The sequence below is a fragment of the Neisseria sp. HMSC066H01 genome (assembly GCF_001837375.1).
Lineage (GTDB): Bacteria > Pseudomonadota > Gammaproteobacteria > Burkholderiales > Neisseriaceae > Neisseria.
This window is the reverse complement of record NZ_KV832195.1, coordinates 136,701-218,260: the sequence shown is the minus strand read 5'-3', so window position 1 is coordinate 218,260 and position 81,560 is coordinate 136,701. Positions and strand designations below refer to the sequence as shown.

The following is an 81,560-nucleotide window of genomic DNA, read 5'->3' as shown; positions in this document are numbered from 1 at the left end:
GCTCTACCAACTGAGCTATTCCCGCATATTGAAAAAGAACAATCAACAAGTCATCAGAATGGAGCGGGAAACGAGTCTCGAACTCGCGACCTCAACCTTGGCAAGGTTGCGCTCTACCAACTGAGCTATTCCCGCATTTGAGTGCATCTGAAATTAAACTGGAGCGGGAAACGAGTCTCGAACTCGCGACCTCAACCTTGGCAAGGTTGCGCTCTACCAACTGAGCTATTCCCGCTCTGATATTTGTTGCTTCGTATATCGAAGAAGACGCAATTATTATGGATTTAATCGCGTGCGTCAAGTGTTTTGTTTTTATTTTTTTAAAAAATTTATTTGAATTCTTTCCATGCCATTTTCAGGTAGTAGCACATTGACCAGATGGTCAATACAGATGCTATAAACATCAATATGTTACCAATTAGATAGAAAGGATCATTATATTTGTCTGTGCCGATAAGCAAAAGGAAGATGGCGATCATTTGGGCAGTGGTTTTGAATTTACCGATGGTTGCCACGGCAACGCTGCCGCGTTTGCCCATTTGCGCCATCCATTCACGCAAGGCAGAAATGGTAATTTCCCGGCCGATAATAATCATGGCGAAGATGGCGTATGTCCTGCCAAGGCTGACGAGCAGGAGCAGGGCAACTGCGACCATGAGTTTGTCGGCAACGGGGTCGAGGAATGCGCCAAAGTCGGAAGTTTGTTTCCAGCGGCGTGCCAAAAAGCCGTCGAACCAGTCTGTAATAGCGGCAAGTGCAAAGATAATAGCGGCTGTCCAGTTGACGGTTTGTGGTTGAATCCATGTGTTCGGTAAATAGAATAGGATGGTGAACACGGGGATTAATAGGACGCGCATCCAGGTAAGTAAAATAGGTATGTTCCAAGGCATGGTTTGGGATCTTTTGGATGATGTGTCGGGTTGTTCATTATAGCTTATTTGTTCACTCTGCTTTTTGAAGTGTTGTTTTTTTGCCGACAAGTATCTCGGGCATAGATTTTTGTCGTGTGGGTTGTGAAGAAAATCTGCTAAGGCCGTCTGAAAAATAGGCTGTTGCGGGGTGTAAATGTTTTTGGGTAGAAAAGTAGCTGCGAAATAGTGGGCAATAAGGTCTGCCTGCTGTTCGATATTTAATTGGTTAATGTGGGGTAAAGGGATGGGGTAGGCGTAAGCTTTGTGTTTTCTGTATCCGCCTTTGAGCATGATGAATAGGCCGGAAAGCCAAACTTTGTGACCGCGCTGATGTTGCCAGACATGTGTCAGCTCATGAATCAGCCAAATTTTGTAGGCTATGCTGGCTTGAGTGAAATCTTCGGGACAGTGTTTGCGCGGAAAGTATATGTTTCCATTGGGTGCAATGGCGGTATTGGCGTTGGGTATAAGTGGAATGCCGCGATATATTTTGATGCGGTGGAAGTCTATGCTGTCCGAAAAAACTTTTTTTGCCATACGGACTTCGTTTTCGGTAAGTCTACGCCAATCGGAAAAAATCATATTTGGAAGGGAATATAAGAGGGTATGAAGATTTCAGGCCGTCTGAAAGGTTTCAGACGGCCTGGGTCGGGATTTATTGTTCTGTTGAAGCGGCTTGTTTGCCGTTGTCGAACAATTTGTCCATGGGTGTCAGGTTGACTGCATTGCCTTGGCTGACTATCCATTTGTTTTCAACACGCCATACGCCTGAAGCATCTTCAACGCGCAAGTACCAATGATTGGTTGGGCGTAAAGGCTTAAAGACGGCTTCGTATTCCATGCGGCCGTTTTGCGGCTCGGCTGTTACGGCGCGCAGCTTGACGGTTTGGTCATCGGCTTTGCGTGTCGGGTGCATCAACAATAGGTTTAATGGCTGTTTGGTATCGAATTGTCCGCTGACGAATACTTTGGCGGCGTTCATATCCGGACTGATTAAAACCTGCACCTGAATTTGCCGTTTAACGGCTTCTTCATCGCGGTGAAGTTGGATTTCGATGTGTTTGCCGTCTTTGTAGTAATCGTCAGACACCAAGTCTGTCGTATGTTCTTTTGCGACGAAGAACATGGAAACGCTGGCGATAACGACGAAGATGGGGCCGGCCATCAGCACCCAGGGCCAAATATGTTTGTACCAAGGTTTGATTTGGGGTTGTGGGGACACCGTTTATTCTCCGATAAAGGTTGCTTTTTCTTCTAAAGTAGTCGGTTTGGAGTCGGCAGAGCCGGTCTCGCGATAGGTAAAGGTAAATTCGATCGGATGGCTGCCTTTGTCGGCGTATTCGGGAATGGTGGATACCTGTACCGGGATGGTAACGGTTTCCCGCGGCGCAATTTTAATACCGTTTTCAGGCAGGCCGGTCAGCGCGATTTCATCAAAGCCTTTGACGGTTGCGGTCATCAGTTGTTCGTTTTCACTATTGTTGATAATGCGCAGGTTATAGGCATTTTCCAACCAGCCTTGGCTGTTTTCGCGAACCATGACGCCACGGTCTTTCAGGATATCGACTTCGACCATTTTTCGGGTGGAAATGCCGACCAGGAAGGCGATGATGACCACCAGGAGTACTGCGCCATAACCGGCTACGCGCGGACGTTTCAAGCGTTTTTTGATGTCGCTTTCAGGGTATTCGTGTTCCAACGCGCCTTCGGTCGTATAACGGATCAAGCCGCGCTCATAGCCCATTTTGTCCATGATTTCGTCACAGGCATCGATACACGCCGCGCAACCGATACATTGGTATTGCAAACCGTCGCGGATGTCGATACCGACGGGACAGACTTGCACGCACATGGTGCAGTTGATGCAGTCGCCCAAGCCGCTGTCTTCTTTGTTGGCGGTTTTCTTGCGTGCGCCGCGCGGTTCGCCGCGTTCGGCATCGTAAGAAATAATCAGCGTGTCTTTATCAAACATTGCACTTTGGAAACGTGCATACGGACACATATGCAGACACACTTTTTCGCGCATGATGTGGGCGAAGAAGAAGGTCATGAATCCGTAAAACGCTGCGGCAAACATCGCGCCGCCGCCTGCTGCTCCGGCAAACAAATCAGGAACAAACTGGCGGATCGGGACAAACCAGCCTGCAAAAGTAATGCCTGTCCATGCGCAGACAAGGAAAATCAGCAGGTATTTAGTGGCTTTGATGCGAATTTTAGTAAAGTTCCAAGGCGATTTTTCCAGTTTCAAGCGTTTGTTTCTATCGCCTTCGACCAAGTTGTCAATCCACAGCATAATTTCGGTGTAAACCGTTTGCGGGCATGAATAGCCGCACCACAAACGACCGGCAATGGTTGTCCACCAAAACAATCCGAATGCGCAAATCATCAGCAGCAAGGCAAGGTAAATCAAATCGCCCATGCCCAGCGACAGTCCGAAAATGAAGAAATGACGGTCAGGGATATTGAATAAAACCGCCTGACGGCCGCTCCAGTTGAACCATGGAATAACGTAAAATACAAACTGGGTCGCCAATACGGCGGCGATACGCAGTTTGGCAAAGCGTCCTTCCGCCTTTTTAGGATGGATGCGTTCGCCTTCGGGATGGATTTGAATCACGCTGGATTTGGGTTTGGAAGGTTTGGGCGGAGTAGCTTTTGCTGTTTTTTCTGTTGAGGGTGTGGTGTTTTCAGCTTGGTTTTCTGGTGACATTTCAGTGTTCCTTGATGAAGTGCACACAAGCCTGTTGTCATGGTAGTAGTTTGATGTGAATATTTTCAGACGGCCTTTTCGCGTGCATACAAATCATAACATTTGACTCTATTCAAAGCAAAAGAAGGACTTTGTCTTAACAATGGATTCCCTGCGGCCGTTTGATGTAGGGCCGTCTGAAAAGGGCGGTATTCAAAGGTTTACGGTTCAGCCTGTGTACAAACTTATAGTGATTTGCTATTTACACGATAAAAATATATAAAGCACTGTTTCAAAACGAAATAACAGTTAATATCATCTGTCCCGTCCGTTTCGGGCAACCGAGTGGAAACAGGCCGTCTGACAAAGCGAATATCAAAAGCTATCCTTGAAAGCACGGCTGATTCAGGCGATAATCGGCACACCTTTTTTCATATTTCCAATCTTGTCCAAGGAAGGTCAAACCATGTCTCAACTGGCAAACGCAATCCGTTTCCTCTCAGTCGATGCCGTACAGAAAGCAAACTCCGGCCACCCCGGCGCACCTATGGGTATGGCGGAAATGGCGGAAGTATTGTGGACGAAGTTCCTCAACCATAACCCCGCCAACCCTAAATTCTACAACCGCGACCGCTTCATCCTTTCCAACGGTCATGCGTCCATGCTGCTGTACAGCCTGTTGCACCTGACCGGCTACAACGTATCCATTGAAGACTTGAAAAACTTCCGCCAATTGCATAGCAAAACCCCCGGCCACCCCGAATATGGTTACACCGACGGCGTGGAAACCACGACCGGCCCGTTGGGACAAGGTATTGCCAACGCAGTGGGCATGGCTTTGGCCGAAAAAATCTTGGCTGCCGAATTCAATAAAGACGGCTTGAACATCGTTGACCACCACACCTACGTCTTCATGGGCGACGGCTGCATGATGGAAGGCGTGTCGCACGAAGCCTGTTCGCTCGCCGGCACTTTGGGCTTGGGCAAGCTGATTGTTTTATATGATGACAACAATATTTCCATTGACGGTAAAGTGGACGGCTGGTTTACCGAAAACATCCCGCAACGTTTTGAAAGCTACGGCTGGCATGTGATTCCAAATGTAAACGGTCATGATACCGATGCCATTCAGACGGCCATTGAAGCGGCCAAAGCCGAAACCGGCAAACCGTCCCTCATCTGCTGCAAAACCTTAATCGGCAAAGGCAGCGCCAACAAAGAGGGCAGCCACAAAACCCACGGCGCACCTTTAGGCACGGACGAAATCGAAGCCACGCGCAAACATTTGGGTTGGGCATATCCTGCGTTTGAAATTCCGCAAGAAATCTATGCCGCATGGAATGCAAAAGAAAAAGGCGCAAAACTTGAGGCCAAATGGAACGAGCTCTTCGCTCAATATCAAGCCAAATACCCTGCCGAAGCCGCAGAATTTGTGCGCCGCATGGATAAAAAACTGCCGGATAACTTCGATGCATACGTTCAAGCCGCATTGAAAGAAGTGTGTGCCAAAGCCGAAACCATCGCCACCCGCAAAGCCAGCCAAAATAGCATCGAAATTCTGGCCAAAGAGCTGCCCGAATTGGTGGGCGGTTCTGCCGACTTGACCCCATCCAACCTGACTGACTGGTCAAACAGCGTGTCTGTTACCCGTGAACACGGCGGCAACTATATTCACTACGGCGTACGCGAGTTCGGCATGGGCGCCATCATGAACGGCCTTGCCTTGCACGGCGGTGTGAAACCCTTTGGCGCAACTTTCCTGATGTTCAGCGAATACGAACGCAACGCCCTGCGCATGGCGGCATTGATGAAAATCAACCCAGTATTTGTGTTTACCCACGACTCCATTGGTTTGGGTGAAGACGGTCCGACCCACCAACCTATCGAGCAAACCGCCACCCTACGCCTGATTCCAAATATGGACGTATGGCGTCCGTGCGATACCGTCGAATCCTTGGTGGCGTGGTCTGAAGCCGTTAAAGCGGCCGATCATCCGTCCAGCTTGATTTTCAGTCGTCAAAACCTGAAATTCCAAGCGCGTGATGAGCAACAACTGAACGACATCAAACGCGGCGGCTACGTCATCAGCGAAGCCCAAGGCAACGCCCAAGCCGTCATCATTGCCACTGGTTCTGAAGTTGAATTGGCTCTTGAAGCGCAAAAAGTATTGGCGGAACAAGGTATTGCCGTGCGCGTTGTTTCCATGCCGTCCACTAACGTATTCGACCGCCAAGACGCCGCCTATAAAGCCGCCGTTCTGCCCGAAGGCTTGCCGCGCGTAGCCGTAGAAGCCGGACACGCTGAAGGTTGGTATAAATACGTCGGTTTGAACGGCGCAGTAGTCGGTATCAACCGCTTCGGCGAGTCTGCACCTGCTGATTTGCTGTTTAAAGAATTCGGCTTTACCGTAGATAATGTGGTTGCTACTGTTAAATCCGTTTTGTAAATCAGATTTTTGATTGAGATAAAAAGGCCGTCTGAAATTTCAGACGGCCTTTTATTTTTCAGTCAGTTAAACAGCTTCTGCTTCAGGTTTGACCTTGTTTTTCTTAAACTTCAACACGGCTACTTCTTTTGCCGTATCCCAGTCTATACGCACGAAGCCGCCGTCGGCGAGTTTGCCGAACAGGAGTTCGTCGGCGAGCGGTTTGCGGATTTTTTCCTGAATCAGGCGGTGCATCGGGCGCGCGCCCATTTGTGGGTCGAAACCTTTTTCCGCCAGATATTTGCGCAATGCTGGTGTGAACTCGGCTTCGACTTTTTTGTCGAGGAGCTGGTGTTCGAGCTGGAGCAGGAATTTGTCCACGACTTTGGCAATGACGGGTTCGGACAGGGGTGCAAACGGGATAATCGCATCCAAACGGTTGCGGAACTCGGGCGTGAAGAGTTTGTTGATTGCCTGCATTTCGTCGCCGCGTTCGCGCTTGGCGGTAAAGCCGAGGCTGGGTCGGCTGAGGCTTTCTGCGCCTGCATTGGTGGTCATAATCAGGATGACGTTGCGGAAATCGGCACTCTTGCCGTTGTTGTCGGTCAGTTTGCCTGCGTCCATGACTTGCAGGAGGACGTTGAAAATGTCGGGGTGGGCTTTTTCGATTTCGTCCAAGAGCAACACGCAGTGCGGCTGTTTGTTGACGGCTTCGGTTAAAAGACCGCCTTGTTCAAAGCCGACGTAGCCCGGCGGCGCGCCGATGAGACGCGATACGGCGTGGCGTTCCATGTATTCGGACATATCGAAGCGTTGCAGCGGTACGCCCATTGAGTAGGCAAGCTGTTTGGCGACTTCGGTTTTGCCGACGCCGGTCGGGCCGGAGAAGAGGAAGCTGCCTATCGGTTTGTCGGGCAGGGCAAGGCCGGAGCGCGACATTTTGACGGCGGCAACCAGCGCGTCGATGGCGTTTTCCTGACCGTAAACCATGTTTTTCAAATCGCGGCCGAGGAATTGCAGCACTTGTTTGTCGTCGTGGGACACGGTTTTTTCGGGAATTCGTGCGACTTTGGCGATGACGGTTTCGATTTGCGCTTTGCCGATGACTTTTTTCTGTTTGGATTTGGGCAAAATCCGTTGCGCCGCGCCTGCTTCGTCCATCACGTCGATGGCTTTGTCGGGCAGGAAACGTTCGTTGATGTAACGCGCGGAAAGTTCGGCGGCGGCTTCGAGTGCGCCTTGTGTGTAGCGCACTTGGTGGAAATCTTCAAACATCGGTTTCAAGCCGCGCAGGATTTGCACGGTTTCGGCGACGGTGGGTTCGACCACGTCGATTTTTTGGAAGCGGCGGCTTAAGGCATGGTCTTTGTCGAAAATGGTGCGGTATTCGTCGTAAGTGGTTGCGCCGATACAGCGCAGCGAGCCTTTCGCCAGCGCGGGTTTGAGCAGGTTGGATGCGTCCATCGTGCCGCCGCTGGTACTGCCCGCGCCGATGATGGTGTGGATTTCGTCGATAAACAAAATGGCGTGCGGGATTTTTTCGAGCTGTTTCAAGACGGATTTGACCCGCGCTTCAAAGTCGCCGCGGTATTTCGTGCCCGCCAAAAGTGAACCCATATCCAGTGCGTACACTTCGGCTTCTTTCAGCGCGTCGGGAATGTCGCCGTTGACGATTTGATGTGCCAAACCTTCCGCCAGCGCAGTTTTGCCCACGCCTGCTTCGCCGACTAAAAGCGGATTGTTTTTGCGGCGGCGGCACAGGATTTGCACCAACCGTTCCATTTCGTGTTTGCGACCAATCAAAGGGTCGATACGGCCGGCTTTGACTTCGGCGTTGAGGTTGACGGTGTAGTCGGAAAGTGAGCCGGTTTTTTGTTCTGCTTCTTCGCCCTCACGTCCCAGGCCGTCTGAATCATTGCCGTCTTCGTCATCGGGTGAGCCATGGGCAATGCAACGCAAGACTTCAAAGCGCGTAATGGATTGCAATTTGAGGAAATAAACGGCATGGCTTTCGGATTCGCTCATCATGGCAACCAAAATATCCAAAGGCTCTACTGCGGCTTTACCAGCAGACTGGGTATGCACCATCGCCCGTTGGATGACGCGTTGGAAGCCCAATGTCGGTTGGGTTTCGACCGTATCCAGAAGATGATCGGGAATTTGCGGCGTATTTTCGGCAACACTGGCGGCCAGCTGCTCGGACAGGACTTTCAAATCCGCACCACACAGTTTCAAGACGTTCGGCACAGCTGCATCTTCTTCTATCAGCACCAAAAGCAGGTGTTCCAAGCTGATAAACTCATAACGCGCATTGCGTGCTTCACGGTAGAGCAGTTGCAGGATGTGTTCCAATTCGGGTGAAAGCATGGTTTAAACCTCTTCGACTATACATTTGAGCGGATGCCCTTCAGCTTTGGCGCGTTCCATGACCTGATGCTGCTTGGTTTGCGCAATATCGCGCGTGTAGGTGCCGCACAGGCCTTTGCCTTCGTGGTGCACCAGCAGCATGACGGCCACGGCCTGTTCCTGTGCAAGCATAAAGACTTCGGTCAGGATTTCGACGACAAATTCCATGGTGGTGTAATCGTCGTTCAATAAAAATACGCCGTAACGTTTCGGCGGCTGCGTGTTGATATCGCTGAGCAGGGTATCGGATTGGTGGTCGGTATTCGGATGGTTCATGATCTTAGATTTCAGTTTTCAGACGGCCTGTTTTAGAGTGCAAACCGTTTTCTGTTGTATTTCGGCCAATTTTTTCTATTTTCCCACTTTTTTGAAAACATAGCTTGACGTTTTGTCTTAACAAATGTAAAAAGACGGTTAAGCAGAAGTTGGCACTCGACCGCGTAATAAAAACGAGGGAGAAACGCTGAACGTTTTAGTTTGCTGTATGCCTTGTTTTGCTGATTTTGTTAATTTTTAAGTATAGGAAGTTTCTAATGGCAACCGGTATCGTAAAATGGTTTAACGACGCTAAAGGTTTTGGTTTCATCACTCCTGACGAAGGCGGCGAAGATTTGTTCGCTCATTTCTCAGCGATCAACATGGAAGGTTTCAAAACCCTGAAAGAAGGCCAACGCGTGTCTTTCGACGTAACCACCGGCCCTAAAGGCAAACAAGCTGCTAACATTCAAGCTGCTTAATCAAATGCGCGGCGTAAGCCGTAAAATCATGGCGGGGTTTCCCGCCATTTTTTATGGGCGTTCGGGTTAAAAATTATGAATCCAAATTCATCTTATCAAAATGCTTTAAACCAGTTGGACGAGCTTATCCGTCATTTTCGCAGCGAAGGCGAGGTCAGCTGTGCCGTTGCCGAGCGTGAAGACCAAATTTTGATCCGCCTTGCCGATTTGAAACTGGATTTACGCCCTGAAGATGAAAAAGCCATTGCCGATATAGACCGCTTTTACCGCCGCCATGTTTTAAGCGAATAAACGTTTCAAAACCGTTTGCCGTTTTATTTTTTAAGCATGCCTGATAAAATAGGCCGTCTGAAAAGTTTGTAAAGAATCAGCACAATGAGTATTGCCAATAATAAAAAAGCCTTTCACGATTTCTTTATCGAAGACCAAATCGAAGCCGGTATAGTATTGGAAGGATGGGAAGTCAAAGCCATCCGCGCTGCACGCGTGCAATTAAAAGAAAGCTATATCTACTGGAAAAAAGACGCATTTTATTTGGTGGGCTGCCACATTACCGCATTGCCCACTGCCTCGACACATGTCAAACCAGATCCTGTCCGTCCGCGTAAGTTATTGTTGAAACAATCGGAAATCAATAAGTTAATCGGCAAAACCGAACGCGCCGGTTATACGATTGTGCCCTTAAACCTGCATTACACCCGCGGTAGAATCAAAGTGGAAATCGGTTTGGCCAAGGGTAAGAAACAGCATGACAAACGCCAAAGCCTGAAAGAAGCGGATTGGAAGCGTGAGAAACAACGTTTGATGAAAAACGTACGTTGATTTTTTCAGACGGCCTTTTGATAAAGGCCGTCTGAATATTTATTGTTTGAAAATTTTAAAAAGGAAAACAGATGAAAACCATGATTTTAACGGCGGCTTCAGCCGTATTGTTGCTGGGCGCGTGTTCTACGACCGAACAAAGAGTATTGAAACCTGAAGAGCTGACCAGCATCAAACATGTCTGCATCATTCAAAACGCAAAAGTAAGACCGCATGATTTGGATCGTGCTTTGTCCAAAGCTTTGGCAAAACGCGGCATTGGCAGCACGATTGTAACCGCAGACAACCGCGGCAAACTGTATGATTCTTCTTGCCCGTATAACTTGCGTTACAAAACCAAAGGCAATAACGAAATCTTGCGTAAAGGCGTATTTGTGTTGCGAAGCACCAAGTATGCGGTTTCTACGGTCAGCTATTCTTTGAACGATGAAAACCACTTCCGAACCAATCCTGATTTGGTGAAACAGGCTGAAGGCGTTGTCGCCAAATTGTTGGAAAAAAACAGCAAATAAAAGCCAGGATAAAAAAACCGGCTTGCCGTGATATGGAGAATATCGGGCAAGCCGGTTTTATTTTCAGACGGCCTTAAATGGATTTGATTTTTTCCCAGAGGGTTTTGACCGTACCTTGATAGTAGGTTTCAGAAGTGCAATAGACTGTTTCTAAAGCACATTGTCCTTGTGAGCCGTATTTTTTGATACACTGGTTCAAGGCAATTTGATGCACGGTTTTGAAACGTGGGGAGGTAATGGCCACTACGTTTTGAGCGGTCAATTTGCCCATGGCTTTAGGGTAGGCAACCGCGATACAGGTATTATGTAGAGGGACAACTGTTTTGCAGCCTGTTGCTTGGCCTGCGCCGATACCGGCTAAGGCATCTTGGCCTTTGCAGAATGTTTCGAGTTCTGCCGTCGCATCCAGTTGGGTGGCATTTTCTTTGGTGGTTTTGATTTGCAGCGCTTCATTGCTGTCGGCTGGGTTTTGCCACATGGCCAGGTAGCCGTAAGTATCGGCAGCCAGGGCGGCAGGAGTCAGTGCGCAAAGGATAAGTGTCGTTAGTGTTTTTTTCATGTTTGCTCCCTGTTTGTTGGGTATTTGTTGTCATTATAAAGCAAAAGTACTTATTTGATATAAATTTGCCATTAAAATGAAATTCAGTGTGGCAAACAGATAATAGGCCGTCTGAAATTTCAGACGGCCTGTTGATGATGTTTCAAAGAATAGAATGTAGCTTAGAGGTTTATACGCTGTGGCGGTCGAGCCAACGTTCGGCATCAAGTGCGGCCTGACAGCCGGAAGCCGCACTGGTGATGGCTTGACGGTAGGTGTGGTCTTTGACGTCGCCTGCCGCCCATACGCCTTCGATATTGGTGGCGCCGACATTGTCACCGGTACCACCTTTGGTTTTCAGATAGCCGGTTTCATCCATATCGAGTTGGCCTTTGAAGATATCGGTGTTGGGTTTGTGGCCGATGGCGATAAAAACGCCTTTTACAGCGATTTCTTCAGTGCTGCCGTCATTGTGTTTCAGGCGTGCACCGGTAACGCCGCTTTCGTCGCCCAAGATTTCATCAACCGAGCTGTTGAGCTTGAGGATGATTTTACCTTCTTCAACGCGTTGCATCAGTTTGTCCACCATGATTTTTTCGGCGCGGAAGCTGTCGCGGCGGTGAATCAGGGTAACGGTGTTGGCGATATTGGCAAGGTAGAGGGCTTCTTCTACAGCGGTATTGCCACCGCCTACTACTGCAACATCTTGTTTTTTGTAGAAGAAACCATCGCAAGTTGCGCAGGCGGAAACGCCTTTGCCTGCAAAGGTTTCTTCGCTTGGCAAACCTAAATATTTGGCGGATGCACCGGTGGCAACGATGAGCGCATCGCAGGTGTATTCGCCCATATCGCCTTTGAGGGTAAACGGACGGTTTTGCAAATCAACGGTGTGGATTTGGTCAAAAATCATTTCAGTACCGAAGCGTTCGGCATGAGCTTGGAAACGGGCCATCAGTTCCGGACCTTGTACGCCTTCGGCATCGGCAGGCCAGTTATCCACTTCGGTGGTGGTCATCAATTGTCCGCCTTGTTCAACGCCGGTAATGATCACAGGATTGAGGTTGGCACGGGCGGCATAGACGGCGGCAGTATAGCCGGCAGGACCGGAGCCGAGGATGATGAGTTTGTGATGGTTGCTCATGATGGTTTCCTTGCTGATAAATGATTGAATTTTGTCGTATCTAAGCTTTCAGACGGCCTGAATTTTACTTGAATCTGCCGCCGTCTGAAAGATGTTTGTAGCTTGTGTTTAGTGGCTGTCTTTCCATTGATAGTATTTTGAGCCGAGGAAAGAGCCGAGTTTGCGCAGGAAAGGCTGGGTGATGATGTTGCTGTGGCGCAGTTGCTCGAAAGGTTTCAGACGGCCGTCATCGCCCATGATGGCTTCGGCAATCGCCAAACCGGCAATGCCGGTAATCGCCATGCCGTGTCCGGAGTAGCCTTGTGCAAAGAAAACGGTAGGGGCGAGGCGGCCGAAATGTGGGGCGAGGTTGCGCGTGATGTCGCATTCGCCGCCCCAGGAATGCTCGATTCTGACATCGGCAAGTTGCGGGAAAACTTTCAGCATGTCTTGGCGGACGAGTTCGGTCATGCGGTCTGGATCGTCGATAAATTCGTTGTCTTTGCCGCCGAAGAGTAGGCGGCCGTCAGCGCTGAGGCGGTAGTAGTCGAGGACGTGGCGGTTGTCGCAGATGGCCATATTATTGCGGATCAGGTCTTTGGCACGATCGCCCAGAGGCTCGGTGGCGATGATAAAGGTGCTAACCGCAATGGCTTTTTGTTCCAATACTTTGAATTTCGGGTGTAAACCGGCATAAGTATTGACGGCATAAACGAGGTTTTTGCACTCAACACTGCCATTAGGTGTATGAACCAGCCAGCCGTTATCGCATGGCTCGATACGCGTCATCGGGGATTGCTCAAAAAGTTGTGCGCCTGCATCGGCTGCCGCTTTGGCAATGCCTAGGGTGTAATTGAGCGGGTGCAAGTGGCCGGATAAAGGATCAAATTGCGCGCCTTGATACCTATCGCTGGCAAGTTGTTGCTTCAGCGTGGCTTTATCCCAAAGCTGGTAATGGCTTGCGCCATAATGTTTTTGGGCGTGTTCGTGCCATTGTTGCAATTCTTCCCAATGCTGAGGACGGACGGCGACGGTCGCATAGCCACGTTGCCAATTGCATTGGATATTGTGTTTTTGAATGCGCGAGTCAACCAGTTCAACGGCTTGCAGGGATTGCTGCCAGAACCATTGGGCCTGTTCTAAGCCGACTTGTTTCTCGATTTCTTCCATGCCGCAGGCAAAATCGCTGATGACTTGTCCGCCGCTGCGGCCTGATGCGCCGAAACCGATACGTGCGGCTTCGAGTACGATGACTTCATGGCCGTTTTCGGCAAGCGGTAGGGCGGTGCATAAGCCGGACAGGCCGCCGCCGATAACGCAGGTTTCAGTTTTCAGACGGCCTTCAAGTGTCGGATAAGTCGGATGGGGATTGGCCGTGCTGACATAGTAGGAAGGAAGGTATTCTTTGAAGCTGGGATTAATCATGATTTGAGCTTTAGGTTGGTTTTAACTTCATTGAAATTGGTTTTCAGACTGCCTTAAATATGGGTTTGGGTTTAGGCCGTCTGAAAGGATAAGATGCAGTTAATAAAACAGGCTGTTCCGACACTTTATCGGACAGCCTGTCTGCATATTAGGCGGCTTTCTCGGCTGCCAATTTTTCTTGGCGGTAGGCTTCGGCAGCCTCGCGTTCCCGTTTGGTTGCCTGACGCATCATCCAGTAGTTAACGACAATAACCAGCGTACCGATGATACCGATCAGGATGGTTGCCAAAACGTTCATCTGAGGGTCAAGGCCGAGTTTGATTTTGGAGAAAATTACTTGCGGCAATGTCGATGAACCCGGGCCTGACAGGAAGGAGGTAATCACCAAGTCGTCCAAAGATAGGGTAATGCCCAAGAGGAAGCCGGAAGCAATCGCAGGGGCAATCAGCGGCAGGGTAATCACGAAGAAAATCTTCAGCGGACGGGCGCCCAAGTCCATAGCGGCTTCTTCCAAGGATTGATCCAATTCCACCAGGCGCGAGCGGATAACGACGGTAATGTACGCCATGCAAAGCGTAGTGTGGCCGAGGAAGATGGTGAAGAAGCCGCGATCGAAGTAGAGCGATTGCAGCAATTCACTGCCTTGCAGGAACATTTGCACCTGAATAATCAACAGCAGCATGGACAAACCGGTAATCACGTCAGGCATCACCATAGGCGCGGAAATCATACCGGCAAACAGGGTGCTGCCGCGGAAGCGCTTAATGCGCGCCATGGCGTAACCAGCTAATGTGCCGAGTGCCACGGCGGCAAGTGAGGAAACGATGGCGATACGCAATGACAGCCAGGCCGCTTCCAAGATGGTGTCGTTTTCCATCAATGCGCCGTACCATTTAGTTGAGAAACCGCCCCAAACGGTAACCAGCTTGGATTCATTGAAAGAATAGATGACCAAAACCACCAGCGGAATATAGAGGAATGCCAGCGAGAGCAGGAGCATCAGTTTCAAGAACCAGGATAATTTGGTTTTCTGCATTATTTGCCTCCTTCTTCCAATTCGCGGTTTTCATAGTGTTGGAACAGGGCAATCGGTACAACCAACAGGGCAACCATGACGACGGCGACGGCAGAAGCCAGCGGCCAGTTGTTTTGGTCGAAGAATGCCTGCCACAATACTTTACCGATCATCAGGTTTTCAGAACCGCCCACCAATTCAGGAATCACAAATTCACCGACGGCCGGCACAAAGACCAGCATAGAGCCTGCGATGATGCCTGTTTTGGATAAAGGCAGGGTAATGGTAAAGAACGATTTGATCGGACCTGCACCCAAGTCGGAAGCGGCTTCGAGCAGACGGTTGTCCAGTTTTACCAATTGTGTGTACAGCGGCAAAATCATAAACGGCAAATAGGCGTAAACCATCACCAAATTCAGCGAAAACGCATTGTAGAACAAGTCTAAAGGCTCGCTGATGATTCCGTATTTAATTAAGAAATTGTTGATGATGCCGTTGTGTCCCAATAAGCCCATCCATGCGTAAACACGCAACAGGAAAGAGGTCCAGAAAGGCAGCATGATTGCCAACAGCAGGCCGTTGCGCGCAGCCGGATTGGCGCGTGAAATAGCATAAGCGGTCGGATAACCGATCAACAGGCAGATGATGGTCGTCGTCAGCGCAGTCTTAATCGAAGACCAGTAGGTCATCAAATAGATATTGCTGTTTTCACTGTCGCCAAACGGATTGAGCGTATTCCAAAAGTTTTGGAAAATGTCGGCGTAGTTCTGATAGCTGATGGCAATGTTCAGACGGCCTAAGTCTTCATCAATCGTTGTCAGCGGCGTAAATGGCGGAATGGCAATTTCTTGTTCGGCAAAGCTGATTTTCAATACGATGGCGAACGGAATCAGAAACAGAATCAAAAGCCAAATATACGGCACGGCAATCACTGCACGCTGGCCGGGGCGGCGGAACAGTTTGTTTTTCAGTTTTTTAAGGTTCATTGCATTTCCCTCAAATTAACTGAACAGAGGTGTCGGTTGGTTTTCAGGCCAGCTGATATAGACAGTCTCGTCCCAGGTCGGCGGCGTAATGTTACGCACATACCAATAAGGTGCGGGAACTTGGCTCTTGACGACACGGCCGTTGGCAAGTTTGATGTGGTAAATCGCGAAGCTGCCCAAGTAGGCAATTTCTTTGACTGTGCCTTGGGCCCAGTTGTGCGCGCCCAAGTGTTCTGGTTTTTCTTTATGCAAATCAATATCTTCAGGACGAATACTGATCCAAATTTCATGATCGTTCGGAACGCCCAGGCCGTGGTCGATGCGGACGTGGTTTTCCAAGCCGTCACATTTGACGATGGAGAAATCGGCGCGGTCGTCAATAACAACGCCGTCAAAAATATTGGTTTCGCCGATAAATTCGGCGGTAAAGCGGCTGTTAGGATAGTCGTACACGTCGCTAGGTGTGCCGACTTGACGCAATTGGCCGTCGGACATAATGGCAATGCGAGTCGCCATCGTCATTGCTTCTTCTTGGTCGTGGGTAACCATGATGCAGGTCACGCCGACTTGTTCCAGCGTGTTGACCAATTCCAGTTGGGTTTGTTGGCGCAGTTTTTTATCGAGTGCGCCCAAAGGTTCGTCAAGCAGCAGGATTTTCGGACGTTTTGCCAGGCTGCGCGCCAAAGCGATACGCTGTTGCTGGCCGCCGGAAAGTTGGTGCGGCTTGCGTTTGGCGTATTTGGTCATTTGCACCAGGCGCAACATTTCTTCGACGCGGGCGTCGATTTCGCCTTTAGGCATTTTGTCTTGTTTCAGGCCGAAAGCAATGTTTTGTTCAACGCTCATGTGCGGGAACAGGGCATAGCTTTGGAACATCATGTTGATTGGACGCTCATAAGGGGCAAGCTTGGTAATATCTTGACCGTCGAGAATGATTTTGCCCTGATTGGGGCTTTCCATGCCTGCCAACATACGCAGCAGTGTGGATTTGCCACTGCCTGAGCTGCCCAAAAGGGCAAAGATTTCGTGTTGATAGATGTCCAAGTCGATGTTATCGACAGCGTAATTGTCACCAAACTTTTTCACCAAGCCTTGGATTTGCAAATAAGGTTTGGCTGAAGACGCAGTGGTTGCGGTCATAATGGCAATACTCCAAAAAGAAAGACGAGTACCGGCAAAACGGATTTTCGAATGGGTGATAAAAAGCTGTTTGATTGCTGGCGGGAGTCGGACGGAGGCCGTCTGAAACTCTTGTAAAGCGCACGGGCAGCGTGGATAGAAAGCAGTTTAAGCCTCAGCTTTTGCTCTCGGCAAACTCAATATTATATTAGCCTAAGCCTCATAGGGGCAATATGAAAATGCTTGTAGCGGCTGATTTGAAGCAAATAGGAAAGGAAAGGCAGGCAGGGGAACAGGATAGCGAAAATGGGTAACGTTGTTTTTCTGCACAAAAGGGTTTAATTTATATTCAAATGTCTTAAAAAATAATTCAAGATAGAATAAAATACGCAAATTGCATTAATTTTAATAAAATCGTGCGGATTGCGTTTTATGCGGGCAAGATGGTTTTGTTCTGAATAAAAACCAAATCCGTTATATGAATAAAAAGGGAAAACATGAGCATTAAAGAATGGCCCGAGGGGGAGCGGCCGCGTGAGAAGCTGTTGGAGCGCGGCGCGGCGGCGTTGAGTGATGCGGAGTTGCTGGCGATTTTATTGCGTGTCGGAACGCGCGGCATGAGCGCGGTCGATTTGGCGCGTTATTTGTTGAGCGAGTTCGGCAGTTTGGGAAAGATGATGAGTGCGGATGCCAAAACACTTTCTGCTTGCAAGGGCATGGGTTTGGCGAGCTATACTCAGTTTGCCGTGGTCAAAGAAATCGGACGGCGGATTTTGGGTGAAGATTTGCAGGAGCAGATTGTTTTGTCAAGCCCAAAATCGGTTGCGGATTATCTACGCCTGCATCTTGGGCATGAAAAAATCGAGGTCAGCGTTGCTTTGCTGCTTAACCGCCAAAATCAATTGATTGCGGTACGGGAATTGTCGCGCGGTACGGTGGCGGAAAACACGGTTTATATTCGTGAAATCGTCAAATTGGCATTGGATGAATATGCCGACAGTTTGATTTTGGCACACAATCATCCGGGCGGTTCGGCAAGGCCGTCTGAATCTGATGTGCAGTTTACAGAGCGTTTGAAACAGGCTTTAAGTTTGGTGGATATTACGCTGTTGGACCATTTTATCGTGACGGCAAAAGAAACCTGCTCTTTGCGCGAACAGGGCTATATGTAAGGATGGATGTTCAGACGGTCTCAGTAAGATTGGTTACCTTACTGAGGCCGTCTGAAGGATTATTGCGTTACTTCATCGGAGGACTCTTCCTGATAGATGATTTCTTCCGATTTTGGCTTTTCTTTGCTCTTTTCTTTTTCTTTGTCCTTGTCTTTTTTGCCGTCAGGAATGGCGGCATCAATCACTGCCCCCGTTCCTTTGACAACCAATTTCCCGGCAGTCAGGACGGTCGTGGCAGCCAAATCGACAGCCGCGCCTACAACGCAGCCGTTAAGCGTCAGGCAAAGGGCAAGTGCCGGAAGTAGGCGTTTTGCACATCTCAATGGCTGCATCCGCAGTGCCCTTCGTGATGATGGCCGCATCCGAGTGCTTCTTGCCAAGCATCATCGTCGCCGTCAAATTCTTCAACTTCGTCAAATTCGCCGTTTTCTACCATGCTTACCAGCTCTTCCAGGCTTTCTGCGCCTTCTACCCAAAAGCAGGGAATATCGGGCGGTGTGTCGGGGGCAAGCAGGGCAGCTTGTTGGTCGTGCCAAGCAATCCAGTAGCCGTTTTGCGTTTGTACGAATACGGCATCGGGATGGATGGTTTCGTTTTCGGTATTGACCAGCATTCTGGCGGCGATATCGGTTTGAAAAGGTAAGGTTTGCATGATGGTTTGAGAATGTGGGAAAAGGAAGTATTGTAACATGGCAAAAACAAACGCACCGTCTGAGTCAGGCGGTGCGTTTGTATCTCGGCAACTTAGGTGCGGACGGTTTAAGGTGTCGGCCGCACTGGAAATATCATTCCGTTCAGATTATTTGTTATCGTTGTTTGCCAAAACAAAGCGGTAAATAGCCGCGCCCACTGCTGCGCCGGCAATAGGGGCCAACCAGAACAACCATAGTTGTTCAACAGCCCAGCCGCCTTGGAACAAGGCAACGCCGGTAGAGCGTGCAGGGTTGACGGAAGTATTGGTCACAGGAATGCTGATCAAGTGAATCAGGGTCAGACCCAGGCCGATGGCGATAGGGGCAAAGCCGGCCGGAGCCAGTTTGTCGGTAGAACCCATGATGATGATCAGGAAGAATGCGGTCAGGACAAATTCGATCAGCAACGCGGCCATCATGTCGTAACCGTTAGGAGAGTGTTCGCCGAAACCGTTGCTGGCAAAGCCGGAAGCAACAGCATCAAAACCGGTTTTACCGGAAGCAATCAGATACAGAACGCCTGCAGCGGCAATCGCACCGATGACTTGGGATACGATGTAAGGCAACAAGTCTTTACCGTTGAAACGGCCGCCGATGAAGAGGCCGACGGAAACGGCAGGGTTGAAGTGGCCGCCTGAAATATGGCCGACGGCGTAAGCCATGGTCAGTACGGTCAAGCCGAACGCCAAGGCGACACCGGCAAAGCCAATGCCGAGTTCAGGGTAGGCTGCTGCCAATACTGCGCTGCCGCAGCCGCCGAATACCAGCCAGAAAGTGCCGAAAAATTCTGCAAAATATTTTTTCATTTGTTTTTCCTCGTAAAGGTTGGGGTGTTGCCGAAGGCATGAATCATAATAATATTGTTTCTAATCGAAAAACGGATTTACCTGTTTTTTCCGGTCTTGACAAAAGGCCGTCTGAAAATGGTGACAAACGGGTAGAAATATGCATTTTGCAGGTCGAGTTTGGTTGATTGAACCTTGTTTTTTATGAAGCAAATGCCGTTAATGCAAAAGCATTTAGATTTGTAAGAAATGTTGTTTATAGATTACTTATTTGCTTGTTTATTTGATTGGAATCTCTGAACCATATCTGATTTAAAAAGGCCGTCTGAAAAGTTTTCAGACGGCCTTGATTTTATACAAGGATAAATTAATCCAGATGGTCGCTGCTTTGTGCCAAGATGGTGCGGTTGCCGTTGTTTTCCACCGGGGAAACAATACCGTCGGCTTCCATTTGGTCAATCAGGCGGGCGGCGCGGTTGTAGCCGATGCGCAGTTGGCGTTGGATATTGGAAATGCTGGCTTTACGCGATTTCAAGACAACGGAAACGGCTTCGTCATACATGGGGTCGAGGTCGCTGTCGTTGCTGCGGCTGGTACCGGTAAAGTCTTCGGTCGAACCGTTGCTCAAAATATCGTCGATATAGTCGGGTGCGCCAAATTGTTTCAGATATTCCACTACGCGGTGTACTTCGTTATCGGAGGCGAACGCGCCGTGTACACGTTGCGGATAGCCGGTGCCGGGTGGCAGGAACAGCATATCGCCTTGGCCGAGCAGGTTTTCCGCGCCCATTTGGTCAAGAATCGTGCGGCTGTCGATTTTGCTGGATACTTGGAAGGCAATGCGTGTCGGAATATTGGCTTTAATCAGGCCGGTGATGACATCCACGCTTGGGCGTTGGGTGGCAAGAATCAAATGGATGCCGGCTGCGCGGGCTTTTTGGGCGAGGCGGGCAATCAGTTCTTCAATTTTCTTACCGGCGGTCATCATCAGGTCGGCAAATTCATCTACGACGACCACGATAAACGGCAGTTTTTCCAATGGCTCAGGGTCTTCAGGCGTAAGGCTGAACGGGCTGCCGATTTTTTCGCCACGCGCGGAGGCTTCGGCAATTTTTTGGTTAAAACCGGCAAGGTTGCGCACGCCCATAAAGCTCATCAGGCGGTAGCGTTTTTCCATTTCGTTGACGCACCAGTTCAGCGCGTTTGCAGCCAGCTTCATATCGGTCACGACAGGGGCGAGCAGGTGCGGAATGCCTTCGTAAATGCTCAGTTCCAGCATTTTCGGGTCAATCATAATCATGCGCACGTCTTCCGGCGTTGCTTTGAAGAGCATGGACAGAATCATGGCATTCACACCCACGGATTTACCCGAACCGGTCGTACCGGCAACCAGCAGATGCGGCGCTTTGGCCAAGTCTGTGACAACAGGCTGGCCGGTGATGTCTTGGCCGAGCGCGAGGGTCAGTTTGGATTTGGATTCGGTAAACGCAGGCGAATTGAAGATTTCGCTCAGGCGGATCATTTGGCGTTTCGGATTGGGCAATTCCAAGCCCATGCAGGTTTTGCCTGGGATGGTTTCCACCACGCGGATGGAAGCCACGCCAAGCGAGCGCGCCAAGTCTTTTTCAAGGTTCAAAACGGCACTGCCGCGCACGCCGACATCAGGCTCAATCTCATAACGCGTAATGACCGGGCCGGAATAGGAGTCCATCACTTTGACTTTAACTTTGAACTCGGCCAGTTTTTCTTCGATAGTAATGCTGTTTTCCAGCAACTGTTCTTCAGTTTGCGAGGCGCTTGGGTCAAACTGCGGCGGCAGGAGCAGGGCAGTGGTCGGTAGAAGCGCATCAGTCAGTGTTGCCGAAGTTGGAATAGCTATGCTTGGTGTATCTTCTTGAACGCTTGGTTCTACGCTTCGAACAGGCGTTTCAACGACTGTCTGTGTATATTCAGACGGCCTTGCGATTGTTTCAACAGGTTCAACGGGTTCAATGGTTTCAACCGCTTGAATAGCTTCTGCTTCCGCTTGTACAGGCGCTTCCGGCTCTCCATCGAATCCTGTTTCTTCTTCCGCAGATTCGCTGATTAAATAATCGCGGATACTGCGTTCAGGCTGATTGCTGACATGCGCATTGACTTGTGCATCAAAAATCGGCACTTGGATTTTATGTTCAAAAGCAGGTGGCTCTGGGATATCGATCGGCGCAATCGAGGTTTGGAAAACGGGCGGCTCGGGAATATCGGTTTTCGCCATAGGGACGACCGGTACGGCAGGCGGCTCGACTACGGTTGCGTTTGGCGCGGCAGGTCGGGAGATATAAGGGGATTTTTTAACGGGCGAAGCCGGTTTCGGACGGGACGGCGTTGCCGGTACGGCAGGTTGTGGTGCAGCAGCTTCCGTGGCAGCTTGTTTACGCGCCCATCTTTCGGCGGCCGCTTCGGTATGGCGAACTTGACGGCGCAGGCTGGCAGGACGGCTGATTTGTCCCAAGTTGGCCAGAATTTCGTCATTTTCAATGGTGCGCGGAGAGTAGTCGCGCAAAGGGGCGACGGCCGCGGCCAGTTTGTGGCGTGCGGCGGTACGGCGGGCAAGGTTGTCGTGAATATCTTCCGCTTGGATTTCAGAAGGAAAAGCCTGCATGGAAGTATAGGGGAGGACGGCTTCTTTTTCGGCAGTTCTTAAGGCCGTCTGAACGGTTTCGATATGCGGCGCATTGGCTTCTGCCACGCGGACATTATTGGCGCGCGCCAAGGCACGTTCGCGTGTGCGGCGCAAAACAGGATCGTTGTAGTCGATGATTTCCATACCGGTCATCGGCAGGGATGAAGCGCGCAACAATGGAGTTTCGACTTCGTCTTTGTAAATCGGCGCATTTTTTTCGGCCAAATGCTCGTTCCATTCTTCAACCGCCGCTTCGTGCAGGGAACGGGTGGCTTCTTCTAATGTGATTTCTTCAAAATTGCTGTTTTGCACCAAAGACGGGCTGTATTCGGGCGTTTCCATTTGTGCAAACGGCGTGATTTTAGGAATACGTTCCGGCTTGGCAGATTTGCGGGTTTTAGGCGCAACTTTGATTTCTTCTTCGGTCGTTGCGATGTGTTCCGGCTCTTCGGCAACAGGCTCTGCTGCGTGCTCTTCGTTTGTTTCGGCGTGTTGCGTTTTATTGTGTTCGAGCGCGGAAAGCAGGCGGATGCGGGCGATTTTATGGTTGTCGGCGGTGCGCTTGTTCATGCTGAACAAACGTTTCAGGCTGTCCAGTTGGCTGGCAAAACCGACCGGGCTGTCTTCTTCGTTGATTTCTTCTTCATCGCCACTGAGTCGGGCCAATTCTTGGCGCCACTTTTGCTCTTGTTTCTGGCGCCACCAGAACAATCCGGCTATGGCGGCCAGCAGAATTAAAGCCAATATTGTCCAAAGCATGCGTCCATCCCCTTAATTAAACGGCAAAGTCCGTTATTCTAACGCTTTTTTCGGGTAAACAAAACCAGCCGAAACAAGCTTTAACGGCAAAGGCAGACAGGATTGTCAAAGCTGTGGCTTGAGGCGCGTATAATAGGCCGTCTGAACATTTTGCGGATGAGAAGATGATTTTTCAAAACGGATGGTTTCCCGTTGGTGTCGTGATGGCGGCATGGCCTGTGTTGCTGGTAATTTTTGCTTTGTGCGCAAAGCAGGCATGGGTGTCGGTATCGCAGCATCGTTCCGCATTTTTGTTGGCTGCCGTGATGTTGCCGCTGGCTTGGAGTTTGAATGCCTCTCCGGAAAGTGGACAACTGGCCGGCATGAGCTATCATTTGCTTGCTTTAAACCTGACGGCTTTAATGCTGGGCACTTCTGCTGCATTCTGCGTCGGCGTTTTGCTGTTTTTTCCATATTTGTGGCTTTGGGGCGATTGGCATATGTTCCCCATCAATGTCTTGTCCGTATTGCTTCCGCCTTTGTTGGTGAACTTGGGTTTCCGCCATTGGGTGTCGCGTTTGCCTGCCAATATCTTTATCTTTATTTTTCTGAATGGTTTTTGGGCCGCGGCGGTCGGTATGGTGTTTACCGGCGTGGTTTTGGTCGGTTTGTTGGATTGGGCGGATGTGTTTGATACGACAGTATTGTGGAAAACCGCTTTTCCTGTTTTCTTCTTAATCGCTTGGGCAGAGGCATTTTTGAGCGGTATTTCAACAGCCATTTTTATTGCGCTCAAGCCGCAATGGATTTGTACTTTCGATGACGGCAGATATTTGAAATCTGCGCCTAAGATTTGGCAATAAGATATAAAGGCATCCTTGCTTGGTTTTCAGACGGCCTCATGACCGGATGGCCTGTTTTTGAATTGAATTTTTAACGTGTTATGTTTGCTTATATTTTTCCCATTGTTTGCGGCGCAGCCGTCGGGGCTGTATTGCGTTGGCTGTTTAGCTTGGTGCTGGTGTCTTCGGCGCCTTTTTCTATCGGTACATTGGCGGCAAACTGGCTGGGCGCGCTGCTGATCGGCGTATTGGCAGAACTCTTAACCGATCCGCAATGGCGTTTGCTTTGGATTACCGGATTTCTCGGCAGCTTGACCACATTTTCAGGTTTTTCAGTGGAGATGGTGGGTTTGATGCAGGCGCAACGTTGGGGCATGGCTTTGATGGCAACCTGTCTGCATGTTTTCGGTTCGTTTGGTTTGACGGCGCTGGGGATCAAATTGGCGCAGATTTGGAAGTAAGCAAAAGTCACAGGGTGCAAAATTGCACCCTGTTATTTTTTATAGGTATTCAATCAATGCCAATAGGTAAACAGACGGTTTCTTGGCAATAGGTTTTGCCGGACTCGCTTAAATGCGCCGGTTTGTAGGCGGCAAAGGTGTAGGTCAGGTCTGCGCGGAATGTGTCGGGATCGGCTTCGGCGGTGTCGCAGTTGAGGCCGGTGGGAATATCGAGGGCGACTTTCAGGCCGTCTGAATGATTGAGTTGGCGGCAGAGGGCGGCGATTTCGGTTGGAAGCGCGCCGCTGAAGCCTGTGCCGAATATGCCTTCGATAATGATGTCGTAACCGTTTTTCAGACGGCCTTCCAGTTCTTGGACGGTTATCAATTCAATATGGGGCGAACCGTTGAGGCGTTCTCGATTGGTTTGAGCCAAGGGGGAGAGGTTTTCTCCGAGTGAAAACAGAATATCGATGTACCAACCTTGCGCCTGCATATATCTTGCCATGACTAGGCCGTCGCCGCCATTGTTGCCTTTGCCGCAAACAATCAGGGCGCGTCCGGCTTGGGGATGACGCTGCATGAGGTCTCGGGCGGCAGAGCTGCCGGCGTTTTCCATCAGTTGGTCGAAGCTCGTGCCTTTATCGACGGCTGCTTGTTCGCGTTCGCGCATTTGGGCGGCGGTATAGACTTTCATGATCGGCTCTCTTTGCAGGAAGTTATTGGTCGGCGGTATTCATCAGGCGCAAGGCTTTCAGACGGCCTATTTCTTTTTGATATTCCACCAGCCCGATAAATGTGCCGTCTCGGCTGTATACACGGATGGGCTGATCGGTGGAAATGTTTTCGGTGAACTGGGGACGTTGGCCGTGTTTGAGCATGGTAACGGCGTAGTCGTTTAGCTCAAGTTTGGGGAAATGTTGCACCAAGACATCGCAAGTCAGCAGCAGGGCATCGCGTTCGGCTTCGTCCAATTCTGCCAAGGCTTCGAGCGTGTGGCTTTGGGCAATGGTAAAGCCGGCGGTTTCGGTACGGCGCAGGGCGGTCAGGTGGGCGAATGTGCCGATGTGTTTGGCGATGTCTTCGCTGAGGGTACGGATGTAAGTACCCTTGCTGCAACGTACGTCTATCACGGCTTTGGGTGCATTAAACTCTGTGATATCAATGGAGTAAATGGTGATGTCGCGCGCTTTGCGTTCGATAACGATGCCTTTGCGTGCGTATTCGTACAGCGGTTTGCCTTCATGCTTGAGGGCGGAAAACATAGGCGGCACTTGGCGGATATCGCCCGTTAAGGCGTGGCAGGCCGTCTGAAATTCGGACAATGAAATATCGGCGCGAGCGGTGGCAATGATTTCGCCTTCTGCATCGCCTGTGCTGCTGGCTTCGCCCAGTTTCAGCGTGGCTGTATAGGCTTTATCGGCATCAATCAGATATTGGGCGAACTTGGTCGCTTCGCCGAAACAAACAGGCAAAAGTCCTGTGGCCAAAGGATCGAGTACGCCGGTATGTCCGGCTTTTTCGGCACGGAACAAACGCCGCGCTTTTTGCAGGGTGGTGTTGCTGGAAAGGCCTTCAGGTTTGTCGAGGAGAAGAACGCCGTTGACCGGGCGTTTGGTGGGTTTGGTTGTCATATTAAGTAGGGAATATTAATGTTCAGGCCGTCTGAAAGTATTCAGACGGCCTGCGTGTTTTAATCAATCAGTCTTCAACCGGTTTTTCCGCCGCCACTTGGTCGATCAGGCTGGAAATGCTCATGCCGCGTTCGAGTGATTCGTCGTATTTGAAGTGCAGCTCGGGCGTTTTGAAGAGTTTGATGCGTTTGGCCAATTCGCTGCGCAAATGGCCTTTGGCGTGTTCCAAAGCTTCTTCGGTGATGTCGCGTGTGCTGTCGTCGAGGACGGTGTAGAACACGGTTGCGTGGCTGTAATCGCGGGTAACTTCGACTTCGTTGATGGTGATGAAGCCTGCGCGCGGATCTTTCAGGCCGGTGCGGACGAGTTCGGCCAGTTCGCGCATGATTTGTTCTTTGACACGGTCTTGGCGGGCGTAGCCGCGTTGGGGTTTTCTCATGGTTTTCCTTGATGTATGGCAGGCTGTCGTTTCAGACGACCTGCGGTTTGGATTTTGAACAGCTGCCTATTATAACGGAGCGCGGTTTATTGTGCTTGAACCGAGAAAGGCATATCGATTTTTTGCCATTGCGCGCTTTCGTAGTCCAGCGCATCGGCGATAAGGGGGTGTTGCTCCAGCCATTGGGCGTTGATGCGCAAGATGAAGCTGTGGTTGATTTCATCGACGCGAAGCTGGGTTTGCGGCGGTAAATCGAGCGGCAGGCGCGAGCGGCAGAAGAGGGCGGCCAGGCGCAGGGACAATACGGCACACCACATGATTTCGTTGTCGCCGATAATATCCGCCATTTTCTTGAGGTCGCCGCGATGGCCGATAACCAGTTGCGCCAAAATGGTTTGCTCTTTGCGTGAGAAGCCCGGCATATCGGCGTTTTCGAGAATGTAGGCGGAGTGTTTATGATAACCGGTATGGGCGATATCCAAACCGATTTCATGCAGACGGCCTGCGCGGCTGAGGTATTGGTTCCACAGGGCAAGTTCTTGAACGGTTACGTTTTTGGCGTGGCACAGGCTGTTCATGAAGGCTTGCGCGGTATCGGCAACACGTTTGGCTTGGTTGAGGCTGACGTGGTAGCGTTTTTGGAACTCTGCCGTTGTCTGCTCGCGCATATCGACATTGAGGCTGCGGCCGATTAAGTCGTAGAACACGCCGTCGCGGAGGGCGGCTTCGGTAACGGTCATTTTGGTCAGTGAGAGTTCGTCGAAAGCGGCCATCATCACGGCCAGCCCGCCCGCAAAAACTTCGACGCGTTCGGGTTTGAGGTTTTCAAATTTGGCTTTTTTTACCGAACCGGCTTCGATAATCCTATCGGCAAGATAACGCATGCCTTGGGCGGTAATGTCGGCTTCCTGCGGCAATTCGGCCGCCAAAACGTCGCGTATGGATTTTGCCGAACCGGACGTGCCGATGGCGAAATCCCAACCGGTGCGCTTCATCAGTTTGCTGATGCGCTGGATTTCGATACGCGCGGCGGAAACGGCGGCTTGGAAATCTTTGGCGGTCACTTTGTTTTGGAAGAAGCGCATGCTGTACGTTACGCAGCCCAAAGGCAGGCTTTCTGTGGTCAGCGGTTGCAAATCCGAGCCGATGACAAATTCGGTCGAACCGCCGCCGATGTCGATAACCAGCATTTTGTCGCCTTTGGGCGGCAGGGTATGCACTACGCCGGTGTAAATCAGACGCGCCTCTTCGCGGCCGGCAATGACTTCGATGGGAAAACCCAGCGCCGCTTCGGCACGGGGCAGGAATTGGGCGATGTTTTTGGCGACGCGGAAAGTATTGGTGGCCACCACGCGCACGTTTTCAGGTTGGAATCCGCGCAGGCGTTCGCCGAATTTTGCCAAACATTCCAAGGCTTGTTCTTGAGAGGCTTCGCTTAGGTTTTTTTGTTCGTCCAAGCCGGCGGCAAAGCGAACCATTTGTTTGAACGAGTCGATGACTTTCAGCTGACCGTTGTTGTTTTCACAAATTTGCAGGCGGAAACTGTTGGAACCCAAATCGACGGAGGCTAAAACGTTGGCGGGAGTGGTGGTCATAAAAAATACCGCTTGATTAGAAAAACCTAAATGTTACTTGAGGCGGTATCACTTGACAATAAAAGGAATACAGCTCTTTGATTCTGCTCATAGATGTATTTTATAATGCTGATTTTAAGCAAATATATCAAAGGCCGTCTGAACTTTTCAGACGGCCTAAAAAGAGAAACACATGAAATCGGAAAACCAAGATTCCTTATTTTTATCGCGCCGCCGCCTATTGCAAGTCGGCGGAGCCATGCTTTTGACGCCTGCGGCCGCTTGGGCGGGGGCGCAACGTGAAGAAACGCTGGCCGATGATGTGGCGTCCGTGATGCGCAGTTCGATCAATAGCGCCAGTCCTGCGCGGCTGGTGTTTACCGATGCAAGGGAAGGGGAGCGTTGGTTGGCGGCGATGTCTTCCCGATTGGCACGCTTTATTCCCGATGAAGGCGAGCGCCGCCGCCTGCTGATCAATATCCAATACGAAAGCAGCCGGGCCGGACTCAACACTCAAGTGATTCTGGGCTTGATTGAAGTGGAAAGCGCGTTTCGCCAATATGCCATCAGCGGCGTGGGCGCGCGCGGCTTGATGCAGGTAATGCCGTTTTGGAAAAACTATATCGGCAATCCGTCGCACAACCTTTTCGATATCCGCACCAATCTGCGCTATGGCTGCACCATTCTGCGCCATTACAACAATATTGAAAAAGGCAATATTGTCCGCGCGTTGGCAAGGTTTAACGGCAGCTTGGGCAGTAACAAATATCCAAACGCCGTGTTAGGCGCGTGGCGAAATAGATGGCAGTGGGGTTGATTCGGGATAAATGGGATAGGGCAGATCTTGCGTGACTTTGGTTTCTGTTGAAACCTTTTTATACCGATGAAGCAGGTTTGCGATAAACGGCTTGCGATTTGACCCCATGCAATTCCTTTGAATCCTGTATAATCAGAAAATCTGTTAATTCACACTTTCAGACGGCCTTTCGCAAACTTAAGGCCGTCTGAAACATTATTTATGGCAAGAGATAACCGCATTCAAATGTTTCCGCACGAGTGGCGTGCCAGTACCACACTTTCCGGCGTTTACGCACTGCGTATGTTGGGGATGTTTTTGGTGTTGCCTGTTTTGGCGATGTATGCCGCTTCGTTGCCCGGCGCAGAAAACAATAAAGCGCTGGTCGGTATGGCGATGGGTATTTACGGGCTGACACAGGCTTTGCTGCAGTTGCCTTTGGGCATGGCTTCTGATAAGTTCGGCCGTAAAAAAGTGATTTATGCCGGCTTGATTGTATTTGCGGCAGGTAGTTTTTTGGCCGCAGTTGCCGACAGCCTGCAGATGTTGGTTGCCGCGCGTGCCATTCAAGGTGCGGGTGCCGTCAGCGCGGCGGTAACGGCTTTGCTGGCGGACTTGACCCGTAACGAAGTGCGGACGCGTGCGATGGCGATGATCGGCCTGAGTATCGGCTTGACCTTCTCCGTCAGCCTGGTGCTTGCGCCGATGATTGCCAGCTTTATCGGCGTATCCGGCCTGTTTGCGCTGACCGGTATTCTGACTGTAATCAGTATCGGCGTGGTTGCTTGGATGACGCCTGATCCGGAAGTGTCAAAAATGCACGAAGACACGCAGGCACAGCCTTCGCGTATGGGCGAGGTATTGAAAAACCACCAACTGCTCAATCTCGACTTCGGTATTTTTGCCTTGCATGCGGCGCAAATGGCTTTATTTACTGCATTGCCGTTTGCCATGACGCAGTTGGGTTTGGAAAAAATCCATCACTGGCAAGTCTATCTGCCGTCAACCATTACCGGCCTGATTATTATGGTGCCGCTGATTATCGTCGGCGAAACGCGCAACAAACTCAAACAAGTGTTTATTCTTGGTATCGTCTGCATTGCCGCGGCGCAAATCGGTTTGCTGTTTGGAATGCACTCGGTATGGTTGATTACCGCTTATCTGATTGTTTATTTTATTGGTTTCAATGTATTGGAAGCCAGCCTGCCGTCTATGGTGTCGAAAATCGCTCCGTCCGATTTGAAAGGTACGGCGATGGGCGTGTATAACACCATGCAGTCAGTCGGCTTGTTTGTCGGCGGTGCAACCGGTGGTTTATTGTTCCAAAAGTACGGTTTTGTAGGCGTATTTGCCTTTTGCAGCGTATTGATGTTGTTGTGGCTGGTATTGGCAGTCATTTCGCCGGCACCAAAACCCGTCAAAAACCTCAGCTATCCGCTTAACGCCGAATGGCAACAAAATCCGGATTTACTCTACCAAAAATTGACCGAAATTGAAGGCGTTGAAAGCATCAGCTTTAGCGCAGACAAACAAACCATTTATATCAAGGCCTTGCAAAAAGGATTCAACCAAGAGGCCGCCGAAAAAATTATCACAGGAGTGTAAAATGTCATTGAATAAAGTTATCCTCATCGGCCGCCTCGGCCGCGACCCGGAAGTCCGCTATATGCCCAACGGCGAGGCCGTCTGTAATTTCAGTGTTGCCACCAGTGAAACTTGGAACGACCGTAACGGCCAACGCGTAGAACGTACCGAATGGCACAACATCACCATGTACCGCAAACTCGCCGAGATCGCCGGTCAATACCTGCGTAAAGGCAGCCAAGTGTACCTGGAAGGCCGCATCCAAAGCCGCAAATACCAAGGCAAAGACGGCATCGAGCGCACCGCTTACGACATCATAGCCAACGAAATGAAAATGCTCGGCGGCCGCAACGACAACAGCGGCGGCGCACCATACGATAACGGCTACAACCAAGGCGGTCATTCAAGCCAAAGCAGTTACCAACAAGCGCCACAACAGCAATACCAATCTGCCCCAGCTCAAGAACCCCCAGCAGCCCCAGCCCGTCGTCCTGCCCCGGCACAACCGACTGCTCCGGTTGATGATATCGACGACGATATTCCGTTCTAATCATTGAACAATACAAAAGGCCGTCTGAAAAATATACTTTCAGACGGCCTGAGACCTTTGCAAAATCCCCCAAAATCCCCTAAATGTCTTGGGGAGATTTAGGGGATTTTTACAAAGGTTTTTCGCTAAGTTTTCATGCGTAATCAATAAATCAGGAGGCGTTTATTTTTCAGACTGTCATATGACTGCCTTTCAAATCTCAATCTTCCTATATCCATAAGGAATAAGGGGGTTATATATGTTTAGAAACTAAGCTAAACAGATTTTGTCTCAATATATTCTCAGCTTCTGAAATATTCATCCCCCAAATATCTGCCAAGATTGCAATGGCAATATTGGCATTCCAGGGTAGTAAAGCTTGTGTTTTAAAATTCCCAAAAGGTCCATCAGTTTCAACCAATATTTTTTCTATTGGCATGATTTGGACCAACTCATAACCCTTTTTACTGCTTAACATTGCAGGTCCTACAGAAAAATAGCAGCCTATTTCAATCGCTCGTTTTAGCTGTTGTTTTGTGCCTGAAAACCAATGAAGGATTGGTAAATTACCATTTACTTGAATTAATTCATCTAGTACAGCATTTGCACTCATTCTAGAATGTATGCTTAATATTTTTCCCCCAGATTTTGCTGAGCTTCTTAAAATATGGCGAAAAACCTTTAATTGGGTTTCCCAATGTGTTTTAAACTCTTTTCCGCCATCCAGCCCAATTTCACCTACATAGCGAGTTTGGTTTAATAATTCATCAAACAAATCCAACTCCTGCCAACGTTCGTGAGCCAGTTGCGGATGCAATCCCAAGGCGGTACGAATACGAGGACAATCTTTTGCTAATGAACTTGTTCCATACCACGCTTTGGGTGTGGTTGTAACAGATAAAACATAAATATTTTCATCTTTACATCGTTTTGCAACGTATTGTGGATTAGTATATAAATCCAAATGGCAATGCATATCCATCATAATATTTGGTTCACTATTAAAAGTTGCTCCACTTCATCCAGTCCGCTCCTAAAAACATTTGCAAACTGATTTAGTTGTTGAGTGGGTAGTGGACCACTTTGTAAAACCCATTGATTGATATTGCGATGATTTTTTTGACGAATAGCACTTATTAAAGCAAATAAATCATCTCTTCTGTCCTGATTTATTAAAATTTGCCGAATATCATTAAATTCATATTGGGCATCATTGGTAATACCAGCATAATGCAGTGACGCTCTACGAATTAAGCATGGAACACAAACCCCACATTGTTGATTTTTGCGCTTCCAATGACTACACGAAACCGTATTAGGGATAATTTGCTGTAATAATAGTAAATTTCTGCATTCTGCTATCATTTGCCCTTTGGTTTTAAATTGATAAGGATTTTTTAAAGTAAAAGGGATATTGACTGCAGTGAACAATTTTTGTAATTCTTGGACAAAATAAGGGTGCGTGGTACGGGTACTCAAAGTACCCACTCTGCGTGGTGTTAAAGGTGTATTGATGGAAATAACCCCATTTTCGGGCACGAAAATATCAATTTCTTCTTGCACAACTTCCTGTAAGGCATAAGCTGATACAACTGCAAAAGCCAAAAAATTTAAACTCCTGGTTCGCATTGTGATTTCAGTGCTTTTTCCATTATTTAAATGTGGTTGTGCAATCGCATTAAATTGGGAAAATTGATTAATATAACCATTTTGGTTAAGTTGCTGAATAATGGCTTGCTGACGTGATTTATCACCTTTATAAGAATGACTAACTAAAACCGGTGAATGTCCCTGCTCCAATAAATCAATTACCCCAATTGCTGAATCCAACCCACCTGAAAATAAACAAACGCAGTCTTTATTTCTTAAATCTACCAATTTGGTTCTGCCACTTAATTTATAGGGCTGTGGAGGTAATTGTCCGCCTGCCTGAAAATCAAATTGCCAAATATCACCACTTAAAAAGTGTAAAATCTGTTCTAAATGAACTTTGTTTGCTTGCCAAATATCTGGCTGGCACAATGGTAAAGTGATAGAAAAGGAACGACACCAGCCATTTGCAGTATCTTTTCGCAAAACAAAAGTATCTGCCGCCGTTACTGCCATGGCAATGGTTAGAAAATCCATTACTTGGTTATTGAGTTTAATACCTAATCTTTTCACACTATCTAAAACCATATTACCGATATGGGCAATTTGTAGTTTTTTATTGCCCATTCCATACAAATGAACAGGTATTGTTCCATTTGGTAAGTTATTTAATTGATTGATGTCGTGATGAAAAACCAATTGAGTCATCAATAATCCTCCCATTCTTCCCAAATTTCCAAAATAGCTTGGTTTTGAATTTCTTGCATTTGTTTGTTTGTTAACTGACAAACATTATCCGTAAATTTAGGGGCAAGAGTAATATCTACCACTTCACGAATGAGTTGCCGTAAATCATTTTCTGCTTTGGCAATTTGCACAGGATCATCGCCTTTCTTCCAAGCCTTACCGGCATCATGTGCAATTTGCAGAAAAATACTTTCGGTTAAATAACAAACCATCATTCTACCAATGACTTCAGTGGTAATGCTATTTTCATCAAAAGTTATCATTCCTTCTAATGCTTCTGATAAAGCAATATTCATTGCAGAACGAATTTTGTCTGAATCACCGTGATGACCAGCCAAAAGTTCGGTAATTTGGTTGATGGCTTCATCGCAAGGCTGCCCATTTAAACTATGTAAATTAACCGAATATTGTTGTTGCTGGCTGCCTGAAAAAATACCAAATAAATCCGAACCTGCTTGGGTAGTTTTCCCCAACTTTTGGACGGCTGTATGCTTACCACCACTGGCTTTTCGTGCATAATGACCAAGTGCTTTACGTACATCATCACGTCCACCGCCTCGTACAGCCCTACCGATTGCTTGACGCAATCCCCTTAATCTCTGTGGGTCTGGTGTTTGAGTCGTTGCTTGGTTGTCATCAACCCAAGCCGGTAACAAAGGTGAACGACCATTTGGCCCCACGCTAGATTGTGAAGTACCCATTGCTTACTCCTGATACCAAGTTTCTCTTTTTAATCTTGTATTAAACCACGGCTGATTAACACCTTTATTTCTCAATTCAGCAATAAAGCGAGTTAAAATTTTTGCACCGTCTTCTGAATTTGCCGCTAGCAAACAAGCCCCTATAAAACCATCTGGGCTTTCATCCCAATTATCCAGTTTTCTTAATTGTTCAATCAATGCTTCCATAACGGAGATTTGTTCATCAATTGTTAATCCCTGAATAGCGTTTTGAGTATTTTGTGAGCCTGTTTTTGATTTAGTTACAAGTAAAATACTTAAAACATCTTGGGCTTTTTGAGAAAGTTGAGCAGTGTAAGTATTTAGCAGAATGGTTTCTCTAGATAAATAAATCGCAGCCCGCAAATCTACATTGGATAATTTGGGCTCTAATTTTACCCATTCTGTGATAAATGTTTGAATGGATTTATTTTCAGAGAGCTTTGATAGATTCTGCTCATTGTTATTTTCCAGTTCTTTTAATAATTCAGGTTTACCTTCTCCTTCATTAACAAGCTGATAAAATTTTGTTACTACATCAGAATCCACGCATCGCTCAAAAATAACCAGCTTGGTAATAATTGCTTCATCTAACGGCATTTGACGCTTGTCTGCGATTTTGGTACGCATCTTAATGGTATTTAAAATGCGTTTTACAATTCTGGGATTACCGTAAACATTAGGTGAATTTGCTAATAAGGGAGCTATTCTGTTTGCTCGTTCAAAATCTGACAAGAGAGCTTGATTATGTTGCTCTTCAATAGTTTTGGCCACATCTTCTGGATTTAAAGATTGACTTTTCCAAGATTGTTGCAAATGAGTTTCTAAAAATTGGCGTAAGCTTGCTAATTTTGCGGTTGGTATTTTTTGATGAATGGCGTACAGCATATATAAATATGCACGAATTTCAAGCACACCTGCTTTGGGTACATGAATAGGAATCTGAATGAGCTTGTCCAAATAATCAATTTGATGACGATACGACAAATCTTTGTAATGTTCGGCAACTGAATGGCGGATCATTTCCTCGTCAGCTGCGATAATAAAAGCTGTACGATTTAAGAATAAGAATAAACGAATGGCTTCTAATGTTTGAATAGCATTAGCAGGCAGGCAACGGTCAAGGTTATCAATCACAATAACCAACTTTTTGCCTAACTTCTGTAAGATTTCGCCATATTCTTTTCTGAACTCATCAATTTGTTTTGGTGGGGTTTGTTGTTCTTTGGATTTGATAAGATTTTTTTCTGAATCAACAATTTCTTTTACTGTTTCTACAACTTGCTTACTTTCCGTTTCATCTTGAATACCATCCAAAGCATTTTGAGCTGTTCCAAATATTTTGGATACCAAACCAAAAGTAGGTAAGCCTGCAGCTAAAGCAGCCCCCTCTGCAACCAAACCAGCTAAACGCAAGCCATCAATTCTTGCAAATAAATTTTTAGATTTTTCCCAAATAGTTTTATCATTTTTGGCAGCCTGAATCAAATGGCTGGCAATTACTTCTAAAAGTGCTGCTCTGGCATCATCAAACCCTTGATAAAGCCAAGCATCGAATTTAATTACAATCCACTCATCAGGCTTGATTTGTTGCTCAATTAAATTTAATAGAGAGGACTTGCCTGCCCCCCAGTTGCCAAAAACACCTATCGAAACGGGAAGCATAGCTTCAGTTTCTAATATTTCAGTAACAATTTGCGACACTTCGCCAAAATTGAGATAGTCTTCTTTAGATTCAGTATCTGACCACATTTAATTACCCTCATTTATAAAATAAAATTTTTTACATTTTACATATTTTTAGCAAACATTTTAATGTTTTTATAATGATAAGTATATAGAAAGTAGCAAGATTGGTGGATGAGTTATCGAAATTAAAAGATATTTGGAAAAGGGATGGAAGTGGAATAAAACAGATTAAACTACTATAATCAATAAGTGTAAAAAAAACAGCATATTCAAATTTAGCAATGCCTCTTATAGAGTTAAACGTGATAATTTCTACTATAACCTACCAGCTTTTCCTTCTTTCAATGATTTTATGGATAAACATTGTCAACTTGGTATCTCATAGCAAGCATATTGTGTAAAAATAAAATCTGAAATCTAATCTTTTCATACTTTATTTTTACATGATCCAGATTAAAAAGTGAATAATAATCAATTAATTATCTGATTTTAAATTAACTTTATAGTTTACATTTTACTATAAAATAGAAATAACCGTTCTAATCATTGAGCAATACAAAAGGCCGTCTGAAAAATATACTTTCAGACGGCCTTTAAAATGATTTAAAAGAAAATCCTACATTTGCACCGAGCCGCTGACGGTCAGGCTGATTTCTTCCGAACCGGGAGAGGCTGGTACGCCATCTTCTATTCCTGCAGCCATCTCTGCGATGGGGGCTGCCCGCAGCATTTTGGCGCGTGCAAAATCGCCGCCGACTTGACGGTTGCCGATGTGACCCAGGTTGAGTTTAACGATTTTGTAGCTGGAGAAGCCGAGTGTTTGGGCGAGGTTTTGGGCGCGGTCTTTGAAGCGCAGGATGACGGCCTTGCTTAGTTGGTCGACGGTTTCTTCGCGTTTTTCTTTGGATACGGAAAATGAGGAGTTCTCTAAAACGGCGATATTGATGCTGTCGGCAATCAGGCGGTTGAGTGCTTCAAAGTCTTTGCTTTCTACTTTGAAGTAGGCGTGTTCTTCCCAGCCGGTTTGGGTGCGTTTGCCGTTGGTGTATTGATAGCGCGGGGATGCGTTGCGCTCCATCAGCTCGGCTTTAAATTTGCTGTTTTGGGAGATTTTGTTGAACTGGTTGAATTTCTTCATGAAGGCTTGGTTGACGGCTTGACGGTCTTTACCTTCTGCGTTGATGCTGAAATGCGCGGTCATGGTATCCCGTGGCACTTCCATGTTGGCAGATTCGGAAAATTCAACGATGTTGTAGTTGAGGCTTTCTGCTGTAACGGGCAGGGAGGTGGCTAGGAGTAGGGCGGTAAGGGCTGGGCGGAGCATTTTGGTTTTCCTTGTAATGCGGATTTTAAAAAAGTAATTTAGCATGAAAGATGGAAACGTTAGCTTTGGCAAGCGTAAGGATTTTTATGGGTTGAGGCCGTCTGAAAAGAAGTTACTTTGTATCCATCAAGCCGACTTCATGGGGATTGAGGCGGGCTTTTTCTTCTTGGCCTAAGCCGACCAATTTCCGCAAGCGGGTCATGTAGGCATTGACGTCAAGGCCTCGTCCGTAGCGTTGTGCTTCCCAGATGGTTTCTGCCAAGGCTTCCATCATATCGTGTTCGGCTTTGACCCAGTCGCCGTTGTAACGGGCGCAAAGTTGTTGGTGGATGGCACGGATGCCCGGGGGCTGGTCGATGGCACTTTGCTCTTGTAGGGAAAGGTGTAGCGACATGTGCAGGAATGGGTTGCTTTCGCCGTCTTCGGGCAACCATTCTTTATCTAAATATTGTTCGATGTCTTCGAGATAGTGTCCGTATTCGGGATGGGCTTCGATGATGCGCAAAGCTTTTTGTTGCAGGCCGTCCAATTGGAGCGGTGCGAGCCTGTGTTGCCAGACGTGGGCAAAGAATCGGCGGACATCGTGGGTGTTTACGTCATACATGATGGGTGTGATTTGATTTTGGGATATGTGATTATATAGCGATTGCGATAAAAAAGGCCGTCTGAAAAATATGTTTTCAGACGGCCTTTGTTTGCAGGGTTTAGCGGCGGTCGATGATTCGGTAATACACTTCGCCGTCTTGGACATAGCCCAATTCGACGCGGGCAATTTCGGCGATAGCCTCTTGTCCGTGTGCCAAGTCTTCAACTTCCGCATTGAGGAAATTGTTGCGTAAAGTGAGCGTTTGGTTTTTTTCCTCCTGACGGACGAGCTGCTCCTGCAATTCTTCCGTATGCCCAACGCTGCCTTTGCCAAACCAAAGGCTGTACTGACAGCACAAAAGTGCGAAGGTTAAAACAAAAGTCACCCACTTCATACAATCAATATCCTATATTTTGCTTATTTGCCCAGTTGGTAGAATGCGGCTTTGCCGGGGTAGTAAGCGGCTTCGGCCAATTCTTCTTCAATGCGCAGCAATTGGTTGTATTTCGCCATGCGGTCGGAGCGGGACAGTGAGCCGGTTTTGATTTGCATACAGTTGGTGGCAACTGCCAAGTCGGCAATGGTGCTGTCTTCGGTTTCGCCGGAACGGTGGCTCATTACGCTGGCGTAGCGGTTGCGTTTGGCCAAGTCGACGGCTTGCAGGGTTTCGCTCAATGTACCGATTTGGTTGACTTTGACCAGCAATGCGTTTGCCACGCCTTTTTCGATGCCTTCGGCCAAGATTTTTGGATTGGTTACGAACAAGTCGTCGCCGACCAATTGAACTTTTTTGCCCAATTTTTCAGTCAGCAGTTTCCAGCCTTCCCAGTCGTTTTCGTCCATGCCGTCTTCGATGGAAATGATTGGGAATTCGTTAACCAGACCTTCCAGGTATTCGGCAAATTCTGCGCTGGTGTAGGAGCGGCCTTCGGCTTCCAGGTGGTATTGGCCGTCTTTGTAGAATTCGCTGGATGCGCAGTCCAGGGCAAACAATACGTCTTCGCCTGCTTTGTAGCCGGCGGCTTCGGTGGCTTCCACCATCAATTGCAGGGCTTCTTTGTGGCTGTTCAGGTTGGGTGCGAAACCACCTTCGTCGCCAACGGTAGTTGGGAAGCCTTTGCTATCGCACAGTTTTTTCAGTGCATGGAAAATTTCGGCACCGCAACGCAGGGCTTCGCGGAAAGATTTTGCGCCGACAGGCATGATCATGAATTCTTGGATGTTCAGGCTGTTGTTGGCGTGTTCGCCGCCGTTGATTACGTTCATCATTGGAACCGGCAGAGCCATTGGGCCTGCGCCGCCCAAGTAACGGTACAGCGGCAGGCCTGCATCTTCAGCGGCCGCGCGTGCTACGGCCATAGAAACGGCCAAAGTGGCATTGGCACCCAAGTTGCCTTTGTTTTCAGTACCGTCCAATTCGATCATGATTTGGTCGATATAAGATTGCTCGCTGGCATCGATGCCGATGAGGGCTTGCGCGATTTGGTTGTTAACGTGGTCAACGGCTTTCAATACGCCTTTGCCCAAGTAACGGGATTTGTCGCCGTCACGCAATTCCAAAGCTTCTTTTTGACCGGTTGATGCGCCGCTTGGTACGGCTGCACGGCCCATGACGCCGGATTCCAACAATACGTCACACTCTACAGTAGGGTTGCCGCGAGAGTCTAAGATTTCGCGTGCAAAAATATCAACGATTGCGCTCATGAATATCTCCAAATAGGATGGTAAAAGAAAAGTAGCTTTGTTACGCTTCAGACGGCCTTGAGGATGATTTCCGAAGTCTGATGAATGCAGACATTATACCGTCTTTGCCGGGCATGGCATCGGCGTCGGTATGAAACCGACTGTAAGTTTGTTTCACGTCAATATCGTTCAAACAAACATAAGCCGTATAGTGTAACATTTTTTACCCTTTTTAGGGTGAAAAGCTGATTAAATCAGGCATAAGGCCGTCTGAAAACCAGATTAGCCTTCGCCCAAAATCATCGAGCCTACGCCGTCATCGGTCAGTACCTCCAAGAGCAGGGCGTTGGGAACGCGGCCGTCTATGATGTGCGTGGCTTTGACGCCGCTTTTGGCGGCTTCGACGGCAGAGGCGATTTTAGGCAGCATGCCGCCGTACAGCGTGCCGTCTTCAATTAATTCGTCAATGCGGCTTGGCGTCAGGGTGGTCAATAATTTGCCTTCTTTATCCAGTACGCCGGGGATGTTGGTCATCATCAGCAGTTTTTCGGCTTGAAGTTTTTCCGCCAGTTTGCCGGCAACCAAGTCGGCATTGATGTTGAACGCTTCGCCGTTTTGGCCTACGCCGATGGGTGCGATGACCGGAATGCAGCCGCGCTCGACCAAGCCTTCCACCAAACGGGTATCGATGTCGGCCACTGTGCCGACTTGGCCGATGTCCACGCCTTTTCGCTCGGGCGTGTCGATCAGGAGTTTTTCCGCTTTGATGAAGTGGTTGTCCCGGCCGGTAATGCCGACGGCGCGACCGCCGAAGGAGGTAATCATGGAAACGATTTCTTTATTGACGTGTCCGCCCAAAACCATTTCTACGATGTCCATGGTTTCGCTGTCGGTGACGCGCATGCCTTGAACAAATTCTCCTTTTTTGCCGACTTTTTCCAGCATTTCATTGATTTGCGGGCCGCCGCCGTGAACGATGACGGGATGCAGGCCGATCAGTTTGAGCAGGACGACATCGCGTGCGAAGCCCTCTTTTAAGGCCGACTCGGTCATGGCGTTGCCGCCGTATTTGATGACGATGATGGAGCCGGAAAAACGGCGGATATAAGGTAAAGATTCGGCAAGGACGCGCGCTTTGATCGCAGAGGAGACAGATTGTTGCTGAGTCATGGTTTCAACCTTGTTTCATGATTTCGGCCTTTATCTTAATCCCAAAGGCCGTCTGAAACAATATTTCCAAGCGCTTGAAATCCTGTTAAATCAGTTAAATGGTTGAAACCAGCCTCATGCAAACGGTAAAATGACGGTTTGCTTCGGCCTCTTTGCCGATTACTAAGGATACCCATGATGAAAATCAGCACCCAATTCGATGCCGGTTCGGTCGTTGTCAAAGATTTGAGCAACCCTGCCGATATCCGTCTCGCCCTGCGTCCCGACAATGCTTCGGAGTTTGCCCAATGGTTTTACTTCCGTTTGCAGGGTGCGGCCTATCAAAACTGCGTGATGCATTTTGAAAATGCGGCGGACGCTGCGTATCCTTTGGGCTGGGAGGACTATCAGGCTTGCGCTTCTTACGACCGCCAAAATTGGTTCCGCGTGCCGACCAGCTATGAAAACGGCGTGTTGACCATCAACCATACGCCTTTGTCCAACAGCGTTTACTACGCCTATTTCGAGCCTTATTCCAACGAGCAGCATTTGAACCTTTTGGGCGATGCGCAGGGTAGCGGTTTGTGCCGTATCGACGACTTGGGCAGTACCGTTCAAGGTCGCGATATTAATCTGTTGACCATCGGCAACCAAGTCGAAAGCGACATGAAAGTCTGGATTATCGCCCGTCAGCATCCGGGCGAAACCATGGCGGAATGGTTTGTCGAAGGTTTGCTGGGCCGCCTGCTTGATCCGCAAGATCCGACCGCGCGCATGTTGCTTGACCGTGCGACTTTCTACATTGTGCCGAATATGAATCCGGACGGTTCGGTATTGGGCAATTTGCGCACCAATGCCGCCGGCGCCAACCTCAACCGCGAATGGGAAAACCCGACTTTGGAGCGAAGCCCCGAAGTCTTTACCGTCCGCGAAAAAATGATGGAAACCGGCGTGGATTTGTTCTTGGATATTCACGGCGATGAAGGCCTGCCGTTTGTCTTTGTGGCCGGTACCGAAGGCGTGCCGAACTACAACGAGCGCATCGAAGCTTTGGAAAACCAGTTCAAACTTGCGCTGCTCAATGCCAGCCCCGATTTCCAAGACGATTACGGCTATGACAAAGATGCGCCGGGTCAGGCGAATATGACTTTGGCGACCAACTGGGTCGGCAATCATTTCAACTGCCTTGCCTATACTTTGGAAATGCCGTTTAAAGACAATGCCAACCTGCCGGACGATGATTTCGGCTGGAACGGCCAACGCTCGCTGCGCTTGGGCGAGGCCATGTTGTCTGCTATTTTGAATGTGGTTGGCGATTTGCGTTAAACCGTCCGACACTGCATACAGGCCGTCTGAAAGTTCAGGCTTTCAGACGGCCTTTGAGATAAGGAACACACATTATGATGATACATCCCCAGTTTGATCCGGTGCTGATCAGCATCGGCCCGCTTGCTATCCGCTGGTATGCCTTGAGCTATATTGTCGGCTTTATCCTGTTTACGATTTTGGGCCGCCGCCGTATTGCGCAGGGCAATTCTGTGTTTACCAAAGAAACACTCGACGATTTCCTGACTTGGGGTATCTTGGGCGTCATCTTGGGCGGCCGTATCGGCTACGTTTTGTTTTATAAATTTTCCGACTATTTGGCCAATCCGTTGGATATTTTCAAAGTATGGGAAGGCGGCATGTCGTTTCACGGCGGCTTCTTGGGCGTGGTCGTTGCCATGTGGCTGTTTGGCCGCAAGCACAACATCAGCATTTTAAAATTGATGGATACCGTTGCGCCACTCGTACCGCTTGGCTTGGCTTCCGGCCGTATCGGCAACTTTATCAACGGCGAACTTTGGGGACGCGTGACCGAACTCAATGCTTTCTGGGCGATGGGTTTTCCGCAAGCGCGTTACGAAGATGCGGAAGCCGCGGCGCACAATCCTTTGTGGGCAGAATGGCTGCAACAATACGGCATGCTGCCGCGCCATCCTTCTCAGCTTTACCAGTTTGCCCTTGAAGGCATTTGCCTGTTTGTCATTGTTTGGATTTTCTCGAAAAAACCACGTCCGGCCGGACAAACAGCAGCATTGTTCTTGGGCGGTTATGGATTGTTCCGCTTTATCGCCGAATTTGCCCGCCAGCCTGACGACTATCTCGGCCTGTTGACTTTGGGCTTATCCATGGGTCAATGGTTGAGCGTGCCGATGATTGTATTGGGCGTGATTGGTTTTGTTTGGTTTGGCCGTAAAAACAGTGTTGCCAAAGCGTAAATAAAATAAAATAAAGGCCGTCTGAAAAGGTTTTCAGACGGCCTTTTTATGGCTTCAAGAGGATGGATTTTAGGCTTAACCGAAAAAGCCCATTTTGACTTGAATGAGTTTTTCCAACTCCGGCAGGACGCGGCGGCGTGAGACGAAGAAGATAATGTGGTCGCCGTCTTGGAGGATGGTTTCGGTATGGTGTCCCATGATGACCTCGCCGGTTGCGCCGCGGACAATGGCGGCAATGTAGCAGTCGCTCGGCCATTTGATGCCGCTGATGCGGCGGCCGACGATGGCGGAAGTGTTTTTATCGCCGTGTACCACCACTTCGATGGCTTCGGCCGTGCCGCGGCGCAGGGGGTGGACGGCAACGATGTCGCCGCGGCGGATGTGGGCGAGGATGGAGCCGATGGTAATCAGGTGGGGGGAAACGACGATATCGATTTTGTTGCCTTCGAGCAAATCGACGTAACTTGAGCGGTTGACGATGGTGATCACGCGTTTGGCACCAAGGTTTTTTGCCAACAGGCTGGACATGATGTTGTTTTCGTCATCGTTGGTCAGCGCGCAGAAGACGTCGATTTCGTCGATGTATTCTTCGTCCAGCAGGGTTTCGTCGGTGGCGGAACCTTGCAGGACGAGGGTGTTGTCCAGATTTTCAGCCAGCCATTCGGCACGGTGGGGTTTGTATTCGATAATTTTGATGTCGTATTTGGATTCGAGCTGCTTGGCGAGGCGGTAGCCGATGTTGCCGCCGCCGGCGATCATGATGCGGCGGGTACGCGCTTCTTTCGGACGCAATTCGCGCATGATGGCTTCCACGCTGTTGATGTCGGCGGCAAACAGGACTTCATCGCCTTCGATGATGACGGTTTGCGGGGTGGGGACGATCAGGCGGTTGTTGCGGTAGATGGCGCAGATTTGGCAGTCCACGCCTTCGAGCAGGTGTTGGTTGATGTCGGCAATTTCACGGCCGATCAGCAAACCGCCTTTGCGGGCTTGAACAATCACCATGCGCACTTTATCGTTGGCGAAACTGAGTACCTGCAATGAGCTGGTGTAGTTGAGCAGGCCGACGAGTTGTTCGGTAACCAGTTGTTCGGGGCTGATGGTTTCGGTAATGCCGAAGATGTTGAGGCTGCCTTCTTCGGGGTTGTCGCTGCCGTCAACCGGATATTCAAGGTATTCGCTTGAGCGCACGCGTGCGATGCGGCTGGGGATGTTGAATAGGTCGGCAGCGATTTTGGAGGCGACAATGTTGGTTTCGTCGCTGCGGGTCAGGGCAAGCAGGAGGTCGGAATCTGCTGCGCCTGCCTGTTCGAGGGTAAAGGGCGATGCGCCGTTGCCGACGATGGTTTGGACATCGAGACGGCTGCTGATGCGGTTGAGCGCTTTTTCGTCGATGTCGATGATGGTAACGTCGTTGCTGGGAACGGAGGCGAGGTTTTGGGCGACGGTCGAGCCGACTTGGCCGCTGCCGAGAATGAGTATTTTCACGGTAATCGAGTGTGTTCGGTAAAAATGAAATTGTAACAAAAGGCCGTCTGAAATTGGAGTTTCAGACGGCCTGATTTTCAATCGGCTAAAGGATTACCAATAGCCCAAGGCTTTCCACCATAAGATGCCGACAGTGCTGAAAATCAGGATTTCGACCACGCTCATGATGAAGCCGGCTTTCCACCATTCGGTCATGTTGACGTAGTTTGAGCCGTAAATGACAGGTGCGGAACCGGTGGCGTAGTGGGTCAGTGACATCATGATGCCGGTAGCGGCTGCCATAATCAGGGCAAACAGCATCGGTGGTGCGCCCAAGGCCAAGCCTGCGCCATAGAATGCGCCGAACATGGCGGTAACGTGTGCCGTACCGCTGGCGAAAACGTAGTGGGCGTAGAGGTAGGCCAGCATCAACAGGGCACAACCGGCTTCCCAACCCAAGCCCATGTGGGCGATACCGCTTTGCATGGAGTCGGACAACCAGCTGATGAGGCCCAGTTTGTTGAGGAAGTTGGCCATCATCACCAAGGCCGCGAACCAGACGATGGTGTCCCACGCGCTTTTTTCTTTCAGCGCGTCGTCCCAAGTCAGTACGCCGGTCAACAGGCACAGGCTTAAGCCGAGGAAAGTAGTGGCGGTAGCGTCCACTTTCACGCCGAACAGCATTTCAGGAATACCCGCCCACAACAGCAGCAGAACTAAGAAAATACCCAGCATGATTTTTTCTTCACGCTTCATCGGTCCCATGGCAGCCAAATGCTCTTTTGCCAATGCAGTGGCGTTGGGGGTTTGTTTGATTTCAGGCGGATACAGGAAATACAGCACCAGCGGCATCAGCAGCATAGCAATCAGGCCGGGTACGACCATTGCCAAGAACCAAGTACCCCAAGAAAGTTGGATTTGCGCATTGGTGGCTTTGGCAACCAATTCGACCACCAGCGGATTAGGTGCGGTGGCGGTGATAAAAATCAGACAGGTAATTACATTGGAGTGGAAGTTGACCAGTGAAAGGTATTTACCGATTTTGCCTTCCGTCCCTTTTTCTGGGTCGGAGTCGAAGCTTAAGGCAATGGATTTCATAATCGGATGCACGATGGCACCGCCGCGTGCGGTATTACTCGGCGTTACCGGACCGATGACCAAGTCGGCCAGCGCCAAACTGTAACCTACGCCCAGCGTGCGTTTGCCGAAGAGGGAAATCAAGAGGTAGCCGATACGCATACCCAAGCCGGTTTTTAACAGGCCGCGCGAGATGATGATGGCGATACCGATCATCCAGATGAGCGAGTTGTTGAGGCTGCTCAGTGCGTCTTTAGTTGCGTCGGCGGCTTTTTCGTTGGTCACGCCGGTCAGTGCAACCAAGGTAATGCCCAAAATTGCCATGGCACCGATGGGCATGGCTTTGCCGATGATGCCGGCGATGATGCCGACGAATAATGCCAAAAGATGCCATGCGTCAGGCGATACGCCTTGGGGAACGGGGATAACGAACCAGATAAGCAGCGTCAGCACAAGTGCGACCGCAGCAGGAATTGGCTTGAAGCCCATGTTGAATCTCCTAATTTGAGGATTAAAGAATTGGGAAATCGGTTTTCAGACGGCCTGAGTGTTGCTTAAGGCCGTCTGAACGTATTTTGGTAGGTTCGGAAGGTATTTTTCTTAATGGGTTTCTTTTCTATCTTAGAAAGAAGAGAAAGGGGGGTATCGTTTTTCAGACGGCCTTTACAGCAACAGGCCGTCTGAAAACAATACCGATTTACTCCTGCTCCGCCGGCAGGCCGTACTCTTCGGGGAAGGTGCGCAGCGAGCTTTGCAGCACGGTTACCGCGCCGTCAATCAAACCGCAACGGCCGCTTCGGGGCAGCAGTTGGCACAGGCTTTGCAAGGCGCGCAGGTCGTCGGGAGTGCCGATGCCGGTGTCCACGCGGTTGAGCAGGCGGGAAAGTTGGAACGTGCCCCCCTTGCACGGTGGGCATTGTCCGCATGAGTTGGCAGCAAAAAACTCCACATATTCAGATACTTTACGCACCACACTCGTGCCTTCGGAAATCACAATCATCGCACCCGTACCGAGGCTGGATTTGCGTTCGCGCACGGAAACGAAGTCCAATGGCACATCCAAATCTTTGGCAGTCAGAAGCGTGTTTGACGGGCCGCCGGTAAAGACGGCTTTAAACGTACGGCCTTCAAGCATACCGCCGCCGTGATCGAAAATCAGTGATTTCAGCGTTGTACCCATCGGCAGCTCGTACAGGCCCGGGTTCAATACGTCGCCGGAGAGCGAGTAGAGTTTCGTACCTGCGGCATCGCCCAAACCCAGCGATTTGTACCATTCCGCGCCTTTGGCAAGGATTTGCGGGATATTGGCGAAGGTTTCGGTGTTGTTGATTAGGGTCGGTTCACCGTTGACACCGCTTTCGGCAGGGAAAGGCGGCTTGCGGCGAGGGAAGGGGAAACCGCCTTCCAACCATGAAATGACAGCGGTTTCTTCGCCGCCGATATAACGGCCCGAAGTTTCAACCAGCTGCAAATCCAAAGGTTTGCCCAAGTAGTTTTCAATGCGGATAAACAAATCGCTGTTTTTCCATTGCTCGATGGCCGGTGTGATGGAAGCGATGGATTCGGTTTGATGCGGATTGATGTACAAAATCGCTTTGTTGGCGCGGCAGGCAACGGCGGCAATCAGGACGCCTTCGATGACTTGGTGCGGCGTTTTTGCCAGCAAAACGCGGTCTTTAAATGTACCCGGTTCGTCTTCGTTGGCATTGCAGACGACGTATTTGTCGCCATTTTTGCTTTGGGCGGTAACGGCAGCCTCCCATTTGCGCCAGGTCGGGAAACCTGCGCCGCCCATACCGCAAAGATTGGCTTCTTGCAGTTTGGAAACAATGCTTTGAGGATCGGCAAGCGCCGCCAACAGACCTTCGCCGCCGCCAACTTTACGCCATGCGGCTAAATCCGCGCCGACTTGGCGGGAAGGGTGCAGTAAGTTTTGATTGGCTTGATTCATGATTGTTGCTCCTGCAAACCGGCGTGTTCGCGCAAATCGAATTTGCCGTAGTCGGGATATAAAACGGGGGCTTTGATGTCGCTGGTCAGACCGGCGCGGGTCATTTCGCGTTGCAGGTCGTGGACGTGGCCAACACCGCCGCGCACTTTTTTCAGCGGCAGGCCGCAATTTGCCGCGGCTTTACCGGCACGGCGGCCGAAGCTGATGATGTCCAGAAGTGCGTTGCCCATCAGACGGTTACGGCCGTGGATGCCGCCGGTTACTTCGCCGGCACAATAGAGGCCTTCCACGCAGGTTGCGCCGTCGCCGTTGATTTCGATGCCGCCGTTTTGATAGTGAAGGGTCGGATGAATCATCATCGGCTCAACAGCAGGGTCGATACCGCATTTGTGGGCGACGTGGCCGAGTGTTACTAGACGGTTCAATACGTCAGGGTCGTTAGCAATCAGGCGCGGGGTGTCGAGGAACACGCCGACTTGACCGTCACGTACCACGCCGCGGCCTTCGCGGCATTCGCGCAGAATCGCAGCGGCAACAACATCGCGCGGTTGCAATTCGTCAACGAAACGTTCGCCCAAACCGTTGACCAGTTTGGTGCCTGCAGAGCGCACTGCTTCGGAAATCAGCGCGCCTGCCAAGTGTGGAGGGTGGGCGACGCCGGTCGGGTGATATTGGAAAGAATCGACATCGCGCAGTTTGGCGCCGATACGATAAGCCATTACCAGGCCGTCTGCAGTCGCGCCATAGTGGTTGGAAGTGGCGAAACCTTGCAAATGCAGGCGTCCACTGCCGCCGGTTGCCAAGACCACGGCTTTGGCGTGAACCAATACCAAAGAGCGTTTTTCCAAATCGTACAAAATCGCGCCGACGCAGCGGCCGTGTTCGTCTGATAATAATTCGATGGCGGGGTGGCGGTTGAGCTGGGTGATGTTTTCGTCGAGTTCGACTGCTTCGCGCAGGACGCGCATCATTTCGAGGCCGGTAAAGTCGCGGTAGCTCAAAATACGCGGCACGGTTGTACCGCCTGCACGTTTGCGGCTCAACATGCCGTTACTGTCCGCGCCTTTGGCAAGGTCAAAAGTCATGCCCAAGCCAATCAGCCAGCGGATGGCTGACGGCGCGTCGGTAACCATTTGTGCCACCAATTCTTTTTTGCCTGCGTTGTGGCCGCCTTTGATGGTGTCGTCAAAGTGTTGCTGCAAGCTGTCTTCCGCGCCGACTGCTGCCTGAATGCCGCCTTCGGCCATCACGGTATTGCTGTCGCCGATACGCAGCTTGTTTGCCATGATGACGCGTGCACCGGCTTCAGTCGCAGACAATGCCGCCGCCGCACCTGCACCGCCGCCGCCGATCACCAAGACGTCAGTGTTCAAGTGTTCTGCACCCGACAAATCATAGTCGTCAATCAGAGGCTGACTGATTAAGAGTTTGGCCAAATCAGGATGGCAGTAATCGCCTTGGTTCGGGCCGATAGGCAGTTTCACACGCGCATCGGCCTGATAGTCAGGGTGAAATTGGCTCAGCAATTCGTTTTTTTCAGGTAAATCGCCACGCAGTTCCAATGAGGATGCACGCAGATTGGCAAGGGCGGTTTCGTAGTCTATGCCTTGGATTTTGTTAGCCATCACAGTGCCTCCTCTTCAAATTCGACTTTCATTTTGCCGCTGTCGATTTCGCGCAGGCGGCGCATCAAATCCACCGGACGCAACGTACGCGCCGCTTTCATACGGCGGGCGAACAGGCCTAAGTGGTTCGGACGGATGTGTTCTGGGCAGGAGAGGGTGCAGAGGTTGCACATCACGCATTGGTCGAAGGTCAGCGCAGCCGCGCCGAAATCGCCGGAAACTACCTGCGCTACGCCGTTTTCCACTTGCAAACCTTTAGGACAGGCGCGGTTGCAGCCGCCGCAATGACGACAGTTTTGCGCTTCAGGGAAGGCTTTGGCGGTATCGTCCAACCAGTTCCAGCCGTCGCCAATCTCGCTCACGTCGTAATATTGGATATGCTCCGGAATAAAGTAGTCCAAGAAGCTGACCTGCATGCCTTCCTCGACTTTAGTCTCGCACGCCAGTGCAGTGGTTACTTCGCGCTCGCCTTCTTTACGAATCATGCAGCGGCAGGAACCGCATACGCCTTGACCCATGCAGCCGACGTTGGCAGTAATCGCATTGCCCGAACGTGCATAGGCTTGGATGATTGACGAATCGGCGGAAGCTTTGACTTCGTGGCCGTCTATGGTCAGGGTTAACAAATTTTCACTCATGATTTGTTCCTGTGAAATTGGAAGTTGGAATAGTGGATAATTTGGTTAATTGTATTTTTATTACATTTATTGTGTATGAGGAAAATATCCAAGTGATTTACTTGGAAATTCTTTTAAAATCAATGTTTATCTATATAAGGCGAAGTGTATCAGAATTTGTTGGATTTGATGATAGGGAGGGATTAGCCTTGCTTAAGGAAGAGATTGTAAACAAAATATGCCTATTATTTAGACAAATTAATTATTTATATTTGATTTTAAAGGTAAAAGAAAATTACCTTTTCAGTATATTTACAAAAATAATCTAATATTTGCTAGTAGAAATCATTATTATATATTAGGGTTTTATATATAAATTATTGTATATATTGAATAATATCTAATTTTGTAAACAAACGAAAAGTCTGTTATAAAATTTCAGAAAATTAAATAAGTTTGACATCCGTCAAGAAGGTTGAGGGAGGGAATGACATAAATTTTACAATTGTGTATCGTATTAAAAAATAAAATGGTCGTCTGAAATGGAGATGGTTCTCTTTTAAATACAGGCTACTAAATTTTTTATTCAGATGTGTAGGGCAAATATTTCAGACGGCCTGGCAATAAGGTTATCGTTTAAAAATAATGTAGTTTTATTTCTATGTAAGCGAATAGCCAGTAGATATAGGTTATCAATAACCAAGTGATTTAATATGTTATTAAATTCTAATTAAATCAATGAAGTATGAAAATGATATTGTCTGGATTATTCATTTGAAAGCACTATTACACTATTGAAGGCCGTCTGAAAAATCGGTCTCTTAAAAAATAAACAAACCCTTCCTACCATGACTCCCGAAAAGGAACACAATCATGACCGTCATCAAGCAAGAAGACTTTATCCAAAGTATTTTCGACGCTTTCCAATTCATCAGCTACTACCATCCTAAAGACTACATTCAGGCTTTATACAAGGCTTACCAAAAAGAAGAGAACCCTGCCGCCAAAGATGCGATGGCTCAGATTTTGGTCAATAGCCGTATGTGTGCCGAAGGCCATCGTCCGATTTGTCAGGATACCGGTATTGCAACCGTATTTTTGAAAGTGGGCATGGATGTACAGTGGGATGCCGAGATGAGCGTACAGGAAATGGTTAACGAAGGCGTACGCCGCGCATATACCTATCCTGACAACAAACTGCGCGCCTCCGTATTGGCCGACCCGGCAGGCAAACGTCAAAATACCAAAGACAACACCCCTGCTGTTGTACACATGGAAATCGTGAAAGGCGACAAAGTTGAGGTTACTTGCGCAGCTAAAGGTGGCGGTTCTGAAAACAAAACCAAAGTGGCCATGCTCAACCCATCAGACAGTATTGTGGACTGGGTATTGAAAACTGTTCCTCAAATGGGTGCTGGCTGGTGTCCTCCGGGCATCTTGGGTATCGGCATCGGCGGTACGCCTGAAAAAGCAGTGTTGATGGCCAAAGAAAGCCTGATGAGCCATATCGATATTCAGGAACTCAAAGAAAAAGCCGATTCCGGTGCAGAATTGTCTACCACCGAAGCCCTGCGCTTGGAACTCTACAAAAAAGTAAATGCCTTGGGTATTGGCGCACAAGGCTTGGGCGGTTTGAGCACCGTGCTGGATGTCAAAATCCTTGACTACCCAACTCACGCGGCTTCCAAACCGATTGCCATGATTCCAAACTGCGCGGCTACCCGCCACATCGAATTTGAATTGGACGGCTCAGGCCCGGCCAAATTGGAAGCCCCGTCTTTGGAAGACTGGCCGGATCTGACTTACAGCCCTGACAACGGCAAACGTGTCGATGTCAACAATCTGACCAAAGAAGAAGTGGCTACATGGAAAACCGGCGATGTATTGTTGCTGAACGGTAAAATCCTGACCGGCCGCGATGCCGCGCACAAACGTTTGGTTGACATGCTCAATAAAGGCGAAGAGTTGCCGGTGGATTTCACCAACAAACTGATTTACTACGTCGGCCCGGTTGATCCAGTCCGCGACGAAGTTGTTGGCCCGGCAGGTCCGACTACTTCCACTCGTATGGATAAATTTACCCGCCAAATGCTGGAACAAACCGGCCTTTTGGGTATGATCGGCAAATCCGAACGCGGCGCAGCGACTTGCCAAGCCATTGCCGATAACAAAGCCGTTTACCTGATGGCTGTCGGCGGCGCGGCATATCTGGTGGCCAAAGCCATTAAAGCATCTAAAGTTTTGGCGTTCCCAGAATTGGGTATGGAAGCGATTTACGAATTTGAAGTCAAAGACATGCCGGTAACCGTTGCAGTGGACAGCAACGGTGAATCGGTTCACGCCATTGCACCAAAACAATGGCAGGCCAAAATCGGTATTATCCCGGTTGAAGCTTGATATTTGACTGAATAATCAAAGGCCGTCTGAACGATTTCAGACGGCCTTTTTTGCGTATAAATAATTCAAATATTTTCAAACGAGTAAATTTCCCTTCCTAAAAAACACTTGTCAAAATCAGTATTTGAAACTAAAATTCACAGCTTATCGAGTCGGAGTGTGGCGCAGTCTGGTAGCGCACTTGCATGGGGTGCAAGGGGTCGAAGGTTCGAATCCTTTCACTCCGACCAAAAGATTTTAGGGACTTAATCTGTTTTTCCGGTTAAGTCCTTTTTGTTTTTACTCTTTAAGTTTTAATATAGATTGTTCACTTCGGTATAAGCTATTAGGCTAAAAACAATCTTGCAATCTTGTGGAGCAGTATAATGATTTTGTGTAGCAAAGGCCGTCTGAAAAATAACGGTAAAACAAAACCTGCTTAAAAAAGCAGGTTTTGTTGTTTCTAAAGCAGGTCTATTCGGTACTATCTTTCAGCGTGTCTTTATAAGTATAAAGATACGATGCGCCGACAAAGGATGCGCCACCGACGACATTACCCAGGAATACGGGAATCATGTTGAAGAAAAATTGCCCCCAAGTAATGTTTGCGCCTGCCAAAATGCCGGCTGGGATAACGAACATATTGGCGACAAGGTGTTGGAAGCCATTTAATACGAAAATCATGACGGGGAACCAAATGGCCAGCATTCGCCCGGTTGTGTTTTTAGCGGCAAAGTGCAGCCACGCGCCCATGCAGACCATCCAGTTACATGCGACTGCCGATACGAAAGCACGGCCGAAATCCATATGGACTTTTGCTTCCGCCACAGCAATGGTTTTTTCTGCCACGCTGCCTTCGGTCATGCCGACATAGTGTCCGAGAAAAAATGCCATCGCCAGCGTGCCTACCAAATTGCCCATGCAGACGATAACCCAGTTTCGCAGCAGCATTTTAGAGGAAATCCGTCCGGCCAACCTGCCTAAAGACATAATCATCATGTTGCTGGTTACCAGCTCGCCGCCAAGCAGGATACAAATCAAGGCGATTGGGAATACGGCGGCACCGAGTAAAGTCGCAACACCACCCCATTCGTGCGGAATGCCGCTGACTACTTTTAAATAGGCAAGATAACCGAAGCCGATGTATCCGCCGGCTAAAACGCTCAAGATTGCCAGTGTGGGGATGCTGGATTGTGCTTTGGCGCAGCTTTTGTCGAGAACAACCTGTAAAATTTCCTGTGGGTATAAATCGCGCGAAGCCATGATGTTCCTTAAAGTTGGTTGAGGAGGAAACGTTGTTTTAAAGGTGGTACAAACTGTCGCGGTAGAGTGGTGTTATAGGGAGCCGGTGTACGGTCTTTATCTTATCAATCAGTCTGAATTAAACCTAAAAAACAGATACTTCGCCTTGTTTTAGCTCAAAAGAAATATTATTACATTTTGTCTCCATATTAAAAAAGGCCGTCTGAACATTGAAATTTCAGACGGCCTGGTTTTGATTTCTTAAACTAACAAATGAGCCAGCTTTGCATTGCCTTCGCGTGGAATAGGGCGCGGATTACCTTGTGCATCGATGGCGACGTAAGTGAACACAGCTTCGGTGACCAGTTGGCGGTCTTCCGTTACCATATCGTTCATCAAAGTTTTCACCCACACTTCAATTTTCAGTTGCAAAGAAGTATTGCCTACACGGACACAATGACCGTAGCAGCATACAACGTTGCCGACCTTTACCGGTCTGATGAAATTCATTTCTTGAACGGCCACGGTTACAATTCGTCCCTGTGCGATTTCTGCCGCCAAAATACCGCCGCCCAGATCCATTTGTGACATAATCCAGCCACCGAAGATATCCTGATTAGGATTGGTATCGCGCGGCATGGCTACCGTACGCAATAAAAGTTGTCCTTCGGGTGCAGCATGCGTTTGTTTGTTGTCAGCCATAAAAAATCCTGTCAAAAAAGTGCTATTTTACGCCATTTGTGGCGTTAAACCTATGTAGGCCGTCTGAAAAATCAGCAGGTAAAGTGTTACAATTAAATATATTCATCAGACAAAGGAGAAAGCTCATGCATCCGATTCAAGAACCACGAAATAGCGGCCTTTTACGCGTATCCGACATTCACGAAATCTACTGGGAGGAATCAGGCAATCCTGATGGCCACCCCGTGATTTTCCTGCATGGCGGCCCCGGAGCAGGCGCATCACCGGCTTGCCGAGGCTTTTTCAATCCAGAACATTTCCGCATCGTCATCATCGACCAACGCGGCTGCGGACGCTCCAAACCGTATGCCTGTATCGAAGACAACACCACATGGGATTTGGTTGCCGATATTGAAAAAGTACGCGAAATGCTCGGCATTCAAAAATGGTTGGTTTTCGGCGGCTCATGGGGCAGCACCTTGTCGCTGACTTATGCCGAAACTCATCCCGATCGCGTCAGCGGCTTAGTTTTGCGCGGTATTTTCCTGTGCAGGCCGTCTGAAATGGCATGGCTGAACGAAGCAGGCGGCGTCAGCCAAATTTATCCGGCTCAATGGCAAAAATTCATTGCTCCTGTAGCCGAAAACAAACGCCAAGCCCTAATCAAAGCCTACCATGAAATGCTGTTCAGCGAAGATGAAGCCACTCGCCTCAAAGCAGCTAAATCATGGGCAGACTGGGAAAGCTACCTTATTCAGTTTGAACCCAAAGACGTGGATGAAGACCCGCAAGCCTCCCTTGCCATCGCAAGAATGGAAAACCATTATTTCGTGAACGAAGGCTGGTTGCAGGGCGATAAAGCCATCTTGGCAAACATCGACAAAATCCGCCATATCCCAACCATCATCGTCCAAGGCCGCTACGACCTATGCACCCCGATGCAAAGCGCGTGGGAACTCTCGCAAGCCTTCCCTGAAGCAGAATTGAGAATCGTCCAAGCAGGCCACTCTTCTTTTGATCCCTCGCTTTCCGAAGCTTTGGTAAAAGCAGTAGAGGATATTAGAAGCAAGTTATAAAGGTTAATCAATAACAATGCCGTCTGAAAAAGTTTCAGACGGCATTTTTCTATTTACATATTAAATTTAATATCATATTATCATTGCATGATATCAGTTTGAATTTTTTAGAATTTCAATATGAAACCCTTAATTTACTACGCTCATTCCGCGCAAGATGAACTCGGTAATCTCTTACCTTACGAACATTGACAAACCTTGCAAAACCATTCGGTAAATGTTGGTGAAATGGCAGCGGAGTTTGCTCGGGTATTCGGTGCGCAGGAAATTGCCTGCCAGACGGGAAAGTTGCATGACTTAGGGAAATATTCGGAAGCTTTTGACCACCGATTGCATGGCGGTCCTTCAGTTGATCATACTACCGCCGGAGCGAAAATTGCAAAAATGCTTGCTTTATAGTGGAGGTCAGAGTATAAGCTGTTGTTATCTTACTTTGGCTAGATAACTTTTTTAATGAATTAAAAGGCAAAAATAATGGAAAATAAACAAACCAATTCAACCATCAAATCTCGTGCGGCGGTGGCATTCGCACCAAATCAACCCTTACAAATTGTGGAAATCGACGTAGAAATGCCACGCAAAGGCGAGGTGTTAATTCGTAACACGCACACGGGCGTGTGCCATACTGATGCATTTACGTTATCAGGAAGCGATCCTGAAGGCGTATTCCCAGTGGTGCTTGGACACGAAGGTGCGGGTGTGGTTGTTGCTGTGGGCGAAGGTGTGTCAAGCGTAAAACCGGGTGATCACGTTATTCCGCTTTACACTGCTGAATGTGGCGAATGTGAGTTTTGTCGTTCAGGTAAAACCAACTTATGCGTCTCAGTGCGTGATACGCAAGGTAAAGGTTTAATGCCGGACGGCACGACGCGTTTTTCTTATCAAGGCCAGCCGATCTATCACTATATGGGCTGTTCGACTTTCAGTGAATACTCTGTTGTTGCAGAAGTTTCACTGGCAAAAATTAATCCAGAAGCCAACCATGAACAAGTATGTTTACTCGGCTGCGGCGTTACCACAGGTATTGGTGCGGTACATAACACAGCAAAAGTGCAAGAGGGCGACTCTGTTGCTGTGTTTGGCTTGGGGGCGATTGGTTTGGCGGTGGTGCAAGGTGCGCGTCAAGCCAAAGCCGGCCGCATTATTGCTATTGATACCAATCCTGCAAAATTCGAGTTGGCAAAACAGTTTGGTGCAACTGATTGTTTGAACCCGAACGATTACGATAAACCGATTAAAGATGTGTTGTTAGACATCAATAAATGGGGCATTGACCATACCTTTGAATGTATCGGCAACGTAAACGTAATGCGTCAGGCCTTAGAAAGTGCACACCGTGGCTGGGGACAATCCATTATCATCGGCGTAGCGGGTGCAGGCCAAGAAATTTCAACTCGTCCGTTCCAGTTGGTAACAGGTCGTGTTTGGAAAGGCTCGGCGTTTGGTGGTGTGAAAGGTCGCTCTGAACTGCCGAAAATGGTGGAAGATTCAATGAAAGGCAACATCGAGTTAGAACCATTTGTGACCCACACAATGACACTTGATCAAATCAATGAAGCCTTTGATTTAATGCATGAAGGTAAATCGATCCGTGCTGTTATTCATTACTAAGGTACGCGATGAAACTGATTGAACAACATCAAATTTTTGGTGGTTCGCAACAAGTTTGGGCTCACCATGCCCAAACGCTGCAATGCGAAATGAAATTTGCCGTCTATTTGCCGGATAATCAGGAGAATCGACCGCTTGGTGTGATTTATTGGCTTTCCGGCTTAACGTGTACGGAACAAAATTTCATTACCAAATCAGGTTTTCAGCGTTATGCGGCAGAACATCAAGTGATTGTGGTTGCGCCTGATACCAGCCCTCGCGGAGAGCAAGTGCCGAACGATGCTGCTTACGATTTAGGGCAGGGTGCGGGCTTTTATCTGAATGCGACCGAGCAACCTTGGGCGACGAATTATCAAATGTATGATTATATTTTGAATGAATTGCCTGATCTGATTGAAGCAAATTTCCCTACCAACGGCAAACGTTCCATTATGGGACATTCAATGGGCGGACACGGCGCATTGGTATTGGCACTGCGAAACCGAGAACGTTATCAAAGTGTTTCTGCCTTTTCGCCCATTTTGTCGCCAAGCCTTGTGCCTTGGGGAGAAAAAGCCTTTTCTGCCTATTTAGGAAAAGATCGCGAAAAATGGCAGCAATATGATGCCAACTCGCTCATCCAACAAGGCTATAAAGTGCAAGGTATGCGCATTGATCAGGGCTTGGAAGATGAGTTTTTACCAACACAATTGCGTACCGAAGATTTTATTGAAACCTGTCGTGCGGCAAATCAACCGGCCGATGTGCGCTTCCACAAAGGCTATGATCATAGCTATTACTTCATCGCCAGTTTTATTGGTGAGCATATTACCTATCATGCGGCATTTTTGAAGTAAGCCAAAGAAGTGATTCGGGAATCGATCAAACGTTGGAATGAACGTTAATTTTTCATGTTAACGAAAATAAAAGGCATCAGATTGATGCCTTTTATTTTTATAAATGATGAAAATAATGCGATTAAAATGAGCTAGCTTGCCCACTCTATTTAAATATCTCCCCATTCTAATCCGAATCGCTGTAAATATTTTCTCAATCGATCGCTGTCATTGACTTTTGCCCTTTCTGTTCGGGAGATGTTGAACAATGCACGGCCGGCGGCGGCCATGTTGGGGTGTTTGCGGCATTCGTCTATAACGTGTTGCAATTGTAGCTTGTCGAACAAATCCAATGTGTCCCAATCGATTTTATCGGGGTAGTCTTGTGTTTTTTCAGACGGCCTGTTATGTAAGAGGCCGTCTGAAAAGGGTTCTTCCGACCATAACCATTTTAGGCGTTCGATTTCGGCTTGGACTTGTTCTACTTGTATCCTGCCTTGCGGCGCAAGCGTGGCCAGGCGCATGATGCTGGCGGCGAGGTCGCGGAAGTTGCCGCGCCATGGGGCTTGGTTGGAGTGGGCGAAGTCGAGGTAGGCGGCCAGGGCTTCTTTGTTGAAGCGGGTGGTTCGGCCGAGTTCTTGCGAAGCTAGGGCGAGCTGGTGTTCGACGTTGGGCTCGATGTCTTCGCGGCGGTTGGCGAGTGCGGGCAGCGGATAGTTCCAAATATTGATGCGGGCGAACAGGTCTTCGCGGAAGCGTCCGGCGCGGACTTCTTGGCGTAGGTCGCGGTTGGTGCCGGCGATGAGTTGGAAGTCGCTTTTGACTTCGCTGTCGCTGCCGACGGGATAAAAGTGTTTTTCCTCAATGGCTTTGAGCAACATGGCTTGCTCGTCCAAGCCCAACTCACCGATTTCGTCCAAAAACAGCACGCCGCCATCGGCTGTTTTCAGATAGCCTTCACGCTTTTCCGCCGCGCCGGTAAAGGCGCCTTTTTTGTGGCCGAACAAGGCAGATGCTGCGCCGTCGCCGCGAAGGGTGGCGCAGTTTACATCGACAAATGTGCCTTTAATCAGATGGCGCGCTTTTTTCAATTCAAAAATCCTGCGTGCCAGCATAGATTTGCCCGCGCCTGTCGGGCCGGAGAGCAGAATGGGGGAAGGAGAGTTGAGCGCGACTTGTTCGATTTCGGCAATCATGCGGTTGAAGGCGGCGTTTTGGGTGGAAATGCCGCTTTTCAGGTAGCGCACTGCGTCATCGCGTACGGCAGCAAGGCGTTCGGCCAGCACGTCGTAACGCGCCAAGTCCAAATCGATGATTTCATAACTACCGACATTGCCGTCCTCCATACTGCGTCTTTGATTTTTGGGTGGAGCGGTTTGCAACAGTACGCCGGGGATTTGACGTGATTCCACCAATAAAAACAGGCAGATTTGGGCAACGTGTGTACCTGTGGTGATGTGGGTGAGATAGGTTTCTTCTTCTGTATCAAATGGATAGCTCGCTGCCCAATCGTGTAGTTTGGTATAAACCTCGGAGAAATCCCACGGGTTTGCCAGCTCCATAGGTACAAGATTGACGACTGTGTGCGGCGACACCTGCTGAATATCGGCTTTTACATGATCCGCCAGCTCGCGGTATTTTTCCGCATAAAACAGTTCCATGCGGTCAAGATGAAAATCCTGACGCTGATTCATGGCGACATTCGGCCGCCATTTCTGCCAACGCCCTTGACCGAAACCACTGTCCAATACCGTACCGAGAAAGCTGACAGCGACTTGTTTTTTAGGATGGGTATTCATGTTTCAGACGGCCTTTAAATTATTTTTTCCAAGATAAATTTGCTGTTTACTTAACCGCAGGCGTTTGTCCAAATCATCGAATCGCATCATATATCCTTGTATATCTTATTTTCTATATAACTATCTATAAATATATTTTTTACTATTCTACGCTTCTTGCCGATAAAAGCTACTTTAAAATATATTTTCTTTATATTCAATCATTTAAAAATTATTTTTATAAAAATTCCATTCTTGGCACGCTGTTGGCTATGTTGTGAATGTAACGATACAGCAGATGCTTCGGGAAATACAGTTACCGGAGAAAAATTTTCCGTAAATTTAGTTGCTGTGTGGTTACAGGGCGAATGCCGACAAGACTACATTTGGATTAACAGGTTCGAGTCCTGTCTCGTCTAATAGACGTTGAACGTCTTGTTTATTTAGTCGCCCACCCTTTTTCAATATGGCAGGCAAATGCCTGGGGAAACTACAACATGGATACCCTTGTGTCGCAGGTTCGAGTCCTGCCTCTGTTATCCAAAATATCAGAGTAGCTCAGTTGGTAGAGTAAAGGCATGTTTCCCTGAAAAACTTGTTGCGTGCCATATTATTTTTACAGCAGCAGGCGGATGCCCAGAAGAGAGTACATTAGCTTTCAGTTAAAACCGTTTCTCTTCATCTTTAGCCGCTATGCTGCCACCCATTCAAGGCCGTCTGAAATATTCAGGCGGGCCGATATAAAAACCGTTTTCGGTGCAAACGGCAAATGCCGGAGGAATTACAGCCTGCTAAGCTCGAGGTCGCGGGTTCGAGTCCCGTCTCTGCCGCCAACAATGGCAGAGTAGCTCAGTGGATAGAGCGCGTAAAAATTTCTCCATTCTTTGTTGCCCAATGTACCACCCCTTATGGGTGAATGCCATTAGGATTACATTCCTTCCTTGCTACAAACCTGAATGATCCTAATTAAACTAGTCGCCCTACGGCAGTAGGCGGATGCCCGGAAGAGAATACATTAGCTTTCAGTTAAAAACGCTTCTCTTCATCTTTAGCCGCCACACTGCCACCCATTCAAGGCCGTCTGAAAAACAAAGCTAAAACAAGTTCAGACGGCCTCAAACCAACAATATGAAAGAAAATGAAAATGGCTAATACTACCTTGTTTCAATCTATTAAAAACCGTTTGATTAAAACCGATACCTATAATGAAGCCGGCGGCATCGCCTACACGCTGACACACAAACAACAGCTGGCCCAGCTTGCCGCTACCGGTTGTCTGAACAATACCTACTATGCGGATGCCCAAAGTCAGCTTGACCAAGTGTTGAAATTGGCAGAAAACCTGGATGCCGAGTTTATCGCCAAAACCGCCGTGTATGCCCGTCAAAAAGGTTTCATGAAAGACATGCCAGCGCTTTTGCTTGCCGTGTTGGCGCAAAAAGACGTGAACATGCTCGCCCGCGTATTCGACCAAGTAGTGGACAACGGTAAAATGTTGCGTAACTTTGCACAAATTATCCGCAGCGGCACAGTCGGCAGAAAATCTTTCGGCAACCGTCCGAAAAAACTGATGCAGACTTGGCTTTTGACCGCCACCGAAAAACAACTGTTGAACGCCGCCGTCGGCAATTCGCCGTCGCTGGCAGACGTGGTCAAAATGGTGCACCCCAAACCGCGTGAAGCATGGCGTGCCGCATGGTTTGCATGGCTGATTGGCAAACCTTACGACCGCGAAGCATTGCCACCCATTACCCGCGCTTTTGAAGACTACAAACAAAGCCGAGAAGGCGAATTGCCCAACGTTCCTTTCCAAATGCTTACAGCTTTAGACTTGAACAGCGGCGACTGGGCGCAAATTGCCTGTAACGGTTCATGGCAGCAGGTTCGTCAAAACCTGAACACTTTCCTGCGTCACGAGGTGTTTGCCAAAAGCAAAAACATCAAAATGGTGGCAGAAAAATTGCGTGACGAAACCGCCATTGCCCGCGCCCGCGTCCTGCCTTACCAATTGCTGACCGCGTATCAGGCAACATCTAATCAAATGCCGTCTGAAATCCGCGAAGCACTGCAAGATGCGATGGAAACCGCCGTACAAAACGTACCGGCCATCCAAGGCAAAGTCGTGGTTTGTCCGGACGTTTCCGGCTCTATGCACAGCTCGGTTACAGGCTATCGCGGCAGCGCGACCAGCAAAACCCGCTGCATCGACATTGCCGCGCTTGTATCCGCCGCCATGTTGCGTACCAACCCGCAAGCCCGCGTGATACCGTTTGAACAAATCACGGTAAACGTCAAGCTCAATCCGCGCGACAGCATCATGACCAACGCCGAAAAACTCGCCAATATCGGCGGCGGCGGAACGGCATGCAGCGCACCACTCGCCACGCTGAACCGCGAAAAAGCCGACGTGGATTTGGTCGTCATCGTGTCAGACAACGAAAGTTGGGCAGATGACAGCCAAGGATGGGGCGCAACAACCAGTCTGATGAAAGAGTGGGATATTCTGAAAAGACGTTGTCCGGAAGCCAAACTCGTTTGTCTGGATATCCAGCCCTACACTAAGGCTCAAGCACGAAACCGTCACGATATCTTGAACATCGGCGGCTTCTCCGACCAAGTGTTCACGCTCATCGGTTCCTTTGCCGAACGAGGTATGGGTACAGATTTCTGGGTAGAAGAGATTGAGAAAACGCCGTTGGCAGCTGTGAACTAAAGCTAAGGCCGTCTGAAAAAAAGGGTGGAAATATTTTTCAGACGGCCTTATTGATAAAACATTGAGTTGAAAACATGAATGTTGATTAACTAGCGTTGTGTGAAACTTTTCCCATAGGCTTGCGGCATGAAGCAGAAACGCTGTTTATGCGGCAACCCTACCACAACCGTTTGCCTGCCCAGCAAGGGGAAACTGTTGTTTTAGACGGACAGATAATCCGTCTTGTCAGCCGTCAATATGCAGTTTTCCATGCAAAAGGGGAAGAGGTTCGGCAAGTCATGGTGCACTGCCTCAATACCCGCCATCATGATGGTTATGTTCGCGAACGGCATTTCAAACAGCTGCTCTCTGCCGAACAGCCTGCATTCGTCTTGCCTTTTGCTGCCCAATTACTCGGCGAATATGTTTTGACGATACAATTTGACGTTGCCATATTTTTCCAAAACAACGCTGCGGCTTTGGCACGATTTTTCGCTGACAACCCGCTTTATTGGCAAAAGCAGAAAAACCGCATCCGCAGCTATTGGCATTGTTACCACAGCAACCGCTATCCCGATTGGAGAAATTATCCCGTCCGTTTGCTGGCGGAAGAAATCGATAAGGAAATCACTTATATTGTTTTCAGATGACCTCATAGACCAAATGCCGTCTGAAAATACAAAGAAGGAAACAAAATGCAAAAATTTATCCTAATCCGCGGTCATCAAGGTTCGGGAAAATCGACGTTTGCCGAACAAAAAGCCGCCGAATTTAAAGCGCAGTATCCGGATGCGGAAGTGGTCCGTATTGAAAACGATTTGTTTATTACCGATGAATATGGTGAATATCGTTGGTCGGGCGAAGCGGTGGATAAAGCGCAGAAACGCGGTAATGCTTTGATGACTGAAACCTTGAGACTTGGACGTCAAAATCCGAATCAAAATATTTTGATCATTAATTCCAATACCAACCAAAAAACTTCGCGTTGCCGTCATTTATTGGATCAGGCGGAGAAAAGCGGTTTTGAAACAGAAGTTTATCGACTGCACAATTTCTATCCCAACCTGCACGGCGTGAAAGAGCATGACGTGTTGGCGGCGTATATCAAGCTGAACCAAAACCGTGTGGCAAACGAAATCCACATCGAGGCCGTACAGCCGGCAAATGCGGAGCAGTTAGAAAAAATCGAGCAGATGCAGGCTATCGAGCATAAGCCGTTGGTGTTTGATGAGGTGCAGCAAACCTTTGTGACCGATCACTATCTGCAACACGGCAGCCGTAACTTTACTGCCAAAGCATCCAAGCGTTATCCTGAATTGCGCGTGTTGAAATACGCACGCAGCGTGTTCTATAACAACCGCTTTGATGATGCTTTGCTGGAAATGCGCGGTTTGATTATCGATGCGCACAACCGCATCATCGTGCGTCCGTTTAAAAAAGTGTTCAATTATTCGGAACGTATTGCCAAAGGCAGCCGCTATCCGATTCGAATCGGCGACGAGAGACTGGTGGACGCGGTAGTGAAAGTAAACGGCTTCCTCGGCTGCTGCACTTTCGTCTCGCTTTCAGACGACCATCCGTCTAAAGGCGCTTCGTTTGACGGCAAAGTGCTGTATTCGACCACCGGTTCGCTCGACAGCGCGTTTGCCGATATGACCGCCGCACATTGCGCACAATACGAAACCTTGTTCCGTGCATATCCGAACCATACTTTTTTGTTTGAAATCACAGACGCGAAAGACGTGCACATCATCCGCGAAGCATTGGGCGAAACCTTAATCGGCTGCATTGACGTGGCGACCGGCCGTCAGTTTACTGAAGCGGAATTGGACGAAATCGGCAAACAATACGGTGTTCGCCGTCCTGAAATGCTGAAAAACATCACGTTCGGCGAGCTGAAAGGTCGTCTGAAAAACGTGGAACACGAAGGCTTTATGGTATTTGATGCGCAAAACGGCGAAATGCTGTTCAAACTCAAATCGCCATATTACCTGATTTCCAAGTTTTTAGGACGAAGCAACGAGGGGAATATCGGCCGCAAACTCGACAAACGCCATGTTGATGAAGAATTTTATCCTTTAATCGACTACATCCACGAGCATCAGGAAGCATTCAATGCCATGTCGGAATTGGATAAAATCGCGTTTATTCAGGCGTTTTTGAAGCAGTTGTAAGGCCGTCTGAAAATATATGGGGCAATGCGTATTTATTTTCCGCGCTCATACGCTTCGATTTCGCCAACCTTAGGTGCATAGCCGCTGCTTGTGTCGTGGCGCAAATTCAACCAGATATCGACCAATGCCCAAGCGGCCGGAGCGGCAATGACGTTTTGCCCCATACACAAAACTTGCGCGTTATAGTTTTCCACTGAACCGCGGACGGTAAGCAAATCGTGCGCCGTAGCCGCCCGTATACCGCGCACCTTATTGGCGGCGATTGCCGTGCCCACGCCGGTGCCGCAAATCAACAGCGCACGGTCGGCGCGTCCTGCCGCGACTTCTTCGGCCGCGGCAAACGAGAGTTGCGGATAGGTCCCTTCGGGCGAGGATAAATCGACCAAGCTGCTGACGCGCGGGTCGTTTTGCAGATGCGCTTTGAGCGCGTCTTTCAATATTGCGCCGTTGGCCGGCGCGGCAATAACCAAACGCATAAAAACTCCTTGAAGCACACAATAAACATTACTCAGCATACGCCCGCGCGTGATACGATTCAAGCCTGCAACGCAGAAAGCACGGTATGAGCAAAACCTACTTCACATCAGACCTACATTTTTCGCATAAAAACATCGCCAAATTCTGTCCGCAATTTCGACCGTTCGATAACGTGGAGCAGATGGATGAATTTTTAATCCGGATATGGAATGAAACCGTTACGCCTGAAGATACGGTGTACAACTTGGGCGATTTTTCCTTTGCCCAAGACCATAAGCAGATAGAGCGCGTTTTGTCGCGGTTAAACGGGCAACATCACTTGATTTACGGCAATCATGATCATGTGATTCGGCAGTATGCCGATTTTTTCCGCAGCCAAACCAAGCATGACAACCATCCGCTGCTGTCGTCCATACGGCCGTATTTGAAACTCAAATTGCCGGAAATTAAGAATACACTGGTTCTCTTTCACTATCCGATTCAGGAATGGGACGGCTGCTATCAGGGTTGGTATCACTTGTACGGCCATTTGCATGACAGGGTAGCGGAAATCAAAGGGCGTGCTTTAAATGTCGGATTTGATTTGCACGGCCGCTTTTTGACGGCAGAAGACATTGATAAGTTTTTGTGTGATTTGCCTAAAATTTCGTATTTTGGCGAAGCAGGATTGAAGGCCAACTCGCCGGAAGAAGCGGCAGAGCTGGTGTCTTGGAAACTGGCGCAGTTAAATCAGGTATAATTTCAGACGGCCTTTGCGGATTTTCGGCAAAGGCCGTCTGAATATCAATTTCCCATTTTTGAGTGAGACATGGACAACCTTTCGGCTTACTTACTACAAAAAATCAGCTTCCCCAATCAATCCGGCAAGGACAAGTCATGAGCGGTAAGCCTTTGAAGTATCCCGTTTCCGCTTTGGTCGTTTTGCATGATAAAGACGGCAATATCCTGCTGATTGAACGCACGGCGCCGCAAGGTTTTTGGCAGTCGGTTACCGGCAGCTTGGAAGAGGGCGAGCGTATCGAAGAAACCGCATGGCGCGAAGTGTGGGAGGAAACCGGTATCCGCCTGGCAGACGGACAGCTGGAAAACTGGCACGACAGCACCGTTTATGAAATCTATCATCACTGGCGCCATCGCTATCCCAAAGGCGTTTTTGAAAACCGCGAACACATCTTCTCCGCCCAAATTCCACGCGATACGCCCATCGTCCTGCAACCGGACGAACACGTTGCCTATGGTTGGTTTGGTGCGGAAGAAGCGGCGGAAAAAGTGTTTTCCCCTTCCAATAAACGCGCAATTTTAGAATTGGTCAAAAGGCTGAATGCCAAAAAGGCCGTCTGAATACGACAGTTTCACATTTTCAGACGGCCGTGGGTTTGCTATACTTTCGCCGTTTGACTCTCTTTAAAATCAAAGGAAACCATCATGGCAGACTTCAACAAAATCCTGACCCCGGGCGACGTGGACGGCGGCATCATCAACGTTGTCAACGAAATCCCAGCAGGCAGCAACCACAAAATCGAATGGAACCGCAAACTGGCCGCCTTCCAACTCGACCGCGTTGAACCGGCAATTTTCGCCAAACCGACCAACTACGGCTTCATTCCGCAAACGTTGGACGAAGACGGTGACGAATTGGACGTATTGCTGGTGACCGAGCAGCCTTTGGCAACCGGTATTTTCCTGGAAGCACGCGTTATCGGCGTGATGAAATTCGTTGACGACGGCGAAGTGGACGACAAAATCGTCTGCGTTCCGGCCGACGACCGCAACAACGGCAACGCCTACAAAACTTTGGCCGACTTGCCGCAACAACTGATCAAACAAATCGAATTCCACTTCAACCACTACAAAGACCTGAAAAAAGCAGGTACCACTAAAGTTGAATCTTGGGGCGATGTGGAAGAAGCGAAACAAGTCATCAAAGAATCTATCGAACGTTGGAACAAACAAGCCTAATCAGTTTGTCCCGTCCAATATCAAGGCCGTCTGAAAGCAAAGTTCAGACGGCCTTTTTATGTTCCCAACCGATATAACAAAATCGTCTTTAAAACAAACAAACCATTCTTTCCCATTTTCAGACGGCCTCATTAAAGTAACGCCTATACCAAAAATAAGGAGTACTTCAATGACTGCTACCACGACCGACCCGCGCGCCAAGCTGCCTGATACACCGCTTTCTGGCAACGAAGCCTTGAAAGAACGCAGCGATTATCTGCACGGCACCATTAAAGAAGAGTTGAAAGACGACTTTACCGGCGGCTTTACCGCCGACAACTTTCAACTTATCCGCTTCCACGGCATGTACGAACAGGACAACCGCGATATTCGTGCCGAGCGTACCGAACAAAAGCTTGAGCCTTTAAAAAACATGATGTTGCGTTGCCGCTTGCCCGGCGGCATCATTACGCCGAAACAGTGGCTTGGTATCGACAAATTTGCCGGTGAAAATACAATTTACGGCTCCATCCGCCTGACCAACCGCCAAACCTTCCAATACCACGGTATTCTGAAAACCGATTTAAAACAAGCGCATCAGGCATTGCACAAACTTGGTTTGGATTCCATTGCCACAGCCAGCGATGTCAACCGCAATGTGTTGTGTACCAGCAATCCAGTGCAAAGTACTCTGCACCAAGAAGCCTATGAATGGGCAGCGCGTATCAGTATGCACCTTCTGCCGCGCACGATGGCATATGCCGATGTCTGGCTGGACGGCGAAAAAGTGTTCTCGACCGAGCCGACCGAGCCGCGCAATAAAGAAATTGCCGATGAGGTCGAGCCGATTTTGGGTAAAACCTATCTGCCCCGTAAATTCAAAACTGCCGTCGTGATTCCGCCTGACAACGATGTGGACATTCATTCCAACGATTTGGGTTTTGTGGCGATTGCAGAAAATGGCAAGTTGGTGGGCTTCAATGTATTGGTCGGCGGCGGTTTATCCAGCGAACACGGTAATACCAAAACCTATCCGAACACTTCTTACGAATTTGGTTTCGTTCCGCTGGAATACACCCTCAATGCTGCCGAAGCCGTCGTCAGCACCCAGCGCGACTGGGGCAACCGCAGCGACCGTAAAGCAGCGCGTACACGCTATACGCTGCAACGCGTCGGCGTGGATGTGTTCAAAGAAGAAGTCGAAAGGCGCATGGGCATTAAATTTGAACCCATTCGCCCTTACGAATTCACCCACCGCGGCGACCATATCGGCTGGGTACAAGGACATGAAGGCAACTGGCATTTGACTTTGTTTATTGAAAACGGCCGCCTGCTTGATTACCCTGGCAGACCTTTGAAAACCGGTGTGCGTGAAATTGCCAAAATTCATCTCGGCGACTTCCGTCTGACAGCCAATCAAAATTTGGTGGTTGCCAATGTGCCGCCGGAATTAAAAGATACGATTGATAAAATCGCCAAAGAGCATGGATTAATCAGCAAATCGATTACCATCCAGCGTGAGAACTCGATGGCCTGCGTTGCCTTGCCGACTTGCCCGTTGGCAATGGCGGAGGCCGAACGTTTCCTGCCGACATTCTCCGATAAAATCGACGCAATGTTCGCCAAATATGGCTTGGAAGACGAATACATCGTTTTGCGCGTAACCGGTTGTCCCAACGGTTGCGGTCGCGCCATGCTGGCGGAAATCGGTTTGGTCGGCAAAGCGGTCGGCCGCTACAACCTTTACGCAGGCGGCAACCGCGAAGGCACACGCATCCCGCGTCTGTTTAAAGAAAACATTACCGAACCTGAAATCCTTGAAATAGTCGAAGGCTGGGTAGCAGATTGGTCTCGAAACCGTTTAGATGATGAAGGTTTTGGCGATTTCGCCATCCGTACCGGCATCGTCAAACCTGTATTGGACGCTCCGCGAGACTTTTGGGCATAACGCATACAAACAGACCTGACAAGTCTGCAATAAGAAAATAGAGAAAAACTAAAGGCCGTCTGAAAATCAGATTTTCAGACGGCCTTTTATATTGGGAGCGTTTATATCAAAGATGGAATATAAACCGAATCAGCGACGGCGGCCAAAGCCCCGACCCATGCTTGGGCGGCGGTAGTTGGAAGGCTGACGCGCGGTTTCGCGGTAACGCTGTTGCTGTTGCGCATTTTGCTGTTGGGCACGCAGGGTGCGCGTATTCAGCTGTTGGCTGGTGCGTCCGTTTGGACGTGCGGTTTGATAATAGTTAGCACGGGCTTGACGGGCAATCGGGCTGTTTTGGTTGCTTGCTTGTGTGAATTTGTTGGCCAATGCGTTGCCGATAAATGCACCGGCTGCAGTACCCACCAAACTTTGCAGCAGCCAGCTGCCGGTGGATTGGTCGTAGATATATTGTTGGCCGTCTGTACCGGTTACCGGTTGGCCGTTGTTGCCGTTGGCTTGTGCTTCGGCAGGAATGGTGTCTTTCACGGCTTCAGGCGTGAGCTGGTAAACCGTATTGTCTTCTTGTTGGCCGTTTTGTTGTGCCAACTGTTGTTGCAATGCTTCGATTTGTTTTTGTTGCTGCTCAAGCTGCGCTTGGGTATTGTCTTTGCAGGCAGCGAGGGCAAAAGTGGAAAGGGCGGCTAAGGCAATCAGTTTTTTCATTGTTTTTCCTGAGAGAGGTTTGTCTTTGCCGAGATTTCGGCGGAGTGTGTTTGCCTAATATTAAACCATTTCCCTGTTTTTCAAGTGGTTTTACAAAATAATATTGGAAAGTTGCGCTGCAAATGCACGGCTGTTGGCAGCCAAATTGCCCAATGCAGGCATTTCGTGTTCGGTTTCGATAATCAGCAGGTTGGCAGGGCGGCGGGTGTGCAGGGACATTTGCATTTCAGCGGGAGAGAAGGGCATGTGATGGCGTTTGGCGAAAGCTTCGGCGCGTTTATTGGCGGTTTTGAGCATAGGCAGCAGGGTAATATCCAAATGGAAACGGCGTACGCCCAAAACCAAAATACGCGCTGCGAAGAAATCCGCTTCATCAGTAAAAACGTTGGGGCTGCTTTGAGTGAAGTCGTGGCGTTCTGCGGCAATTAAAGTCGCGATGGTGCGCACTTGCGGAATCAGGGCTTCGCTGATGAGGTTGTCGGGCGTATCAGGCAAAGTGAGCGTGTTGGGCATGCTGTGGTGGCTGTTGCTGTCAACGACCATGCGGCAGGTGTGTAACATTTGAGTTTGGCTGTGGATTTTAGTTGAAGCGGTCATGGCTGTATTCCTTATTTCTTAAAAATGGGTGGATTTAAGCGGCCATGGTGGGTATAAAAAAAGCCGCTCAAATGAGGCGGCTCTGATTTGCGTATTTTCAATTTGGTCTGTTTCAGACAAGCGCAAAAAAGTACCGCACGTTTGTGTGGTACCAATAGAAGAAAGTAGCAGAGCGTTGCGCGGTTTGCATGATGAAAATACGTCTTTAATGTATAAAAGAATGGAACGTAGTTTAAAACAAGAATGCCAGTAATTTCAATATCCAATCGACAAAACCCACCAATAAATCTACAAGTTGTTGTAATCCTTCCAATTTATTTTCTTTCGAGTGAGTCAAATTTGCACAATTATAATGCAAAACCAGGTGAATTGATAACAATCCGAGTAAGGTCTTTAAAAAGGCCGTCTGAAATTCAGCTTTCAGACGGCCTTTATTTTTGTTTATCCAATCAATAAACGTCGCGTTGGTAGCGTTTGTCTTCGCGCAGGTCGTTGAGGTAGTCCTCGGCTTCGTCGCGGCTGAGTTTGCCTTGGGTTTCGATGACTTCGATCAGGGCGTTTTCGACATCACGCGCCATGCGTGCGGCGTCGCCACAGACGTAGATGTGTGCGCCTTGTTGCAGCCAGTTCCAAACTTCGGCGGCGCATTCGGCGATTTTGTGTTGGACATAGACTTTATGTTCGCCTTGACGGCTCCATGCGAGGTCGGCGCGGGTGAGGAGGCCGTCTTTACGCCATTCACTCCATTCGAGTTGGTAGAGGAAGTCGTCGGCCAGGCGTTGGTTGCCGAAGAAGAGCCAGTTTTTGCCGCTGTCGCCATTGGCGGCACGTTGTTGCATAAAGGAGCGGAAGGGGGCGACGCCTGTGCCTGCGCCGATCATGATGATGGGGGTATCGCCGTTTTGCGGCAAGCGGAAGTTGGGGTTGGGTTCGACAAAGACACGGATTTCGCTGCCTTCTTCGAGGCGTTCGCCCAAGTAGCCAGATGCTGCGCCGGTGTAGGTGTGGTCGTGGTGGTCGAAACGGACGACGCCTACGGTAAGGTGGACTTCTTCCCCGACTTCGTCTTGTGCGGAGGCGATGGAGTAAAGGCGCGGGGTTTGTGGGCGGAATAGGCTGTATAGAGTTTGTGCGTCCAGTGGGTGTTGATAGGCTGCGAATACGCCGACGGGCGGTGTAGCGGCGAGATAGGCGTCTAGTTGGGCTTTATCTGCGGCTATGGTTTTGAGTTCTTCATTGTTTGATAATTCGGCGTATTGTTGGACGAAGGCGGGTGTGTTTTGGGTAATGTCTGCAGATTCGGTCAGGGCTGTGCGGATGTCGGTTTCGCGGCCGTCTGAAAGTTGGACGGTTTCGCTGCCGGTCAGTTGGTTGAGGTCGAGGATTTCTTGAACGAGGTCGGCGGCATTCAGCGGCCATACGCCGAGCGCGTCGCCGGCTTGGTAGCGCAGGTCTGAGCCGCTGAGGTCGATTTCGATGTGTTCGACGTCTTTTTCTGCGGTGCGTGAGGTGATTTTTTGGCGCACGGAGAGGGTGGCTGTGTAGGGGTTTTCTTTGGTGTATGCGGTGCCGCTGCTTGGGGTGGCCGGGCTGTGTGCTGTGGTGTTTGCACTAGGGCTTGCTGCTTGGGCGGTCAATTCGGCTACTTTGGGTACGACGGCGGCTACCCATGCGTCGGCATTTGCTTGGAACTCTAAGTCGCAAATGCCCAAGTCGTTCAGACGGCCTGCGCCCAGTTCGGCAAATTTAGCATCAAAGTCTTTGCCTGCTTGGCAGAAGTTGGGATAGGAGGAGTCGCCAAGGCCTAAGACGGCAAAGGTGAGTTTGCTGAGGTCGGGTTTCTTTTTGCCGTAGATGAATTTGTACAGGGGCAGGGCTTCTTCGGGTGGTTCGCCTTCGCCTTGGGTGGAGGTAACCAAAAGCACGATGTCTTCATCGGGCAGGGTTTTGCTTTTGAAATCGCCTGCGCTGCTGAGGCGGGCTTCTACGCCGGCGGCTTGAAGTTTGGCGTGTAAGGATTCGGCAACGCTGCGGGCATTGCCGGTTTGTGAGGCGGAGAGGACTAGTACGCGGCGGCTGACTATCGAGGCGGCTGTTTGCAGGGCTGATGGTTCGGCTGCTACACCGGATACGCTTTGGCTTTGCGCCCAGCAATAGCCGGAGAGCCAGGCAAGCTGGGTGGGGGACAGGGTGGAGAGTTGGGCGGAGAGTTCGGGTGGTAGCGGATTGGCTTGGCTCATTTGGATTCCTTTGTTGGACGGCTATAACCGATTGTTTGAATAATGGACAGTCGCCACTTTAAACAGGCCGTCTGAAAAAAGGAAAGAATGCTTGGTTTTAATTTAAGATGATTTCGTTATATTCGGGAAGGTATTAGGCCGTCTGAACATGCTCGTTCAGACGGCCTTGTATTGAATAGAAACGAGATTTTCAGTTTCCGCTGGAGAGTTTCATCACTACGACGCCGGAGATGATGAGAAAGGCGCCGAGCCAGCGGCCGAAGTTGGCGGCATCGTTGAAAAATACAACGCCCACTAAAAACGCTCCTGCCGCGCCTATGCCTGTCCAGACGGCGTAGGCCGTACCCATTGGAATACTTTTTTGGGCAAGGTAAAGGAAGTATCCGCTACCGGCAATGCAGGCAAGCGCGGCGGCAAAGCCATGCCAGCGGTAGCCTTCCTGTTGTGCCAGCTTTAAGCCCAATGGCCAGCCGATTTCCAGCATACCGGCTAAGATTAAATAAAACCAACTCATAATATGTCCTGATAGTGTGTTAAGGTTTCAGACAGCCTTGGAAAGATTGTTTTCTTCCGAGAGTTCAACGCGTTGTCCGATATCTTTTAGATTGGAGTATTGTTCGACCAAGCGCGGTACATCGTCCAAGCTCATTGCAAACATCCATAAATAAGTGCTGACGGAATAGATATGGCCGGCACTGCCATAGCCTTTAAGCGTCATGTGTATAAAGGCGAAGCCGAACAATACGCTCATCGCTATGCCGATACTGAGATAGCCTAAGGCTTCGCGGTTGGAAATCAGCACGCGTAGTTTGGCAACCCAGCCATAGTGGCGGTAGAGCTGACGCTCGTTGCCGTCGCGGATAAGGTGGTTGTCGCGTTCAAGCCGGTTGTTTAAACGGAAATAAAGGTTTTCGCTGATGGCGGCAAAATGCGGCAGCAACCATAAAAACAGGGCAAGTATCGCGACAGCCAATACGCCCACCCAAAATTCCAATATCAGCAACATCATACATGCACCGAAGATGGAGACCAGCGAAGTAGCAGCGATGGGCAGGTGTTCTTCAAAAAAACTGACAAACTCACGCGATAGGGCAACGCGTGCGGTAATGGCGGAATGCGGTACTTCTCGTTTGCGCTGTTCCAAAACGACTGGGACGGCTATTTCAGTATAAATCTGGGTAAACGTACGCGTATCGGCTGCTCGGCGGGCGGCCCCGATTATCCACATTAATAAAACCACTACACCATACAACATTGCCTGCCAGACGTTGCCTTCCATAACAGCATTAATCGCCCAACCGCCAAACACGGGATAAGCAAGAGCAGATTATCCAAGCCGACGAGAGAGAAGGTTGTGATGAGTTTGCGGCGGTGTGTTTTGCCGATGTGTTTCAACATTTTCCACATGGTTGCCCTCCTTATTTAGTATTGAGGGTTTGCGCCATTAATTCGGCCAACGCGTCCAAATCCGCAAACAGTCGGGCTGCACGTTTTTCACCGAAGGCGGTAAAAATTTGTTTGCTGAATTCCTGCATGTTTTGCACCAATGGTGCGGCAGATTCCTTGCCTTACTCGGTCAGCGACAATAAGCGTTCGCGTTTATCTTGTTCGCTTTCGTAAAATGTCAGCAAGCCTTGTTCCGCCAGCGTTTTGCATGTGCCGGAAACGGTTTGCTTGGGCAGGCTCCATTCTTCGCCTATGTATTTTTGAGTGCAGCTGCCTTCGGTGGCCAATGTGTAGAGAACGGCTAAAGTGTTGTAGTTGGTGTTTTGTTGTTTAATCCATTGGTCGAATGCGCTGTCTATGTGGCTGATGCGCATACCGAGTTGGTCAAGTTGATTCATAAATTGGTCTCTATATTGACTAATTGGATGCGGATTATAGTCATATTTAAGACTAATTACAAATAGAGGGCCGTCTGAAACAATCATTTTCAGACGGCCTTGAAACCGTTAAAATAATTAATGTAGAAACGATATATTCAGACTACGATAAACCTAATAAAACCATCTTCAACACATACGCCATGATTCATTTCTTATCTCAAAATATTTCATCCAAACAAGCCACTGCCATCGGGCTGCTTGCCGTTGCCTTGTGGAGCTTCGTCATTTCTCTGATACGCTCTTTGAGCCTGCATATGGGGGCAGTGGGCGGCGCGGCAATGATGTACACCTTGTCCACCGTATTGATTTGGCTGATTTTCGGTCGGCCGCATTTGCGCAATTACAACCGCAGCTATCTGTTTTGGGCGAGCGTGTTTTTTGTCGGCTGCGAATTGTGTTTGTCGTTGTCGGTTGGCTTTGCGAAAAACGCGAGACAGGCGGTGGAAATCGGCATGGTGAATTATTTGTGGCCGACGTTTACCATCGTCGGGGCGGTATATTTCAACAAACAGCCGTCAAAATGGTGGATAGTCATCGGCTTTGTGCTGTCGTTTTTGGGGATTGCTACTGTACTGGGCGGCGACGTCGGCTTGTCAATTTCCGGCATCTACCACAATGTCCGCTCTAATCCCGGCGGCTACATCATGGCATTTGCGGACGCAGTGTTTTGGGCGGCATATTGTACGCTGACGGCGCGTGTGAAAGCGGAAGGCAGCAGCGTGGGCTTTTTCTTTATGCTGGTGTCGCTGCTTTTGTGGGCGGAATATTTTATCGGCGGGACACACAGTCTGAATTTTGATGCGGAGTCCGTCGGCTATGCCCTGGCCGCCGCGTCTTGCATGGGTTTGGGCTATGCGGTTTGGAACATCGGTATTTCGCGCGGGAACATGACGGTATTGGCGGGCGCATCTTATTTTATCCCTGTGTTTTCTGCGCTGGTGTCTTCGTTTGTCATCAGTGCGCCGCTGTCTGTACAGTTTTGGCAGGGGGCAGGGATGGTGTGCGCAGGTTCGGTTGTTTGTTGGTTGGCCACGCGCCGAAAATCAATATAACAAAAATATCTTTTTTAACAACCAAACATTCTTTCCCATTTTCAGACGGCCTGTTTAAAGTAGAGACCAGTTTGAGAAATCACGAGAAATAGGAAAGAACCATGACCGCAACCACCGCCCCGCTTTTGCGCTTCATTACCGCCGGCAGCGTCGATGACGGCAAATCCACCCTCATCGGCCGCCTGCTCTACGACAGCAAAACCTTGCTGACCGACCAACTCGACAAACTCAACCGCGCTGCCGAAAACGGCGAAACGCCCGACTTTGCCAGCCTGACAGACGGCCTTGCCGCCGAGCGCGAACAAGGCATTACCATTGACGTGGCCTACCGTTATTTCGCCACGCCCAAACGCAAATTCATTATTGCCGACACGCCGGGACACGAGCAATACACGCGCAATATGGTTACAGGCGCATCAACTGCCGATGCCGCCATTATTTTGGTCGATGCCACACGTGTCGATTTTTCAGGCAGCGAGCCTGTCCTCCTGCCCCAAACTAAACGCCACAGCGCGATTCTGAAGCTCTTGGGCTGCCCCAATATCATTGTCGCCGTCAACAAACTCGACCTGCTTGACTTTGACGAAGCCAAATATCAAGCCATTACCGAAGCCTACCAAAAACTGGCGGAACAAATCGGCCTCCAAGCCCAAATCCACTTCCTGCCCATCAGCGCCTTAAAAGGCGACAACATCGTCAATGCCAGCAGCCAAACCCCGTGGTATCAAGGTTTGCCGCTTTTGCCTTTGCTCGAAAGCCTGCCCGTCAACCGTCAAAACGCCGCCGACCAAGCCGCGCATTTTCCCGTACAACGCGTGGCGCGCCAAGACGGCAGCAGCAGCAACGACTTCCGCGGTTATCAAGGCAGATTGGAAGCAGGCCGTCTGAAAGTGGGCGATGAAGTCAAAGTCCTGCCCAGCGGCCATGTTGCCAAAGTTGCCGAAATCTACAATACCAACGGTAAAACCGAATCTGCCGAAGCAGGGGAAGTGTTGACCGTTGTTTTGGATACGGACATCGATATTTCACGCGGCAACAGCATTGTTTCAGCCGACAGCGCCATTGTTCCCGAGCAACAATTCCAAGCCGCGCTTTGCTGGTTTGACGATATTCCGCTCAATCTGCGCCGCAAATATTTGCTGAAACACACGACCCAAACCACGCCCGTAAAAATCAGCGAAATTGCCTACGTTTGGGGCGTCAATACCCTCAGCCGGGTCGAATCCGCCGAAACGCTCAAGCTCAACGACATCGGCAGCATCAGTTTCAAAACCCAGCAGCCGCTCGCCGCTGCCGCATACGAAGACAACCATGCACAAGGCGCGTTTATTTTGATTGACGAAGCCACCAACCATACTGTCGCGGCAGGCATGATAAGCAAAGTCAGCGAAACAAACAGTTTTGAAATTTAAAAGAAAAGTTGCAATAAAAAAAGGCCGTCTGAAGTTTCAGACGGCCTGTTATTTCATCCAAGGCGAAATGCTTATGCGCCGTAAACCGGATATTTATTGCACAAAGCAGTCACTTGTTCGCGGACTTTGGCGAGGTTGGCTTCGTCTTCGGGGTTGGCCAATACGTCGGCAACCAAGTTCGCCAATACGCGCGCGTCGGCTTCGTTAAAGCCGCGTGTGGTCATGGCGGCGGAGCCGATGCGGATGCCGGAGGTAACGAACGGTTTTTCCGGATCATTCGGGATGGCGTTTTTGTTGACGGTAATGTGTGCTTTGCCCAAAGCGGCTTCAGCGGCTTTGCCGGTAATTTTCATCGGTTGCAGGTCAACGAGGAAAACGTGGCTTTCGGTGCGGCCGGAAACGATGCGCAAACCGCGTTTAACCAACTCTTCCGCCATTGCTGCGGCATTGATTTTCACTTGTTTTGCGTATTGTTTGAACTCAGGTTGTAACGCTTCTTTAAACGCTACGGCTTTGGCAGCGATGACGTGCATCAACGGGCCGCCTTGCAGGCTTGGGAAGATGGCGGAATTCAACGCTTTTTCGTGGGTATTGTCACGGCACAAAATCACACCGCCGCGAGGGCCGCGCAGGGTTTTGTGAGTAGTGGTGGTCACGAAGTCGCAGAATGGCACGGGGTTGGGATATTCGCCGCCGGCAATCAGACCGGCATAGTGCGCCATGTCGACAAAGAGGTATGCACCGACTTTATCGGCGATTTCGCGGAATTTTGCCCAGTCGATTTGCAGCGCGTAGGCAGATGCACCGGCCACAATCATTTTAGGTTTGTGTTCAAGCGCCAAGCGTTCGACTTCGGCATAATCGAGAACTTCGTTTTCATCCAAACCATAAGTAATGGCGTTGTAAAGTTTGCCGGAAATATTGACGCTGGCACCGTGGGTCAAGTGGCCGCCGTGTGCCAGAGACATGCCCAAAATGGTGTCGCCCGGTTTCAAAACAGAAGCATATACGGCTTGGTTGGCTTGGGAGCCGGAGTGTGGTTGGACGTTGACATATTCTGCGCCAAACAACTCTTTAGCGCGGTCAATCGCCAATTGCTCAACAATATCAACGTATTCACAGCCGCCGTAGTAGCGTTTGCCAGGATAGCCTTCGGCGTATTTGTTGGTCAATTGCGAACCTTGGGCTTCCATTACGGCGCAGCTGACGTAGTTTTCTGAAGCAATCAGCTCGACATGGTCTTGCTGGCGTTGGTCTTCTTGGGCGATGGCGGCTGCCAGATCGGGGTCATATTGTGCGAGGGTAACGCTTTTTGAAAACATGTTCTCGGTTCCTTTGTGTTGGGCTGAAAATAAGGGATGGAGTACTGCGGATTGGTTCAAGATGAACTATTTTTCTTACATTGTCAACAATTTCATCAGGCGTTTGGTTTCAGACGGCCTGGAGCTGAAGGATTCATTTGAAAATATCATCTTGTTTTAAATGAAAATCCATTTTTTCCAAAAGCGCGGCCAAATCGGCTTCGGCTTGGGCGGCTTGAAGATTTTTTGCCAGCTCGGCCATAGCCGCCGCATTTAAACGCTCTTTCTCCAGTCGTAGGGCTTCTTCGCTGAAGATTTTGATATTGTCTGCCGATTCGGCGGCATCTATTTTTTCAAATGGATAAAATGATTCTTCGTGCACGGCCAAACCGTCGGGCAGGGGCGCGGCATGGTTGAAATCGGCATCATTGACCGGCATCCATGATGGATGGTTTTCAAGCAGGATAAATTGTCCGTCCATGCCGTTGATATGACGGAATAGGGTGGTTCGGCCATTGTGTAAACGCATAAGTCCGATTGTATGCCCAAGTCGGCAAACCGTCTATAAACCCGTTTCTTTCCATTGGGACGATGGCTGATGGTGATATTATTAATTTTGACATAAAGCAGTTTCGGCTTAAAAAAGACTGGATAAAACGCCCGTGTTTGTTATAATGAAGCTGAAGATTAATTCGTCCTAGTTTTTGGCAGCAGTACTTTTTTATTTAATTAACAAGAGAGGAAAACAAAATGTTTCCAGAATATCGCGATCTGATTTCTAAACTGAAACAAGAGGATGCACACTTTGCCCGTTTGTTTGAGGAGCACAACGAGCTGGACGATAAAATTACCGGTTTGGTGAATAACGTGGTAACCAGCGGCTCCGAAGAAATCGAGGAGCTGAAAAAAGCCAAACTCAAACTCAAAGACGAATTGTATGCCCTTTTGCAAAAAGCAGCAGGCAAATAATTAAAATTTGAATAAGGCCGTCTAAACGGTATGATAGGAATCTCAGATTCCCTTTCATGCCGGTTCAGACGGCCTTTTTAATTATTAAGCATTTGGTTATTTTTATTGGCTTAATTTAACGAATAATTGTAAATCACTCTTAATTGCATTGAAAACTCTATTAAGTTTATTTAGAATCCTGAATAATTTTTATTTTGATTTTAACAAACAAAGTTAAAGAGAAACGATGCAATGAAAACATTCACACTCGCCATTTTGCCTTTGGCATTAATCAGCGCATTCTCTCACGCTGCTGAAGAGAAAGCTGCCGAACAGGCTGAAGTCGATACCGTTTACGTTACTGCCGAGAAGCAACTGCAACAGTCGCTGGGCGTATCGCGTATTTCGAAAGACGACATCGACAAGCGTCCGGCCGTCAACGATATTTCCGAATTTGTCCGCACCATGCCGGGCGTCAACCTGACCGGCAATACAGCGACGGGTCAGCGCGGCAACAAACGTCAAATCGACTTGCGTGGTATGGGCCCTGAAAACACATTGATTCTGATTGACGGTAAGCCTGTAAACTCGCGCCAGTCCGAGCGTATCAGTATGCGCGGTGAACGCAATACGCGCGGTGACAGCAACTGGGTGCCGGTTGAAGAAATTGAATCCATTACCGTTTTGCGCGGTCCGGCGGCAACACGTTACGGCTCCGGCGCGATGGGCGGCGTGGTCAATATTGTTACCAAAAAAGTGTCTAAAGAATTTAAAGGCCAGGTCAATCTTTACGCCAATCAACCGCAAGACAGCAAAGAAGGCGCAACCCGCCGTATCGGCTTCAATTTGAGCGGCCCGATTATTCAAGATACTGTGGGCTTCCGCATTTACGGCAACCTGAATAAAACGGATGCAGATGCGGCCGATATCAATGCCGGACACGGCAACGACAGCGCGGCCGGTGTCGAAGGCGTACGCAATAAAGACATTGCCGGCCGTCTGCAATGGAAAATCAGCCCTGCGCAAACATTGATTTTAGACAGCAGCTACAGCCGTCAGGGCAATATCTACAACGGCGATACGCAAAACAGCAATCCGCGTTCCGCTTTGGTTAATTCTTTAGCTGACGGCAAAGCTGAAACTGCCCGTTTATACCGTTCCGCTTATTCTTTAACGCATGACGGCGCATGGGAATGGGGTGATACCAAAAACGTGATCAGTTATGAGCGTACAGTCAACAGCCACTTGCCGGAAGGTTTGGCCGGTGGTCCTGAAGGCAGTTATACAGGCTTGGATTTTGTTCAAAGCCGTCTGAAAAACCTGCGTTTCAGCAGCGAAGCGAATATCCCGTTTAAACTCGGTGTCGATAATGTATTGACGGTCGGCGCAGAATTTACTGACAGTAAGCTGGATGATCCTGCTTCCAATAGTCAGGGATTTAAAGACCAAGGTAAGACTGACGTGTTTGACGGTATTTCAGCAGTACGCGGCGGCAAGGCATCGCAACGTAACTGGGCAGCTTACGTTGAAGACAATATTTCGTTGACCGACAAAACCCATCTGATTCCGGCCATCCGTTTCGACCACAACAGTGACAGCGGCAGCAACTGGAGTCCGGCGTTGAACTTCTCGCATCAAATCGGCGAAAACTGGTTGGTCAAAGGCGGTATTGCCCGTGCGTATAAAGCGCCAAATCTATATCAAACCAATCCTGACTTTATCCTGTACACGCGCGGTCAAGGTTGTCCGATTGATGCGCCGAGCAGTGTCCGTTGCTACTACATGGGTAATAATAATTTGAAACCCGAAACCAGTATCAATAAAGAGATTGGCCTTGAGTTCAATAAAAACGGCTGGCAGGCTTCTGCGACCTATTTCCACAACGCGTACCGCAACAAAATCGTGATTGGTGAAAATATCATTGCCACCAGCAATATCGGCAACTGGCTTTTGCAATGGGAAAATACGCCGAAAGCGACTATTTCGGGTATCGAAGGCAACTTGGTGATTCCGTTGCATGACACACTCAAGTGGAGCAACAATTTCACTTATATGCACAAATCTGAAGATTATCAAGGCAATCCATTGTCTCTGGTGCCGAAGCATACCCTCAACAGCACGCTGTCTTGGACACCAAACGAACATTTTGATGCCAACCTGACCTTTACCCACTACGGCCGTACTAAACCGCGCGGCGTAGCGATTAATAGACTGGAACGAGACGGTAATCCTCGTGCAGGGGTTACTCCTTTGACTTCCGAACATAACCAAACCCAAGTCGGCTCTTACGGTATTTGGGGCATCAATGCCGGCTACAACTGGAACAAACGCGTGGCCGTCCGTGGCGGTATCAGCAACCTGTTCAATAAAAAACTGTACCGCACAACTGCCGGCGCACAAACTTACAACGAGCATGGCCGTGCCTTCTACGGCAGTTTGAAAGTATCGTTTTAAGTAGAAGCGTATTAAATCAGGCCGTCTGAAACGGTGTGAAATGAAATCTAGGATTTCTGACACAGGGTTTCAGACGGCCTTTTTATTTGGATTTTTAGCAGTCTTTGTTGTTACGGAATTTGCTTCTCTTTTAGAAAAAAATAAAAGGGCGGCATGGGCCGCCCTGAAAATCCAAACTGCTTATTCAACCCAAGTCACCATTTCTTCAATCGGTTTGCGTGCTTTTTTGGTAATTTCTTTGGCGCGATAGCCGAATGTTGCCGCTACGGATACGCCCCATTCGTTGGCATCAAACAGGCCTTCTGCCGCCAATACTTCGTTCATTTTGTCGTAGTTGAAGCCTTGTTCATTTTGTCGTAGTTGAAGCCTTCGATCGGGCAGGAATCGATGCCGATGGCGGCTGCGCCAGTGAGCATATTGGCCAAAGCAATATAGGTTTGCTTACCGCTCCAGTCGAAGAGCGCGCGTTGGTCGTCGGCAATTTTAATATCGGTTTCTTGGAAGCTTTTGTATCTTGCCAACGCTTTTTCCAGCTGCTCTCCTTGCAGACCCCTGCGTTCGGCAGCACTGTGGAAGAACGGGGTATCGTAACGGGCATTTTTCTTGGCAAGGATAATCACCAGATGGCTGCAGTCGTCCAGTTGGAATTGCATCCCCCAGCTGAAAGGCTTGATTTTCTCACGCAGCGCTTTGTTTTGAATCACCAAGAATTTCCATGGCTCGGAGCCGACAGAGCTGGGCGAGAGGCGGGCAAATTCTAAAATTGCTGCAAAATCTTCTTGGCTGATTTTTTTGTTGGGATCGTAATAACGGGTGGCGCGGCGATTTTCGAATACTTGCAGCATTTGTTCGCGTGTAATTTGATTCATCTGGTTTTCCTAATAAATGAAGATGTTATTCCAATATCCGGTTTCTTCTGAGGCATCATTACCGGCATAACCTTAAGGAAGAAACAGGCTGGGGCGACACCATGTTAAATCAAACCTGACGGTTAGGCTATCTTTTAATTCTGAATTTCACAAAAAAATTTGATAAATATCAATATCAATACGAAAAGGCCGTCTGAAACTTTAAACGTTTAAA

The 81,560-nt window shown here is 49.0% G+C and carries 71 protein-coding genes, 3 tRNA genes and 4 pseudogenes; 30 read left to right on the top strand and 48 right to left on the bottom strand.

Annotated features, from left to right (window positions below; all coding sequences use genetic code 11):
* Window positions 1–59: 59 nt before the first annotated feature.
* The 5 genes from HMPREF2551_RS07890 to ccoG all read right to left on the bottom strand — a co-directional run bounded on the left by HMPREF2551_RS07890 (window position 60) and on the right by ccoG (window position 3,621).
* Window positions 60–135: transfer RNA gene (locus tag HMPREF2551_RS07890), tRNA-Gly, on the bottom strand.
* Between the two features lie 24 nt (window positions 136–159).
* Window positions 160–235, bottom strand: a tRNA-Gly gene (locus HMPREF2551_RS07885).
* 94 nt (window positions 236–329) lie between these two features.
* On the bottom strand, window positions 330–890 hold the full coding sequence (pgsA, locus tag HMPREF2551_RS07880; protein WP_003679552.1) for a CDP-diacylglycerol--glycerol-3-phosphate 3-phosphatidyltransferase: 561 nt from the start codon (window positions 888–890) through the stop codon (window positions 330–332).
* Window positions 891–1,566: 676 nt separating this feature from the next.
* Window positions 1,567–2,133: a FixH family protein gene (locus tag HMPREF2551_RS07870; protein WP_003746123.1), complete on the bottom strand. Its 567-nt coding sequence runs from the start codon at window positions 2,131–2,133 to the stop codon at window positions 1,567–1,569.
* Between the two features lie 3 nt (window positions 2,134–2,136).
* Window positions 2,137–3,621 (bottom strand): cytochrome c oxidase accessory protein CcoG, encoded by a 1,485-nt coding sequence (ccoG, locus tag HMPREF2551_RS07865; protein ID WP_049348432.1) that lies wholly within the window; start codon window positions 3,619–3,621, stop codon window positions 2,137–2,139.
* A 445-nt stretch (window positions 3,622–4,066) separates the two neighbouring features.
* Here ccoG and tkt point away from each other — a divergent pair, with 445 nt between their 5' ends.
* Entirely contained in the window at window positions 4,067–6,046 is a 1,980-nt protein-coding gene (gene tkt / locus HMPREF2551_RS07860) for a transketolase (RefSeq protein WP_070838286.1), read from the top strand.
* 66 nt (window positions 6,047–6,112) lie between these two features.
* Here tkt and clpA read toward each other — a convergent pair whose 3' ends face one another.
* Together clpA and clpS are read right to left on the bottom strand one after the other, a co-directional pair.
* Window positions 6,113–8,392 carry an ATP-dependent Clp protease ATP-binding subunit ClpA gene (gene clpA, locus HMPREF2551_RS07855; RefSeq protein ID WP_070838284.1) on the bottom strand — a complete coding sequence of 760 codons (2,280 nt, stop codon included), beginning with the start codon at window positions 8,390–8,392 and terminating at the stop codon, window positions 6,113–6,115.
* A 3-nt stretch (window positions 8,393–8,395) separates the two neighbouring features.
* Window positions 8,396–8,707 (bottom strand): ATP-dependent Clp protease adapter ClpS, encoded by a 312-nt coding sequence (gene clpS, locus HMPREF2551_RS07850; RefSeq protein ID WP_003679561.1) that lies wholly within the window; start codon window positions 8,705–8,707, stop codon window positions 8,396–8,398.
* Between the two features lie 257 nt (window positions 8,708–8,964).
* On the opposite strand from clpS, the gene HMPREF2551_RS07845 reads away from it, so the two are divergent.
* From HMPREF2551_RS07845 to HMPREF2551_RS07830, 4 genes are all read left to right on the top strand, one after another.
* The gene (locus tag HMPREF2551_RS07845) at window positions 8,965–9,168 is read left to right on the top strand and encodes a cold-shock protein (protein ID WP_002217533.1); all 204 of its coding nucleotides are present in this window, start codon (window positions 8,965–8,967) and stop codon (window positions 9,166–9,168) included.
* Window positions 9,169–9,243: 75 nt separating this feature from the next.
* On the top strand, window positions 9,244–9,459 hold the full coding sequence (locus HMPREF2551_RS07840; protein ID WP_003746135.1) for a hypothetical protein: 216 nt from the start codon (window positions 9,244–9,246) through the stop codon (window positions 9,457–9,459).
* Between the two features lie 84 nt (window positions 9,460–9,543).
* On the top strand, window positions 9,544–9,990 hold the full coding sequence (gene smpB, locus HMPREF2551_RS07835) for an SsrA-binding protein SmpB (protein WP_003679566.1): 447 nt from the start codon (window positions 9,544–9,546) through the stop codon (window positions 9,988–9,990).
* 71 nt (window positions 9,991–10,061) lie between these two features.
* The gene (locus HMPREF2551_RS07830) at window positions 10,062–10,502 is read left to right on the top strand and encodes a hypothetical protein (RefSeq protein ID WP_070838282.1); all 441 of its coding nucleotides are present in this window, start codon (window positions 10,062–10,064) and stop codon (window positions 10,500–10,502) included.
* Window positions 10,503–10,575: 73 nt separating this feature from the next.
* On the opposite strand, the gene HMPREF2551_RS07825 is transcribed toward HMPREF2551_RS07830, so the two are convergent.
* The 6 genes from HMPREF2551_RS07825 to potA all read right to left on the bottom strand — a co-directional run bounded on the left by HMPREF2551_RS07825 (window position 10,576) and on the right by potA (window position 16,726).
* The gene (locus tag HMPREF2551_RS07825) at window positions 10,576–11,061 is read right to left on the bottom strand and encodes a DUF4189 domain-containing protein (protein ID WP_070592024.1); all 486 of its coding nucleotides are present in this window, start codon (window positions 11,059–11,061) and stop codon (window positions 10,576–10,578) included.
* 169 nt (window positions 11,062–11,230) lie between these two features.
* On the bottom strand, window positions 11,231–12,181 hold the full coding sequence (gene trxB / locus HMPREF2551_RS07820; protein WP_003746139.1) for a thioredoxin-disulfide reductase: 951 nt from the start codon (window positions 12,179–12,181) through the stop codon (window positions 11,231–11,233).
* A 108-nt stretch (window positions 12,182–12,289) separates the two neighbouring features.
* Window positions 12,290–13,585 (bottom strand): NAD(P)/FAD-dependent oxidoreductase, encoded by a 1,296-nt coding sequence (locus HMPREF2551_RS07815; protein ID WP_070838280.1) that lies wholly within the window; start codon window positions 13,583–13,585, stop codon window positions 12,290–12,292.
* A 148-nt stretch (window positions 13,586–13,733) separates the two neighbouring features.
* Window positions 13,734–14,621, bottom strand: a complete 888-nt coding sequence (locus HMPREF2551_RS07810; protein ID WP_003679574.1) for an ABC transporter permease subunit — start codon at window positions 14,619–14,621, stop codon at window positions 13,734–13,736.
* Window positions 14,621–15,586 (bottom strand): ABC transporter permease subunit, encoded by a 966-nt coding sequence (locus tag HMPREF2551_RS07805; RefSeq protein ID WP_003746146.1) that lies wholly within the window; start codon window positions 15,584–15,586, stop codon window positions 14,621–14,623. The genes HMPREF2551_RS07810 and HMPREF2551_RS07805 overlap by 1 nt, the downstream gene beginning before the upstream one ends.
* A gap of 15 nt (window positions 15,587–15,601) precedes the next feature.
* Window positions 15,602–16,726 (bottom strand): ABC transporter ATP-binding protein, encoded by a 1,125-nt coding sequence (gene potA, locus HMPREF2551_RS07800; RefSeq protein WP_003746147.1) that lies wholly within the window; start codon window positions 16,724–16,726, stop codon window positions 15,602–15,604.
* Window positions 16,727–17,202: 476 nt separating this feature from the next.
* Between potA and radC the strand changes: the two genes are divergently transcribed.
* A complete protein-coding gene (radC, locus tag HMPREF2551_RS07795) occupies window positions 17,203–17,877 on the top strand; it encodes a RadC family protein (protein ID WP_070838278.1) in 675 nt (224 codons plus the stop codon).
* Between the two features lie 59 nt (window positions 17,878–17,936).
* Here the strand turns inward: radC and HMPREF2551_RS07790 are convergent, their stop codons facing one another.
* From HMPREF2551_RS07790 to HMPREF2551_RS07775, 4 genes are all read right to left on the bottom strand, one after another.
* Entirely contained in the window at window positions 17,937–18,209 is a 273-nt protein-coding gene (locus HMPREF2551_RS07790; protein WP_070838276.1) for an NF038104 family lipoprotein, read from the bottom strand.
* Complete coding sequence (locus HMPREF2551_RS07785; RefSeq protein ID WP_004520787.1) at window positions 18,197–18,529, bottom strand: hypothetical protein; 333 nt, start codon at window positions 18,527–18,529, stop codon at window positions 18,197–18,199. Before HMPREF2551_RS07785 ends, HMPREF2551_RS07790 begins: the two co-directional genes overlap by 13 nt.
* 147 nt (window positions 18,530–18,676) lie before the next feature.
* Window positions 18,677–19,375: an aquaporin Z gene (aqpZ, locus tag HMPREF2551_RS07780; protein WP_070838274.1), complete on the bottom strand. Its 699-nt coding sequence runs from the start codon at window positions 19,373–19,375 to the stop codon at window positions 18,677–18,679.
* A gap of 346 nt (window positions 19,376–19,721) precedes the next feature.
* Entirely contained in the window at window positions 19,722–22,775 is a 3,054-nt protein-coding gene (locus HMPREF2551_RS07775; RefSeq protein ID WP_070838272.1) for a DNA translocase FtsK, read from the bottom strand.
* 164 nt (window positions 22,776–22,939) lie between these two features.
* Between HMPREF2551_RS07775 and HMPREF2551_RS07770 the strand changes: the two genes are divergently transcribed.
* Together HMPREF2551_RS07770 and HMPREF2551_RS07765 are read left to right on the top strand one after the other, a co-directional pair.
* Window positions 22,940–23,617: an energy-coupling factor ABC transporter permease gene (locus HMPREF2551_RS07770; protein ID WP_070838270.1), complete on the top strand. Its 678-nt coding sequence runs from the start codon at window positions 22,940–22,942 to the stop codon at window positions 23,615–23,617.
* Window positions 23,618–23,697: 80 nt separating this feature from the next.
* Window positions 23,698–24,057, top strand: coding sequence for a CrcB family protein (locus HMPREF2551_RS07765; RefSeq protein WP_070838268.1), 360 nt, complete (start codon window positions 23,698–23,700; stop codon window positions 24,055–24,057).
* 49 nt (window positions 24,058–24,106) lie between these two features.
* Here HMPREF2551_RS07765 and HMPREF2551_RS07760 read toward each other — a convergent pair whose 3' ends face one another.
* The 4 genes from HMPREF2551_RS07760 to ppx form a co-directional block, all read right to left on the bottom strand.
* Window positions 24,107–24,733 (bottom strand): NAD(P)H-hydrate epimerase, encoded by a 627-nt coding sequence (locus HMPREF2551_RS07760; protein WP_070838266.1) that lies wholly within the window; start codon window positions 24,731–24,733, stop codon window positions 24,107–24,109.
* Window positions 24,734–24,755: 22 nt separating this feature from the next.
* The gene (gene truB / locus HMPREF2551_RS07755) at window positions 24,756–25,670 is read right to left on the bottom strand and encodes a tRNA pseudouridine(55) synthase TruB (protein WP_070838264.1); all 915 of its coding nucleotides are present in this window, start codon (window positions 25,668–25,670) and stop codon (window positions 24,756–24,758) included.
* A gap of 67 nt (window positions 25,671–25,737) precedes the next feature.
* Window positions 25,738–26,109, bottom strand: a complete 372-nt coding sequence (rbfA, locus tag HMPREF2551_RS07750; protein WP_003685554.1) for a 30S ribosome-binding factor RbfA — start codon at window positions 26,107–26,109, stop codon at window positions 25,738–25,740.
* A gap of 86 nt (window positions 26,110–26,195) precedes the next feature.
* Complete coding sequence (ppx, locus tag HMPREF2551_RS07745; RefSeq protein WP_070838262.1) at window positions 26,196–27,704, bottom strand: exopolyphosphatase; 1,509 nt, start codon at window positions 27,702–27,704, stop codon at window positions 26,196–26,198.
* Window positions 27,705–27,876: 172 nt separating this feature from the next.
* Here ppx and HMPREF2551_RS07740 point away from each other — a divergent pair, with 172 nt between their 5' ends.
* The 3 genes from HMPREF2551_RS07740 (at window position 27,877) to HMPREF2551_RS07730 (ending at window position 30,613) form a co-directional block, all read left to right on the top strand.
* Window positions 27,877–28,500, top strand: a complete 624-nt coding sequence (locus tag HMPREF2551_RS07740; RefSeq protein ID WP_003746174.1) for a lytic transglycosylase domain-containing protein — start codon at window positions 27,877–27,879, stop codon at window positions 28,498–28,500.
* Between the two features lie 201 nt (window positions 28,501–28,701).
* Entirely contained in the window at window positions 28,702–30,084 is a 1,383-nt protein-coding gene (locus tag HMPREF2551_RS07735) for an MFS transporter (RefSeq protein WP_070838260.1), read from the top strand.
* A gap of 1 nt (window position 30,085) precedes the next feature.
* Window positions 30,086–30,613 carry a single-stranded DNA-binding protein gene (locus HMPREF2551_RS07730; RefSeq protein WP_070838259.1) on the top strand — a complete coding sequence of 176 codons (528 nt, stop codon included), beginning with the start codon at window positions 30,086–30,088 and terminating at the stop codon, window positions 30,611–30,613.
* Between the two features lie 232 nt (window positions 30,614–30,845).
* Here HMPREF2551_RS07730 and qatD read toward each other — a convergent pair whose 3' ends face one another.
* From qatD to argB, 9 genes are all read right to left on the bottom strand, one after another.
* Window positions 30,846–31,577, bottom strand: coding sequence for a Qat anti-phage system TatD family nuclease QatD (gene qatD / locus HMPREF2551_RS07725; protein WP_070838257.1), 732 nt, complete (start codon window positions 31,575–31,577; stop codon window positions 30,846–30,848).
* On the bottom strand, window positions 31,574–32,890 hold the full coding sequence (gene qatC, locus HMPREF2551_RS07720; RefSeq protein WP_070838255.1) for a Qat anti-phage system QueC-like protein QatC: 1,317 nt from the start codon (window positions 32,888–32,890) through the stop codon (window positions 31,574–31,576). The genes qatD and qatC overlap by 4 nt, the downstream gene beginning before the upstream one ends.
* The gene (locus tag HMPREF2551_RS07715) at window positions 32,890–33,630 is read right to left on the bottom strand and encodes a hypothetical protein (protein ID WP_070838253.1); all 741 of its coding nucleotides are present in this window, start codon (window positions 33,628–33,630) and stop codon (window positions 32,890–32,892) included. Before HMPREF2551_RS07715 ends, qatC begins: the two co-directional genes overlap by 1 nt.
* 3 nt (window positions 33,631–33,633) lie before the next feature.
* Window positions 33,634–35,400, bottom strand: coding sequence for a KAP family P-loop NTPase fold protein (locus HMPREF2551_RS07710; RefSeq protein ID WP_070838251.1), 1,767 nt, complete (start codon window positions 35,398–35,400; stop codon window positions 33,634–33,636).
* A gap of 553 nt (window positions 35,401–35,953) precedes the next feature.
* Window positions 35,954–36,661 carry an SIMPL domain-containing protein gene (locus tag HMPREF2551_RS07705; protein WP_070838249.1) on the bottom strand — a complete coding sequence of 236 codons (708 nt, stop codon included), beginning with the start codon at window positions 36,659–36,661 and terminating at the stop codon, window positions 35,954–35,956.
* A 112-nt stretch (window positions 36,662–36,773) separates the two neighbouring features.
* The gene (locus tag HMPREF2551_RS07700; protein WP_063068729.1) at window positions 36,774–37,265 is read right to left on the bottom strand and encodes a DUF1841 family protein; all 492 of its coding nucleotides are present in this window, start codon (window positions 37,263–37,265) and stop codon (window positions 36,774–36,776) included.
* Between the two features lie 100 nt (window positions 37,266–37,365).
* Window positions 37,366–37,641: a cell division protein FtsB gene (ftsB, locus tag HMPREF2551_RS07695; protein ID WP_003679613.1), complete on the bottom strand. Its 276-nt coding sequence runs from the start codon at window positions 37,639–37,641 to the stop codon at window positions 37,366–37,368.
* A 23-nt stretch (window positions 37,642–37,664) separates the two neighbouring features.
* Window positions 37,665–38,951 (bottom strand): phosphopyruvate hydratase, encoded by a 1,287-nt coding sequence (gene eno / locus HMPREF2551_RS07690; RefSeq protein ID WP_003746198.1) that lies wholly within the window; start codon window positions 38,949–38,951, stop codon window positions 37,665–37,667.
* A 261-nt stretch (window positions 38,952–39,212) separates the two neighbouring features.
* Window positions 39,213–40,100, bottom strand: a complete 888-nt coding sequence (gene argB / locus HMPREF2551_RS07685; RefSeq protein WP_070838247.1) for an acetylglutamate kinase — start codon at window positions 40,098–40,100, stop codon at window positions 39,213–39,215.
* 174 nt (window positions 40,101–40,274) lie between these two features.
* On the opposite strand from argB, the gene HMPREF2551_RS07680 reads away from it, so the two are divergent.
* Together HMPREF2551_RS07680 and lgt are read left to right on the top strand one after the other, a co-directional pair.
* Window positions 40,275–41,405, top strand: coding sequence for a M14 family metallopeptidase (locus tag HMPREF2551_RS07680; protein WP_070838246.1), 1,131 nt, complete (start codon window positions 40,275–40,277; stop codon window positions 41,403–41,405).
* 74 nt (window positions 41,406–41,479) lie between these two features.
* Window positions 41,480–42,340, top strand: a complete 861-nt coding sequence (gene lgt, locus HMPREF2551_RS07675; RefSeq protein WP_003746206.1) for a prolipoprotein diacylglyceryl transferase — start codon at window positions 41,480–41,482, stop codon at window positions 42,338–42,340.
* Window positions 42,341–42,415: 75 nt separating this feature from the next.
* Here lgt and trkA read toward each other — a convergent pair whose 3' ends face one another.
* The 5 genes from trkA to HMPREF2551_RS07650 all read right to left on the bottom strand — a co-directional run bounded on the left by trkA (window position 42,416) and on the right by HMPREF2551_RS07650 (window position 49,098).
* Window positions 42,416–43,828: a Trk system potassium transporter TrkA gene (trkA, locus tag HMPREF2551_RS07670; RefSeq protein ID WP_003746208.1), complete on the bottom strand. Its 1,413-nt coding sequence runs from the start codon at window positions 43,826–43,828 to the stop codon at window positions 42,416–42,418.
* 93 nt (window positions 43,829–43,921) lie between these two features.
* Entirely contained in the window at window positions 43,922–45,373 is a 1,452-nt protein-coding gene (locus HMPREF2551_RS07665) for a DASS family sodium-coupled anion symporter (RefSeq protein ID WP_003746210.1), read from the bottom strand.
* Window positions 45,374–45,581: 208 nt separating this feature from the next.
* Complete coding sequence (locus HMPREF2551_RS07660; protein WP_070838244.1) at window positions 45,582–46,835, bottom strand: complex I 51 kDa subunit family protein; 1,254 nt, start codon at window positions 46,833–46,835, stop codon at window positions 45,582–45,584.
* Window positions 46,832–48,460 (bottom strand): FAD-binding protein, encoded by a 1,629-nt coding sequence (locus tag HMPREF2551_RS07655; protein ID WP_070838242.1) that lies wholly within the window; start codon window positions 48,458–48,460, stop codon window positions 46,832–46,834. Before HMPREF2551_RS07655 ends, HMPREF2551_RS07660 begins: the two co-directional genes overlap by 4 nt.
* Window positions 48,460–49,098 carry a 2Fe-2S iron-sulfur cluster-binding protein gene (locus HMPREF2551_RS07650; RefSeq protein ID WP_003746216.1) on the bottom strand — a complete coding sequence of 213 codons (639 nt, stop codon included), beginning with the start codon at window positions 49,096–49,098 and terminating at the stop codon, window positions 48,460–48,462. Before HMPREF2551_RS07650 ends, HMPREF2551_RS07655 begins: the two co-directional genes overlap by 1 nt.
* Before the next feature lie 852 nt (window positions 49,099–49,950).
* Here HMPREF2551_RS07650 and HMPREF2551_RS07640 point away from each other — a divergent pair.
* Both HMPREF2551_RS07640 and HMPREF2551_RS07635 read left to right on the top strand, forming a co-directional pair.
* Window positions 49,951–51,474 (top strand): fumarate hydratase, encoded by a 1,524-nt coding sequence (locus tag HMPREF2551_RS07640; protein ID WP_049323434.1) that lies wholly within the window; start codon window positions 49,951–49,953, stop codon window positions 51,472–51,474.
* 153 nt (window positions 51,475–51,627) lie between these two features.
* Window positions 51,628–51,704 (top strand) — tRNA-Pro (locus HMPREF2551_RS07635).
* A 223-nt stretch (window positions 51,705–51,927) separates the two neighbouring features.
* Here the strand turns inward: HMPREF2551_RS07635 and HMPREF2551_RS07630 are convergent.
* Window positions 51,928–52,716 (bottom strand): formate/nitrite transporter family protein, encoded by a 789-nt coding sequence (locus HMPREF2551_RS07630; protein ID WP_070838238.1) that lies wholly within the window; start codon window positions 52,714–52,716, stop codon window positions 51,928–51,930.
* A 240-nt stretch (window positions 52,717–52,956) separates the two neighbouring features.
* Entirely contained in the window at window positions 52,957–53,397 is a 441-nt protein-coding gene (yciA, locus tag HMPREF2551_RS07625) for an acyl-CoA thioester hydrolase YciA (protein ID WP_070838236.1), read from the bottom strand.
* Window positions 53,398–53,522: 125 nt separating this feature from the next.
* Here yciA and pip point away from each other — a divergent pair, with 125 nt between their 5' ends.
* The 4 genes and pseudogenes from pip to fghA all read left to right on the top strand — a co-directional run bounded on the left by pip (window position 53,523) and on the right by fghA (window position 56,899).
* Window positions 53,523–54,452 carry a prolyl aminopeptidase gene (pip, locus tag HMPREF2551_RS07620; protein WP_036491443.1) on the top strand — a complete coding sequence of 310 codons (930 nt, stop codon included), beginning with the start codon at window positions 53,523–53,525 and terminating at the stop codon, window positions 54,450–54,452.
* A gap of 120 nt (window positions 54,453–54,572) precedes the next feature.
* Window positions 54,573–54,833, top strand: a pseudogene (locus tag HMPREF2551_RS10370) (CRISPR-associated endonuclease Cas3''); the annotation flags it as partial.
* A gap of 120 nt (window positions 54,834–54,953) precedes the next feature.
* Entirely contained in the window at window positions 54,954–56,063 is a 1,110-nt protein-coding gene (locus HMPREF2551_RS07615; protein ID WP_210400287.1) for an S-(hydroxymethyl)glutathione dehydrogenase/class III alcohol dehydrogenase, read from the top strand.
* 8 nt (window positions 56,064–56,071) lie between these two features.
* Complete coding sequence (gene fghA, locus HMPREF2551_RS07610) at window positions 56,072–56,899, top strand: S-formylglutathione hydrolase (protein WP_070838232.1); 828 nt, start codon at window positions 56,072–56,074, stop codon at window positions 56,897–56,899.
* 149 nt (window positions 56,900–57,048) lie between these two features.
* Here the strand turns inward: fghA and rtcR are convergent, their stop codons facing one another.
* Window positions 57,049–58,677, bottom strand: coding sequence for an RNA repair transcriptional activator RtcR (rtcR, locus tag HMPREF2551_RS07605; RefSeq protein ID WP_070838231.1), 1,629 nt, complete (start codon window positions 58,675–58,677; stop codon window positions 57,049–57,051).
* Window positions 58,678–59,794: 1,117 nt separating this feature from the next.
* On the opposite strand from rtcR, the gene HMPREF2551_RS07600 reads away from it, so the two are divergent.
* The 3 genes from HMPREF2551_RS07600 (at window position 59,795) to HMPREF2551_RS07590 (ending at window position 63,522) form a co-directional block, all read left to right on the top strand.
* A complete protein-coding gene (locus tag HMPREF2551_RS07600; RefSeq protein ID WP_070838229.1) occupies window positions 59,795–61,369 on the top strand; it encodes a TROVE domain-containing protein in 1,575 nt (524 codons plus the stop codon).
* Between the two features lie 146 nt (window positions 61,370–61,515).
* Window positions 61,516–61,998 (top strand): hypothetical protein, encoded by a 483-nt coding sequence (locus HMPREF2551_RS07595; protein WP_283122420.1) that lies wholly within the window; start codon window positions 61,516–61,518, stop codon window positions 61,996–61,998.
* Window positions 61,999–62,043: 45 nt separating this feature from the next.
* Window positions 62,044–63,522: an RNA ligase gene (locus HMPREF2551_RS07590; RefSeq protein ID WP_070838227.1), complete on the top strand. Its 1,479-nt coding sequence runs from the start codon at window positions 62,044–62,046 to the stop codon at window positions 63,520–63,522.
* Window positions 63,523–63,554: 32 nt separating this feature from the next.
* Here the strand turns inward: HMPREF2551_RS07590 and HMPREF2551_RS07585 are convergent, their stop codons facing one another.
* Window positions 63,555–63,998 (bottom strand): RpiB/LacA/LacB family sugar-phosphate isomerase, encoded by a 444-nt coding sequence (locus HMPREF2551_RS07585; RefSeq protein WP_070838225.1) that lies wholly within the window; start codon window positions 63,996–63,998, stop codon window positions 63,555–63,557.
* An 86-nt stretch (window positions 63,999–64,084) separates the two neighbouring features.
* Here HMPREF2551_RS07585 and HMPREF2551_RS07580 point away from each other — a divergent pair, with 86 nt between their 5' ends.
* The 4 genes from HMPREF2551_RS07580 to cysI all read left to right on the top strand — a co-directional run bounded on the left by HMPREF2551_RS07580 (window position 64,085) and on the right by cysI (window position 67,885).
* Window positions 64,085–64,738, top strand: a complete 654-nt coding sequence (locus tag HMPREF2551_RS07580; protein WP_070838223.1) for a metallophosphoesterase — start codon at window positions 64,085–64,087, stop codon at window positions 64,736–64,738.
* 137 nt (window positions 64,739–64,875) lie between these two features.
* Window positions 64,876–65,340, top strand: coding sequence for a dihydroneopterin triphosphate diphosphatase (gene nudB, locus HMPREF2551_RS07575; protein ID WP_070838221.1), 465 nt, complete (start codon window positions 64,876–64,878; stop codon window positions 65,338–65,340).
* An 84-nt stretch (window positions 65,341–65,424) separates the two neighbouring features.
* The gene (locus HMPREF2551_RS07570) at window positions 65,425–65,958 is read left to right on the top strand and encodes an inorganic diphosphatase (protein WP_003678634.1); all 534 of its coding nucleotides are present in this window, start codon (window positions 65,425–65,427) and stop codon (window positions 65,956–65,958) included.
* 169 nt (window positions 65,959–66,127) lie between these two features.
* Window positions 66,128–67,885, top strand: coding sequence for an assimilatory sulfite reductase (NADPH) hemoprotein subunit (gene cysI, locus HMPREF2551_RS07565; RefSeq protein WP_070838217.1), 1,758 nt, complete (start codon window positions 66,128–66,130; stop codon window positions 67,883–67,885).
* Window positions 67,886–68,014: 129 nt separating this feature from the next.
* On the opposite strand, the gene HMPREF2551_RS07560 is transcribed toward cysI, so the two are convergent.
* The 6 genes and pseudogenes from HMPREF2551_RS07560 to HMPREF2551_RS07530 form a co-directional block, all read right to left on the bottom strand.
* Window positions 68,015–68,587, bottom strand: coding sequence for a hypothetical protein (locus HMPREF2551_RS07560; protein ID WP_070589625.1), 573 nt, complete (start codon window positions 68,585–68,587; stop codon window positions 68,015–68,017).
* Between the two features lie 90 nt (window positions 68,588–68,677).
* Window positions 68,678–69,184, bottom strand: a complete 507-nt coding sequence (locus tag HMPREF2551_RS07555; protein WP_070838214.1) for a hypothetical protein — start codon at window positions 69,182–69,184, stop codon at window positions 68,678–68,680.
* A gap of 449 nt (window positions 69,185–69,633) precedes the next feature.
* Window positions 69,634–71,424 (bottom strand): assimilatory sulfite reductase (NADPH) flavoprotein subunit, encoded by a 1,791-nt coding sequence (locus HMPREF2551_RS07550; protein WP_070838213.1) that lies wholly within the window; start codon window positions 71,422–71,424, stop codon window positions 69,634–69,636.
* A 190-nt stretch (window positions 71,425–71,614) separates the two neighbouring features.
* On the bottom strand, window positions 71,615–71,938 hold the full coding sequence (locus HMPREF2551_RS07545) for a DMT family transporter (RefSeq protein ID WP_063068706.1): 324 nt from the start codon (window positions 71,936–71,938) through the stop codon (window positions 71,615–71,617).
* Between the two features lie 27 nt (window positions 71,939–71,965).
* Window positions 71,966–72,831, bottom strand: a pseudogene (locus tag HMPREF2551_RS07540) (ABC transporter six-transmembrane domain-containing protein).
* Between the two features lie 11 nt (window positions 72,832–72,842).
* Window positions 72,843–73,268 (bottom strand): annotated as a pseudogene (locus HMPREF2551_RS07530) (MarR family winged helix-turn-helix transcriptional regulator).
* Between the two features lie 182 nt (window positions 73,269–73,450).
* Here HMPREF2551_RS07530 and yddG point away from each other — a divergent pair.
* Entirely contained in the window at window positions 73,451–74,362 is a 912-nt protein-coding gene (gene yddG, locus HMPREF2551_RS07525; RefSeq protein WP_070838212.1) for an aromatic amino acid DMT transporter YddG, read from the top strand.
* 101 nt (window positions 74,363–74,463) lie between these two features.
* Window positions 74,464–75,774, top strand: a complete 1,311-nt coding sequence (locus HMPREF2551_RS07520) for a sulfate adenylyltransferase subunit 1 (RefSeq protein ID WP_070838211.1) — start codon at window positions 74,464–74,466, stop codon at window positions 75,772–75,774.
* A 71-nt stretch (window positions 75,775–75,845) separates the two neighbouring features.
* Here the strand turns inward: HMPREF2551_RS07520 and glyA are convergent, their stop codons facing one another.
* Window positions 75,846–77,096 (bottom strand): serine hydroxymethyltransferase, encoded by a 1,251-nt coding sequence (glyA, locus tag HMPREF2551_RS07515; protein ID WP_070764980.1) that lies wholly within the window; start codon window positions 77,094–77,096, stop codon window positions 75,846–75,848.
* A 133-nt stretch (window positions 77,097–77,229) separates the two neighbouring features.
* Window positions 77,230–77,604, bottom strand: a complete 375-nt coding sequence (locus tag HMPREF2551_RS07510; RefSeq protein ID WP_049322337.1) for a hypothetical protein — start codon at window positions 77,602–77,604, stop codon at window positions 77,230–77,232.
* Between the two features lie 221 nt (window positions 77,605–77,825).
* On the opposite strand from HMPREF2551_RS07510, the gene HMPREF2551_RS07505 reads away from it, so the two are divergent.
* Entirely contained in the window at window positions 77,826–78,044 is a 219-nt protein-coding gene (locus HMPREF2551_RS07505; RefSeq protein WP_036491484.1) for an HP1242/YdcH family protein, read from the top strand.
* Between the two features lie 231 nt (window positions 78,045–78,275).
* Complete coding sequence (locus tag HMPREF2551_RS07500) at window positions 78,276–80,477, top strand: FepA family TonB-dependent siderophore receptor (RefSeq protein WP_070838209.1); 2,202 nt, start codon at window positions 78,276–78,278, stop codon at window positions 80,475–80,477.
* A 180-nt stretch (window positions 80,478–80,657) separates the two neighbouring features.
* Here HMPREF2551_RS07500 and HMPREF2551_RS07495 read toward each other — a convergent pair.
* Window positions 80,658–81,346, bottom strand: a pseudogene (locus HMPREF2551_RS07495) (NAD(P)H-dependent oxidoreductase).
* Between the last annotated feature and the right edge of the window lie 214 nt (window positions 81,347–81,560).

What these genes read in the sequence shown, in the direction of transcription:
- pgsA (WP_003679552.1), bottom strand. Translation starts at nt 890, where the DNA reads ATGCCTTGGAACATACCTATTTTACTTACCTGGATGCGCGTCCTATTA.
- ccoG (WP_049348432.1), bottom strand. Translation starts at nt 3,621, where the DNA reads ATGTCACCAGAAAACCAAGCTGAAAACACCACACCCTCAACAGAAAAA.
- tkt (WP_070838286.1), top strand. Translation starts at nt 4,067, where the DNA reads ATGTCTCAACTGGCAAACGCAATCCGTTTCCTCTCAGTCGATGCCGTA.
- clpA (WP_070838284.1), bottom strand. Translation starts at nt 8,392, where the DNA reads ATGCTTTCACCCGAATTGGAACACATCCTGCAACTGCTCTACCGTGAA.
- clpS (WP_003679561.1), bottom strand. Translation starts at nt 8,707, where the DNA reads ATGAACCATCCGAATACCGACCACCAATCCGATACCCTGCTCAGCGAT.
- HMPREF2551_RS07845 (WP_002217533.1), top strand. Translation starts at nt 8,965, where the DNA reads ATGGCAACCGGTATCGTAAAATGGTTTAACGACGCTAAAGGTTTTGGT.
- HMPREF2551_RS07840 (WP_003746135.1), top strand. Translation starts at nt 9,244, where the DNA reads ATGAATCCAAATTCATCTTATCAAAATGCTTTAAACCAGTTGGACGAG.
- smpB (WP_003679566.1), top strand. Translation starts at nt 9,544, where the DNA reads ATGAGTATTGCCAATAATAAAAAAGCCTTTCACGATTTCTTTATCGAA.
- HMPREF2551_RS07830 (WP_070838282.1), top strand. Translation starts at nt 10,062, where the DNA reads ATGAAAACCATGATTTTAACGGCGGCTTCAGCCGTATTGTTGCTGGGC.
- HMPREF2551_RS07825 (WP_070592024.1), bottom strand. Translation starts at nt 11,061, where the DNA reads ATGAAAAAAACACTAACGACACTTATCCTTTGCGCACTGACTCCTGCC.
- trxB (WP_003746139.1), bottom strand. Translation starts at nt 12,181, where the DNA reads ATGAGCAACCATCACAAACTCATCATCCTCGGCTCCGGTCCTGCCGGC.
- HMPREF2551_RS07815 (WP_070838280.1), bottom strand. Translation starts at nt 13,585, where the DNA reads ATGATTAATCCCAGCTTCAAAGAATACCTTCCTTCCTACTATGTCAGC.
- HMPREF2551_RS07810 (WP_003679574.1), bottom strand. Translation starts at nt 14,621, where the DNA reads ATGCAGAAAACCAAATTATCCTGGTTCTTGAAACTGATGCTCCTGCTC.
- HMPREF2551_RS07805 (WP_003746146.1), bottom strand. Translation starts at nt 15,586, where the DNA reads ATGAACCTTAAAAAACTGAAAAACAAACTGTTCCGCCGCCCCGGCCAG.
- potA (WP_003746147.1), bottom strand. Translation starts at nt 16,726, where the DNA reads ATGACCGCAACCACTGCGTCTTCAGCCAAACCTTATTTGCAAATCCAA.
- radC (WP_070838278.1), top strand. Translation starts at nt 17,203, where the DNA reads ATGAGCATTAAAGAATGGCCCGAGGGGGAGCGGCCGCGTGAGAAGCTG.
- HMPREF2551_RS07790 (WP_070838276.1), bottom strand. Translation starts at nt 18,209, where the DNA reads ATGCAGCCATTGAGATGTGCAAAACGCCTACTTCCGGCACTTGCCCTT.
- HMPREF2551_RS07785 (WP_004520787.1), bottom strand. Translation starts at nt 18,529, where the DNA reads ATGCAAACCTTACCTTTTCAAACCGATATCGCCGCCAGAATGCTGGTC.
- aqpZ (WP_070838274.1), bottom strand. Translation starts at nt 19,375, where the DNA reads ATGAAAAAATATTTTGCAGAATTTTTCGGCACTTTCTGGCTGGTATTC.
- HMPREF2551_RS07775 (WP_070838272.1), bottom strand. Translation starts at nt 22,775, where the DNA reads ATGCTTTGGACAATATTGGCTTTAATTCTGCTGGCCGCCATAGCCGGA.
- HMPREF2551_RS07770 (WP_070838270.1), top strand. Translation starts at nt 22,940, where the DNA reads ATGATTTTTCAAAACGGATGGTTTCCCGTTGGTGTCGTGATGGCGGCA.
- HMPREF2551_RS07765 (WP_070838268.1), top strand. Translation starts at nt 23,698, where the DNA reads ATGTTTGCTTATATTTTTCCCATTGTTTGCGGCGCAGCCGTCGGGGCT.
- HMPREF2551_RS07760 (WP_070838266.1), bottom strand. Translation starts at nt 24,733, where the DNA reads ATGAAAGTCTATACCGCCGCCCAAATGCGCGAACGCGAACAAGCAGCC.
- truB (WP_070838264.1), bottom strand. Translation starts at nt 25,670, where the DNA reads ATGACAACCAAACCCACCAAACGCCCGGTCAACGGCGTTCTTCTCCTC.
- rbfA (WP_003685554.1), bottom strand. Translation starts at nt 26,109, where the DNA reads ATGAGAAAACCCCAACGCGGCTACGCCCGCCAAGACCGTGTCAAAGAA.
- ppx (WP_070838262.1), bottom strand. Translation starts at nt 27,704, where the DNA reads ATGACCACCACTCCCGCCAACGTTTTAGCCTCCGTCGATTTGGGTTCC.
- HMPREF2551_RS07740 (WP_003746174.1), top strand. Translation starts at nt 27,877, where the DNA reads ATGAAATCGGAAAACCAAGATTCCTTATTTTTATCGCGCCGCCGCCTA.
- HMPREF2551_RS07735 (WP_070838260.1), top strand. Translation starts at nt 28,702, where the DNA reads ATGGCAAGAGATAACCGCATTCAAATGTTTCCGCACGAGTGGCGTGCC.
- HMPREF2551_RS07730 (WP_070838259.1), top strand. Translation starts at nt 30,086, where the DNA reads ATGTCATTGAATAAAGTTATCCTCATCGGCCGCCTCGGCCGCGACCCG.
- qatD (WP_070838257.1), bottom strand. Translation starts at nt 31,577, where the DNA reads ATGATGGATATGCATTGCCATTTGGATTTATATACTAATCCACAATAC.
- qatC (WP_070838255.1), bottom strand. Translation starts at nt 32,890, where the DNA reads ATGACTCAATTGGTTTTTCATCACGACATCAATCAATTAAATAACTTA.
- HMPREF2551_RS07715 (WP_070838253.1), bottom strand. Translation starts at nt 33,630, where the DNA reads ATGGGTACTTCACAATCTAGCGTGGGGCCAAATGGTCGTTCACCTTTG.
- HMPREF2551_RS07710 (WP_070838251.1), bottom strand. Translation starts at nt 35,400, where the DNA reads ATGTGGTCAGATACTGAATCTAAAGAAGACTATCTCAATTTTGGCGAA.
- HMPREF2551_RS07705 (WP_070838249.1), bottom strand. Translation starts at nt 36,661, where the DNA reads ATGCTCCGCCCAGCCCTTACCGCCCTACTCCTAGCCACCTCCCTGCCC.
- HMPREF2551_RS07700 (WP_063068729.1), bottom strand. Translation starts at nt 37,265, where the DNA reads ATGTATGACGTAAACACCCACGATGTCCGCCGATTCTTTGCCCACGTC.
- ftsB (WP_003679613.1), bottom strand. Translation starts at nt 37,641, where the DNA reads ATGAAGTGGGTGACTTTTGTTTTAACCTTCGCACTTTTGTGCTGTCAG.
- eno (WP_003746198.1), bottom strand. Translation starts at nt 38,951, where the DNA reads ATGAGCGCAATCGTTGATATTTTTGCACGCGAAATCTTAGACTCTCGC.
- argB (WP_070838247.1), bottom strand. Translation starts at nt 40,100, where the DNA reads ATGACTCAGCAACAATCTGTCTCCTCTGCGATCAAAGCGCGCGTCCTT.
- HMPREF2551_RS07680 (WP_070838246.1), top strand. Translation starts at nt 40,275, where the DNA reads ATGATGAAAATCAGCACCCAATTCGATGCCGGTTCGGTCGTTGTCAAA.
- lgt (WP_003746206.1), top strand. Translation starts at nt 41,480, where the DNA reads ATGATGATACATCCCCAGTTTGATCCGGTGCTGATCAGCATCGGCCCG.
- HMPREF2551_RS07665 (WP_003746210.1), bottom strand. Translation starts at nt 45,373, where the DNA reads ATGGGCTTCAAGCCAATTCCTGCTGCGGTCGCACTTGTGCTGACGCTG.
- HMPREF2551_RS07660 (WP_070838244.1), bottom strand. Translation starts at nt 46,835, where the DNA reads ATGAATCAAGCCAATCAAAACTTACTGCACCCTTCCCGCCAAGTCGGC.
- HMPREF2551_RS07655 (WP_070838242.1), bottom strand. Translation starts at nt 48,460, where the DNA reads ATGGCTAACAAAATCCAAGGCATAGACTACGAAACCGCCCTTGCCAAT.
- HMPREF2551_RS07650 (WP_003746216.1), bottom strand. Translation starts at nt 49,098, where the DNA reads ATGAGTGAAAATTTGTTAACCCTGACCATAGACGGCCACGAAGTCAAA.
- HMPREF2551_RS07640 (WP_049323434.1), top strand. Translation starts at nt 49,951, where the DNA reads ATGACCGTCATCAAGCAAGAAGACTTTATCCAAAGTATTTTCGACGCT.
- HMPREF2551_RS07630 (WP_070838238.1), bottom strand. Translation starts at nt 52,716, where the DNA reads ATGGCTTCGCGCGATTTATACCCACAGGAAATTTTACAGGTTGTTCTC.
- yciA (WP_070838236.1), bottom strand. Translation starts at nt 53,397, where the DNA reads ATGGCTGACAACAAACAAACGCATGCTGCACCCGAAGGACAACTTTTA.
- pip (WP_036491443.1), top strand. Translation starts at nt 53,523, where the DNA reads ATGCATCCGATTCAAGAACCACGAAATAGCGGCCTTTTACGCGTATCC.
- fghA (WP_070838232.1), top strand. Translation starts at nt 56,072, where the DNA reads ATGAAACTGATTGAACAACATCAAATTTTTGGTGGTTCGCAACAAGTT.
- rtcR (WP_070838231.1), bottom strand. Translation starts at nt 58,677, where the DNA reads ATGAATACCCATCCTAAAAAACAAGTCGCTGTCAGCTTTCTCGGTACG.
- HMPREF2551_RS07600 (WP_070838229.1), top strand. Translation starts at nt 59,795, where the DNA reads ATGAAAATGGCTAATACTACCTTGTTTCAATCTATTAAAAACCGTTTG.
- HMPREF2551_RS07595 (WP_283122420.1), top strand. Translation starts at nt 61,516, where the DNA reads ATGCGGCAACCCTACCACAACCGTTTGCCTGCCCAGCAAGGGGAAACT.
- HMPREF2551_RS07590 (WP_070838227.1), top strand. Translation starts at nt 62,044, where the DNA reads ATGCAAAAATTTATCCTAATCCGCGGTCATCAAGGTTCGGGAAAATCG.
- HMPREF2551_RS07585 (WP_070838225.1), bottom strand. Translation starts at nt 63,998, where the DNA reads ATGCGTTTGGTTATTGCCGCGCCGGCCAACGGCGCAATATTGAAAGAC.
- HMPREF2551_RS07580 (WP_070838223.1), top strand. Translation starts at nt 64,085, where the DNA reads ATGAGCAAAACCTACTTCACATCAGACCTACATTTTTCGCATAAAAAC.
- nudB (WP_070838221.1), top strand. Translation starts at nt 64,876, where the DNA reads ATGAGCGGTAAGCCTTTGAAGTATCCCGTTTCCGCTTTGGTCGTTTTG.
- HMPREF2551_RS07570 (WP_003678634.1), top strand. Translation starts at nt 65,425, where the DNA reads ATGGCAGACTTCAACAAAATCCTGACCCCGGGCGACGTGGACGGCGGC.
- cysI (WP_070838217.1), top strand. Translation starts at nt 66,128, where the DNA reads ATGACTGCTACCACGACCGACCCGCGCGCCAAGCTGCCTGATACACCG.
- HMPREF2551_RS07560 (WP_070589625.1), bottom strand. Translation starts at nt 68,587, where the DNA reads ATGAAAAAACTGATTGCCTTAGCCGCCCTTTCCACTTTTGCCCTCGCT.
- HMPREF2551_RS07555 (WP_070838214.1), bottom strand. Translation starts at nt 69,184, where the DNA reads ATGACCGCTTCAACTAAAATCCACAGCCAAACTCAAATGTTACACACC.
- HMPREF2551_RS07550 (WP_070838213.1), bottom strand. Translation starts at nt 71,424, where the DNA reads ATGAGCCAAGCCAATCCGCTACCACCCGAACTCTCCGCCCAACTCTCC.
- HMPREF2551_RS07545 (WP_063068706.1), bottom strand. Translation starts at nt 71,938, where the DNA reads ATGAGTTGGTTTTATTTAATCTTAGCCGGTATGCTGGAAATCGGCTGG.
- yddG (WP_070838212.1), top strand. Translation starts at nt 73,451, where the DNA reads ATGATTCATTTCTTATCTCAAAATATTTCATCCAAACAAGCCACTGCC.
- HMPREF2551_RS07520 (WP_070838211.1), top strand. Translation starts at nt 74,464, where the DNA reads ATGACCGCAACCACCGCCCCGCTTTTGCGCTTCATTACCGCCGGCAGC.
- glyA (WP_070764980.1), bottom strand. Translation starts at nt 77,096, where the DNA reads ATGTTTTCAAAAAGCGTTACCCTCGCACAATATGACCCCGATCTGGCA.
- HMPREF2551_RS07510 (WP_049322337.1), bottom strand. Translation starts at nt 77,604, where the DNA reads ATGCGTTTACACAATGGCCGAACCACCCTATTCCGTCATATCAACGGC.
- HMPREF2551_RS07505 (WP_036491484.1), top strand. Translation starts at nt 77,826, where the DNA reads ATGTTTCCAGAATATCGCGATCTGATTTCTAAACTGAAACAAGAGGAT.
- HMPREF2551_RS07500 (WP_070838209.1), top strand. Translation starts at nt 78,276, where the DNA reads ATGAAAACATTCACACTCGCCATTTTGCCTTTGGCATTAATCAGCGCA.